Origin of the sequence: Acinetobacter baylyi DSM 14961 = CIP 107474, assembly GCF_000368685.1 — a bacterium.
Taxonomy (GTDB): Bacteria; Pseudomonadota; Gammaproteobacteria; order Pseudomonadales; family Moraxellaceae; genus Acinetobacter; species Acinetobacter baylyi.
The window spans coordinates 1-115,343 of sequence record NZ_KB849628.1 but is presented as its reverse complement, the minus strand read 5'-3'; the positions used below and the strand labels follow the sequence as shown (position 1 = coordinate 115,343).

Below are 115,343 nucleotides of genomic sequence, written 5' to 3'. Positions count from 1 at the left end.
AATTTCAGATCATTTTGTTATTTATTAAATGACAAAAACACTATTCTTTATATTTCATCTTAGTAATCTATATAATAACTCAGATAAAATATTATGAGATCAGGTTAAGCCCACTGAGACTTAGCCCAAGATCTTCTTGGCCGGTAAATCGATTTCAAAAGAGTGATGAATAAATACACACGTTTCAACTGCCCAACGTAAAAACTTTTCTTGATAAAAGAAATCGGGGGCTTCTTTCAAATCAATCAATAGTTCATGACTATTGCAAGGTGAATGAATACAGATATATTCTCCAATAGATTTCATCACCAGATTACCAAATAGAGAACTGGCACGGCTTATTTCTAATTCCTCAATAAAACGATGTATATTTCGAATATTGTCTTGATAATGCTCTTGGCTCACAATGTTATATGCCTGTGAGATTTGATAATCGAGCGCCATAAAATGCCCTCCTTTCTCGTCACATTACAATTAAGAATTTTTCCAAAATATAATATTCAATTTAAACTCTAGCTTAATTAAGAAAGCACAGAAAAATAAAATGAAACTAATTACCATTAATAAAAAGTCCGAATGAATGACGCCTGTTGCCAGTACCCAGCCCCCTAAAACCACAACAAAATAAAAAAATATCATTCCAACTACTTCGTTCATCTCTACATCCAGTAAGATTTTTATTTGATAAATTTATGATTTTAATAAATAAAAAACAATAGATTACAGCATTGTATTTTACGAACAAAGTTCTCAAATTAAGCTAACATTTAACTAAGCAATGTAATGTCCAGCATATTAATGTGTAAATTTGTGACTAAAGTTGCAGTATTTTTATAGTTTTACAGATTGTTTAGAAATATTAATAAATATTTATTTTTATTCAAAAAAACTGCCATTAAGAAATGGCAGTTTTCATTTGAATTATTAAAATAATTGAAATGTATTATTTCTAATTTCTCGTTCTGAGACTTTTTAAATAGCTACGAGTTCTTTAATCCCTTTTTCTGGCATTTCATCTCCGACTCCCTGAGCAATAACTTGACCACGCGACATAACGGCGTAAGTATCTGCAAGTTCCTCTGCAAAATCGTAAAACTGCTCAACCAGAATAATGCCCATATCACCTTGAGCAGTAAGTTTTTTAATTACTTTTCCAATATCTTTAATAATTGAAGGTTGAATACCTTCTGTAGGTTCATCAAGTATCAAAATACGAGGTTTAGATGCTAAAGCACGCGCAATAGCGAGTTGTTGTTGTTGTCCACCCGACAAATCTCCGCCTCGTCGATGCTTCATTTCGTCCAACACTGGAAAAATTTCATAAAGTTCTTCAGGTACTTTTTTGGCTTTAGAACCTGAGAATTTTGCCATACCAATTAAAATATTTTCTTCTACAGTTAATGTTGAAAAAATATCTCGACCTTGTGGTACGTATGCCAAACCAGCACGTACACGCTGTTCAGGCGACATTTTAGAAATGTTCTGACCATCCAACAGGATTTCTCCTGATTTAATGGGCAAAATTCCCATGAGGCATTTTAGCAAGGTGGTTTTACCAACGCCGTTTCTACCCAAAATAACGCTACATTTACCGATTGATGCACTTAAGGAAACATCACGTAAAATATGGCTACCACCATAAAACTGATTAATCTGCTTTATTTCTAGCATATGTTTTTCCTAACGGCCCAAATATTTTTCAATAACATCTTCGTTAGCTTGTACTTCAGCGAGCGTACCTTCTGCCAATATTGCACCTTGAGCCAACACAGTCACTTTTTCACTAATTGTGTCGATAAAACTCATATCGTGCTCTACCACCACTAGGGTGTGATTTTTTTTAAGTTCGAGGCAAAGCTCTGCCGTACGTTCGGTCTCTGCATCCGTCATACCTGCTACAGGTTCGTCTAGTAAAATTAATTTGGGCTGTTGCATCAGCAACATACCAATTTCAAGCCATTGTTTCTGACCGTGTGAAAGTAAGCCTGCTGGTTTTTTTACAAATTCAGTCAAACGAATTTGCTCAAGTGTCTGCTGTAAAGCCATTTTAATTTCTGGTGCCAGTCGGTTAAACAGGCTTTTTTTGACACTTTTATCCTTTGGTGCAGCCAGCAACAGATTTTCCATCACTGTAAAATTTTCAAACACAGTCGGTTTTTGAAATTTTCGGCCAATTCCAGATTCTGCGATTTGCTCTGTGGTCATCTTCGCCAAATTATAGTTTTGTCCAAAAAAGGCTGTGCCTTCTGTCGGGCGTGTCTTTCCTGTAATCACATCCATCAGCGTGGTTTTGCCCGCACCATTTGGCCCAATGATGCAACGTAACTCGCCTTCTTGTATGTATAAAGACAAATCATTGAGTGCACGGAAGGAATCAAACCAGACACTCACTTTCTCTAGATACAATGCAACCCCATGACTAAAATCTGCACCTTCCGACTTTGCTCTGCCATAGCCTTCACCAAATTGACCACCATGCTGATGTATATTTGCAACATGTTCGCTCATTTAATTTTTCTCCTTTTTAAAGCGATCAAACAGACCAATTACACCTTTCGGTAAGAACAGTGTCACCACAATAAACAATGCACCCAAAATAATTAACCAGAACTCTGGTGCTGCGACCGTAAAATAGGTTTTAAGTCCGTTAATTAAACCAGCGCCAAGAATCGGGCCGATCAAGGTACCTCGTCCTCCTGCTGCTACCCAAACCGCCATTTCAATAGAATTCACGGGATTCATTTCACTTGGATTGATAATGCCAGCCTGCGGTACATACAAAGCGCCTGCGATTCCAGCAATAACCGCTGACAGTACCCATGCAGAAAGCTTGTACCAAAGCGTACGATAGCCAAGATACTGCAATCTATTTTCACTATCACGGATTGCGCCAAGTACTCTGCCATAAGGCTGATTCATCAAGATACGTAATCCGATAAAGCACAGCATTAATATCAATGCTGTCACAAAACATAAAACTGCTCGGGTCATTGAAGACGTAATGTCAAATCCCAGAATGGTTTTAAATCCCGTAAATCCGTTATTGCCACCAAATCCTGTTTCGTTTCTAAAAAATAATAATGCAGCAGCAAAAGTCATGGCCTGCGTAATAATTGAAAAATAAACGCCCTTAATTTTTGATCTAAATGCAAAGAATCCGAAAATAAAAGCAATAACACCTGGTACTAAAACAACCAAGAGGACGGCCCAAATAAAGTGCTCTGTACCCACCCAAAACCAAGGTAGCTCATTCCAGCTTAAAAACCGCATAAAGTCTGGCAAGCCATCACCTGCAGATTGTCGCATCAGATACATCCCAAAGGCATATCCACCTAAGGCAAAATAAAGACCATGCCCTAAACTCAATATGCCAGCGTAGCCCCAAACTAGATCAAGCGATAAAGCAACCAGTGCCAGACACATAATTTTGCCAATCAAAGTAACCCAGTAGGCAGACAGATAAAATGGTGAATCTGATGGAACCAGATGTAGCCATGGCAAAATCATAACAACCAGAAAACATAGCGCTATGAGTACAGCACTATAGGGTTTATCAGAAAACAAAGTGGCGATCTTCATTGTTATTTACTCCACAAAACGGCCTTTGATTGCAAATAAACCTTGTGGACGTTTTTGAATAAACAAAATCACAAGAACCAACAGAATAATTTTGGCCAATACTGCACCTAAACCAATTTCTAGAATTGTTCCACTTACGCCCAAACCCAATGCTGCCAATACAGCACCCCAGACTTGACCTACACCACCCACGACCACCACCAGAAAAGCATCGATAATATAGTTTTGACCTAGATCTGGCCCAACATTACCCACTTGCGCCAAAGCACAGCCTGCCAGTCCAGCAAGGCCTGATCCCAGACCAAAAGCCATCATATCGATACGTGCCGAACGAATTCCAACCGCTCTTGCCATTTGACGATTTTGGGTAACGGCGCGAATGAATAAACCAAAACGTGTTTTATTGAGTAAAAATACCAATAGCAGCAAAATAGTGACTGTAAACACGATAATCGCAATACGGTTATAAGGCAGCATAAGGCTTGGCGTCAGTGCTATACCGCCGCTTAACCATGTGATATTTGATACTTCCACGTTTTGAGCACCAAAAACCATACGTACGGCTTGCATCAAAATTAGACTTACACCAAAAGTTGCAAGTAACGTTTCTAATTGACGACCATACAGCGGCCGTATAATCGTGCGTTCGATCAGCATGCCAATGAGTGCACTCACGATAAATGCGGCTGGAATGGCAATCAGCAAATACCAATCTACCCAGTGAGCAAGATGAGCTTTAAACAGGCTTTGCACGACATATGTGGTATAGGCACCAATCATAATCAGCTCACCATGCGCCATATTAATTACGCCTAATAACCCATAAGTAATTGCAAGTCCAAGTGCTGCTAGCAGCAAAATACTGGCTGTACTTAACCCTGAAAAGACATGACCAGACCACTCACTGATTTGTATGCGTGTTTTGATTTTATTTTTTGCATCAAGTAAGGTTGCTTTAAGCTCTGGGTTTAATTGTGGTTGTTGTAATTCTTGTTCCATTAACGCAAGTACATCAGGACGATTCGATTCCGATAACACTTTTACAGCATCGATTTTGACTAAAATATCAGAACTATCAAAATCGAGTCGTGCTTTAAGCTGTGCAAGACGTGCTTTTACTGTGTTATTGGTTTCTTTTAAGTAAAGCTGTCGGATAAATTGAGTATCTAGCTCAGAAATATTATTTTCTAAAATATCGACTGCACGTAATCGTTGGGTCGCATCTTCAGAGTTCAGCTTGGCTTTTGCTTGACCAAAAGTTAAGGCTTTACGCAATGTATTGACTAAAGTGACTTGTGATAAATCTGCGGGCCAGTCTTTTATAATTTTTTCATCTGGATAACTCAGTAAAGTCTCATCATTTTTTAATAGATAGGTATGTCCTGCGCTATCTGTATATAACTCATTTTCATCAATATAAGTCACAAGTTTATCAAGTATTTCAATACTTGCAGGCCATTGATTGAGCATCATTCGACGAGTATTAAAATCAGATTTTACAAACTGTTGAATCGCATCTTCTTGCTGTAGGCTATGAATGGCAGGTGTATTATCAGCTACAGGATGGGTTTCTTCTGCTGCCCACGCAGAAATGCACCCTAATTGTAGTACTAAACACAACACCACCCAGATCCGATAATCTTTGATCATCATATTGGAACCTTAATCAGTTGAATATTTTCATCAAAATATGGGGAATCACCCATTCCGTTTGAAATGGGTGAGATTCATTCATTATTTTGGAATGTAAGGACTCCAAGGCTCCGCACGAATGGTATTTGGTGTTTTGTAAACCACATCAAATTGACCATCAGCACGAATCTGACCAATCATGACGGGTTTATGTAAGTGATGATTGGTATCATCCATTTTCAGGGTGTAACCAGACGGTGCAGCGAAGGTTTGACCTGCCATCGCAGTACGCACTTTATCAACATCGGTGCTACCTGCTTTCTCAACAGCTTGCTTCCACATATTGATGCCGACATAGGTCGCTTCCATCGGATCGTTGGTCACAACCTTATTGGCATTTGGTAATTTGTACTCGACCGCATATTGCTTAAATTTATTAATGAAATCAGTATTTTTAGGATTTTTGACTGACATAAAATAATTCCATGCTGCCAAATGTCCAACCAGTGGTTTGGTATCAATACCACGTAACTCTTCTTCGCCTACCGAAAATGCCATCACTGGAATATCGGATGCTTTAATGCCCTGATTGCCCAGTTCACGATAGAACGGAACGTTCGAATCACCATTAATAGTCGAGATTACTGCGGTTTTTTTACCAGCCGAGAATTTTTTAATGTTTGCCACAATGGTCTGATAATTATTATGTCCAAATGGCGTATATTCTTCCATGATGTCGGCATCGGCTACGCCTTTAGATTTCAAGAAAGCGCGTAAGATTTTGTTGGTGGTGCGTGGATAAACATAATCTGTTCCCAGTAATACAAAGCGTTGAGCTTTACCTCCTTCGTCACTCATTAAATACTCGACAGCAGGAATCGCTTGCTGGTTTGGTGCAGCACCCGTATAGAAAATATTTTTGGATTGTTCCTGGCCTTCATACTGTACTGGATAAAACAACAAACCGTTTAATTCTTCAACCACAGGCAGTACAGATTTACGCGAAACGGATGTCCAGCATCCAAAAATCACAGCCACTTTATCTTGTGTGATGAGCTGACGTGCTTTTTCAGCAAAAAGTGGCCAATCTGAAGCAGGATCTACAATCACAGGTTCAAGCTTTTTGCCTAAGACACCGCCTTTCGCGTTAATCTCATTAATCGTCATTAATGCAGTATCTTTTAACGATGTTTCAGAAATGGCCATCGTTCCTGAAAGTGAATGCAAAATTCCGACTTTAATTGTATCTCCACTTTGGGCGACAGGAGCTGAAGCAGCTTTAGCTTGCTCTGCTGGTTTGTCGGAAGATTTAGAACACCCCACAAGGCCTGCACTTCCCATGATTGCAGCTACACATAATGAAATTGACATCATTTTTTGTTGAAACATGATTTTTCTCCAACTAATCCTGTTGATTACACACAATAAAACCAATTACTTTTTAGTATTATTCAAAATTTATGCCATATTATTTTTTTAATAATAAGATTAATATAAAAAAACTTTATAATATTAATTTTTATATTTAAATTTTTTAAAAAACATATACTTAATATTTTATAATTTTTTTAATAATTAATTAAAAATAATAATAAAATATTTTTTTTAAAATGAAAATTATAATTAATCCCATTTTAAAATATATTTATTTAAATAAAAAATGTCTGTACGTCAATTGACGTATTGACGCTAAATTTAGAATATTTGGGTAATGGAAATAAATATTTTTACTTAATTACAAACTTACAAGATGCTTAAAAAGACACCAAAATGAAACATTTTTCACATACATGCACCAAAATGTTTTTAAATAAATAAGGCATTGTTTTGATCAATCCTCCAATGCCTTATCAATTTAGCTTTAAAATTTAAAATTTATAGAGAATTGTGCAGTTCGCGGTGCTCCTAAGAATAAGTAATCGTCTCCCATGAAACCGCCAACATCACGCCAGTATTTTTTATTGAATAAATTATCTACGCTTAATCGCATGGTCGTGTCATAGCCATATAGGTTAAAGCGATAAGCAGCGCCAAGATCAAATACCCAATAACCAGCAACTTTTACAGTCCCTTCTTTGTTGGCATATTTACTTGCGCTGTATTGCATGCCACCAAGTATGCGTAATCCTTCTATTTGAGCAACTTGATAGGATGCATGTGTTGCAAAGCGAAGTTTTGGCACATTTTGAGTTTGATGATTTTCATAAATATCAACACCGCTATCTTCCCACTGTGATTTGATCAATGCCAGGCTTGAAATAAGATCTAGATGGGGCGTGATACGTCCTTGCACATTCAGTTCAATGCCTTGATTGTGTTGTTTTCCACCTGAAACAAAAGTTGATGTTCCATCATCATTGGGTCTGACGTATTGATTATCCTGTTTGAGATCAAACAAAGCCAAAGTAAATAAAGCATTTTTATATTGTTGCTTTACCCCAATTTCATATTGTGTTGAATTTACTGGTGCCAGTACTTCATTTGAATTAGAGGTATACCACGGCGCTGTTGCTCCATCCGCTAAACCTTTAGCATAAGAAACGTAAACGTTGGTGCTTTCAAATGGGCTATACATTAGCGCGAGCTGAGGCAAAAACTTATCGATTTGAGTGTGGCGGTTTTCTATACTTTCGGCATCGTACGCTCTTTCATTCAAGTGAATCCACTTGCCACCCAGTAAGGTCGACCATTGGGGATTAAATTCTATACGATCGGACAAGGCAAAAGAAACCTGATCGCTTTCTAGAGGCTTATAGCGATTGCCCAAATCTTCGGCAGCAGGATCAAAATCATTGGTTTCCTGATCAATATTGCCTGTCCCTATAGGTATATTTACTTCAACATAACGTTTTTGGGATTTAAGAGTTTTTGCAAGTTCAAAATTAAGGTGATGAACTAACTCACCTGTTTGCAGTTGTCCTACTAGAGTCGATTTAAACTGTGTGGTTATACGGATATCATCAGGATTTCGATAATCATAAATGTCGTAATTACCATTTTCGTCAAAAGTATTTTCAATAGGCTTTAAACCTTTATATGATCCGTATGGAAATGCAATGTAATCATCTATTTTAACGTGACTATAGGCAGCCCCCAAACTTGCTTTCCAGTCAGAATTAATTTGATAATTATATTTTAAACTGCTGTTTAGCGAGGTGTTGGTGACTGGCTTACTCCAGCTTTGATAGCCTAAAAGCCGATCCCATGTCACATCTGTCGGTACAGTTGTGCCATCCAATAGTTGATATCCTGGCACTGAACGTTGCTTCTGACGTTGCGACTCTATATCAAACTGAATTTGTGATTTTTCATCTAATTGTAGATCAAGCGCAACCGATCCAAATAATCGTTTTCCATTTGCATGTTCGACATAAGGGTGTATTTGTTCCTGCGCCAGATTTACCCGATAACCCAGCCTTTGATCTGATCCAGCAAAGCCTCCCATATCTAGCCCAATAGATGCTCCCCCCTCACTATTGACTCCCATACTTACAGCATGTATGTCTTCTGGACGCTTGGTGACATAGTTCACCACACCACCGGGTGTAGACATACCACTTTGAATAGCAGAAATTCCCTTTAAAATTTCGACTCGATCTTTATTTTCTAAAGCAACGTTTTGTTCACCACGAATCACAAAGCCATTCATCAAATAACTTGAACCGAGAGCAAGTCCAAAGCCACGTGACATAAAATTCGGGTAATAGCCTATTGCAGCATAACCATCACCGAGTGAAGCATCATTTTTAATGACATCGGTCAGAACTTTGGCTTGCTGGTCTGCAATTCGTTCGGTACTAATGACCGAAATCGAAGCTGGAATTTTGGCAATATCTTGAACCCCAAAACCATCAAGATTGGCATTTTTTCTATTGTATAGGCTATCAACATGTTCAGCTTCGAGCGTGATTGTACTCAATTGTTGCGTTTGTTGTTCCGTCGCATGAGCTACGACAGCAAATGTCGTTACTCCTGTACCCAGAATCAATTGAACACATCGATAAAGACGAGTAGTACAGAACATATTTAATTTCATATACAGCAGCCCCAAGCCAGAATAACCCAATAAATAATGTGAATTAAAAATTTGGGGAATTATATAGGACAAAAGGTTGGATCATGAGAATCATTTAAAGTAATCCTAAAATTCATGGTTTTTACACAGGTCTTAAATTGAAAAAAAACTGAAATTGATTTAAAAAATAGAATCTTATTAAATATTTCTCATGTATTGATATATCAGGATAGTCAAATGACACAATGGAACATCCAGTCAGTTGTTGATGGCTTGCAAAAAGCACGTCATGATTGGCGAGAAAGTCAGCATCGAACCAAAGAAATGGGTGATCGCGAATTACCGTCGAAAGAAATCTTAAAATCCATTATTGATGACCTGTGTGGTATTTTGTTTCCAATGCGGCTTGGCCCATCAGAATTACGACAACAAACCGAAAACTATTATATTGCTTATACGCTCGACCGGGTTTTAAATGAACTTCTCATTCAAACTCGAATGGCATTAAATTATGAAGCCAAACTTCATCCAGAAAGTTCACATCCTGACCTTGATGCATATGCCAAGCAAATCGTACACGAATTTGCAGATGCTTTACCTCAAATTCGTCGTCTACTTGATGAAGATGTTATTGCAGCCTATGAAGGTGATCCTGCTGCACATAGTGTCGATGAAGTCCTGATTTGCTATCCTGGCTTACTCGCAATTATATATCATCGTTTGTCACATCAACTTTATCCACATGTTCCACTGGTCTCTAGAATCATTTCTGAGCTTGCACACTCAGAAACAGGAATCGATATTCATCCTGGAGCCAAAATTGGTAAAGGCTTCTTTATTGACCATGGAACTGGTGTGGTGATTGGTGAAACCTGCATTATTGGTGAACGAGTCAGAATTTATCAAGCAGTGACTCTTGGGGCAAAACGTTTTGAAACAGATGATCAAGGTGGTTTGAAAAAAGATTATGCTCGTCATCCTATTGTTGAAGATGACGTGGTGATTTACGCAGGTGCGACTATTTTAGGCCGTATCATCATTGGTAAAGGATCAACCATTGGGGGAAATGTCTGGCTGACCCATACCGTGCCTGCTGGTAGTCAGATTTTACAATCTCCCTCTGAAACCTGTAAAAATATTGGCTAGTAATCTGGATAAATAAATAATCAGGGATGATTTTTAAATGGAAATTGATGAAGAATTAACCTTAAAAAAACTCCAGATTTTTTTGGCCTTTATGCGTAATGGAAATCTTTCCAAAACTGCTTCCGAAATGGAAATTAGTAATGTCAGTGTTCATAAAGCACTACACTCATTGGAAAGTGCCCTACGCTGTCCACTATTTAAGCATGAAGGCCGCAACTTAATTCCGCTTAAAAGTGCTTATGTATTACAGGAACATTCGCATAAACTTGTTCAAGATATTGTGGTGACTATCAATAAAACCAGAGAGGCAGCAGGTTTTGCTGCCAAAGTATTGCATTTAGGTTCATTATATTCACTAACTGTCAATACGATTCCGAATGTGATCAGTCGCTTAAAGCTCAGACGCGGTGAACTAGATATTCAGTTATTGTTAAGTTCAAATCTGGATCTGGTTAAAAAATTAAAATCGACAGAATTGGATGCGATTATTGTGGCACTCAATGAGACCACTCGGGATCCAGATTTTGAGAGTCTACCTATGTTTGAAGATAATATTTATCTTGCGGTTAACAAACATTCGCCCCTTGCTAGCTTAGATGAAATTGATTTAAGCACACTTAAGGATGAAACTTTTTTAACACTCTCTAAAGGTTTTGCGACTCGTAACGACAGTGACCTAGTGTTTGAGAAAGCAGGAATAGACCCTAAAGTCTTTCTTCAGGTGAGTGATATTTTCACTTTAGTGAGTATGGTGAGTACTGGAGTTGGTTTGGCACTGTTGCCTGGACGTATCTCGACCATTTATGAAAGTTCGGTCAAACTAATTCCGTTACAAGGGTCCTATCAAATCAAACAGGAAATCGGTCTGGTTTTTTTGAAAAGTAAGGAAAGAGATCCTAATTTACTGGCATTAGTCGCAGAATGTCGAATGTTTGCCAAGCAATATATTGCAATATAAATTTGGGCAGCAGATTTAGCCCGCTGCCCATGAGTGAAAATTAAGCACCAATCAATGCTTTCACTGCAAAAAATAATACAGTTGGCCCCATTAAGCAGCCTAAACCTGTATGGAATGTTGCAGTTAAAGCACCATAAGGTACTAAACGTCGATCCGTAGCAGCTAATCCAGCAGAAACACCACTTACAGTACCTGCAAGCCCACCAAAAATCATCGCAGATCGAGGATTATCCAACCCCATAAACTTGGCTGTCATAGGCGTAGAAACCATTACACATATGGCTTTTACAAGTCCTGTAGCAATGGATAAAGCCATAACATCTGAGCTGGCACCAATGGCAGCACCAGTAACTGGCCCAACAATATAAGTTACTGCACCTGCACCAATGGTAGTAATACTCACAGCATCACGGTAACCAAATATCCATGCAAAAATACATCCAACAATAAACGGTAAAATTGTTCCAAGTAGTAAAGAAAATGCGCCAATAAACCCTGCTTTTTTCGCCTCAGTTGCTTGTACCTCAAAGGCTGTAGCTACAATGGTAAAGTCGCGTAGCATTGCACCACCCATTAATCCTATACCTGAAAAAAGTGCAATATCTGTAATGCCCTTTTGTCCACCTGTATAAGTTCCACCTACCCAAGCCAAAATAAGTCCAATAATAATTGCGATAGCTGAAGCATGTACTCGCCCTCGAGTCAAATATTTAGATAATTTTGTCGATAGCCACATGATAAGTGCAATTAAAGCAAATGCTGTAATTAAACCTAAATGAGTTAAATCTTTTAATAGCATCTCAACCATGAGCTTTTTCTCCAATGCCAGTCATTGTTATTTCTTCTTTTGGTAATGGTGTACCTTTCTTATAGCGACTCAATCCAGCAATGGTTAAAGTACATACCACAACAGTACAGATCGCAGCCAAAACAGCCATATGTCCACTGGTAATAGCTGAAACAACATTTTGCTGAGCAGCCATTGCTACGACTACAGGGATATACATCATTCCCCAGAAAACAACACCTTTTTCAGTTTCAACATGCAATAGACCACGCTTTTCAAGCGATAAACGAATGAAAATAAGTAATATCATTGCAATACCCACCCCGCCAACATTGGAAGGAACTCCGAGTAATACTCCAAGCGCATCACCAATAATTACACCCACTAAAGTGCAAAGTGCCAGTAAACCTACTCCATAGATAATCATGTCAAATTTCCTCTATCCTTTGAGTTTCATTATTTTCTGATTATGCTTTATACAAAATCTTGTTGTTTTTGCATGGCAATGATCAGAGTTTCAATTGATGTGTTTTGGAACGACAATAACGTTCCTTCTTTAAATATTTTTCGAGCCAAACTAGTAAGTACCGTGCCAGGCAAGGCTTCTATTTGTAAACGAGCACCGCGTTCCCAAGCAGCCTGAACTGTATTGTGCCAGTCAATCATACGACTCATATTGAATGCGAGATCATTCATAATCTGTGTATTCGTTCTGAGTAAACGTGCCGATGTACCACTTAAATATTGAATCGTAGGTTGTTGCGTAGGTATTTCCTCCATAAAACCCGCCAGTTGGTGTGCCTGTTTTTCCAATAGTACGCAATGTGAGGGCACACTGATTTCAACCTTTTTTGCAATTGCTCCATTTTGCTGTGCATGATGAATTACATACTGCATGGCTTGCTCTGAACCAGAAATGACCACTTGATTTTCAGTATTCAGATTTGCAATGAATACTTGCTGATTTTGTTGAGTTTGCTCAATCCATTGCTCAATTTGAGAGCAATCTGCTCCCAGAATGGCGGTCATTCCGTAACCTTTAGGGTAAGCCTGCTGCATCAGTTGTGCTCTTTTGGCGACCAATTTCAAACCATCTTCAAAACGAATCACATGTGCAACTGTCGCAGCAGCCCACGCCCCAATCGATAAACCAGCCACAAATTTGGGTTTTACACCATGCAATCGCAACAATTCAGAGCTAATGACACCTGCCACATATAAACATAATTGCACCGAGTAAGTTGATTTGAGTGAATCGGCCTGATCAAGCAGCATAATATTTTCATTTAATACATCAGATGCTTGTTCAAGATAGCGATCAACCAATGGATGCTTTGGAAGATCATGTAGCATATTAATCTTCTGAGCACCCTGTCCTGGATATACCCAAATCGAACTCATATTGTTACTCCTTTAACGCCACGGATTTTCCACCAGAAACGCACCCTCATTACGCTTAAGTAACACCTTCCCTGTAACGCTCGCCCATTCCTGAAGTGCCACCCCACCATTTGGTGTCTGAAGCTGTATATCTATTCTCAAATTCAGAGCATCCAGTCGTTTTAAAATATCTTGAGCATCCAATTTCGACATCGGTTGCTCTGTACGAATTAGCAGGTCGATATCACTACTTTGAGTGACTGTTTTGAGGCCTGTAACTAGCTCAAATCCAACACTGCCTGTATATCCCCAAACAAAATGTTGATGATTCATTACAGAAGCCACAGCGTTTAAGCTCTGCTCAAGATGTGGATACAATCGTAAATCTTGATGAACTAAAGATTCTGGTTGTACACACTTTGTAATGACATTATCATTCATATATGTCGCAAAACGCTGGTTTCTTTGCATACCCCGTATTCCTACAGGGACTATTCCGCTATCAGATTTAGCCCGTCTTACAACCACTGGTCTATCATCACCTACAGCATCTTTCACCCAATGTGGTGCATCTTCTGGCAACATTTCGCAGGTCATTCCCCATAGCAAATCATGGGGGCGAAAGCGTGTGCTCATGACCATTGCTCACGCAAAAGCTCACGTACATGTACAGATGCCTCACGATTTTTCGCACTCAAACGATGCTTCAAATCAGAAGTTCCTTGATTTCGGATCTCTTGAAAGGTCTGGCTTAAAGTTTGTTGTATATAATCAATATCAGACGTTGTAGGATGATCTGCATGACTGACATTTAATAGGCCTGATAACAATCCTAAAGAATTATAACTTTCGATGTCATAAGCCATGGGTGGAATATTCGCAGCCAAGTTTTCAAGTTCATCTACGGTTCTCAAGGTAACACGTGCCGCAGATTCCTTGCCCATTGCATGTACCATCACTCCTTGATCCTTCAACGCTAGAATGCGATTTGCCTGATAGCCATGCGCCAAGAATGCACCAGACATTGATTTGCCTACGAGTAGACTCACAACAGGATGTCCTGCAAGACGAGCTCTTACGTAGCTATCTGCTGCTGCTGCTAAAGCTTGATGAATACCCAGTAATTCTTCACGGCGGCCATATGCCTGACTGGGTACATCCACAATACATAAAATACCGCGTTTGTGAGTTAGGTTTTGATCTGACTCAATGATTTGATCAATCGCTTGAGCAAGTGACCAACCTTCTAATAAGCCCACCTCTCCCTGACGTGCACGTGGAAAGTGATTATGAGAATCTGGTACTACACAAAATACACTGATTTTATTTTCGCCAAGCTGCCCCTCAGCAATCAGTAGTGAATCGATACCACTCGCAATCAAATTAAAGCCCTGTGTTAGCAAGTTGAACCAGTGTTTACCTCTGGTCGAATTTTTTACTGCATTGACATCCATGTTCATGCCTGTTCTCCTTGATATAATTTTCTAACATCTACAGGCAAAATTTGATCTGACGTATCGAGCTGAAAGAGTTTAGACAAATAAAATGTAGACTGCGTACTACGCTGAACCTGAGGAATACCTTGTTGAATATACGCAATCACCTTTTGTTTTATGAGTTCACGGTCATCTTCAACATAAGCATCGATCAATCCACTAGCAAAACGCTGCTCTCCGCCCGTAATACTCCAGATGAAAGGACGATCTTTGGCATTATATTCATCAATACCAGCTTCCTGTTCAATCACTTGAGGGCCATTTAGTCCTAAACGACCTTCTTGGGTCATGATGAGATAACTACATAATCCCGCAGCGATCGACATTCCGCCAAAGCATCCTACGCTTCCCGCTATAACACCAATGACAGGTTGATAATGACGAAGTTCAACGATTGCAGAATGGATTTCAGCAATTGCTGCGAGTCCCAAATTGGCTTCCTGCAAGCGTACCCCACCAGTTTCAAGTAACAGAATTGCTCGGGTTGGAATATGATTACAGTTATCTTCAATTGCAAGCTCAAGTGCACCTGCAATTTTGGCACCGCCTACCTCGCCCAAACTGCCTCCTTGAAAACTGCCTTCAACAGAAATAACCACAGCGGGTTGCTGTTCGATGAATCCTTTCATGACCACAACGCCATCGTCCGCTTGAGGTACGATATTTTGTCTAAGTAACCAAGGAGACATTACACCTGCAAAAGGATCGAGTAATTCCTTACAGCTATTCAGATCAAATAGAGATTTGGCGCGCTCACGTGCATCCATCTCGATAAAACTTTGTTTATTGAGTAAGTAATCAATATCAGCCATGTAACACCTCCTCAAATGCCTGTTCAAGTCGTAATCTGACAACGCCAGGTGTGGCACCAAAATCATGAATATCCATATGCACCGCAGGCATGTCCTGTTCTAAAAAAATACGCTCAAACAGGTTTTTCCAGCGTTGCTCACTGCCATCGACTGAAGTAATGACATGAATTGTTGTTTTTCCAGTCGTCGCAGGTTGCATCAAAATTTCTAAATCACCAGATCCCACACATCCCACTCGTGTCTTTTTTAAAGGTGGATGCTTTGCAGTAAATTCAAAGTTTAATATTTCCATTGATTTCTTCTTCCTTGCGGTGCACTGCTGTTATGTTGTTCAGCCTGATCCAAAAATAATAGTGTAGCGAGCAAGTCTGCAGCGCCACCTGCCGAAGCGCGTATTCGCAATAAATTTTGTTCTAACTGTTCAAGCCGTTGTTGCCCTTCATTGGTAGAACAACCTCCCAATTGCAGAACTTCTCTGGCTCCGCTTTGCATCATATTTAATCCATCAAGTCCAGCCCGATGAACAACACAGGTATCTGAGAGCTCTGCCATCATGGCAAGTAATGCATTTAATCTTGCTTCAGTTTCTGTTGTATTTAGCGCACGACTACACTGTAACTGAACCAGACCAAACTCAAGAATGATAGGAAAGCCTTGCTGTGCTTGCTGCTTGGCACCATTTATTCCAAATTTTTGTCGTACCATCTGACCATGACTGAATTGTTGCTTTGGAATAAAACGGTCTTCAAGCAATGCAATTTCAGCCGCTGTCTTACAAATCTCTGTTATCAGACAAGGCTCCTGCTTATATAAAGTCAGTGCAGTTGCTGTCAGCACTAAACCAATAGACCAGATTGCACCACGATGTGTATTGATACCGTGTGTTACCTGCAACATACGTTGCTCGCCTTGTCTCCCAAGCTGACCAATATCTTCTCGAAGTGCCTGATTGACTTCACCATGTATTTCTGCAGCCTCTGCCATGGCCTTAAACATTGGAAATAAGCTATATGCAGATTTTTCCATTAACTCAAGATTTAAATCATCGTGAGCACCACCCCCACGCCGATCAACCAATGCGGGCTTTGGTGTTAAATTTACTTCGTCTATCAGCGCTTGAACGGCCAAATCAGCTAAATATTCGGCTGTAGAAAAGTGAGTCTTTTTTAAAATCGCATTCATTACCAGCTCCTGAATTTTGCTGGTGGTTGATATAAGCCGTCAGACCATGTCACCAAATCTGCGATATTTTTTGCAGCCAAAAGTTCTCGGGTTGCATCTGTACGACGAATTCCTAAATCTTCTGGAAATACCACCAATCCTTCCTGACGCAATTTTTGTGTCTTCTTCGGATCATGGTTCAGACCGATATCGGTTACGCCTGCCACAGCAGCAATCATATCGCGACGTTCTTCTAAACTTCTGGCTTTATAAAGATAGGCAATTCCTTCTTCCGTTAATAAATGTGTGACATCATCGCCATAGACCATAATGGGTGCCAAAGCCATGCCAGCTTTTTTGGCCACATCCACAGCATCTAAAGTCTTGACAAATGTTGGCTTGCCACCTTCCTGATAGGTTTCTACCATTTGAACAACCAGTTTTTTGCCCCTTGCCAAGTAGGTATCTGTTTCAGTATTGCCTGCAATACGCATATCCATCCAAGCAGGTGTCGCATGACGGCGGCCACGCGGGTCATGTCCCATATTTGGTGCACCGCCAAAGCCAGCCAAACGGCCCTTGGTTACCGTAGAAGAATGTCCATCACCATCCACCTGTAAAGTTGCACCAATAAATAAATCAACCGCATACTGACCTGCAAGCTGACACATCATACGGTTGGAGCGTAAAGAACCATCTCGTCCAGTAAAAAATACATCAGGGCGTGCAGCAATGTACTTTTCCATTCCGAGCTCTGTACCAAAACAATGCACACTTTCGACCCAACCCGTTTCGATCGCCGGAATTAAAGTAGGATGTGGGTTTAAGGTCCAGTTCCGACAGATTTTTCCTTTTAAACCTAATGATTCACCATAGATCGGTAAAATAAGCTCTATGGCAGCCGTATTAAAACCAATACCATGATTAAGCGATTGCACCTGATGCTTTTCATAAATACCGCGAATCGCCATCATGGCCATAAGTACATGCACAGGTTTAATATGTTTGGGATCTCGGGTAAATAACGGCTCAATATAAAATGGTTGATCTGCGACAACCACAAAATCGACCCAAGATGATGGTATATCTACACGAGGTAAATCTGTTACATCATCGACCAGTTCATTCACTTGAACGATCACGATTCCATCACTAAATGCTGCTGGTTCGATCAGTGCAGGTGAATCTTCTGTACTTGGTCCGGTGTAAATATTGCCTTGGCGATCTGCCATAAATCCCGCTGATAACACCACGTTCGGGATCAGATCGACCAGTAAACGAGAATATAATTCGATATAAGTATGGATTGCGCCTATTTCAAGCAAGCCATCTTCTAAGAGTTGACTAATCCTTAAGCTTTGTGTACCTGCAAATGAAAAATCGAGTTTGCGTGCAATACCATGTTCAAATAAATCCAAATGCTCTGGACGTCCAACACTTGGCATAATCATATGTAGATCATGAAGGATTTCTGGATTAGTTTTTGCCAATGAGCGCGATAAAAAATCAGCCTGTTTTTGATTATTCCCTTCGAGTACTACCCGATCACCTGGGGTAATTAAAATTTCTAAAACTTTAATAATATCTTGAGTTGGAATGACTACACCATCGCTATACTTTTGTGCCATTTCCAGCTTAAGTTGTTTGCTTTGTCGACGTGTTGTCCATAGTCGTTCTTTGTGTTGAACAGAACCTTCCATGTACGTTTCCTTGTGAATATTTTGGTCTGTGTCTTATCAAATACCCTTTTAAAAGTTAGATCAATCAACCAAAACCCACTTTCATTAACTTAAAGTTAATGGTTAAGAGCAAAACTGAAGCATCAAAAATGGAAATAACAAAATTTCAGAATTCATGATAAATATAAAAAAATTATTTATGATACGGTTTGGAAAAATAACTTCTGCCAAGCGTAATAACGTTTTATGATTTTTTTAAATAAAATCATATAAAAACATAAGGTTATTGAAAATATCGCAAGTAATCTAGGAAAAATCCCGATCTCAATATAATTTTATTTATGATTAAAACTACACAAATACTCACCTAAAATTTAAATCATAATTTTGTCTTATAGATTTTTTATATTTAAAACTAACCAACTAAACCAAAAATTGAATTAAAACTTTGAGGAAATACATTTTTTGCTATAGTCTTAGCCGAATATTGATTTCCACAAGAGATCTCTTAGGTGTTGATGAGTTTGGGAAGATTGCTGGGTTGTTATGCAGTCTTATTGCAAATCGCTGTATTTTTACAGCCTTTACTGCCAGAGAAATATCAAATTTCTCCTGTATGTGAGACTATTGCCCAAGCTTTGCAATTGGGTGATTATTCATCCAGTATGCATATGGTTCAACACCATGATATGCAATCTCTACCAGAGCATTCAGCTCATAGCCAACTTCAGCATCAAAATCAAAACGCACATCATCATGATATAAATCATCAGTGTCAGTATTGTGTGGTATACAGCCATGTTATACCGTTACTTGATTTTGATTTAAAAGAAGTGTTGGTTAGAATTCAAATTCGTTTTCTGGCTTTTCAAGAAAACTTCTTTCATGTTTTCTTTGTATTACAACAATTATTCTTAATCCCTCAAGGCCGTGCCCCTCCTTTTTCTTTCACTATTTAATTTTTACAGTTTAAAAAATTTAATTTGTTGAAGAGACTAAGCATGCCTTATTGTTTAAAAAATACCCTATACTGGATAGAAATAGCCATATCTAAAGATTGGCTAAATTTCACGAATATAAAATGTGAGGTGCAGTCATGACCTTAGGACTGACAGCTTTAGAACTAGCACGAATCCAGTTTGCATTTACGGTTTCATTTCATATTATCTTTCCAGCAATTTCAATTGGTCTGGCCAGTTTTCTCGCAGTTCTGGAATGGCGCTGGTTACATACTGGCAATCCTGTTTATCAGGATTTATTCAAATTTTGGGTCAAAATCTTTGCAGTCGCCTTCGGGATGGGTGTGGTTTCCGGTGTGGTCATGAGCTACCAGTTTGGAACCAACTGGAGTGAGTTTTCTCGATTTGCAGGCGGCGTAACAGGGCCATTACTCAGCTATGAAGTACTCAGTGCTTTTTTCCTTGAGGCAGGTTTCTTAGGCATCATGCTTTTTGGATGGGGCCGTGTTGGGAAAAAAGCCCATTTCTTTGCGACTTTAATGGTTGCAGTTGGAACATGTATTTCGATGTTCTGGATCTTATCATCCAATAGCTGGATGCAAACCCCTCAAGGATTTACGATTGAAAATGGCATTATCGTTCCACAAGACTGGTTTGCCATTGTATTTAATCCATCTTTTCCTTATCGATTGGCACATATGGCAATTGCTGCATTTATGGTGTCATCGTTATTGGTGGCTGCAACTGCCGCTTGGCACTTACTCAAAGGCCGCCGTGATGACTTGGTAAAAAAATCTTTTTCAATGGCACTTTGGCTAATTTTGATTTTAGCCCCGTTGCAAGTTTTTGTGGGCGATGCACATGGTTTAAACACTTTAGAGCATCAACCAGCAAAACTCGCGGCTATGGAAGGTCATTGGGAAACCAACCATGATCATGCTATGCCTCTTTATTTATTCGGTATTCCAGACATGCAGGAAGAACGAACCAAATATGCGATTGCTATTCCTCATCTAGGGAGCTTGATCTTAACTCACTCTATGAATGGTACCGTCAAAGGTTTGAAAGACTTTGCACCTGAAGATCGTCCAAACTCCACTATCGTCTTTTGGAGCTTCCGAGTCATGGTAGGTTTAGGGATGTTAATGGTTTTACTTGCATTGGCAGGACTTTTACTTAGAAAATCTGGAAAGCTTTACGAAAATAAATGGTTTCAACGCTTTGCACTATTTATGGGGCCTTCAGGTTTTATTGCACTATTAGCAGGCTGGTTTACTACTGAGGTTGGTCGTCAGCCGTGGGTGGTTTATGGTGTGATGCGTACCAAAGATGCACTTTCGCCCGTATCTGCCGAACAAGTCGGTTTAACTTTAATCATTTTTGTACTGGTTTATTTTGTTGTTTTTGGCATTGGTATTTACTACATGCTTAAACTGATCAACAAAGGTCCTGAATTTATTCATAGCCAACCTGAACAAGTCGGTGGTGTTGGACATTTTAAAACCCCAATGCGCCCACTCAGTGCCGCTGATGAGCAAATTGATGATCAGAATAAAGGAGCTTGATCATGATTGATTTATCTTTAATCTGGATTGTCATCATTGCTGTAGGTGTATTTATTTATATTGTTCTGGATGGCTTTGACTTAGGAATTGGTATTTTATTCCCATTTATCAAAGACCAACATGAACGTGATGTCATGATGAATACGGTCGCACCCGTCTGGGATGGTAATGAAACCTGGATGGTTTTGGGTGGAGCGGGACTGTTTGCAGCTTTTCCCATGGTTTATTCCGCCGTGTTATCAGCACTTTATTTGCCAATAATTCTTATGGTAATCGCACTGATCTTCCGCGGCGTGGCTTTTGAATTTCGTTTTAAGGCCAATCGTACCAAACATTTATGGGATGCTGCTTTTATTGGTGGTTCTATAATCTCAAGCTTCTTACAAGGGGTAATTTTAGGTGCTTATATTCAGGGTATCCATATCGTAGATGGCCGTTATGCAGGCGGTGGTTTAGACTGGCTCACTCCATTTTCATTATTTACGGGTGTTGGTGTTGTAGTAGTCTATGCTGCTCTGGGCTGTGGTTGGTTGATTATGAAAACAGATCATCGATTACAACTTAATATGTATAGCTTAATGCCTAAACTCATGTATGCATTATTAATCATTTTTGTCTGTGTCAGTATTTATACGCCGTTATCACAGCCTCAAATTGCTGCACGCTGGTTTACTCAGCCTCAATTGACCTATTTTAGCCCTGTTCCAATTTTAGTGGTTATATTTACTTTTCTTACAGTTCGGGCATGTAGCAAACGTCAGGAATCTATGCCCTTTCTTTATACATTGGCATTGGTGTTCCTTGCATATACAGGCTTCTTGATTAGTATTTTCCCCTACATTATTCCACCGTCAGTGACTATTTGGGATGCAGCAGCTCCCGCCAATAGTCAGCTTTTTGCATTAATTGGCGCGCTAATTCTGATTCCAATTATCATTATGTATACCATCATGGCATATTGGGTATTTAGAGATAAAGTTCGTGTGGGTGATGAAGGTTATCACTAGGAGCAATTTCAAATGAAGTTATCTAAATTTCAGTGGTTTGTTGTACTCTGGCTTGCTGGTTTCTTCGGGCTTTTGATCATTGCGATGGCTTTTAGATTGCTGTTACAGCTGGCTTACTAGCAAGGGAATACAGCACTATGAATTTCATTCAACATAGCGATAAACGCCTAAATAATACTCTTGCTAACATTCAGGATGATTTTTTATCACACCACATGGTTCGAATCCGTAGAGCTCTCAATATTTCACAGGCTCAACTGGCTTCAAAACTCGGAATTTCTGCCAGAACACTCGAAAGTTGGGAAAGAGGTGTACGCCATCCCTCAAGTTCTGCTCAGGCATTAATTCGGCTGTTTATTCAATCACTGCATTTTGTATTAAAAAATCTAGGCTAATGCAAAAACCAGACTTTGTAATATACAAAGTCTGGTTTCATCAGAATGATTTTAATGGCGTGTACAAGCTTTAGGCTAAGTTATTTTTAATCACTCGAAGTGATTCATTTAATCGCTTAATATCTGAAGGCTTCAAGCCAGAGAAGCTGTCATTAAACAATAATGAAGTAATTTCATTAATTTTAATGACCATTTCATGCCCGAGTTTAGTCAATGCCACTCGGGTTACGCGGTTATCGTTCTCACACAATGAGGTTTCGACATATCCCTCATCCTTTAAACGATAAATTATTTTTGTTGTTGTTGGAATTTTAATCAGCGCCATTTCCGCCAAATCTGAAATGCTTGCATCCTGTCTTGTAGATGCAGCCAATAAAATACGTCGTCTCGAATTATCTAAACCATGCTTTTTAAGAGAATTATCAATTTTATTTATATAAAGTGCATGGACTTGAGAAATGAGATAGTAAGGAAATTCTTCTAGATCAAAATCATCGTGTGTAGGAAAATATTTAGCATATTTATTGGTCATACGTATCTAAGAGCAAATTGATTCATTGATTTTAAGTTAGCATATATTTGAAAGTTTGAATAAACAAATATTGTCTTTCCGATCAATTAATATTTAAAAATCATATTTTTATACCATTTGGTATCAATCGACAAAATACGATTCTTAAAAAAACAATCGTAAATCATTGGCTTCCGAGCAAATCATAAAAAGTATTAAATTTTTACTTTCACTCTTGCATTTTTTCGAATCATTGCATCAAAAAACTTAGTTGCAAAACTACTTTCACGAATCAGTATTGCAGGTAAATTTGTACACTTTTCCTTAATTTGATCTGGCACTGGCATATCTTCGCCAGACATTGAATCTAAGTGATATTGAACTTGTGCAGTACATTGTACTGCTAGAAATAACATAAATGCTTTTTTAACGCAGATTTTTTATCCAGAAAGCTTAAACTCACCATTGTAAATGAATTGGGCTTTTTCAAAAATTTGCTATTATTTTAGTATTCGATATTTCTAAGAGAATCCCAAAATATTTTCAAATAATCATCTTTTCTTAACTTATTTTTAAATATAAAAATTTGCTGCTTAATAATAAATTCACGCGCATTAATAATTTTTAACCTTTTTCTTAACAAATCTTCTTCAATCGTAATTTTAGGCAACCAAGCAATTCCTGCACCTTGCAATACGAAATCCTTAAGATTATTTGCATGATCTGTTTCATATAAAATTCGATAATCTAATCTATTTACAATAACCTGATCAACCAGATTTCTTAAGTACGCATTTTTACTGTAAGATAACAATGGAAATCTTTGATTTAAATCATATTTTGCATTTCCATCTTCATCAATAAGTGTAACAGGAATAATTTCTGTTTCACCAAGCTTTAAATAACTAAGTACTTCATGATTAATTAATTTCAATTTGGATTCATCTGAATAACAAATCAAGAAATCACAAGCCCCTTCTTTTAAAAGTTTAAACCCCTCACCCACGTTGGCAGCAACCAATTCTATTTTAAAATCTTTAATATATTCGGGGAATAATTTTAAAAACTTTGAAAAAAAAGTAGAACTTAATGAATGAACGACTGCAAATTTGATGGTCACTTCATTTGCACGATTTAAATTATTTAATAAAGCCAAAGTTGCATTCAATTGTTGTTCAATACTTTTGGCTGTCGTCAATAATATCTGACCCGCATCGGTAAACTCCATATAACGCGAGTTTCGCTCCAAAATGGGATAACCCAAAGATTGCTCTAGCTGTTGAATGCGTCTTGTAAAAGCGGACTGACTGACAAAGCGTCGCTCTGCAGCTTTTGAAAATGAACGTTCTTGTTCGAGTGTGAGTAGATCTTCAATCCAGCGAATTTCAAGACTCATTGCTTCATGTCATATAGTGTTTTGGCGCATTATAAACACGGTATGCAAAAAATGCATACTAAAATTAATCTATGCATTAGAAATCATGCAAACCCAATTCTATGATGAATCATCTTGTCTAGATAGCGATATAAGAATGAACGCTGAAATTCAAACTCGTACAGAAAAGGATTTACTGGGTCTACGTGAAGTACCAAATCAATTTTACTTCGGTATCCAAACTTTACGAGCAATTGAAAACTTCAATCTAAGCTCTAATAAAATCAATCAATATCCAAATTTGATCAAATCATTAGCGATGGTGAAGCATGCATGTGCAGAAGCAAACCATACTTTGGGTAAATTAAGTGATTTAAAATTTAATGCAATCAAATATAGCTGTGATCAGTTAATTCAAGGTTTTTACCACGAACAGTTCCCCATTGACCTCATTCAGGGTGGTGCGGGTACCTCTACCAACATGAATGCCAATGAAGTAATTGCAAATATTGCATTAGAGCATTTGGGTCATAAAAAAGGTGAATACAACTTTTTACATCCAAACAATGATGTGAATATGTCTCAATCGACCAATGACGTTTATCCAACTGCAATTCGCTTAGGTTTATTATTCAGCTTAGATGATTTAAATACGCCTTTTGAAAATTTGATTGCTAGCCTACGCCGTAAGGGTGATGAATTTGCACATATTTTGAAAATGGGCCGTACTCAGCTTCAAGACGCCGTTCCAATGACTTTGGGTCAAGAATTTAATGCTTTTGCTTCTACACTTGAAAAAGATTTGATCAAGATTAGAGAAATCGCGCCTCAAACTCTAAATTATATGAATCTTGGCGGTACTGCGATTGGTACAGGAATCAATACAGAACAAAAATATACCCAACTTGCCATTGATGCACTTGCGACAATTAGCCAGAAAGATATCAAGTCTGCTCCCGATTTAATCGAAGCGACTTCAGATATGGGTGATTTTGTATTGTTGTCAGGATTACTTAAACGTACAGCAACTAAACTCTCAAAAATCGCCAATGATCTACGTTTACTTTCAAGTGGTCCACGTACTGGGATCAATGAAATTAATCTAGAGCCGCGCCAACCTGGCAGCTCAATCATGCCAGGTAAAGTAAACCCAGTTATTCCAGAGGCAATGAATCTTGTATGTTTCCAGATTATTGCGAATGATTTGGCTGTAACTTTATCTGCTGAAGCGGGTCAATTACAATTAAATGCAATGGAACCCCTGATTGCATTCAAACTGTTTGAATCAATTGAGTTACTTGGTAATGCGCTCGTCATGTTCCAAACCAAGTGTATCGATACCGTGACTGCAAACGAACAACATTGTAAAGCACTTGTCGATAATTCCATTGGAATTGTGACTGCTCTGAATCCTTATCTTGGATATGAAACCACAACACGTATTGCTAAAACTGCAAATGAAAGTGGTTTAAGCGTATTGAGTCTGATCAAATCTGAAAACCTGTTGTCTGATGATCAACTTTCAGAAATTTTAGCGGTTGACAATATGGTGCAACCGAAAGCTGAAATGGTTTAAGAAATCCCATTTAAAAAGGAACTCCTATGAGTTCCTTTCTTTATTTCTTAGATTGGTTCTAAAATCAACATAAAATTTGAATATAAAAAATACAGTTCAAAATTTTAAACTTTTATCTATATAAATAACTCAAACCATCAGATAAGCTTGGAGATGTCTAAAATATCGTATAAATACGATATATCATTTATGAAGATATAGAAACTCAGGAAAAAACTCTATGACGGATTTGCCCACAACAATGCGACATATCGAAATTTCTCAATCTGGCGATCCAGATGTTTTACATATTGTAGAAACCTCTTTACCAAAAATAAAAATTGATGAAATCCTCATTGAAGTAAAAGCATTTGGTATCAACCGACCAGATGTTCTACAACGCAAAGGACTTTATCCAATGCCTAAGGATGTGACTCCAATTCCTGGTCTTGAAGTTGCTGGAATTGTCACTGCTATAGGCGAGAATGTTAGCCAGTTTAAAGTTGGTGATCGAGTTTGTGCATTGACCAATGGTGGTGGTTATGCAGAGTATTGTGCTGTACCAGAAACTCAAACCCTTCCTATTCCCTCCAATCTTTCTTATATAGAAGCAGCCGCTATACCTGAAACCTATTTCACGGTATGGGCCAACCTGTTTGATATTGGTCAATTATCTGTTGGTGAAACCGCGCTTATTCATGGCGGAGCGAGCGGTATTGGCACAACAGCACTCACACTTTGCCACGCGATGGGCATCAAAACATTCTGCACAGTAGGCAGTGATGACAAAGTTGATGCTTTAAATAAAATCACTACCGCAATCAATTATAAAAAACATAATTTTGAAGAAGTGATTTTAGAGCAGACCCAAAATAAAGGCGTAGATGTGATTCTTGATATTGTTGGAGGTAAATATTTCCAACAAAACATGAACACATTAAAGCGAGATGGTCGACTTGTAATCCTTGGATTTATGGGTGGACGCTATGCGAAAGAGTTTGATCTACAACAGTTAATTTTGAAGCGAGCGAAAGTGACTGGTTCTACCATGCGTGCGCGGACTGATCAGGAAAAATCTGAAATTACTCAATCACTAAGACAGCATGTTTGGCCATTACTCTCTGAAGGCAAAAGTTTACCCCTCATTTATAAATCCTTTAGCTTTGAAGATATTTCCAAAGCTCATACATGTATGGAAGAAAGTGAGCATATTGGCAAAATAGTAATTACATTAACTGAATAATCAAAATGTGAAGTACAGGACTTTTCCAATTCATTAGAAAAGTCTCGTACATCTTCATTGTTACATCACTATAATTAGGTCAACTTACAATAAATCATAGTCATGAGAATGCCTTTTCGCTTAGGCCAATGTTATAATGTAACAGTTAAATTAAGTCACGTTTGCTAAAATGAAAAAATCAAATGTAACTCTGGGACTGATCGTAATTAGTCTGGGTATTTGTTCATGTACAACCCCTACACATCAACAACCTGTTCAAAAAAAGCCTCAACCTCCTCGATTTAATGTCTTACATCCCATTAAAATTAAAAAAATCACACCTGTATCTTATTATGTGTGGCTTGAAAAACAAAATAATCACCAACGTGTAAAAGCTTACAAAGATTTTCTGAGTAGCCAAGGTGTGACTATGGTTGCGCCAGATTTTGAGCTTTTTCGTTCTGCCCGTGGTTGGGAAGAATGCCATTATGACCAGTACGATATTCCTGATCAGTCCGTCTGGGTCAATGCCGTCCCGACACTTAAGTTATTACAGAAATTAGTTAATATAGGTATTTTGACTGATTTTGAGTTGACCTCTGCCTATCGTTCACCATTACTTAACGCGTGTGTTGGTGGAGCCAAGGAATCATCGCATATGCAAAATGCTGCGGTAGATTTTCGTATTGGTCCAGAGTTTCCAACCAGTTTTGAAGAAACGGATATTGCCGATACCAAAATTAAATTATGTAAATTCTGGCAAACAGAAGGAGCTAAATACAACATGGGACTGGGTGTTTACAGTACGGGACAAATCCATATCGATACCAAAGGTTTTCGCACATGGGGACCAGATCATACATGGCATAGCTCAATATGTGGTGAAAAAATTCCTTAATATTTTTATAAATCATATACATAAATAATTATAGATGACCAATTCAATAAAATAGTTGATTATATGTTACATTATAACATAACATTTATTTCGTGACGTTATCAGTTCAGCACAACTGCATATTTCAGCTTTGCTAAATAAATTGTCATCGAATTCATGATTTTTCTCTTTTGCATAGGACATCGCCAATGGTCAGTTCCGTAGCCAATCCTTCATACAAACTTCCTGTTACTGTCTTATCAGGATTTTTAGGTGCAGGAAAAACAACCTTGCTTAATCATATTTTAAACAATCGCGAAGGTCGCCGTGTAGCAGTGATTGTAAATGATATGTCAGAAGTCAATATTGATGCTGCTCTGGTTCAAAATGGTGGCGCAGAACTCTCACGTACAGATGAAAAACTCGTCGAAATGAGCAATGGTTGTATATGTTGTACGTTACGTGAAGATTTATTGATTGAAGTTAAACGCTTGGCAGAAGAAAACAAATTTGACCAACTGGTGATTGAATCGACTGGAATATCGGAACCTCTTCCTGTCGCAGAAACCTTTACTTTTGCAGATGAAGCAGGTCAATCTTTAAATGAATTTGCTCAACTCGATACAATGGTGACTGTGGTTGACGCATTTAATTTTCTACAAGACTATAGCTCTTATGATCAATTAAATGATCGTGGTGAGTCTCTTGGCGAGCACGATCAACGCAGCGTTGTAGATTTGCTTATCGATCAGATTGAGTTTTGCGATGTAATCATCCTGAATAAAGTGGACTTGATTGATGATATTAAAAAAGAACGTTTAATGGCTATTCTGAATAAACTTAATCCACGGGCAAGAATTCAAATTTCAGAATTTGGAAAAGTAGATTTAGATTCAGTCTTGAATACAGGTTTATTTGATTTCGATCAAGCTGCACAAGCCCCAGGCTGGCTAAAAGAACTTCGTGGTGAACATGTGCCAGAAACAGAAGAATACGGCATTACAAGTTTTGTATATCGCGCTCGTCGCCCTTTTCATCCACAACGGTTTTTTAATTTTATTAATTCTGAATGGCCAGGTGTTATTCGTTCAAAAGGTTTTTTCTGGCTAGCCTGCGAACCAACGCTCGCATGCTCTTGGTCACAAGCTGGTGGTATGGCAAGACACGGTATGGCAGGCACATGGTGGGCTGCAACAGAACCAGAGAACTGGCCAAGAGATGATCAGTCACTTGCCGAAATTGAAAAACATTGGGATGAAAAAGTTGGTGATGCTCGTCAAGAGATTGTCATGATTGGAATGGATATGAATCAAGATACACTTATTCAAGGTTTCAATGAATGTCTACTCAGCGATGATGAAATGGCGCTTGGCCCTGACGGCTGGACTCAAATGTCAAATCCGTTTGATTGGTCTTAATCACTAAATTTTAATTCTATTTAATCACTTATATTGTATAACCTAATATGAATGCTCAACTTCCCGATGTATCAGTCTCACAGCTTCCTTGCAATTTATCCCCTTTAAATTGGGTGGGCATGCAACATATAGACTTACCTACTGTGATTGATACGGCAAATCAAACTGTTAATACCAAAGTTGATGTATATGTAAATTTACCCAAAAGTAGTGTAAAAGGCATTCATATGTCTAGGTTATATCATTTGATTAATCATCTATCCGTATTGAATACGATGTCTATAAAATCAGTTCTCAAGCAAATGATAGATAGCCATCAAGATTGTGGAACTACTGCGGCCAAAATTGTATTTAAATTTGATCTGCTGTTAAAAAGAGATGCTATCGTCAGTACAGCGCTTTCAGGATGGAAAAGTTATCCCGTTATCATTGAGGCCAGTATTATTAATGAATTGTTTAATATTGAATACAAACTCGATATAAGTTATTCCTCGACCTGCCCTTGCTCTGCTGCCTTATCAAGGCAAATCATTAAGAATGGATTCAAAGCAGATTTTAGTTCTCAAAATTTAATACCCAGTGCAGATATTGAAGCTTGGCTCGAACAATACGCGACATTGGCTACACCTCACAGCCAGCGTAGTATTGCAACGGTTGTGGTACAGCCTTTTGATTATGCTCATGATATTAATTTTGTCGATTTAATCGATTCAATAGAAAATACACTAAAGACACCAACACAGACTGCGGTTAAACGTGCAGATGAACAAGCTTTTGCCAAGTTAAATGGTGAAAATCTTATGTTTGTAGAAGATGCTGCACGCCGCCTTAAAATGCTACTAGATCAAAAATATAAGTTTTGGTCCGCACAAGTGGTACATCAAGAAAGTCTTCATCCTCATGATGCGATTGCAGTTGCAATATCATCTTAATAATAAGTTTATGTCTTCTTATAGCGTTAAGTTTGAGCCTTAACGCTATATTGTTAATTTTAAATTTATGGTTTTTTGTTTGCTTTTAAAATTATATTTATTTTACTTAGGCTATTTTATTTTTTAATTTGCTTAGGCTATTTAAGGCTACAAAGTAAATGAATCGATTTGCCCAAAAGTCAAAGTAAACTTGCAAAAAAGACGCAGATAATCAAACAACGGATGTCTCCTAACCAAATTAATGAATTTTTATCCTTTATCGGGCGATGAATAAGATGATTAGGTCTAGTTTAATAATGTCTTGAATTATCTAAATTTAACTTTTGCCAATTGTCCTACAATGTATTGGTTTATTTATATACGATAAAATTTTAAATTAATGATCAAATTGGTCAGTCCATCACGGAAATTTGTTCTAAGTAAAAATTGATAAAATGCTGTTAAGTTTTTTTGAATAGAAAGGCATATCGTGAACTACATGTGCCTTTTTTTAAACTGATGACTTTAGTTTTTGCTGTGTATCGCCCTGCTGTCGAATAAAGTTTAAGGATAATTAAATTGATGATATAACGAAATCCAACAACTAATACAAATCATTGTTTTTAATAACATAGTTTAAATAATAGTTGATAAAAACTGCTTTTATTTTCGTAGAGAAAAGTGGTTTACAACCTACAAATAAGATGATTTTCTTACTGATTTCATTTCACGGGTAAGCCCATTTCTATTTCAATCATATGCAAATTTGAAAGAAACTAAACTTATTCATATTGTTTCGCTATAAATAATCGCTACGCTGGCAGGTAGTGAGCGATATAATTTATGGCTGTTACACAAAACAAATGAACTGATTTGGTCAATTCAGTTTAAAATACGTTACCAACATTCTTAATCAAATTTTGTCATTTTTTAACATTGCCTATTTCTTGCAAAGTTTACAATATATGCTTTGAAATTTGGCAAATACATTCTGTTCAATTACAAGCAATTTGCACAAGAAATGTAGAAATATATGCCATAATAAGCAAACTTTGCAGGTAATTTGCAAAGAAATTTGCATTTAAGAAATTGGAGCACGTTGAATGAGTTCAACCATTTTGGTGATTCACGGACCGAATTTGAATCTTTTAGGAAAAAGAGAACCAGAGGTATATGGTTATCTCAGTCTTGATGATATCAATCAACAGCTCAAAACCCAAGCTCAAGCATCAAATATCTCATTAGAAACTTTCCAAAGTAATTGGGAAGGCGCGATCGTTGATCGTATCCATCAGGCACAAATTGATGGTATTCAATTTATTCTCATCAATCCAGCAGCATTAACCCATACATCTGTTGCGGTTAGGGATGCATTGCTTGGCGTTGCTATTCCCTTTATTGAAGTTCATTTATCGAACGTTCACGCTCGTGAAGCTTTTAGACATCACTCATATTTGTCCGATAAAGCGGTTGGCGTAATTTGCGGTTTCGGTGCAAAGGGTTATCACTTTGCACTGGATTATGCCATCCAAAAAATTCAACCATCTACTTAATTCAACATGATTTAGGAACATTCACCTATGGATATTCGCAAAATTAAGAAACTCATCGACTTGATGATTGAATCTGACTTACAAGCGATTGAGGTTAAAGAAGGTGATCAATCTATCGCTCTAACTCGCCCTACTCCAGTTATTGCGGCTGGTGCGATTGCAGCAGCTCCTGCATCAGCAGCGCCTGCTGCACCTGCAGTGAAAACTCCACGTGGTGCTGTTGAAACGTCTCCAATGGTTGGCGTATTTTATGCAGCTCCAAGTCCAGGTGAAGGTCCTTTTGTTAAGGTAGGCCAAACAGTTTCTGCTGGTGAAACATTGGGTATTATCGAAGCAATGAAAATCATGAACCCAATCGAAGCAACTCAAAGTGGCGTTGTTGAAGAAATTTTAGTTAAAAATGGTGATGTAATCCAATTTGGTCAACCATTATTCCGCTTCCGCGCATAATCTCACGGGGATACTTATGTTGCAAAAAGTTTTAATTGCAAACCGTGGTGAAATCGCGTTACGAATTACCCGGGCTTGCAAAACATTAGGAATCAAGACCGTTGGTATCTATTCAGATGCTGACAAAGACTTAATGCATTTACGTTTTGTTGATGAAGCGGTATGTATTGGACCGGGTGCAAGTAGTGATAGCTATTTAAATATCCCCGCAATTATTACTGCAGCAGAAATCACAGGCGCAGATGCCATCCATCCAGGTTACGGTTTCCTTTCTGAAAATGCTGAGTTTGCAGAAATTGTCGAAACTTCTGGTTTTATTTTCATTGGTCCACGTCCAGAACATATCCGCCTCATGGGTAATAAAGTATCTGCGATTATTGCCATGAAAAAAGCTGGTGTTCCAACAGTTCCAGGTTGTGATCACGCTGTAACCATTCACAACGCGCTTGCAGAAGCAAAAGAGATTGGCTTTCCATTGATTGTCAAAGCTGCTTCTGGTGGTGGTGGTCGTGGTATGCGTATTGTTGAACGCGTTGATACACTTCTTGAATCTGTTCAGGCAGCACAACGTGACGCAGAAATGTGGTTTGGTGATGATACGGTCTATATGGAACGTTTCTTACAAAAGCCACGTCATATTGAAGTTCAGGTATTGGGCGATGGAAATGGTCATGCTGTGCATCTTTACGACCGTGACTGTTCTTTGCAACGCCGCCACCAAAAAGTACTAGAAGAAGCTCCTGCACCAAATCTTCCAGAGCAAGCACGTGCCGATATTCTAGAAGCATGTGTGAATGCGTGTAAGTTAATGCAATACCGCGGCGCTGGTACTTTTGAGTTTCTATTTGAAGATGGTGAATTCTTCTTTATTGAAATGAATACACGTGTTCAGGTAGAGCATCCTGTTACTGAAATGGTGACAGGAATTGACATTATCGAGCAACAATTGCGTATTGCTGCTGGTCTTGGTTTAGAGCTTCAACAAGAAGATATTGAAGTTCGTGGTCATGCCATCGAATGCCGTATCAATGCTGAAGATCCAACCACATTTTTGCCATCACCAGGTAAAATTGAGACGTTCTATGCGCCAGGTGGAGCGGGTATCCGTTTAGATTCGCATATCTATTCAGGCTATAGCATTCCACCTTACTATGATTCAATGATTGCAAAACTCATTTCACATGGTAAAGATCGTGAAACGTCAATGGCACGTATGCGTCAAGCACTGGATGAAACTATTCTCACTGGTGTTAAAACCAATATTCCATTACATAAAGATCTGATCTTACAAGATAAAAACTTCTTAAAAGAAGCGATGGACATCCATTATCTTGAAAAGCATCTTTTAAAACAATTGGAAGCTGAAAAAGCAGCTCCAGCAGCTGAAACCACAGAAAAAGCCTAATTCTCTTTGTGGTTTATAAAAAACCCTTATCTATACGATAAGGGTTTTTTTTATTCTGTAGAGATTATGGTAAAACCCTACGCAAGGTTGCAAAACACTGTTGACCTTTTTCATTTGCACAAAAATCGATGGTATTTGCATTTTTCCAATGCACAAAATACTGAGATACTTCCCCAGATTGATCCACTTTTTGTCCAGAACAATCTACTTCATTATTATCATATTTGATTTGCATGATTAATGCCGATAGTTGCTCATTTTTGTCTGGCGAAGGTTGGTAGTCATAAACGCCATAGGACCATTCTTGTCCACTTTTCACAAATACTTCATTGGCATTTCTAAAATTATAATACTCAACACACTTTTTATTGTTGGGAATTTCCATACCCCATAGCCCCATGATCTCTGGTCGAGATACAATTTTAATTGTATTAGGACTAAGATCCAGACTTGGCGCCTCATCAGATGTTGCTGGGGTTGAAACTGTTTCAGCCATGGCAAATGAAGAACACAAGCACAATAAACCAACAATATAGATATTTTTCATAGATTTATTAACGACTAAATGCATGCAGTTAACTTAGCATATTTTTGATCGCTTTCATCTGATCATAACGATATATGAACAATATTATTTAGATAATTTTTTGTATGGCTCATAAAATTTTATGGCAGCTTTTTGTTTAAACATGCTGTTTAAATATATATTTAGGTCAGACCATTAAGCTTTAAGTGCAGCATATGGGTTGCAGTAGTATGCTTCATTTGATCTGCACGCATATGAAAATATCGCTGAGTTAATGCTTCACCTGATAAATCTTCCAAGACGCGAAAACCTATTTTTTCAACCTGATGATGTAAATCCAATGGTTTAAATTGACCTTGTAAAGGCTCTCCCAATACCTGAGTAAATATTGCAACGAATTGAGTACCTATTTTTTCAATGCCTTTAAGCTCATTAAAATCAATCGAATAATCCAGAACCACTTCACTATCAACTCCAGCAATGTGAGCAATACTCGCCAAAGTAGCTAAAGTCGTTGGATTTTCAAGGTAATGTGTTGTTCCTAACCATGAGAAAAAAGCCGCTTGATTGCTATCGAAAGAACTTCGGGTCAATGCATCAGCAATAGATTCTTTTTTAAAATCAATACTCACAAATTCAATTTGATCAGAAATGTCACCTAACTGTTCAAGTTTTTGTTTTTTAAGATATTGGGTGTCTGGATGATCCACTTCAAAAATTCTTAACTTTGGATAATAGTGTAGTTGGCGCAAAACAAATGAATCTAAACCAGCGCCAACCAGTACATATTGGTTAATTCCCTTATTGATCGCCTGTTTTAATTGATCTTCTGCATAACGTGAACGTCCAACAACCTGAGCAGTGAGTCGCCCCATTGTTCGATTAACTAGCTGTGAGTTAAACAACTTACTCATCAAAGGTTGTTTTAATAATAACTGCCATAATTTACTGGTCATTGCGTAAGCATAAGCATCATTAAAAATTGGCTCTTTGCTAAATAAAGAATGATTGGCACGTAATGCCGCAGCGGCTTCTGCAGTACGGCTATATTGTCCTTTCTTCATACACATCTCTACATTAAATAAGATCAAAATCAAGATGGTTATAAAAAGCCATCTTGAGCAATCCATCTTCTATTCAATCATGCATCTATTTTATTTGTTGTGGTTTGATAAGTTACATCGTAGTCACGAATATTCAAGCTTTTCAGACGTTGTCTTAATTTTTTCAATGACCATGGCCATGCTGCAAAGTTACGACCATTGGCATCCAGATAATAGCTCTTACAACCGCCTGCATTAAATACTGTGGTTTTTAAATGCTTTTGTACCCGTTCATTATGTGCATGGATTACTTGTGGTTTAATAGTTAATTTTGAAATATTGTGCTTTTTAATTTTTTGCAAACCATCCACAATATAGTCCAATTGTGCTTCTGCCAAACCAATAAATGAGTCATACACCAAGACATTTGGCCCCAGCACCAAAAAGGCATTCGGCACATTTTCAATATTGGTGCCCAAATATGCTTCTGGAGAGCTCTGTTTCCACAAATCGTTTAGGCATTCACCTTTATCATTATAAACACGGCGTCCAATAGGTGGATGTGATACTTCAAAGCCTGTTCCCCAGATAATCACATCGACTTCATGACGCTCGCCATTGGCTGCAATCACGGTATTCCCTTCGACCTTAACCAAACCGTGTGGAATAAGCTTAGTATTACTGGCTTGCAATGCAGGATAGTAATTATTGGCAAACAATAAACGCTTACAACCGATAGTGAAATCAGGTATCACAGCTTTCAATAATTCAGGATCTTTCACCTGTGATTTAAGTACTTGTTTAAATAACTCCCCAACTGGCTTTAAAACTGCTGGATTACGTAGACCAAAATTGATCGCATTTAAGGACTGTGCAACGGCTTTTCGCCAAGTGGATTGAATAATAGGTAACTTTGCAATCACCGATTTACTAAAGTCGCCCAGCTCCATATCTGGTTTTGGAACTACCCATGGTGCAGTACGCTGAAAAACAAAAAGTTCTTTTGCTAAAGGCTGGATTTGTGGCACAAACTGAATCGCTGAGGCACCTGTACCAATCACCGCAATACGTTTACCACTCAAATCATAGTCATGATTCCATCTGGCCGAGTGAAACATCTCTCCTTTAAAACTGTCAAGGCCATCAAGTTTTGGAATTTGGGCTTCTGTAATTGGGCCTGTTGCAAATACGACAGTACGAGATAAAAACTGTCCCTTGTTGGTATCTAATACCCACAAATTACGCTCATTATCCCATGCAGCTTTATTAAGCTCAGTTTCAAATTCAATTTTTTCGTTAATGTTAAATTTATGACTGACATCTTCCAAATAATTTAGTATTTCTGGCTGACGTGCAAATAAATGACTCCATTGAGCACTCGGAGCAAATGAATATGAATATAAAGCTGATGGTACATCACAACCACAACCAGGATACGTATTTTCACGCCATGTACCGCCTACACGGCTTGCTTTTTCAATGATTTTGTAGTTTGCATAGCCAACCTGATCTAGTCGTATTGCTGCTGCAATACCCGAGATACCTGCACCCACAATAAAACTATCATAGATGTGTGAAGGCAATGCTTTACGATCAGCCGAATCTAATTTTTTTGCTTGAGCTGTCATTCAGAATATCCTTTTACTTAAAAATATTTTTAAACCAATCTTTGATTGAGTGTTCATCTCAATTTGATCATAAGTCACCAAAATTTTGGGCTCATTTGATCAATCGATATGAAGTACCTAAAAATTTTGCATATAAGTTTGGTGCTGCTCGCTTCATTAACCAGAATAATTTGGCATCAATTTGTGGAATGGTATAAAGCTTATCTTTATCCAGACGATCCAATGTGAGTTTTGCTACTTTATCACTGGTGGTAAAAGCTAAATTGTTTAATGCATAATCTAAAATTCCTTTATGAGGTACTTTGCCATTTTTGATAATATTGGTAGGCACCAATGTCGGGCATAACACATTGACCTTAATATCAAACTTTTTTAGCTCGGCTGATAAGGTCTCAGATAATGCACGGACCCCTGCTTTGCTGACGTTATATACCGTCATTTCAGGTGCTGCGGTAAATGAAGCCGCTGATGCAACATTGATAATCGCACCATGTCCTAATTGTTTAAATTTGGGAACAAATGCACGACAACCATGAATAACACCCCACAGATTAATATCCAGACACCACTGCCAGTCTTCAGTGGTCATTTCATCAAACTTACCCCCCAAACCAATACCTGCATTATTGATCACCAATGTGACTGGATTTTGCATCAGTTTTTCTGCATGCTCTGCCAGTTGCGACACCTGTTCAGCTTTAGCCACATCACATTGCACTGGAAAAGCTTGTGCACCCAATTCTTGAATTAAACTCACCGTTTCTTTGGCTGCATCTAGATTGATATCCGAACACACTACTGTACCGCCGCGACGTGCCAATTCGAGTGCAAAACTACGCCCAATGCCACTACCTGCACCAGTCACTACAGCATAGGCCTGTTGACTTGGCTTTTTATGTTGAGAGCTGAATAGTTTCATAGCATATCCTTATTGTTTTCAGCCAATTGACTGAACTTCATTGCTGAAACGACAAAAAATTAGTGACGTACTGGTGGCGTAAATGTTTTTACCAGATAAGGCGCTATCGCACCGCCTTCCGATAAAAGCTTATCTTTGTAATATTCTAGATATGCCGATGTGTCATGATCATTTGGATGAAAATCGCGACGTAAATAGTCAAAGATTTGCCCCATGGTGCTACCAAAAACACCATCATTTGGACTAAAGATCAGTGCTACACCTCGTTTGGCATCTTTCCAGAATTTGCGTGTCACAAGGTCTTTTGGTTGGCGTAAAACTGGTACAAACAATGTTGAAAACGGAATCAATCCCAAAATAGTTCCAAAGGCAATAAAGAAGCCTGCTGCACGTAATGCATAGTTTCCATTGAGTAATTGATAGACATCATACGCAATATCTTTATGCTCCGACTCTTCAAGCATATGCCACATCCACATCGCACGTGTTTTGGCATCATTTGAATAGTAGAAATTTTTCTCGTGCTTCATCATGTATTCTGCAAGCACGGCGGTAAAATGCTCGATTCCGGCCATCATGGAGAGCTTAAGTGGTTGTGGAAATTTTAAGAAAATATTGTCAAAAAACTTCTCTCCCAAAAAGCGATATAGTTTTACCGGAAAATTAACGGCTTCATGCGCAATCGCGTCATTAAATTCATTATGAAGTTTAGAGTGAATCGCCTCTTGTCCAATCAGTGATGTCACACGCTGTTTCAATAGCGGATCTTTCACGAAATCACGATGATACCGTGCGGTTTCAATGACCAGATCTTCACCATACGTCAAAAACACAGAGAGCGTTGCAAAAAAAGTACTGGCAAATTGATTGTTCATGTAAAACGCAAAATCAATCTCTTTTCCATCAAATCCAACTGCAATATGACGAATTGGAATTGCAGGTTTTTGGGTATAATCTGGTAACTCAAATTTAGGCATGGGCTTGAAAGCTTGGACTGATTTTTTTACTGCGGTCGAGATCATGGCGACACCTTCTTAAAGCATTCAATGGATTAAGCTGAAAGATTGTTCAGACTTCTTACATATCTTCATGCTAATCCGATGTGTTATTCGGATTCAATTCGGGTCTAGATCATCTGATAAACTTTAATGTAGCTTAGGCTATTTATTTGTACTCAAACTTTCATCGATGTTAAATTATTAATTTTTAATAAATTTATTTAACATATTGACTAAAAGTACCATTAAATTTGATGCTTTGCGCAACTGACAATCTTCGATTTTTGATGTGCTCATTGGCTTAAGTTTGTTGTGTTTTTTGCTGTTCGGATTTATGTTTTTTAAATTGTTGTATTTGGCCTAACATGATAATTTGAATTATTGTTCGGATTTAAGGAATATCCATTGAGCACTCGAAAGCCACGCCAAACACGAGCAAAAGTCACGGTAGATACCATTATTGAAGCTGGATTTATATCTGTAGCATTGCATGGTATGAGTGGAACTACAACTCGGCATATTGCAGATATCGCAGGTGTCAGTGTTGGGTCATTATATGAATACTTTAAAAATAAAGAAGAAATTTACGATGCGATGGCGGCATCATTTGTACAAGAAATTTTAAAAATGATTAAAGATCTTACGCCTGTCATTATGGATATGGAGCTAGAATCTGTCATTGAAATTATTTTTTATAATTTTCGAGATTTGCTCACCCGAAACAATGAACGCTATCTGATTTGTTTACGACATGCCAATGAGCTGCGTTATGACAAGTATATTAATCAGATTGAGCGCGAACTGATGAATATTGTCATGAAATACATGATGCATAATCCAAAGTACTTAAAGGTGAATAATCTTGCAGTTACAGCCTATGTCAGTATTAACAGCGGCATTTTTAATATTGCACGGCATTTGATTTTGCCCAATCCTTACATCAGTTTTGACGAGTTGGTAGATGGACTGAAAACCATGATTATGAGCTATATTAATGCCGAGCTTAAGAAAGCTGAACAATAATTAAAGCTACTCTTTTGATTGGTCTAAACTAGAAAATGTACTTAAATTCTTCACCATTAATTCAAGGTTATTACGAATCAGAAAAGCCAGATTAATATCGACCCCTTGCAACATTTGCGCTTCGAGCTGCTGAACCACTTGGTTACATTGGTTTAGTTTGTCTAGTCCACTCGGTGTAACCGTAACTAGAATGCGTCGACCATGAGTTGGATCTGGTGCTTTTTCAATCCAGCCATTTGCGAGTAGATCTTGCAAAATTTTATTGGCCGATTGCGGTTTTATAAATGAACGTTCGGCAAGCTTGGCATTAGATAAATTCGGTTTGGCCGCCAGCACCGAAAGCGCAGTAAATTGCGGCAAACTAATCTCAAGCGCACTTAGGTGTTCAGTCAAATATTTGCTAATGATGCGGTCAACCCGAGCAATCATATAACTTAAGCGTGGCTCTTCTTCTCTTTTTCTATCAACTGAACTTGAACGTAGCATAATTTATCTTCATAAAAAATTAAAAAGTATGAGGCCAATCAGCCCCATACTTTTAAAAGAATGTTACTGAGCGCTTGAGCCATGCGCCAAATGTACAGGGTGTTTGGGCTTTCTGACAAGCATTAGTGCAGATATTGCAGCAATCAGGATAATCGGAATACTTGAACCAATGACGATGGTCGAGCTCTGACCTAACGAAAGTAGGAAACCTGCAACCAACGGCCCGGCAAAAGAACCTATGCGTCCAATTGCAACTGCTGCGCCCACCCCCGTGCCACGCATTTCGGTTGGATAATACATTGCCGCCAGACCATATAAAGCAGATTGTCCACCCACAATAAACAAGCCACAACCCACGGCAGAAAGTGCCAGCAATGCAACTGTTGGTGAAATCGACAGACAACACAAAGCGACCAGAATACCCGCATAGATAAACTTAATGACACTGCTCATACGCATCTTGTCGAGCAGCATACCCATCAAAATAGAACCAAAAATTCCGCCTACGTTGTATCCCATCTGTACATAATTGGCTTCAAGTTTAGACAATCCTTGTGAACCCATAAGCAGTGGTAACCAGTTCAGCAAGAAATAGAGCACCACCAGCGTACAAAAGAAACTGATCCATAATTGAATGGTCGACATCCGTCTTTCTTTTGCAAACAGCACTTCCCAAAATGGTGTTGTACTTTGCAGGTGTGTTTTTTTCTGCAGATAGCTGTTGGATTCAGGTAAGAACTTCATTAAGAGTGGAATGAGTAATATCGGTGCAATACCACCCACATAAAAAATATGCCGCCACTCTGCATCGCCTGCCATAAGCATAGCCACAACAGAGGTCAGTAGCCCTCCAAATGGAATGCCACTGTACATAATACTGACTGCGGTGGCCTTGCGGTTTTCAGCCACAGCTTCTGATGCGACCGTAATCATCATGGGTAATGCACCGCCCATACCTAAACCAGTAAGAAAACGAATCACCAGCAATAAGTTATAGTTAGCGGCAAAAGCTGTCAGTAATGACATGATCCCGAACAGCATAATACTCAAAATTAAAATCTTTTTACGGCCTACAATATCTGCCAAACGACCACCGATAATCGCGCCTGGCAGGGTTCCAATAATTGCAGCACTAAATGCCCAAGCCATTTGGGCATTATCTAACATAAATTCGGCACGCATTCGCGGTGCTGCTACACCCATCGATTGAAGATCAAAGCCTTCAAATATCGCTATAGCAAAGCACAGCAGTAACGTAAGTTTCGCCCTTCCCGACGCCTTCGATACGGTATCCATAGTCTCTTCCTTATTTTGACTAAACATCCTTTACGTTTTTATTGTCAATGTTCAAAGAACACACATAAAATATCAGTTAAGCTTATAAAAAAATCAATATGTTTTTTTATTAAATTTTCTAAAAAATATTTTTAACATTAAAAATCATAAGATTATAAAAAAATTATAAAATTCTTCAAAAAACACTTGAATGTAAGTTTAACTGATATTAAATTAAATCCAAGACAGCACAATTTGTCATTCAAGGAGAAAACAAATGACATACGATAAACGTTGGGAAACCGTTGATGTACAAGTAGAACATGGAATTGCATGGGTCACACTTAATCGTCCTCACAAAAAAAATGCAATGAGCCCAACACTCAACCGTGAAATGATCGATGTGCTTGAAACACTCGAGCTAGATTCAGAGGCAAAAGTGCTGGTGTTAACTGGTGCCGGTGATTCTTGGACTGCTGGCATGGATTTAAAAGAATATTTCCGTGAAGTAGATGCTCAACCTGAAATTTTCCAAGAACGTATTCGACGTGATTCGTGTCGCTGGCAGTGGCAATTACTTCGTATGTACTCTAAACCAACAATTGCCATGGTTAACGGCTGGTGTTTTGGTGGTGGTTTCTCGCCACTGGTGGCCTGTGATTTAGCCATTGCAGCCGATGAAGCCACTTTCGGACTGTCAGAAATTAACTGGGGCATTCCACCGGGCAACCTCGTCAGCAAAGCGATGGCAGATACGGTTGGGCATCGTGCATCACTGTATTACATTATGACCGGTAAAACTTTTACCGGTAAAGAAGCTGAAGCAATGGGTCTGATTAATAAAAGCGTTCCGCTTGCACAGCTAAAGGCAGAAGTGACAGAACTGGCACAGTGTCTGGTCGAGAAAAACCCTGTCGTTTTACGTACAGCTAAAAATGGCTTTAAGCGCTGTCGTGAGCTGACATGGGATCAGAATGAAGATTATTTATATGCCAAACTGGATCAATGTAATCATCGAGATACTGAGGGCGGCCGCCAAGAGGGTTTAAAACAGTTCTTAGATGAAAAATCGATTAAACCAGGTTTGCAAAGCTATAAGCGTACAGGTTAAGTTCGCAACATCAATGCTCAAGTAAGGATACACTCGATGCAACATGTACAGTTACTTATTGATGGTCAGTCTGTCGATGCTGCCAATCAAGCCACCTTTGAACGCATTAGCCCAATAGACGGTCATGTTGCAAGTGTTGCTGCTGCTGCAACACTTGAGGATGTCGATCGTGCACTTGAATCGGCTAGCCGTGCATTTCAAATCTGGTCAAAAGTTTCGCCGACTGAACGTCGTTTACGCTTGCTCAAAGCGGCAGATCTGATGGATCAAAATACCGAAAAGTTTATCGAAATCGGTATGCGTGAAACAGGTTCAACAGCCACATGGTATGGCTTTAATGTACATCTGGCAGCCAACATGCTACGCGAAGCCGCCGCGATGACCACTCAAATTGACGGAAGCTTAATTCCGTCTGATGTACCGGGCAATCTGGCAATGGGAATTCGGGTGCCATGTGGTGTTGTAGTCGGGATCGCGCCTTGGAATGCACCTGTTATTTTGCCAACCCGAGCACTTGCAATGCCTTTAGCTTGTGGCAATACGGTAGTACTCAAAGCCTCGGAAGCTTGCCCGGCAACCCATCGCTTGATAGGTGCAATTTTAAATGAAGCTGGTTTGGGTGAAGGTGTGGTTAATGTCATTACACATGCACCTCAAGATGCACCACAAGTCGTTGAGCGTCTGATTGAACACCCTGCAGTTAAACGCATTAATTTCACCGGTTCGACCAAAGTGGGTAAAATTATTGCCGAAACAGCAGCAAAGCATCTTAAACCTGTTTTATTAGAACTTGGTGGTAAGGCGCCTGTGGTGATTTTAAATGATGCCGATCTGGATGAAGCTGTGAATGCGGTTGCATTTGGTGCATTTTTCAATCAAGGCCAGATCTGTATGTCGACAGAACGTGTTTTGGTTCAAGACGGCATTGCAGATCGCTTTATTGAAAAGCTCATTCAAAAAACAGCCTCACTTAAAGCAGGTAATCCAACGCAGCAAGGCAGTATGTTGGGTGTACTTGAAAGCCGACGCGCAGCAGAGCGAATTCAGCACTTACTTGAAGATGCACAGCAAAAAGGTGCCAACCTTCCGTTGGGTATCCAGATTCAAGATACCCTCATGCAACCGACACTCGTACTGGATATTCAACCCGAAATGTTGTTGTATCGCGAAGAATCATTTGGGCCAGTTTGTACAGTACAACGTTTTGCTAGCATTGAAGACGGTGTTCGCTTGGCAAATGACAGTGAGTTTGGTTTATCTTCGGCTGTATTTAGTCAAAACTTTGGTTTGGCGATGGATGTTGCCAAACAGATTGACTCCGGGATTTGCCATATCAATGGTGCAACCGTACACGATGAAGCACAGATGCCCTTCGGTGGCACTAAATCGAGTGGTTATGGTCGCTTTGGCAGTAAAGCATCCATTGCTGAATTTACCGAGCTTCGCTGGATTACCGTACAAACACAGCCACGCCATTACCCAATTTAACCATTGGGTATGGTTTTAAAAAATAACGATATAAAAATTGCATGATGCAAAAAAGTACAGCGATGTACAACATGGAGTGAACGAAATGCAAATGAATGCCACTCAATCACAAGACAGAGAGCGCTTTGTAAAACTTGGACAACATGCAATTGACTATTTTTATAAAGGTCCGGTTTTACATATTCAACCCAAAGAACAACTCAAGGCTTATCCGCAAAAACTGACCGATCGTTTGATTCATTTTGCTAAAGTTAAGCCCTACCATACCTTTGCCGCTAAACGCAATACACAAGACGAATGGATCAGGCTCAGTTATGCAGAAACCTTGCAACGTGCTTGGCATATTGCACAAGCTTTGCATCAGCGCAACTTAAGCCAAGAACGACCTTTGGTAATTTTATCGGGAAATGATCTTGAACACTTAACGCTTTCGATGGGCGCGATGTTGGCAGGTGTACCATTTTCTGCTATTTCGCCAGCCTACTCACTGGTATCTCAAGATTTTGGCAAATTAAAACATGTGTTTGATGTGCTCACCCCAGGCATGGTGTATGCAAATGATGGACAAGCTTTTGCTAAAGCCATTCAAAGCTGTACGCAAGATCATATTGAAATTGTGACCAATAAAGGCATTATAGGTGATCAAGTCTGTACATCGTTTCAGTCTTTATTAGATACCCCTGTGACCGATGTTCAAGAACATTATGAAACGCTAGATGAGCATCAGATTGCCAAGTTTTTATTTACATCCGGTTCGACCAAGCTTCCAAAGGCTGTTCCGACCACACATTTGATGCTGTGTATCAATCAACAAATGCTACTTCAAACATTTCCAGAATTTGAAGACACACCGCCTGTCTTACTGGACTGGTTGTCTTGGCATCATACATTCGGTGGAAGCCACAATGTTGGGATTGCGCTTTATAACGGCGGAACCATTTACATCGATGACGGTAAGCCCGTTCCGGGAAAATTTGATGAAACGATTCGAAATTTAAAAGAAATTTCACCGACGGTTTATCTAAATGTACCCAAAGGCTGGGAAGAACTCACCGATGCACTTGAAAAAGATGCCGAACTCAGAGATCGCTTCTTTGCCAACGTTAAAATTTTGTTTTTTGCTGGTGCTGCATTATCTGAAGCAGGCTGGAACCGACTCGATAAAATTGCACAGGCACATTGCGGTGAAAAAATCCGCATCATGAGTGGCTTGGGCATGACCGAAACGGCACCATCGTGCGCCTTTACCACAGGCCCACGGGTAATGGCTGGTTTTATTGGCTACCCTGCTCCGGGCTGTGAAATCAAATTAGTTCCCTATGGTGACAAACTTGAATTTTGTGTTCGTGGCAAGCACGTCATGAAAGGTTACTGGCGCCTTAAGGCCGACCAGCAAAGCACAATTTTTGATGAAGACGGCTTTTTCCATACTGGCGATGCGGTACGTCTGGTCGATCCAAACGACCCTGCACAGGGCCTGATGTACGACGGCCGTATTGCAGAAGATTTCAAACTCAACACGGGTACCTTTGTGAATGTGGGCACTTTACGCAACAAGGCACTCATTCAAGGTAATTTGTTGATTCAAGATGTTTGTATTACCGGTTCAAATCTAAATGCGATTGGCTTCTTGGTTTTTCCTAAGCTTGATGCCTGTGCAGATTTTGCTGGTCTGAATATGAAAAATCATAGCGCAATAGATATCTTGCAACACCCTAAAGTACAGCAGTGGTTTCGACAGTTTTTAATTCAGTACAACAAAGATGCCACGGGCAGTTCAAATCGGGTATCAATGTTGTATTTAATGACTGAAGCACCACAGCTCGATGCAGGTGAAGTAACCGATAAAGGCAATTTAAATCAGAGTAACATCTTAAAACGTCGTGCTGCACTGGTCGAAGAACTGTATAACAAACAAACAGATAATCCATTGATTGTACGTATACCCGTTTTAAATCACTCCTAAGTTTATTTCTTGTTCTCAAGCTCATTTCGTATGGGGTTAGGCCTTGATCATGCTAAAAAAAGGTGAAATATGCAGCAAGATACTGATTTTGAATTGTTCCGCGATACTTACAAACGTTTTTTAAACGATCATGTTGCGCCCTATTACGAGCAATGGGAGCACGATGGTCTGATTCCTCGACATATCTGGAACTTACTCGGTGAAAATGGGTTCTTGTGTGTCGATGTTCCAGAAGAATACGGTGGATATGGCGCACCAGTTCACTACTCGCTCATGCTGGTGCAAGAAACTGCACGCGCAGGATTTGGCTCACTTGCGGTTGCCATTGGTGGACAAAATGAACTGGTCTCTCCTTATATCCAAAATATGGGTAGTGAGGCGCAAAAGAAATACTGGTTACCCAAAATGGTATCGGGCGAAGTGGTAACAGCAATTGCCATGACCGAAGCCAATGCCGGATCAGACCTTCAAGCTATTCGCACTCAAGCGATTTTAAAAAACGAGCATTACGTCATTGATGGTTCAAAAACCTTTATCTCCAACGGACTACATGCCGATTTAATTGTTCTGGTTGCCAAAACAGACCCACAGGCACGCGCAAAAGGTATTTCTCTGTTTTTGGTCGATGCGCAACTTGAAGGTGTTGAAAAAGGACGTTCGCTTAAAAAAATTGGACTGCATGCACAAGACACTGCCGAACTCTTTTTCGATGGCGTTCATGTACCAGTAACTCAGCGCCTTGGTCAAGAAGGCCAAGGCTTTGCATATCTGATGCAAGAGCTCCCTCGTGAACGTTTAAGTATCGCGATGATGGGTATGGGGTCGATTTGGGGCGCGATTGACCTGACCACCAGTTATGTACGAGAGCGCAAAGCATTTGGCCAAACACTGGCGCAGCTTCAAAACACGCGCTTTGTGATTGCCAATGCACAAATCAAAGCCAAAGCAGCGCAAGCGTTTATTCATGAATGTGCCCAAATGTACCATCAGGGGGCGCTGACTGTGGGCCATGTTGCTGCATTGAAATGCTTTATTACCGATACCCAGTGCGACGTGATCGATCAACTGCTGCAATTATTTGGGGGATACGGCTATATGCAGGAATATCCGATTTCTCGTTTTTTTGTCGATTCACGTGTGCAAAAAATTTACGGTGGCACCAACGAAATCATGAAGGAAATCGTGGCGCGAGACGTACTCGGAAAATAATTAATATTTTTTAAACCTCATGGTTGGTACGACCAACCCTGTCAAAACAACAAAGATGTTTCAGGAAGAAATACAATGTCAAAATTATGGATGTACTCTGCTGTGATGCTCTCGGGTTCTGTATTTGCTTCAGACTTTATTGATAAAAGTACAGTCGAACTCACCACACGAAATTTCTATTTCGATCGCGATTATCAAGAAGTTTCTAAATATCCCGCTGCAAAAGACTGGACACAAGGCTTTATTTTTAAAGCAAATTCTGGTTATACCGAAGGAACCATTGGTTTTGGGCTCGATGTTTTGGCTACAGCAGGATTTAAGCTCGATGCCAGTGCCAAATATGCGGGTACAGGCAATTTACCTCGCGACACGGTCACCAATGAACCCGCCAGCAGCTACGGCGAAATTGGCCTGACCGGTAAAGCAAAAGTCAGTCAGACCGAATTAAAAGTAGGAACACTCAGACCCATGAATCCCGTGCTGGTGGCCTCTCCTGCACGCCTACTACCGCAAACCTACCGTGGTATTTCACTGGAATCGAAAGATATTAAGAATTTTGAGCTGCAAGGAGCATTTATAGACAAGGTGAATCAGCGCGACTCGACCAATTATGAAAATATCAGGATTTCAGCGGTGAATGGGCGTTTCAAAAGTGCTGAAACAAATGGTCTTTACTACGCAGGTGGCTATTACAATGTAAGTCCGGCTTTACGTTTAGGATTATTTTATCTGGATGTTAATAATTTATACGATCAGATGACAACTGGCTTTTTATACAAATGGGACATAAATCCGCAAACTCGTTTAAGCAGCTATCTACATTACTATCGTAGCCGCGATGAAGGCCAAGCAAAGGCAGGTTTGGTCGACAACGATTTATATCATGCGCATTTTGAGCTTAAACGCCAAAATCATAAATTTATTTTTGGTACCTTTCAGCATTTTGGTGAAACCGCTTTTCCATATTTAACGGGTGGTGAAACAGGACTGCTCATCGATACATGGCCGGGCGAATTTTTAAATCCGAAAGAAAAAGCATACAGCTTTCGTTATGAGTATGACTTTAAAGATTATGTGCCGGGTTTACGTTTTATGACACGTTATACAATGGGTAGAAACATTTACGCGCCAAATCTGGGGGGTACCAATCTTAAGGAACGTGAAACTGATTTTGATATTGGCTATACCATACAAACAGGTTGGTTAAAAAATCTGGCTCTTCGAGCTCGCTACGCTATTTATGACAACAACATGCTAGCCACAGCCAACATCAAGCCAGTCAATGAAACCCGTATTAATATCGATTACACATGGAAGTTTAAATAATAACAATAAGCTCCAGATCTTCTGGAGCTTTTTCAATGATGGATCATATCTATGCAAATTTCTCAGACATTACCCCCCATTCACCGTTTATTGGGAGGACATAATATTCAGTGGAATGATGATCAACATGAGCTTGAAATTCATTATATTGCACTAGAAAGCTTTACCAACCCAAGAGGTACAGTGGAAGGTGGCATGATTTGCGCCATGCTGGACGATATCATGGGCTTATTTGCGTATCATGCAAATCAACAACAACCAGCCACGACGATTAATCTGACCACAGATTTTCTAAGGCCGTGTTTGGTTGGGCTTGTGGTGACGAAATGTCGATTTATCAAACAAGGAAAATCCATTTTAAACATCGAAAGTGAAGCGTGGCAAAACCATAAACTTGTGGCGCGTAGTACCGCAAATTTCATGGTCTTGGCACATGCATAAATTCAGGCATAAGGATATTGCAATGAAAAAACCTCAACATTTTTTTAAACATGCTGCATTGCTCGGCGTCTGCATCAGTGTAGCTGCATGTAATGACAATAACGATCATGATACGGCACAGTCGAGCCAAAGTATTCCACAATTAAGCCCAGCAGTAGGTGCTCAGCTCAAAGGCAGTTGTACAGATTTAAGCGGTTTCAAATTTGATACCACCGTAGTTGAAAGTGCAACTTTACAAAATGCAGGCGCTCTGACCGTCGTGGGGAAAAATATTCCGGCGCATTGTTTGGTCAAAGGTTATATGGAGCAACGTATTAGCCCAATCGATGGTCAAACCTATCAGATTGGCTTTGAAATGCGACTTCCGGTGAGCTGGAACGGACGTTTTCTATATCAAGGAAATGGCGGTACCGACGGCAACATCGCCACAGCGACCGGACAAGTGGGCAGCGGCGGGATGTTAAGCAATGCTTTAAAAGACGGATTCGCGGTAATTTCATCCGATGCCGGACATTCATCTGCACAAAATCCTCTTTTTGGTTTAGATCCGCAAGCTCGCATCAACTATGGTTATGGTGCTATTACAAAGTTAACGCCTATGGCCAAAGATCTGATTAAAACAGCTTACGGTAAATTGCCAGATCGATCTTATGCAGGAGGTACGTCTAACGGCGGTCGACATGCCATGATGGCTGCAACACGCCTAGGCGATCAGTACGATGGCATCTTGGCAAGCACACCCGGATTTCATCTACCACGTGCAGCAGCGGCACAGCTATACACGGCGCAGCAATTACGTCGTGTTGCCACCGATGAAAATGATTTAAGCACTGCACTCACCTATGCAGAACGTAACGTACTTGCCAATGCGATTTTAACACGCTGTGATGCACTCGATGGTGTAGCAGATGGTATGGTACAAGACGTTGAAGCCTGTCGAACCGCCTTTGATATTCATAAAGATGTGCCTGTCTGCTCGGGTTCACGTGATGGAAGCTGTTTGAGTAAAGACCAGATCGATGTCGTGGCTAATATTTACCGCGGCCCTGTCAATTCATCTGGCGAAGCATTGTATGCGACCCAGCCTTACGATCCGGGATTACTTGGCAGCAATTGGGCAAGCTGGAAATTTGTTTCTTCTGTGGGTACGGCACGCGACCCGGTAGCGGTAGGCATTATATTTCAGGTACCACCAGATCCAACAATTGTGCAAAATTCACGAAAATTTGCCTTTAACTATAATTTTGATACAGATTACCCAAAACTTTCTGCAACCAATTCGACCTATTCAGAAAGCGCGATGTCATTTATGATCCCGCCAGATGAGCTCAATCTGGATAAATTACGCTTGCATGGCGGTAAAATGATTGTGGTGCAAGGCACAGCAGATGGCGTATTTTCGGTAGATGACACACAAAACTGGTACGATAAACTGATGGCAAAATACAAGAGCAGCAGTTTGGGTGACGCACAAAGTTTTGCTCGTTTTTATCGCGTTCCGGGAATGAATCATTCGCGGGGTGGGCTTGCGACCGACCAGTTTGATGCACTTACTGCTTTGGTGAACTGGGTAGAATATGGTCAAGCACCAGATCAAATTCTCGCTTCTGCACGCGGTGTCGGTAATGCAAGTGGCGAAATCAATAGCGAGTTACCATCGAGCTGGTCGGCCAATCGAACTCGACCACTATGTCCATATCCAAAAATCGCACGTTATAACGGTACAGGTGACAGTGAAAAAGCCGAGAATTTCACTTGTAAATAAACACAGCCGAGATAAAAAAGAGAGCGACTAATCGCTCTCTTTTTGTTTTAGCTGGCATGTTTTAAATAGTCAAGGGATTTGATTTCATAGGGTAAACCCACATAGTTTTCAGCGAGTGTGGTCTGACCTGCCGTAGAACCTAAGATATAGCTCAATTCTGCTTGTTTAATTTTATGATCAAACTCGCTTTCGGTTTCAAAGCGATGTAACAAATGGGTCATCCACCATGAAAAACGCTCTGCTTTCCATACACGTTGCAAGCATTTTTCTGAGTATTGATCTATACCTTGCTCAGATCCTTGCGTGTAAAATTCAATGAGCGCACTCGACAAATATGCAATATCTGAAGCTGCAAGATTCAATCCTTTGGCACCCGTTGGTGGAACAATATGTGCGGCATCACCAGCTAAGAATAATTTTCCAAATCGCATCGGTTCTGTGACAAAGCTCCGCAAAGGTGCAATACTTTTCTCAATTGAAGGGCCTGTAACGAGTTTTTCGCAGCTTTCAGGGTCGAGGCGATTCTTAAGCTCTTCCCAAAATTGATCATCCGACCAGTTTTCTACGTGATCGGTTAAAGGAACTTGAATGTAATATCGGCTTCGCGTTTCTGAGCGCATGCTACACAGTGCAAAACCACGCTCTGATTGAACATAAATTAACTCGTCTGCCACAGGCGGCACATCGGCAAGTACACCTAACCAACCAAATGGATAGACCTTTTCAAAGGTTTTAATTTTATCTTGAGGCACACTAGCACGGCACACGCCATGATAACCATCACATCCTGCAATGAAATCACATTCGATTTGATAGTGAGTTCCGTTGGATTCAAAAGTCACTTTTGGCGCATTATAAAAATCATGAATTTGAACATCATTCGATTCATAAAATGAGCAAAGACCAGCCTGCTCACGTGCTTGCATTAAATCTTTAGTAACTTCGGTCTGCCCATATACCGTGACTTGTTTACCTTGAGTCAATGCCGATAAATCGACACGGAATTTTTGGCCATTGGTCAGAATTTCAATGCCCGAATGTGGCAATCCTTTTTCTTTGAGGTTCTGATCAACTCCAGCTTGCTCGAGTAAATCGACCGATACTTGCTCTAAAATTCCTGCACGAATGCGTGATGCAACGTAATCGGCACTTCGCTGTTCCACAATAACGTGTTCAATTCCAGCTTTGTAAAGCAGTTGACCGAGTAGTAATCCCGCTGGGCCAGAACCAATAATTGCAACTTTGGTTTTCATAGTTTGCATAACATCATCCTTGCTATTTTCTATTTTTAAAGTACCGCCTCATTAAAAAGACATCTATAATCAAGGCTCAAAATTATCCGATTAGCATTACAACTGTCCGATGATCGGACAAAACCATTTTGGATTTGAATGTTATGGAACAACATCACCAATACCTTGCACATCCCCATTCAAGTGAAGAAATACGTACGGAAGATTACATTGCAGGCTTGGCCAAAGGCTTAGCGCTTTTAGAAGCATTTGGAATTGACAGACAACGACTGAACGTGACACAGGTTGCAGAGCGTACTGGTATAAGCAGAACAGCTGCACGGCGTTATTTAAAGACACTTAAATTTTTGGGTTATTTAGATACCGATGAGCACTATTTTTGGCTTACACATCGTGTTTTACGTTTTTCTAGTTCTTATTTAAGCTCGGCACATTTACCCAAAGTGGCACAGTCATTTTTAAATCTACTGTGTGCTCAAACCAGCCTCACCTTTTCAATTGTGGTGCTCGATGAGCATGAAGTTGTACCTGTTGCGCGTAGTTATTTACCCCAGCAAGATAATCTTCGCGTGAGCCCCTATGGGATGCATTTGGGTAATCGTTTGCCTGCCCACGCCACCTCTACCGGTAAAGTATTACTTTCTGTTCTGGATCGTGAAGTACAAATTGAATGGATTGAAAAATATGGTCTGAAGCGCCTCACGCCTTATACCATTACCGATGAACATACTTTTTTAGAAACATTAGATGCTGTTCGGCAATCGGACTACTGTTTGTCTACTGAGGAACATGAACTGGGTCTGATTGCGATTGCGGTACCCGTTTTAAACGCACAGGGGCTTACCATTGCAGCACTTAATTGTATGTCACAAACCAATCGGGTGCAGCCACAGTATCTTATCGATCAAGTTTTACCTTTATTACGCAATACTGCGAATGAGCTGCGTAATTTGGTATAATTTTAATCATAGATATTTGTTATCTTATTAAAAAACTTTAAAAGAGTTGAGATTCAATATTAGATTTTTAATAAGAAAGAAAATATTTAGATATATAATCAATCAACTTGTAAAAAATAAAGCAACTTATTAGTAAATTATTTTATAGAAATTTTAAGAGAAATATATGGGTACCAATATATCTGGAATGATTTTTAAATGTTCTAGCGACCAAGATGATATTGAAAATTTAGTTCATAAATGGATAAAAGATGAAGATTCATTTTTTGATCAACAATCAACTATACATATTGAATTTTTAAATAATAATTTAATTCTTATTCATAATCATGAGATTTTTGAGTCTGCAAAAAATAATCCTAAATTATGGGAAAAACTACTACTCAATTTAAAGGAATCGGAGTGGACAGTTTTCTTTAAATGTGTCGATAGCTTTGAATCATTTAGTTATATCATATATCAAAATCGTAAAGAAATACGTAAAGTAATCCAATATCAGGGATCAAATCTTTATCAAACTGGCCAACCTTTGAATTGCGAAAAATCTTGGCTGAATTTTACTATTTTTTATGAACGAGAAAGTTACACTGATGGTTCTTATAAAATTGAAAGATATGAGATTCCAGATCTAAATGATGAGAGCAATCCAGATATTCAATATCACAAGTACTATTATATTATAGAAAAAAGCTTATCTTTTTATCATCATTACCTTGCTCGTGCACTTTTAGTAGAAGTGCTTCAATATCACTTAGGTTTTGATATTATTGATAGCGACTACAATACATCTCAATCTTTAATTATCAACTGTGAAGATATTCCAAACTTTAAACGAACATTAAAACAAGCTCAAGAAGGATGTATCAAGGCTCAAAATCAATTAGCATCTATGTATCTAAATGGTTTAGATGTTACTCAAAATATGTCTTTAGCGCTTTTTTGGTATGAAAAAACGGCGTCTCAAAATGATCCTGAAGGAGAACTAAATCTAGGTAAACTCTATTTGAACGGCCTAGGGATAGAAAAAAATTATGAGTTAGGATTAACTTGGATTAAAAAATCAGTAAAGCAGAATTATCCAGATGCCTATTTTACCTTGGCGGAGTTGTATGAAAAAGGTCATATTGTTCAAAAAGATATTCAACAAGCTTTAATATTTTATAAAAAGGCTGCAAATCTTAGACATGCAACTTCCGCTTATAGATTAGGCCAAATATTTGAATTAGGTCAAGGAGTTACCCTAGATTTAAAATTAGCTAAAAGGTTTTATCATCAAGCAGCAAGTAACTTTAGCTCAGAGGCCAAAAATCGTTTAGATATTTTAGATCAGTTGATAAATAAGTAGAAAAATTATTTAGAAAATATATAGTAAGAATAAAAGGGACTCCTGAGAGTCCCTTTTTTTTAAGCGATTGAATTATTTTTCAAGGGCATATGCAATCACGTAGTCACCATGATCTGGAGACTGACGTGCACCACCTGCTGAAACAACAACGTATTGTTTTCCAGTTTTTGGTGACATATAACTCATAGGCGTACCTTGACTACCCACAGGAAGACGTGCTTTCCACAACTCTTTACCATTAGATGAGTTAAACGCACGTAAGTAGTAGTCTTGCGTTGCAGCAAAGAATACTAACCCGCCTTGAGTCGCCATAGGACCACCAATGGTTGGCATACCAATTGGTGCTTTCAAGCCCATTTTAATACCCATTGGACCCGTGTCTTGAATCGTACCCAATGGTACTTGCCAAGCCACTTGACGTGTTTTCATATCAATTGCAGTCATGGTACCAAAAGGTGGTTTTTGACATGGAATGCCCAACGCTGACATAAAGCGGTTTTTATTCACTTTATATGGCGTACCTTTCATTGGAACTGCACCCATACCTGTATTAACTTTCTCGCCACCATTTGCCTGAATTTTGATATCTTCAGGAGTCTGCTTGATCAATTGAATCCAAAGCCCTAAACGCATGTCATTCACAAACATATAACGGTGCGTTGGATCAAATGCGATAGAACCCCAGTTCATACCACCCAGAGAACCCGGGAAGCTCAGTGATACATCAGTACCTGGTGCGGTGTAAAGCCCGTCATAACGCATTGATTTAAAGTTGATACGACACATCAACTGATCAAATGGCGTCGCGCCCCACATATCAGACTCTTTAAGTGTCTGATTACCAATTTGCGGCATTTCAACTGAACGCGGCTGAGTTTTACTGTATTGTTCGCCAGGAATATCAGCCACTTTAATTGGCTGCTCGATCACTTTAGTCAGTGGTTTACCTGTCACACGATCAAGTACATAAAACTGACCTGATTTAGTGCCAATAACAACCGCAGGTTTAGTTGTACCATCTTTCATTGGGAAGTCTACCAAACTTGGTTGCATTGGTAAGTCAAAATCCCAAAGGTCATTATGAACAGTATTATAAACCCATTTTTCTTTACCTGTCGTCGCATCAAGTGCAAGTACAGAGGTATTATATTTATGGTCGGCTGCAGTACGATTACCACCCCAAACGTCTACAGATGAACTTCCCATTGGCAAGAACACGGTATTCATTTGCGGGTCATAAGACATGGCTGCCCATGAGTTCGTAGAACTGCGTTTGTAAATCTCACCTGGTTTTAAAACGTAGTTTGGATCTGGATTACGTGGATCAAATGCCCAACGTAATTTACCTGTAATCACATCATAGGCACGAATGACTCCACCAGGCATATCGGCTGCCACGTTATCTGCAATACGGCTTCCCACGACAATCGTTGTACCTGCAATGGTAGGTGCCGAAGTGACTTCAAAGCGAGGTGCCTTAGTATTTTCACCAAGTCCTTCATGTAAATTCACTGTACCATTAACACCAAAGTCTTTACAACGAGCGCCTGTATCTGCATTTACTGCAATCAAACGGCCATCTACAGTATTGGTATATACACGTCGCGGACACTCAGTATTTGCTGCTAAAGCAGCTACAGGTGTTGCACCAGCCAATGTAGGTTGTACCAATGGTTGTGTCGAATCAAAATAAGCGACGCCACGACAACGTTCCCATGCATCCGCAGTAGAGTTAACTTCTGCTTTCCAAAGCTGCTTTCCAGAGTCTGCATCAATTGCAAATATATTATTATGTGGTGTACACAAGAATACTTTATTGCCAACTTGCAATGGTGTCATTTGATCTTCTGCACCGTTACCTGTACCAGTCGTAAAATCACCTGTACGGAAACGCCAAGCTTCTTTTAATTTAGATACGTTGTTACGGTTAATCTGATCAAGCGCTACAAAACGACTGCCGCCAGCATCATTACCATAATGATCCCAATTTACCTGTTTTTTGGCAGGGTCAACTGGAACAAGTGGTAGTTCTTCGCCAGATGCTTTCACAGTTTCATGTGGAATAAACATTCCATACAGACCACCGAGCATTCCTAAAACGGTCAAACCACCAATGACATATGCTGGAGCGCTCATTGGGGTTTGATATTGGTATTTACGAATAGATGGCAAGGTTAACATGACCGCAGCAAATAAACCTGCTGGGAACATCAAACGTGAATGCAATGGCCAAAATTCGAAACCAGCATCAATTAACGCCCAAATAACAGTACCAATGAAGGCCAAAGCATATAACCAGACCCCGGTTGCTTTTTTCTTGAACATAAAAAAAGCTGAGGTAGTAATCATTAAACCAGCAATCAGGAAGTACCATGAACCACCCAAGCTAATCAGTTTTCCACCACCGATAACATAAAATGCACCAGTAATAAGTAACGCCAGCCCAAGTATAAAACACCATACTTTCAATATGATGTGAGACTTTTCTTGAGGGTCAGACATACATCTTTCTCCACGTATCGTGATCATGAGTACAGAGAGTCATTCTCATCATCACGTATAAAACACATTCAGCTAAAGTCATGTTAATGACTTTAGCTGTTCGAATTAAGTTTAAAATCAACAATATCTTTGCTTGTATTTTAATCAATATTTTTTATTGAAATGATGATACTGTTAGAAATTTAAACGCATACTTAAACCCGCAACCCATGCATCATCAACCTCTTTCACACCAGCAGGTTGATGAATATATTGAATATTTGGGCGCAACATCACGGCTGGAGACCATTGATAGGTATAATTCAATTCAACATTCAGTTCATCGTGCTGAATTGGAACATAATTTGACGCCAAATCATCATATTCATAATAACCACGGCTTTCATTGGTTGCAATTTGACGATCACGTACTCGTTTATTTACGACATAGTTTGCCAAACCAAAACCAATTGAATCATTTGGGCGACTATCAAAAGGGCCTTTATACCAAAGTGCCAATTGCTGGGTACTTTCTACCATTGTAGTCGCTTTATCATTCACCACACCATTAAAGCTGACGAATAAACCACGTTTGGCGTTATCATTATGCTGAGTCAATTGTTGTTGAGTATTAATCCAGAAGCTATGCTTGCTATCATGGACTTTACTCACTGTCCCCACATCATTAGCATCTGCTGTAGAGTATAAAGCACCTACTTTATATTCACCTGGCAAACCATTAAACATTGCAAGTTTAGGTTTCCATGCTAACTCTACAGGAATGGTTGCCCCTTTGACATTATTCATATCCAGATTAAAACCATCACTATTTGATTGGGTTTTGACGTTATCTGGATTGACTTCATAAACGCCCAAACCTAAAGTCCACTCAGGCGCAAATTGGTATTTTACATTGGTACCCCATAGCCCTACTGGCCAGTTGTACCAGATCGAACCAATGGATTTTCCAAGCTGTCCACCACAGAGTAATAAATTCTGGAATTCACATTGTGAGCTATTAAAATCATCTGACATCCCCATACGACCAATTTTAAATTGAACCGTATTGTCATTGAATCCTTTTTTCACCCAAGCTTGTGTTAAACGCCAGATTTTTCCACGTCCATAAATTTCCTGGGTATTGCCAAGCGTAGTCGAGCGTGGATCTTTAATACGTTCCAGAGTCAAAGAGTTACCATCACGTTTGGTGATCATGATGGCTGCTGTCGTATCTTCCCAACCTGCGATTTTGCTTAAATCAAAATTTGCACCCAGCGTCAGTTGTCCAGCATTTTCAAGCGTATTGCTGTCGTTATACCCACCATCAAGATTAGTGGCGGCCTGACTCATAATCGACGCTGTAAATTTATAGCCCTGCTTTTCTAGCTGCTGACGTTCGCCGCCCCAGTCACCGAGTAACCATTGACGATCTTGTGACCAAAAGTCATTGGCTAGTGTCATTTGACTGCCCAAAACTGCCGCTGACACTAAACCTAGTTTAAAAAAATGACGCATATCGTATTCCTTATTGTTTCACCAGAATGTATTGATAAAATTGCAAACATCCTGGTGAATATTTTTATTATCTCATTTTCACTGCAGAACTTAACTCTGAAGTGGCGCCCAAGTGATCAGTTACATTCGCAGTAACAGATGGCATGCTGACTTTTGGTGCCCAGTTTGCTTTTGCAAGACCTTGATGATCTGTCACTACAACAATTGAACCTAAATATTGCTCAGCTTCGGAAGAAGATGCATTACGATTTCCAAAAAATTCTACGTTGTAACGCTGGTTTGGTGTTCCTTTAACTTCAACTGTAAGTTGTTTTTTACTGACAGTCAGTTTAGGTGCCTGAATACCTTGGTTCGGAATGGCATTACAGTTTTGTTGATTTGGCTGTGTACATGTTTTTTGTAATTTTGCAGGTTCAATGACTACACCGCCACCACGAGAGCCTACAAAACCTTCATGCTCAAGCGCAGGAACACCAAATACAATTGCACCTAAACGTTGGTTTGGAACACATGAACCACCAGCCTCACAGCGTTTGATATCTTTACCATTATCCCAAATCTGATTTTTGGTAAGTGTGATACGTGCATTTGCATCTTTTTCAGAACGAATTGCGATACCAATACGATTGCCATGCACTTTGTTACTATCGAAGATGTTTCCATCACCTGTAAGATTGAAACCCAAAGAGTTATTGGTCAATTCGTTATAAGCGATGTAATTACGTTTACCCCAGTTGATTTGTAGACCATCTGAATAGTTTTCAAATTTGTTACCCACCACTGCATTGTCATTCCCCCAAAGAATTTCAATGCCTTGAGACGGCTCTGGATTGGCTTTGGTCGATGTAAACAGATTGTTAGCAATCAGGTTGAATGCTGCTCCACGCGTCAGTTCAAGACCATCGCCATTGTCAATAAACACATTATCCAATACTTTGTTGTTATTGGTGGTGGTAGACGTTGGGTTACCTTTACCATCATCACCCGTGATCATGACACCAGCGCCACCGTAATTATTTGAAATACGGTTATGCTGAATCAAATTATTGCTTGAACGATTTACCAGTACACCAATACAGAAGCGATGAACATCAAGACCTTTCAGGGTCACACCATTGACATCTTGTAGAACCAAACCTGGTAAAGTCATGGTACGAACATTGGTACCATATTGTCCTGGATTTGCACCTGGACATGCTTTTTCGCCTTCGCCCTTGATATAGTTTGAACCATCAATCGCAATAAATTCGCCCGTTTTATCCCATTCTGTACCAATAATTTTTACAGATGATTTAATCGGTGGTAACGGTTTATCCACCTTGATCACATAAGGTGCCTTACCAACAGCCTGAATCAGAATCTGATTCTCTTGTGCGCTATTTGCATTAGATTGTTCAATTGCCCAACGCAAAGAGCCTTTTTCACTATCATCCTGATAACGATCTACAGTATAAGTTTCTGCCGCAGCAAAACCTGATGTTACCAAGCCCAGCGCCAATAAAGATACGCGTAAAGAAGTTAATTTCATGACATGTTCCCTGTCTTATTTAAGGTGTAGGTTGAACTGTTTTAAGGAATTGTTTAAGTGCAGTAACATCAATTTGACCTGGTGCAGAAGCCTCCCCAATCATACCGAAGCTTAAGCTACCGCCCATATTTGCAGTTGCAATACGCGAAATCGTACCTAAACGCCCCATTGACATGGTAAGTAGTGGCTTTGTACTTTGCTCACTGACTTTTAATGTCGCATTCATCAATGTAAATACATCTTGTTTAGATTTTGGCATGACTGCAATTTTTAGAATATCTGCACCCATTTGATCTTGCTTCAATAGACGGCTTACAATTTCCTGCTCACTTGGTGTTTTATCAAAATCATGGTTTGACATGACAACCAATACTTTTTTCTGGTGCGCAAGTTTGGTCAATTTGGCAACTGCAGCCTGATCACGAAACATTTCAATATCTAGCAATTGCATGAACGGTTTTTTAAGATATTCACTGTAGATTTTTTCATATTCTTGATCTGTTACTTTCAACTTTCCACCTTCGTTAGACGTACGAATTGTTGCAAGTAACGGTTTATCTTTTAAAATCTGATTAAGTTCTTGTCCTAAAGCAATGACTTTTTTGGTATCGCTGGCAAACTCAAGTAAATCGATACGAAATTCGGCAATATCTGCATCTTTATTTTCCGCGATTACTTTTGCCTGTGCCAAAGCTTGCTCTCTTGTTTTAGCAGTGATTGGCACGAGGGTTTTAACAGGTAAATCACCAATGTTTAAATTTTTTACAACATAAGTTGATTTAGATGCTGGTACAGTATTTTCAGCCGCATAGGTCGTTGACAATATAGGCAATGACATCAACAACGCACCACTTAGACAAAGTTGTTTAACCAGTTTGTTTGTATTGAACATTTACGTTTCCTTGTAAAATTATGGAGGCTGTATACCGAAAGATATACGGCCCGTTCCATAGTCAAAAATTTAGATATCGAAAAATACCGTTTCGTTTTCACCTTGAATACGAATATCAAAACGATAAACCACTTCACCATCACGCTCTTCACGTTTGGCAACCAGTGTTTGACGACGTGTCGCCCACTCGATACTGTTTAAAACAGGATCTTTTGCATTTGCTTCTGCTTCGTCATCAAAATAGACACGAGTGTGAAGACCAATGTTGATACCACGCGCAAAAATAATCAGTGAAATATGTGGTGCTTGAGTTGAACCTTTACGGCCTGGAACAGCACCTGGCTTAATGGTATTAAAACTCCAGAAGCCTGTACCAAAATCTGCACCTGTACGGCCCCAACCCAAAAAGTTCGGATCGACTTGTTTACCTTGAGTATCAGCTTGACTTGGGTAAACGCCATTGGTATCTGCTTGCCAGATTTCAATCAGTACGTCACGTAGAGGTAAACCAAGCCCATCAAACACTTGACCTTCTAATCGGATGCGTTGACCTTGCGTATTGTCCTGTACAAGGTTGTTATCCAAATTGTGTTCAAATACTTCGATATTGGCTTGTTTTGGCAAAAGACCAATATGGACATATGGACCACCTGTTTGAGATGGGGTTTCTTTGAGTTCCTGAAAATTCCAACCATTCATGTTTTTTACTCCATCCATTAAGTTAAGTCATTTTCGAAGTAAGTCGCGCGGCGACCACGAAGCGTAATGTCAAAGCGATAACAACGGCTGTCAGCTTCAATGAAATTGCTCTTGTCTTCTAATGCAATTAGCGCACGACGTTGTTGCTCAGAAGGAATGGTTTTCAGGATTGGGCAAGAATCAATCAATGTATCGCCTTCAAAATAGAACTGCGAAATTAAACGTTGTGCCCAACCATCTGCAATTAAAGAGAAGTGAATGTGAGCAGGACGCCATTCATTGATACGGTTACGCCATGGGTATGGACCTGGTTTAATCGTACGGAATACATAATAACCATTATCATCAGTCAACATACGGCCACAACCACCGAAATTAGGATCCATGGCACCGATATATTGATCATTTGGATGACGATAACGACCAGATGCATTGGCTTGCCATACTTCAACAAGTGCATTTTTTACAGGTCGACCAAACTGGTCACGTACATAACCATGCACAATGACACGTTCACCAATCGGCAAACCATCTTTGGCATAGTTCAAGATTAAGTCATTGTCTTTTGGACCAAATTTATCAGCACTAAAATGTGGTGCAGTGACTTCACTTAAAGTTTCTGCAATAGAAATGAGTGCATTCTTAGGCGAGCGTAACACACTGGTTTTATAACCTGGTGCATAAGCTGGCGGATGATCTTCGGTATTACGCTGAGCGTAAGCTCCCCAAATAATTTGAGACATTTTCTACTCCCTCTAAATCCATTAATCCTTGTTTACTTTTTCAGGTGCAATTCCCAAGTCCTTAAAGACCTCTTCTGCCATATGCATCGCAGCATTTGAAGCGGGTAAGCCTGCATAAAGTGAACAATGTAGAATCAACTCTTTTAATTCATCTTTGGTCACACCATTGTTGAAACAGGCACGTAAATGCATACGCAGCTCATCTTCACGCCCAAGCGCCAACAACACTGCAATTGTGACCAAACTACGCGTATGACGAGGAAGTCCAGGACGAGACCAAACCTCTCCCCATGCAAAACGGCTAATAAAGTTTTGAAAATCCTGATTGAAGTCGTTTAGGTTCTCAAGTGAACGGTTAACATGCTTTTCACCCAGAACTTCTGTACGGACTTCCAGCCCTTGTTTATAACGTTGTTCATCATTCATAAGAGAAACCTCACATCAAGTTGCATCTGTATGTGCAACAAGGGATTTAACAAAAATTGCAATTGCAGCGGCAGCAGCAGGAATAATCAACATGCTCAGGATCATGGTAAATGACCAGTTATTTCCTAATAAAACTGCACCAATCCATGCACCAAATACGGCACCAAAACGGCCAATTCCAGACATCCATGCCACACCTGTTGCACGACATTGCGTTGGATAGAAACGCGCACTCAATACTGGCATTGAAGATTGAGCACCATTGACGGCAATACCTGCACATAAAATAAACAGAGCAAGTAACGTTGGGTTTGATAAGCTTTGTCCCACAATCACCGCAAAGATACCTGCTGCCAAGTAAAAGCCAGCAATAATTCGGTTTGGATTGAAACGATCCATTGCCCAACCGATAAATAACGCACTAAGCACACCACCGAACTGGAATAAACCACCCAAGAATGCTGCACGCTCTAAAGATGCACCTGTTTCACGCATCAAAGTTGGCAACCAACTGGTCAACAGATAAATCATGACCAATCCCATAAAATAGGTGACCCAAAGCAAAACCGTACCTTTGACGTATTTCGCTGAAAACAGCATGCCAAATACACCTTTCTTGGTTCCTGCTTCAACTTTTTCTTCTGGAACATGAAACTCGGTCACGCCTTGAACTTTTTGTGGTGCAATACGCGATAAAATTTGACGAACTTTTTTGGTATTTTTTCCTTTTACGATCAAGAAACGATACGATTCTGGAAGGAAGAAAATGACCAATAGCATCAAGATTAATGGTGCCCAACCGCCTAAAAGAAACAGACTGTGCCAACCAAAAGCTGGAATAAGCCAGCTACTGATAAAACCACCAATAGCCATACCCAAGTTATAACCACAAAACATACACGTCACGAGTAGTGAACGAATACGTGCTGGACAATATTCAGAAAATAATGTCGTCGCATTTGGCATGGCTGCGCCCAATCCGATACCTGTTAGAAATCGGAAAATGACCAAACTATCTAAATTTGTAGAATAAGCACATGCCAGTGTAAAACCACCAAAAACGAGCATGGACATAGATAAAACGATTTTACGTCCGAAACGGTCTGCTGTTGGCCCTGAAACCAATGCACCAATAATCATACCGCCGAGTGCTGCACTCATCACTGGACCAAGTTGAGAGCGATCTACACCCCAATCCTGTGCCAATGCTGGCGCGATAAATCCCATTGCAGCAGTATCAATACCATCAACAAAAACAATGAGAAAACAAACAATCGCAATGAGCCATTGATATCGACTCAATGGAGCATCATTAATTAATGCCTGTGCATCTAAACTTGATCTTTGAGTAGCGTAATCCTGAGACGCCATATTTGCCTCCTTAGGCATAAAGTCCTTTTAAATCTCTAAGCTATTGAATAGATTTAACAAATCCACTGAAAATTTGAATAAATTTTTCAGGTTGTTCAATATTTGAAAGATGCGATGCATCAATGACTTCAAACTGATTGCATTGAATATGCTGTTGCATAAATTCACCATCAGTTATCGTCGTCACTGGATCAGCACTACCCGCGATAATCAATGTCGGAATTGAGATTGATGCCAATTTTTCACGTACATCCGCTTTAGCCAAAGCACGGCAAGCATTGGCATAGCCTTGAGCAGGCGTATCTGCCAGACTTTGAATGGTTTTTTGCGCCAAATTATCATTTTTATAATCAAATTTGTCACTAAACCAACGTGTATGAGTCGATGCAACCAAATCGGCTAAGCCATTCGCTTCAACTGCCTCTGCACGTGCATTCCATCCATCTTCAGTCCAGATTTTAGCTGCTGAGTTAGCGACAGTAATGCTATAAAAACGTGCTGCCTGATAAATACCCAACCAAAGCGCAGTCAGACCCCCCATTGAAATTCCACAAAAATGTGCCTTTTCAATATTAAGTGCGTCCAAGATATCGAGGACATCTTCACCTAAATTTTGTAAAGTTGTATTTTCAATCACATCGCTTTGACCATGACCTCGTGTGTCATAGGTGACAACTCGATACTGGCTTTTTAATGCAGCAACTTGTGGTTGCCACATGCCATGATCTGTACCTAATGAGTTTGAAAATACGATTGCAGGCGCATTTTCAGGGCCATTGATCTGTACAGATAATGTCTTGCCTTGACGATTGGTAATCATGATGCTGTGAATTTCGCTCACTTTGCCTCTCCTTTTGCTTCCTGCAATACTGCATCAATCTGGTCTTGAATATTGCCCAGATATGATTCAGGTTTAAAAATCTCATCAAGCTGTGAAGGATTAAAATACTGTTTCACTTCATCCACTTGAGAAATGATATCTTTTAAATGCTTTTGCTCTGCTACCGCAGTTTTACATGCAGCCTCAACCACATGATGCGCATTCAGTCTCCCCATATGAGGTGCTAATGCCATCATGACTGCTTCTGCCATAATCAGACCATGGGTACATTCAATGTTTTGATGCATATTTTCAGCATTCACTTCCATGCCTTTGAGCACGTCTAAAGTGCGTTCTAAAGCACCAGCCGTAAGCTGAAAAATTTCTGGAAGCGATAGCCATTCTGCATGCCAAGCGCCTAAACTACGCTCATGCTCTTGCACCATACTTTGATAAATGCTCGACATAAGAGCTGGCACACGATTCGCAGCTGCAAGCACAGATGCAGCAGCCACAGGGTTACGTTTATGCGGCATGGTTGATGAACCACCACGACCTTTGGCAGTTGGCTCAAATACTTCTGCAATTTCGGTTTGCATCATAAGTGACCAGTCACGTGCCATTTTGCCAACGTTACCTGTAATGATGCCTAAAACACTTGCAATCTCTACAATACGATCACGCTCGCCATGCCATGTACATGCTGTCTGACCAAGTTTTAATTGCTTTGCATAAGCCTCAACAACAATTGAGCCTTGATCTTGTAATGATGCCAAAGAACCTACAGCACCCCCAAGCTGAGCCACCAATACACGTGCTTTGATGGCATTAATACGATCTAAATCACGCTTAAAAGCAGATGCCCAACGTGCAAGCTTATGCCCTAAAGTAATCGGCAAAGCTTGTTGCAACCATGTACGCCCCATCATGACTTGATGGCGATAAGTTTGTGCTTGAGATAACGCGGTCTCGTAACATTGCTGCACTTGGTTTTGTACAATGGCCAGCGCATCACGACATTGTAAAATACATGCAGTATCTAAAATATCCTGGCTGGTTGCACCCCAATGCACATAACGCGCAGCATCTTCATCAGCATCTTTTACAATAGCAGTAAGCTGCTTCACAAATGGAATGGCAATATTCCCTGCCAGACCTGTTGCAGTCGCCAAAGCATCAAAGTCGATTTTATCGATTGCTGTTTTTGCGGCACGTTCGATCACAGTTGCAGCAGATTGAGGAATTACCCCAACCTGTGCCTGTGCTTGCGCCAGTGCAACTTCAGCTTCAACCATATATGACACTAAAGCGCGATCACTGAAGATTTCAGTCACATCTCTTTGGTAAAACAAGCTGGCATATAACTGGCTCATGATGACGCCCCTCAAACCCGCTCAATAATGAGCGCAATCCCCTGACCCACGCCGATACACATCGAACACAGCGCATACTTACCGCCCGACTGTTCAAGCTGGTTTAAAGCCGTCGTCACTAAACGTGCACCAGATGCACCCAATGGATGGCCCAGTGCAATCGCACCCCCATTCGGATTCACCCGTGCATCGTCATCCGCCAGACCTAAGTCTCGGGTACAGGCCAGTGCCTGTGCAGCAAAGGCTTCGTTCAGCTCAATCACATCCATCTGATCAAGCGTCAGATTGGCCTGCTTGAGTAGCTTTTTGATCGCTGGTGCCGGTGCAAAGCCCATGATGCGTGGCTCGATGCCTACCGTGGTGGAGGCAATGATCTTGGCACGTGCTTTGAGCTGGTATTGTGCAACCGCTTCGTCTGATGCAATCAGAACTGCCGCTGCACCGTCGTTGATGCCTGACGCATTGCCCGCTGTCACGCTGCCTTCTGGCTTGACCACGCCTTTTAGCTTGGCCAGTCCCTCTAGTGTGGTTGAGGCACGTGGATGCTCATCGGTGTCGATCACCACCGGCTCTCCTTTGCGCTGTGGAATCGTGACAGGCACGATTTCTTTTGCAAAGTAGCCTTTGGCCTGTGCCGCCGCGGTGCGTTGCTGGCTGGTGTAGGCAAACTGGTCTTGGTCTTCACGCTGGATGCCAAACTGCTCGGCCACATTTTCTGCGGTTTGCGGCATGGTATCCACACCATACATGGCTTTAAGCTTCGGATTGATGAAGCGCCAGCCCATGGTGGTGTCTTCTATCTTCTGGGTGCGTCCAAACGCCCCTTCTGATTTCCCCATCACATACGGTGCGCGGCTCATGCTTTCGACACCCCCTGCAATGATCAGATGGGCTTCGCCTGCTTTGATCGCACGTGCTGCCATGGCGATTGCATCCAGAGATGAGCCACACAGGCGGTTGACCGTCGTTGCCGGCACTTCGACCGGTAGACCTGCCAGCAGTGCCGACATACGGCCAACGTTACGGTTGTCTTCTCCTGCCTGATTGGCACAGCCGTAGATCACGTCATCGACCTGTGCCCAGTTCACGCTTGGGTTGCGTTCGATCAGGGCAGCAATCGGGATTGCGCCGAGATCATCCGCACGTACTGCTGCCAATCCGCCTGCATAGCGGCCAAATGGGGTACGGATCGCATCGACGATGTATGCATGTTTCATATTCGGTTATCCTTAGCCTTGTGTCGCATCGATCAGTGTTGCACCGGTCAGGCGTTGTAGTTCTTCAAAGCTTAAGCCTTCGACTTTCTCGATCACTTTCAGTCCTTCTGGCACCACATCGATGATGCACAGGTCGGTGTAGATCCGGTCGACACATTTCTGGCCCGTGGCTGGGTACGTGAGTTCAGCTACAATCTTCGGCTCACCTTTTTTGGTGACATGATCGGTGGTTACAAAGACTTTTTTTGCCCCAACCGCAAGATCCATGGCTCCACCGACCGACGGTATGGCATCCGGTGCACCGGTGTGCCAGTTGGCCAGGTCTCCATTGGCGGCGATCTGGAATGCGCCTAATACGCAGATATCCAGATGTCCACCGCGCATCATGGCGAAGGAGTCGCCATGGTGAAAGAAGCAACCGCCTTCGAGCATGGTTACGTATTCTTTGCCTGCGTTGATCAGTTCCGGATCTTCTTCGCCGGCCGCTGGTGGTGGGCCAAAGGCCAGCAGTCCGTTTTCTGAATGTAGAAATACGTCTTTGTCGGCAGGCAGATAGCTGGCAATCTTGGTCGGCAGGCCAATGCCAAGATTGACATAGGAGCCTTCCGGAATGTCTTGGGCAACGCGCTGGGCGATCTGGTCACGGGTCAGTTTGTGATAACTCATCTCGATCTCCTTATGGTGCAGCGCTTGCTGGGGTAGATTGGACTGGTACAACGTGTTGAACAAAGATGCCTGGGGTCACCACGTTTTCCGGGTCGAGTTCTCCTAGTGCCACCACTTCGCTCACTTGTGCGATGGTCACGTTGGCGGCCATGGCCATGATCGGGCCGAAGTTTCGTGCTGATTTGCGATAGACCAGATTGCCCCAGCGGTCGCCCTTGTAGGCTTTGATCAGGGCAAAGTCGGCCTTGATCGGGTTTTCCAGTACGTAGTCTTTGCCATCAAAGTTCAGGGTAGGTTTACCTTCTGCGAGTAAAGTGCCAAAACCGGTTGGGGTGTAGATCGGCCCCAGCCCCATGCCGGCGGCCTGTATACGACAGGCCAGATTGCCCTGCGGCACGATTTCAAGTTCAATTTTGCCCGCACGGTATAGCTCGTCAAATACGTAGGAGTCGGCCTGACGTGGGAAGGAACAGATGATCTTTTTGACGGCGCCAGTTTTTAGCAGCTTGGCCAGTCCATAGTCTCCATTGCCGGCGTTGTTGCTGACGATGGTTAGGTTCTTGCGACCTAGTTCAATCAGTCCGTCAATCAGCTCGGCGGGTTGGCCGGCTGTTCCAAAACCACCAATCAGGATGGTGGCACCGTCGTGGATCTGGGAGAGCGCTTCCGTTAGGGTCGCTGCACTTTTATCTATCATCAGATAACTCCAATGTGCATCTAGCAAATTTGATAGGAAGGAAAATTAAGCATGTTTAAGGAAGTGAATTTATATGGATGAAATACTATTTCCTTTGTCATTCAGTAGAATTCCCTTGTCTGATCATTTTTTATAATTTTTTGATTCAGTTCCAGAGTAGTTTAGTAGGTTTTGTTCGATATTTAAATAATTTGTTCGATAATCGAACAAAACATGATTTAGTTATAGTCATTCCGCGTTATATTATACATGTCAATATGACAATCGTATGTAGTAGCTGGAATGTGGTCAAATATGGACGATAAAAAAGTGAAAGAAGAAAAAATTCTTCACAACTCAACCAACAAAAAAATCATTCGCCATGAAGATTTTGTTGCTGGAATTAGTAAAGGCATGGCCATACTGGATAGCTTTGGTACAGATCGTCATCGTCTCAATATTACCATGGCCGCAGAAAAAACAGGAATGACTCGAGCCGCTGCACGTCGTCATTTACTTACTCTTGAGTATCTGGGCTATCTAGAATCAGATGGTCACTACTTTTATCTTACGCCAAAAATTCTAAAATTTTCAGGATCTTATCTTGGTGGCGCCCAGCTCCCTAAAATTTCACAGCCTTTACTTAATTTACTGACTACCCAAACATCACTGATCTATTCAGTCATGGTACTGGATGGTTATGAAGCGATTACCATTGCTCGAAGTGCTGCTCATCAACAAACAGATCGTGTAAATCCTTACGGATTACATTTGGGAAATCGTTTGCCTGCACATGCCACATCAGCTGGCAAAATTCTTTTAGCTTATCTAGATGATCACGCACAGCAAGAATGGCTCAATCAGTATCCTTTACAACGTTTGACTAAATACACCTATACCAACAACATTGATTTCTTAAGACTTTTATCAGAAATAAAAGAACAAGGCTGGTGTTATTCATCAGAAGAACATGAGTTGGGGGTACATGCACTTGCTGTTCCAATTTATGGGCAACAATCACGCGTGGTTGCAGCATTAAATATCGTCTCTCCAACAATGAGAACGACTAAGGAATATTTGATTCAGCATATTTTGCCATTACTACAAGAAACAGCACGTGAATTGCGCAACATTCTTTGATTCGAATTTCAAACATAATGTTCGATGATCGCACACAAGTATTTTATTAGAAAATACTCAATCTAGACTTAGATTGAGTATTATTGACCATAATATATTCAGAAAAATAATTCCAATCACTAAAGAAATGTTCGAATTATTTTTTGAACAGTAAAGATCGAATGAAATACATCACAATTTTTATCAAATAAGAGAGAGTATACAAAGTCATCAAATTGATCTTAATGTCAGCTATAAGCAGAATCTTCAAATCAGTTAAAAATTATTTTGCACCAACAAAGTGCAATTAATTATAAAAATACGTAATATCTAATCACTTTTTGCCATATCGATCTGATTCATCAAAGCATTTTTCTCATCACCTCCTTTCTATTTATGGTTTGTCTTGAACATTGTTTGAAAATTTAATCGAAGTTTGGTTGCCGTTTTTGTATAAATGCTTGTATTCCTTCTTTATAATTTAATGACCTGCCTGCTTCTCGTTGTAAATCTCGCTCAAGATCCAACTGTTGTCCAAGCGAATTTTGACTAGAAAGATTAAATGCTTTTCTAATTAATCTAAGCGATGAGGATGGCTGTAAACTAAGTGTTTCTGCCAATACCCTGACTTGATTTTGAAAGTCATTATCCGCAAAAACATCCCAAATCATCTCCCACTGTAAAGCCGTTTCAGCAGTCAGCCCTGATGCATCTGCTCATTAAAGCTATTTAAAACATCAGTCCGACTACTGATGTTCAATATCTCCATGTTTATCATCGATTAAAAGGCAAAATCTTCTGCATCCAGAGCCATCACTGATTCAGCACCTGTTTTAATCGACGCTAAATGCTGCTGAGTACGATTTAATATTTTGTCATAGAAAAATTGTGCTGTTTTGAGTTTAGCTTGATAAAACTTTTCTTCAGTTGTTCCTTTATCCAGTTTGTGTTGCGCAATTTTTGCCATACGCGCCCACAAATAAGCAAAAACGATATAACTGGAGTAATATAAATAATCGACAGAAGCCGCACCAATTTCTTCAGGATTCTGTTTTGCATTCTTTGTAATGTATTGAGTTATTTCTAGCCATTCCATGTTTAAATTAGATAGTCGATCTAGATATGACTTTAAATGGATATTTGATTGATTTTCAAAAATGAATTGATCGATGAGATCAGTCATATTCTTAAGCAACTTGCCTTCTGATTTGAGCACTTTACGCGCTAGTAAATCGAGTGACTGAATTTCAGTTGTGCCTTCATATAAAGTTGAAATACGGGCATCACGAACAATTTGCTCCATACCATGTTCAATAATAAAACCATGCCCGCCAAAGATTTGTACGCCATGCTTGGCAGATTCATTGCCCGATTCTGTAAGAAATGCCTTGGCAATTGGAGTGAGAAAAGCCAAAAGTTCATCTGAAGCTTGTTTTTGTTGTGGGTCTTTTGTTTTTTCAACAATATCTGCATGTTGCGCTAAAAAATACGCCAGTGCCCGCCCACCTTCAGCAAAGGCTTTTTGGGTCATCAACATACTGCGTACCGCAGGATGGACAATAATTGGATCTGCATTCTTCTCTGGATACTGTATGCCACTTAAAGCTCGCATAGCCAAACGATCCCTGGCATATTCAAGTGCGCCCTGAAAAGCGATTTGTGAAGCCGCCAGTCCCTGAACGGCTGTACCAATCCGTGCTGTATTCATAAAGGTAAACATGCAATTCAGTCCACGGTTTTCTGGGCCAATCAGAAAGCCTTGAGCTGCATCGAAATTCATCACACAAGTTGCATTACCATGAATTCCCATTTTATGTTCAATGGCACTACAAACTACGTGATTACGTTCTAGAAGATGGCCAAATTCATCAACATTAAATTTTGGTACGATAAATAACGAAATCCCTTTGGTACCTGCGGGTGCATTGGGTAAACGAGCCAATACAATATGGATAATATTTTCAGCCAAATCATGCTCACCAGCAGAGATAAAAATTTTCTCACCTGTAATCGCGTAGCTGCCATCAGCCTGAGGTTCGGCTCTGGTACGAATCAAACCCAGATCGGAGCCTGCATGTGATTCAGTCAAACACATGGTTCCTGTCCAGATGCCTGCAACAAGTTTTGTCAAAAATGTTTGCTTTTGTTGTTCGGTACCATGGTGTTCCAGTGTACGCATTGCTCCGTGTGAAAGCCCTTGATACATTGCCCAAGACCAGTTTGAGCCACACAACATTTCTGAAATCGCTATACGCAATAAAGTTGGCATACCTTGACCACCATATTTAGGATCGGCAGTTAAAGAGGTAAAACCAAGTTCTGCATATTTTTGATGGGCCTCTTTAAAGCCTCTTGGTGTCGTAACTTTGCCTTGTTCAAAATGACATCCTTCTTGATCACCATTTTGATTAAGCGGTGCAATTTCATTTTCACAAAAATCCGCGGCCACTTCCAGATACTGATTAACGACATCCATATTCATTTGATCTGCATACTCTGGAAACTGCTGATAACGCTGTTCAATATTTAACAACTCATACAACACAAATTGCATATCACGAAGTGGCGCTTTATAGAGTGGCATATCCTATTCCTTGTACTTATTTTGCCTCAGTCATTCTGAGAGTTGATGTATCCTACACACTTAAAATATCAAAAAAATTTCATATTGCAAAATTAATTTCCGAAAAAAATAAAGCAATAATTATAACAAAATCCAATCACTTTATTATTTATATTTAATTTTCATACATATAGTATAATTTTTTATTCATTACATTCTTATAATACTAAAAAAATTAGTTTTATATTTTGTTATGCAGAATTTTATTTTGATAAATAAGATTTTATAGTAAAGTATCTACAGTTTTAGATCTAAAGGATATCTCATGCAAACTGGACTGGAATTTTTAACGTCACTCATGAATGGTGAAGTGTCTTCATCTCCCATGGCACAAACTCTTCCTATGCAACTCATTGAGGTCTCCAAGGGAAAAGTCATTTATAAAGTCACGCCTAACCAGACGCATCTGAATGTTCAAGGTGGTGTACATGGTGGATTTTGTGCAACCGCACTTGATACATCTACTGGTGGGGCGGCGCATTCCATACTTGAAGCAAATGCAGGTTATGGAACAATAGATTTAAATGTCAAAATGATTCGTCCAATGCAGGTCGATACAACTTATTATGCTTCAGGTGAACTCATTAACGCAGGTCGCAATATTATTACTACTGAAGGCAAAATTTTAGATGAGCAAGGCAAAATTTATGCTTTTGCATCTGCTACATTTATGATTATACGGCGCTAAATTTTATTATTGATTAAGTCGTTATGGCTTAATCAATTCATTTAAGCTGTCTCATTTTATAAAAATCATAACGATCAATGATAAAACAGATCACCGCCATCATTGAGCCAATGACCACGCATGCACTCCATCCCCAGTGTTTCCAAGCATACACAGCCACAAAAGACCCTATTGCTGCTCCGCCAAAATATAATGTCATATAAATTGAATTAATACGTGAGCGTGCTTGAGGTGAAATACGATACACCAGATTCTGGTTCAATACGTGTAATGCAGATAAACCAAAATAAGCGAGAATCACACCAATTGCATATAAAACTAAAAACTTTTGGGCAAAAAACAATGGAACCCACGCCAAAACTAATAAAGCAAGACTCACGAGCGAAGTGATATTTTCTCTTTGCCCTGCAATATTTTTACCTGCCCAAGGAGTTGCAAATACACCAGCCAATCCTACAATGCCAAATAAGCCTATTTGAAAATCATTAAAATAATAAGGTGCATTGGCCAGCAAAAATGTCATCGTGGTAAAAATCAGAGCCAATATACCAAAACCAATTCCACCCACTAAGCCACGTCTAATCAGGTGAGGTTCATGCGTAGCCAAGGAAAACAGCGAAGTATAAATCTGCCAGACTTTGAGTTGTCCTGAATTTCGACTTACAGGTAACTTATTCCAGACAATTCCTGCGAAACATAGAATTAAACAACCACTAATCAAATACACCGCATGCCACGACCAGATTGTAGATAATAGTCCTGCTATTGAACGCGCCAGTAGAATCCCCATAAACAGCCCACTCATCAAAGTACCTACAACTTGCGGGCTTTTTTGAGGTGAAGCCAAACCTGCTGCAAATGGTACTAAAACTTGTGTAGATACAGAGAAAAAAGTGGATAGAAACGTGAGACTATATAAAGTTGCCAGATTAGGACTCAGTGATAGTCCGATTTGAGCAAATCCTGTACAGGACATTAAAATGGCGATATATGATCTTTTCTCAAAAAAATCCCCCATAGGCACGAGTAAAAACAGCCCAACTGCATAAGATAACTGACCAATTACAATCACCAGAGCCGCTTGTTCTGGATTTACCCCTAACGCATGCGCAATTGAATAGATTAACGGTTGATTATAATAATTCGATCCAGCACAAATACCACAGGTCATCGCCAGTATAAACACCAAACCTTTAGAGAGCTGCATATGATCTGCACTGGATGGAATTATTCTATTCATTTCGTATCAATCTCCTTTTTAAAACTTGTACATTGACACGAAGTTGATACGCGATACATCTGCTTTACGGCCATCAAATACTTTTCGCTCTCCTTGATGATACTCTACGCCAAAGTCCATTTGTGCTGTTGGGCTATAAAACAGATTGGCAGCATAATCAATCAAACGCTCGTTAGCATCTGGATTAATTTCGGCATAAGCACTGTTATCATCGTATTTAAAGATCGATGCAGACCAGTTTGTTCGCCAATACTCATTAAATTTATATGTATAGCCGATATTGGCAACATCCAGTGTATTCATCACCAAATCTGTTTTTTCTCTATTCAAAGAAAAGTCACCTGCCGCATTTAAACTTGATGCATTTGCCAAGCCACTTTGAGTCGTATACGGCATAAATTTCTGGTCACCGACAATGTGCTGGTAGTTGGCTTGAATCGAATGTTGCGGTGTAATTTGATATTTGACTCCACCACCTGCGCCCCAACTTAGTTTTTTGACATTATCTGTTGTTACATCTACAGATTTTTCATTGATAAAACCTTGAGCCAGTAGCAAAAGTGGGCCATTTTTGTAGCTATACCGGCTGGTGAGTGACGGAAGTGCAGAAACACGTGACCCTGTATATTCGACAGCCACTTTGAGATCATGATTTTGATCAATTTTCCAATCATAGCGAATCTGTGGCAGTCGAGTATAAGACGTTCCAAGAAATTGCGTATAATCGACAGATTCAGTACGTGTTTCCATATTAGACATCAACGACCATGTCTGACCAAATGTCCAGTTCTTGTAGGTAAAAAAGGCGTGACGGATACGAAATTTACCATCACCAGTTCCCATGGTGGAGCTATCAAAAAAATCGGCTTCAATATTTCCCGTTATTTTTTTATCTGGACTATTAAAATAAACACCTAAGCGACTTGCATTAATACTGGCATCTGAACGGGCATGATTAGACCGAGTTGAACTTTCAAACGGCGCTCGATATAAGCTACTGGTTGTACGTCCACCGCTATCAGGTGAAGATTTAAAATCAACGGCTGCATCTAGTCGCGCAATTCCATAGATCTTGACGTTGTCCGTCCATGTTACCCAAGAAGGCGCTATTACTTTTTCTTTGGTTTGTATTTCATTTGCGTTTTGAGTCTTAACTTTTGATTCTGCTAACATGTTCTGCTGATTGGTCTTTTGCAATTCAAGTTCAGCTTTTAAACGCTGCAATTCTGCTTCCAGAGCATTAATTCTTTGTTCGGTGCTTTTATTTTCTGTAGAATTTGCCAAAAGTGTCCCTGAGGCCGTAGCACAAGCCACAGCCAAAATAAGTTTTTTCATCTTTATTCCTTTAAAATATGTCTTAAATTTTTAGCGCATAAATATTGAAAACTCTAAAAAATAAGTTTTTTTGATTCATATCATTTATCTAAGCTGAATCAACGATGAATAAGTACAGTGATCAATTAATGGGCATTCAGTTAAGGCTTGCAAAGTATCAAAATCTAATCCGTCGACCATTTCAATCACATATGCCTGTCCATCTTTCAGCTCAATCGTACATAAATCTGTATAAATACGATCAACACACTGCTCACCAGTGATTGGATAAGTCAGATGTTTAACAATTTTAGGTTCGCCTTTTTTGGTGGTATGTTCCATATACACAAAAATACGCTTGGCCCCAACCGCCAAATCCATTGCTCCCCCAACAGCAGGCACATCATCGTCTTTACCTGTATGCCAGTTAGCCAAATCACCATTGAGCGCGACTTGAAATGCCCCAATAACGCAAATATCCAGATGTCCACCACGCATAATGTCAAATGAATCTCCATGATGCATAAAACATCCACCTGATAGTAAAGTCACCAGCTCTTTACCTGCATTGACTAAGTCCTGATCTTCTTCACCTTCAGCAGGAGGTGGACCAAATGCCAGTACACCATTCTCTGAGTGCAGAAAAATTTCCTTATCTTTTGGCAAGTATTTTGCGACATGGGTTGGTAATCCAATTCCAAGATTGACATACGAACCATCAGGAATATCCTTTGCTATCATGATTGCGATATCTTCTCGACTTCTTTTCTGAATCGTCATTTTATATCTCCTAATCGCACCACATGCTGTACAAATATCCCGGGTGTAATAATGCATTCGGGATCAAGATCACCCAATTCAACAGTTTGATTGACTTGAGCAATTGTTGTTTTTGCAGCTTTGGCCATAATCGGACCAAAATTTCTGGCGGCTTTACGATAAGTTAAATTCCCCCAGCGATCTGCCTTATCTGCATAAATGAATGCATAATCGGCTTCAAGTGGATATTCAAGTACATAATTTTTACCGTTAATAATGCGCGTTTCTTTGCCTTCAGCAATTTTGGTCCCGTAGCCTGTGGGGGTAAATACCGCTCCCAGACCAGCACCTGCTGCTTGAATACGACATGCAAGATTTCCCTGAGGAACCAGTTCAAGTTCAATTTTTCCCGCACGATATAAATCTGGAAAAACAGTCGAACTGATTGATTTTGGATACGAGCAAATGAGCTTTTTGACCAATCCAGCAGTGAAAAGCTGAGTCAAACCATTCGGGCCAGATGAAGCATTATTATTGATAATAGTTAACTCTTTTGGAGCGAAATCAATTAATGCTTCAAGTAGTGCCTCAGGTTGACCTGTCGTACCAAAACCACTTGTCATAATCGTTGAACCATCTGGAATCGATTTTAAAATGGGCTCAATATCATTAATGATTTTATTAATCATAAGCATTCATTCCTTTTGCATTTATACACTTCTTAAACATTTGAATTCATCTGCTTTCTAGAGGCGTATAACCTGTCTTTAATAAACAATGTTGGGCTCAATTCACATAGCAAAATGCAACCGCTATTAATAAAAATCCTGTCCTTCTGGACGATTCTGACTTTTGCAATGTGCAAACCTTTCATGTTCATCCTGTCACCGATCATTGAGAATTAAATTTGTTGTACTTTCTAAAATCTAATAATTTTGAGATGTGAAGACTGATCATGTGTATCAGAATGACTCGTTATTAATCCGCTTTTTGGGGGTTATAAAGTCGATCCTTGATAAATAAAAGCGGGATCACACCACAAATAAAGTAAGCAGCAGCCATAACCAGCAAACCTAGACCAATAGAGCCACTTTGTGATAAATACCCAATGGTAAGTGGAGAAAAAATAGAAAGAACTTTACCCACGTTGTAAGCTCCACCAACAGCGGAACCACGAATTGATGTTGGAAAACTTTCTGTCATATAGGTCGCATTAATGGCATATGGAATACCGTAAAGGAAGCCAAAAAATAGCATCATCCATAAAATATTGGCAGGAGTATTCAGGTACACAATCACGGGAATAAATAATGCAGTCCCGATGGTACCAAAGGCAAATACAGCCCGACGACCAAGTTTGTCTGCAATCATACCTGCAATGATTTTGGCAAAAATCATAATGATGAATGTTCCCACCATATACATTGCCATTTCTTTGAATTTAATCCCAAGCTCAGATTCTAAATAAGCAGGTAACCAGTTACTTACACCGTAGTAACCAAATTGTAATGCTCCAGTACTCACTACCCAAAGCAGAAACATAATGCCATGTTTCTTTTCTTTAAAGATTTCACGATACGGATTTTCGCGTTTAACCTCTTTCATACCGCCTGTTGCTTGCTGCGCACGAATTTGACGAGATTTTTTCCATGATTCTGGTTCTGGAACCATATAGTGCATAAAAAATGAAAGGACGACTGGTACAATGGCTAACCAGTACAAATAACGCCAGCCATGCTCGGGAATGATATGTCCAGCCAGCAAGGTCGCCAGCAACGAACCCAAGGTATATCCTGTCATCAAGGTAGCAAGTACTGTCGTACGATGCTTGGTCGGAACCATCTCCGACATCAACACGTTACACGCAATGTAAAGCGCACCAAGCCCCATCGAACCAAAGACCCGCACAATCGCAAATTGTTCAAATGAGTGAGTAAAACCCAAGGCACAAGTGAGAATTGATGAATACGCAATAAAAAACACAATAATCCGCACGCGACCAAAACGATCACACGCCCACCCACCAAATAGGCCACCAATAGCAGACCCAAAAAGAGTTAAACTTCCTAAAGTACCTGCTTGTAATCCAGTGAGATGAAATTCACTTTTCAAACTGGTCAAGCTCAATGCCAAAAATCCCAAATCGGCACCGTCACATAGCAAAGCTAAAAATGCAAATATAAAAGCAGTAATCCAAATCTTTTTAGGCGTTTGTATGGCTTGATTAGGCTGGCTTGTTGTAATTGAATCTGTTGTCATGTCTATATCCTCAGACAATATATGCATGAGGCATCCTCTGCCTCATGTTAAGTAAAATAAGGCTTTAGGACGTCACTTCCTTAATCATATTTTTGGCAATAATAATTTGCTGAACTTGGGTCGTACCCTCATAAAGACGGAATAAACGCACGTCACGATAAAAACGCTCAATCGAATATTCACTGATGTAACCTGCCCCACCATGAATTTGCACACAGCGATCTGCGACTCGACCACACATTTCTGTTGCAAACATCTTGGCACATGAGGCTTCTGTACTAATATTTTGGCCTTCATCACGGCGACGTGCTGCATCCAAAACCATACATTTAGCCGCATAAATTTCGGCTTTAGAGTCTGCCAGCATGGCTTGAATCAATTGAAAATTTGCAATGGGTTGACCAAACTGCTTACGCTCGACAGCATAATGTAGTGCATCATTCAACATACGCTCTGCAACACCTACACTATATGCACCAATATGTAGACGGCCTTTATCCAGCACTTTCATTGCTGTTTTAAAACCAACGCCTTCAACGCCACCAATTAATGCAGATGCAGGTACTCGACAATTTTCAAAAATCACATCACAGGTATGAGAGCCTTTTTGTCCCATTTTCTGATCTATTTTGCCTAGTGTGATACCTGGTGTATTGGCTTCTACCAAAAAAGCAGAAATTCCACCTGCCCCTTTAATTGCTGGATTGGTGCGTGCCATTACGGTAAATGTTGCTGCATGCGGTGCATTGGTAATAAAACGCTTGGTTCCATTTAATATGTAGAAATCACCATCTTTTACCGCTGTCGTTTTTAAAGAGGCAGCATCTGAACCCGCTTCTGGTTCAGTTAAGCAAAATGAACCAATAATTTCTCCACTGGCATAACGTGGCAAATATTTCTGTTTTTGCTCCTCAGTTCCATCAATGATTAAACCACTTGAACCAATGCCATTATTTGTGCCAATCAATGAACGAAATGCTGGGGATGTCTGACCAAGTTCAAACGCGACATTCACCTCTTCTTCCATTGTGATTCCAAGTCCACCGTATTCTTCGGGAATGGTTAAACCAAATAGGCCTAGTTCTCGCATTTGCTGAATAATATCTTCAGGAATACAATCCTTTTCTGCAACTTCATGCTCTCGAGGAATCAATTCATTTTTTACAAAATCTCGTATTGTCGAAAGTAATTGTTGCAACATCCCTTCATCGCGAATCATGCGTGATCTCCCATCTCTATATTTCGCTATAGCAATCTACTATTTTAGAAAATAGCCAGACTGCAAGATTTCACAAAATCTTGTTCTGCTTCATTTTGATTTCATATTACGAGAAATAAAACCATATTTTCAATACTTTTTAAAAATAAATTTCGTTAAACGAAATTAAAAACCATACAGCCTTTAAATTTCAGGGGTTTATTGAATTTGTTGAAAATTCATCATTGTGAATCTATAAAAAACACTTGAAAAAAAATCTAGTTTAAGCATCATATGAGGAATATAGTTTTGTTATGCGAAACAAAGGATGTAAAAATAATGATTCCAGATCAGGATAATTTCGTTGAAATTGATTTTTCAATTGAACAAATTGCAATCGTCAAGATTAACCGACCAGCCTCAAAGAATGCTTTAAATACAGAAGTTCGTAAGCAACTTGCACAAGCATTTACAGAGCTGAGCTTTAATGACCAAATCAATGCAATTGTTCTAACGGGTGGTGAGGATGTCTTTGCAGCAGGTGCAGACCTCAAAGAAATGGCAACAGCAAGCTCGACCGATATGTTGTTACGTCATACCGAACGTTACTGGAATGCTATTGCACAATGTCCCAAGCCCGTAATTGCAGCCGTAAACGGTTATGCTTTGGGAGGTGGTTGTGAGCTGGCCATGCATACCGACATTATTATTGCAGGAAAAAGCGCTACTTTCGGGCAGCCTGAAATTAAGGTTGGTTTGATGCCAGGTGCAGGCGGTACGCAACGTTTATTTCGTGCCGTTGGAAAATTTCATGCGATGCGTATGATCATGACAGGTGTCATGGTTCCAGCAGAAGAAGCCTATCTGATTGGTCTAGTGTCTCAAGTCACTGAAGATAGTCAAACAATTCCTACCGCAATCAAAATGGCTCAAAGTCTTGCAAAAATGCCACCTATTGCTTTACAGCAAATTAAAGAAGTCGCTTTGATGAGTGAAGATGTCCCCTTAAATGCCGGCTTAACTCTGGAACGCAAATCGTTTCAATTGCTGTTTTCTACCGAAGATAAAAATGAAGGTATCAATGCGTTTATCGAAAAACGTAAACCCTCCTATCACGGTAAATAAAAACATTAAGAACACATATCTAGGAAGAAATGATGGCACGTAAAGTACTGATTACTGCTGGTGGCTCAGGGATTGGCCGATGTATTGCAGAAGCTTTTTTAAAGCAAGGTGATCAAGTTTTTGTCTGCGACATTAACGATAGTCATTTGCAGCAATTTAGACAAGATTACCCGCAATTACATACTTTTTGCTGTGATCTAGGTCAGCCTAAATATGTTCAAGCCATGTTTGATACTGCCGTACAACAATTGGGTGGATTAGATATTTTAATTAATAATACTGGAGTTTCAGGACCAACGGTTGCTGCCGAAGAGTTGAGCTTTGAAGAATGGACTCAGGTATTGAATCTTAATTTGAATAGTACTTTTTTAGTGACCAAACTGGCTATTCCCTATCTAAAACAATCTGATGCTGGTGTGATCATCAATCTTTCCTCTATTGCAGGACGCATGGGCTATCCATTTAGACTGGCCTATTCCACTTCAAAATGGGGAATTGTTGGTTTTACAAAAACCCTTTCAATGGAACTAGGCGCTTTTGATATTCGTGTTAATGCAATACTGCCTGGCGCGGTAGATGGCGAAAGAGTACAACGCGTGTTACAGGCACGTGCAGACAGCATGAATATTTCAATTGAAGACGTGACTGAAAATGCATTAGCCAACCAGTCGATCAAACACTTCGTTAACCCAAAACATATTGCAGACTTATGTATCTTTCTTGCATCAGATAGTGGTCGCTCAATTTCAGGACAAATTTTACCAATTGATGGTGATAAGCAGCGACTGACCTAATTCTTCATCATCAATATCAACGGAATCAAATCTCTAAGGACAGTCAGCATGACACATCCAATTAAGAAAATTGCCATTATTGGCGTTGGTGTAATGGGTAGTGGTATCGCCCAAATTGCCGCACAATCAGGACATATAACTTATTTATATGACGCTAAAGCAGGTGCAGCACAACAGGCCAAACAACAATTAGCAATTACGTTTCAAAAACTGCTTGATAAAAACAAAATAACGACTGAATACGCAGATGCAGCCAATGCCAATCTTCTGATTGCCAACGAACTGCATGATTTAAAAGACTGTGACTTAATCGTTGAAGCAATTGTTGAACGTCTGGACATTAAACAGTCATTGATGAGTCAGCTTGAGGCAATTGTACCCGAAACCACAATTTTGGCTTCAAACACTTCCTCACTTTCAATTACAGCGATTGCCTCCAACTGCAAGCATCCTGAGCGTGTCGCTGGCTATCATTTCTTTAATCCTGTACCACTCATGAAGGTGGTAGAAGTGATTCAGGGTTTAAAGACTGATCCCAAACACATTGAAACCTTGAATCAATTATCGCGGGTATTGGGTCATCGCCCAGTTGTCGCAAAAGATACCCCAGGATTTATTATTAACCATGCGGGTCGTGCTTATGGCACAGAAGCCTTAAAAATCCTGAATGAAAATGTCACAGATATTAGTGAAATTGACCGTATTTTACGTGATGGCGTCGGCTTTAGAATGGGACCATTCGAGCTTATGGATCTCACTGGACTTGATGTTTCACATCCAGTGATGGAATCAATTTATCATCAATATTATGAAGAAGCACGTTATCGTCCAAATTCATTGACCAAACAAATGCTCGAAGCGAAACAATTAGGTCGTAAAGTGGGTCAAGGTTTTTATGATTATCGTACAGGGAGCAAAACTGGTGAGACTTCTGCCAAAGTGGCTGAACGCTTAACACTGTACCCAAAAGTATGGATTGCTGCTGATTTTGAAGATGATAAACAATTACTTATAAATTATCTCACCACACACAATATTCAACTTGATGTAGGTGCCAAGCCGCAGGCGGACAGTTTATGTTTGTTGGCTTGTTATGGGGAAGATACAACGCATGCAGCGCTACGTCTCAATGTTAATCCAGCACATAGTGTTGCAATTGATATGCTCTACGGCATTGAAAAACACCGTACTTTAATGCCATCACTCATAACCGAAGTGACGTATAGTCATGCAGCTCATTCGATCTTCAATTTAGATGGTGCAATGGTTAGCACTATTGGTGAAAGTATCGGCTTTGTGGCACAGCGCATATTGGCTATGGTCATCAACTTAGGCTGTGATATAGCTCAACAAGCAATTGCCTCTGTGGATGATATTAATGCAGCCGTAAGGTTGGGCTTGGGCTATCCATTTGGGCCAATTGAATGGGGTGATGAAATTGGTTCGAATAAGATCTTACTTATTCTAAACCGCATTACTGCATTGACCTCTGACCCACGTTACCGCCCTAGTCCATGGTTACAACGCCGTGTTGCGCTTAATCTTCCACTTACATTTACTACTTAATTTAAAAGGGAATTTAATTCATGTTAAATGCATATATTTATGATGGTTTACGTACGCCATTTGGTCGCCATGCAGGTGAACTTGCTTCAATCCGTCCCGATGACCTTGCAGGATTAGTGATTCAACGCTTGATTGAAAAAACAGGTGTAGCAGGTGCAGACATTGAAGATGTGATTTTTGGTGATACCAATCAGGCAGGTGAAGACAGTCGAAATATAGCCCGTCATGCTGCATTATTGGCAGGTTTGCCTGTGACTGTACCGGGCCAGACTGTAAACCGATTATGTGCCAGTGGCTTAGCTGCAATTATTGATTCTGCTCGTGCAATCACATGCGGTGAGGGTGATTTATATATTGCGGGTGGTGTTGAGAGTATGTCACGCGCACCATTTGTCATGGGTAAAGCTGAAAGTGCCTATAGCCGAGATGCAAAAATTTATGATACCACCATTGGTACACGTTTTCCTAATAAGAAAATTGTAGCCCAATACGGCGGTCATTCAATGCCTGAAACAGGTGATAATGTCGCGGTTGAATATGGCATTAGCCGTGAACAAGCCGATTTATTTGCTGCGCAATCACAGGCAAAATATCAGAAAGCACTCGAAGAAGGTTTTTTTGCTGGCGAAATTACAGCAGTAGAAGTGTCTCAAGGAAAAAAATTACCCCCTAAGCAAGTGACTGAAGATGAACATCCGCGTCCGAGCTCCACGCTTGAGGCTTTAAGCAAATTAAAGCCATTATTTGAAGGTGGTGTGGTGACTGCTGGCAATGCTTCGGGTATCAATGACGGTGCAGCTGCGTTATTAATTGGTTCAGAAGTTGCTGGTCAAAAATATGGTTTAACCCCCATGGCAAAAATATTGTCTGCGGCAGCGGCTGGTGTTGAACCACGCATTATGGGTGCAGGGCCAATCGAAGCAATTAAAAAAGCTGTTGCGCGTGCAGGTTTGACACTAGATGATTTAGACATTATTGAAATTAATGAAGCTTTTGCCTCACAAGTTTTGTCTTGCCTAAAAGGTTTAGGTATCGATTTTAACGACCCACGTGTTAATCCAAATGGTGGTGCTATTGCAGTGGGTCACCCTCTAGGTGCATCGGGTGCGCGTTTGGCACTGACAGTAGCGCGTGAATTACAACGTCGCAATAAAAAATATGCAGTTGTCAGCTTGTGTATTGGTGTTGGTCAAGGTTTAGCAATGGTCATTGAAAACGTTTCATAACCTTTCTTGAAAATATCCATTCATCACAACAGCATTGTGATGAATGGATTCAATTTACAAAGCAAAATAAAATACCTTATCATCTGGGCTTATTCATTCATTTGAGAAGTCAATGTCCCCAAGCGCTGAAACAAAAAACAATGATAAAACGCTTAATTTTGATGAAATTCGTTTAGATCCTATTTCCCATATTCATCGTGAAAACAATCCTCAATTCATTGCTTCTTTAGCACGCGGTTTAGAGTTATTGCGCTGTTTCTCATTACAACATCAAGTATTGGGTAATCAGGAACTTGCTAAAATGACAGGTTTACCCAAACCAACAATTGCTCGTATTACCAATACTTTGGTCAGCTTAGGCTATTTAAAACAAATGCCAAATTCTCCTAAATATATGCTTGATTTGGGAGTTTTATCATTGGGCTATGCAGCCTTGTCTAATCTGAGTATTCGCACTACAGCGCACCGTTTTATGGAAGAAATGAGTATGTATGCACAGGCACCAGTTGCATTGGCTGCACGTGATCGTTTAAATATGCTCTATTTGGATGTAGTGCAAACCAATAGTACGATGCGCCGTCCAATCGGTTCAACATTACCCTTGCATAACAGCTCTATGGGACGTGCCTGCCTAGCCGCAACGCCAAAACAGGAACGTTATTTCTTACTCGAAGCCATTCAAAAACGTGAACCAGAAAACTGGATCGAGATTAAGGAAAAACTCGATATTGCATTCGATCAATATGCCGAATATGGCTATTGCCTATCTTTAGGAGAATGGCAGCAGGGAATCAACTCTGTTGCGGTGCCTTTAATGAGCACAAAACATGGTCTGTATGTTTTTAACTGTGGAGCACCTTCTTACGCCTTGAGTACCGAAAAATTAATTGAAGATATTGGGCCGCGATTAAAATATATGGTAAACAGTATTCAGGATGCTTTGACAGAAAGTCTTTAAATTAAAAAGGAGCAGCCCGCCTGCTCCAAGAGAATCAACCTTGTTGAATCACTTTTCTATCTTTTAAATCATGTAATTCTTTATCAGATAAAAATCGATTTAAAATCTGATCAGTATCTTCACCCAAATAAGGGGGTGCTTTTAGATACTCGACAGGTGTTTTGGATAGTTTGATCGGCGATCCAATCGAAATATAATCAGAACGCAACGGATGCTGCATATGAATTACCATCTCACGGAAAACCACCTGCTCTTCCTCCAAGGTCTGCTGTAAATTATTAATCATACCCACAGGCACCTTAACTTTATGAATACGATCAACCCATAGCTGGGCAATCTCTGTCATAAAGTGTTGTTGTAAGATATGACTGATCTCTTCTCGATGCGTGACCCGATCTTTATTTTTAGTAAATTTGGAGTTTTTGCACAGTTCAGGCAATCCTATACTTTCACATAAGGCCTGAAACTGCTGATCGTTACCACAAGCAATAATAAATTCCCCTTCTTTTGCCTTGAAGACTTGATAAGGCACGATATTGGCATGCGCATTTCCAAACCGACCTGGTACTTTGGTCGATGTTAAATAATTCATAGCCAGAACTGAGAGTGATGCAACCTGTGTATCCAACAAGGCCATATCTATATGCTGGCCTTCGCCAGTGGTTACTCGTGACAACAATGCAGCCTGAATGGCAATGGCTGCATATAAACCTGTCGTCAAATCTGCAAAAGCCAAACCTGCTTTTTGAGGCCCTCCGCCAGGTAAATCATCTCGCTCACCTGTTACACTCATCATACCGCCCATCCCCTGAATAATAAAATCATAGCCAAGTTCAGCCGCACGTGGGCCTTTCTGTCCAAAACCAGTAATCGAGCAATACACCAGTTTGGGGTTGATCTGACTTAAACTTTCATAGTCCAGACCATATTTCTTGAGTGAGCCCGCTTTATAGTTTTCGATCACAACATCACTTTCTAACACCATTTTTCTGATTAGTGCCTGACCTTCTTCTGTTGCCATATCAATTGCAACCGAATGTTTACCACGATTTGCTGATAAATAATAAGCAGATTCAGTCGTCTCCTTACCATCATCATTTTTAAGAAATGGAGGCCCCCAAATGCGTGTATCATCACCATAAAATGGCTTTTCTATCTTAATTACTTCTGCGCCCAAGTCTGCCAATACCTGACTACACCAAGGTCCAGCTAAAATCCTGCTTAAATCCAGAACCCTAAATCCTGTTAAGGCACCCATATTTCCCTCTTTTGCGTTTAGTTGTGGTCTTAATTAAAATAAATTTAATTAATAATAGACTAAAATATCGCATTGCAAAATAAAATTTTATTATTGTAAATATGTTTATTTTTGATTAAGCTTATTTCACCGCTTTCTTTGTGCAACAAAAATTGCACTGCAAAACTCAAGTGAAATTCCATGGCTTCTTCGAGTATCTATACCCCAACCGTTGTTCTCATGGCAGTTGCTGCGGGTATTTGCTCAGGGAGTAATTATTTTAGCCAGCCTCTGGTACATTCAATGGCTTTGGAACTTCATCTTTCTGAAACCACAATTGCATGGATTCCGACACTTGCCCAAATTGCTTATGCCTGTGGTTTATTATTTTTAATGCCATTGGGTGATATTCTTGAAAAAAGACGATTACTGTTTATTTTAATGTTATTGGCATCTTTGGGTTTACTGATTAGTGGTTTTTCTGGTCATATTGCCTTCATTATGTTGGGAACTGTAATTACAGGTTTGTTTTCAGTATCTGCACAGTTATTGCTCCCTCTTGCTGCAAGTTTGGTTCCAATTCAGCATAGTGGTCGTGTAGTCGGTTTTTTAATTAGTGGACTCATGGTCGGGATTCTTCTAGCACGATCTTTGTCTGGTCTCATGTCTACTTTATTTGCCTGGAATATTATTTATTTGGTCAGTGGCTTTTTATTATTAGCTATTGCGATAGTTTTATATTTAAAAATTAATTCTTTCCCAGCAACACAATCGGAAAATTATTTAAAAACAATTCGGTCTATTCCTATTATTTTTAAGGAAAATCAACGTTTACGTCGCCGTACTTATCTTGGCTTTTTCATATTTGCTGGAATTAGCATGATATTTACAACGATGTCACTTTTACTTGCCCCTGCACCCTATCACTTTAGCGATTTTACAATTGGGTTATTTGGATTTGTGGGGATTATAGGAACCTTTATTGCCAACTTTTCAGGTAAATATATGGATCAGGGATATGTTCATAAAATCTCGATCTGGGGTGGCTTTGGTTTCATTTTGAGCTGGCTATTATTCAGTTTACTACCATTTTCATTTATTTTTTATGTAATCGGAACAATTTTGATTTATTCGTGCCTGTCGGCAATACATGTGACTAATCAAAGTATTGTATTTAAATTGAATCAAAAACTTAGATCCCGCTTTAATGCCATTTACATGACAGGTTATTTTACTGGTGGTGCTGTAGGTACAACATTGGCAAGTTACACATGGCGCCATTTTGGGTGGAACGGAGTTTGTGTGTTAGGCCTAATTTTTGCTACTTTGACACTTTACTATTGTTTTCGTGATGCAAGGCTTGCACCAATATCTCATGTTCCATTAAATAAAAACCAGTAATATTGAATGGAATATTACTGGCGTACGCATTTTGCGATATTTTTTAACTAATTTCGGTTTTAATGTTGTTGACCATGTGCAATAGACGTGGTGCGATATCTTCTTCCAGTTTTTCACGTTTCATTATGAAGCTTGGCCCACCACAGTTAAAGACTAATAAGCCATGTTGTTCGTGTAATAAAGGTACCGCAACTGAATTGACATCTTTATGCCAATCACCAATCGAAAAACAGTAGCCAAAATCTTGATAATCTTTAAACGCTTTATCTAGATCACGGTTAATTTTAATCCAGTCTTCTTTATGCTTATGACGAATTGCATTTAATAAAAAATCACGCTCATCCTCAGGCATAGCGGCTAAACAGGCACGCCCCATTGAACTTAAATGAATGGGCAAATAAGTTCCCACCTGACGACGCATAGTGACATTGCCTTTGCCCTGTACGACATCCAGATAGATCATATTTAGTCGGTCACGAGTAGACATCGCTACCGCAGCGCCTGCATAATCTGCCAGCTCTTTCATATAGGGCTGTGCTATCGAACGAATCGAGACATTGGATAACATCGAGTAGCCAAATGCCAAGACCCCCACTGATAATTGAAATTTAGTAGAATTAGGAACTTGACGAATATAACCCAGACGCGACAAAGTATGTGTCAGGCGTGTAATGGTCGGCTTTGGCAAACCCGTCATTTGCGATAATTCCTGATTTCCCAAATGCGGTTGCTTGGCAGAAAAACAGCGTAAAAGCTCCAGACCGCGCGCAAGCGCAGTAATAAACTGACGATCATCTTCATCCTGCATGTCTTCAATTGGATGGAGCAATTCATGTCGTGAAGGCACTAATAATTTTTCGGTTTGCTCTGTTTCATTTAAATCTGTCATAGGAAAGAGTATACTCAACTCAATTAATATTTCGCATTGCGAAAATTATAATCTATTTGTTGTTGTCATAGCAAAACAAGCACGTAATAAAACGTATAATTATTTTACTATGAACGTTGAAGAATTTATCCTATTATTCCTTTTGATTTCAGCTCACTAAACCTTTCTCTAGAAAGTATATTTGATAATATCTCTTCGGTATGCTGTCCAAGCATTGGAGGTGCATTTTTATACTCAACGGGTGTACGCGACATTTTAATAGGCGAACCAATGACTTTAAGATGCTCACGTTGTGGATGTGACATATCTACCAACATTTTTCTTTCTATGACTTGTGGTTCTTCAAAGGCTTGTTCAAGATTATTAATACATCCAACTGGGACTTTAGCTGCTTGAATGATTCCAACCCATTCATCGGCTGTTTTAGTTAAAAAATGCGTTGAAAGTAGATGGATGATTTCTTCACGATACTTGATACGATCTGCATTTCTGGTAAATTTAGGATCATTAGGAAGCTCTGGCAATCCAATTGCCTGACACAACTGAATAAATTGCGTGTCATTGCCACAGGCAATAATGAAATCTCGGTCTGATGCCTTAAACACCTGATAAGGCACAATATTGGCATGAGCATTACCATATCGGCCAGGTACTTTACCTGAAGCCAGATAATTCATTCCTTGATTTGCCAGCGTTGCAATCTGTACATCTAATAAGGCCATATCGATATATTGACCCAAACCCGTGATATTACGATTAAGTAAGGCCGCTTGAATCGCGATGGTCGAATATAACCCTGTTGCGATATCAGAAAATGCGATTCCTAATTTTTGTGGGCCACCGCCAGGTAAATCATCTTTTTCACCAGTGACAGACATTAATCCCCCCATACCCTGAATAATAAAATCATAGCCTGGCTCTTGTGCACGTGGTCCAGTTTGCCCAAATCCAGTAATTGAACAATAAACAAGTTTTGGGTTGAGCTTTGACAGTGTTTCATAATCGAGACCATATTTTTTTAATGAACCTGATTTATAATTTTCAATTAAAACATCTGATTCAAGTGCGAGTGCCCGTACGATTTCCTGACCTTCTGGAGTTGAAATATCAATCGCAACTGAAAGCTTATTACGGTTAGTCGACTGATAGTATGCAGCTTCATGAGTATCACGACCTTCATCATCCTTCATCCATGGTGGGCCCCAAGCACGGGTATCATCTCCATGTTTGGGGCGCTCGACTTTAATTACTTCTGCGCCTAAATCGGCCAAAACCTGACCACACCAAGGGCCTGCAAGCACTCGACTTAAATCAAGCACACGAAATCCTTCTAGAGCACCCATACCATTTCCTATTATTGCTTTCAACCAAATTTAATCTTACTCGCCAAAGCACTTATTTTATTTCGCATAGCGATATAAAAAACCAATATACATGCTTTTTATCGCTGAGAAAATATGTCGTCCCATTATAATTTTAAGTTTTAATTCTATTTAAATGATTTTCTATTGAAAAACAAAAATTTAATAACACAAAATAAATATCGCTATGCGATATTTATTTTTACAATTATTGATTTAATTAAATCTTTATTTTACTATCCGAAAAATTTTTAGAATTTGTTCTGTGATTTCAATTCATACAATTCAACTTCTTTGCTAAAGGAATATAGCTATGTACAGCAACAATCAGAGATCCAGAATTGGATCACACACATGGAAAATTGCTTTTTTATTTGCATTTTTAGCGTTGCTTGTGGATGGAGCAGACCTGATGTTGCTCTCTTATAGTTTAAACAGTATTAAAGCTGAGTTTAATTTAAGTACAGTTGAAGCTGGAATGTTGGGAAGTTTTACTTTAGCTGGCATGGCGATAGGTGGAATCTTTGGTGGGTGGGCGTGTGACCGATTTGGTCGTGTACGCATTGTTGTGATTTCAATTCTCACGTTCTCAATCCTAACGTGTGGCCTTGGATTGACTCAGAGCTTTATACAATTTGGTGTTTTACGTTTCTTCGCTTCACTCGGTTTAGGTTCTTTATATATTGCCTGCAATACCCTCATGGCCGAATATGTTCCAACAAAATACCGTACTACTGTTTTAGGTACATTACAGGCTGGCTGGACTGTTGGCTATATTGTTGCCACCTTACTGGCTGGTTGGTTAATACCCGATCATGGTTGGCGTGTGCTGTTTTATGTTGCGATTATTCCTGTACTTATGGCTGTACTTATGCATTTTTTTGTACCAGAACCAGCAGCATGGCAACAATCACGCTTAGCACCATCCAAACAAACTGAAACAGTCAAAACTTCTGCCTTTAAATTAATCTTTCAAGATAAACGTAACCGTAACATGTTCATTCTGTGGGCACTCACCGCAGGCTTTCTACAATTTGGTTACTATGGCGTAAACAATTGGATGCCATCTTATCTTGAAAGTGAATTGGGAATGAAGTTTAAGGAAATGACAGCCTATATGGTCGGAACATACACTGCCATGATTTTAGGAAAAATCTTGGCTGGCTTTATGGCTGATAAACTCGGCCGTCGTTTTACTTATGCATTTGGTGCTATCGGAACCGCAATTTTTTTACCTCTAATCGTGTTTTATAACTCACCAGATAATATTTTATATCTATTGGTTATTTTTGGTTTCTTGTACGGTATTCCATACGGTGTCAATGCAACTTACATGACAGAAAGCTTCCCAACAGCAATACGTGGTACAGCCATTGGTGGAGCTTATAATGTAGGAAGATTAGGCGCAGCGATTGCCCCAGCAACTATTGGTTTTCTAGCTTCTGGCGGTTCAATTGGTTTGGGCTTTGTTGTAATGGGAGCTGCATATTTTATTTGTGGTGTAATTCCAGCACTGTTTATCAAAGAAAAACAATATGATCCACAACAGTCTTAACTTATAAATGCTTATACACTTCAATATATAGCCAGTAATATACACACTGGCTTTTTAACATTAAATAATGGTTGTTTTAATATTTTTTTCAAATTAAAATATCGACAAGCGAAACTAAATTTCTTTTATTATGATAACGATTGAACGCGAAGCGATGGAGTTTGACGTAGTGATCGTTGGTGCTGGACCTGCCGGTCTATCTGCTGCGATTAAAATTCGCCAACTCGCGATTGAAAACAATTTACCTGATCTGTCCGTCTGCGTCGTCGAAAAAGGTTCCGAAGTAGGTGCTCACATCCTCTCTGGTGCAGTGCTTGAACCTCGTGCCATCAATGAACTTTTCCCCAACTGGAAAGAAGAAGGTGCACCGCTCAATGTCCCAGTGACTGAGGATAAAACCTATTTCCTGATGTCGGATGAGAAGTCTCAGGAAGCACCGCACTGGATGGTGCCTAAAACCATGCACAATGATGGCAATTATGTCATCTCGCTGGGCAATGTGGTGCGCTGGTTAGGCCAGAAGGCGGAAGAGCTTGAAGTCTCTATTTTTCCAGGCTTTGCTGCTGCCGAGATTCTGTATCATGCTGATGGTACGGTTAAGGGTATTCAGACGGGTGATATGGGTATTGGCAAGGATGGCGAACCAACGCATAACTTTGCGCCGGGTTATGAACTGCATGCCAAATATACGCTATTTGCCGAAGGTTGCCGTGGTCATTTAGGCAAGCGCCTGATCAATAAGTTTAATCTGGATCAGGATGCTGACCCGCAGCATTACGGTATCGGGATTAAAGAGCTTTGGGAAATCGATCCTGCCAAGCATAAACCAGGTCTGGTGATGCATGGTTCTGGCTGGCCATTGTCTGAAACGGGTTCTTCTGGTGGCTGGTGGTTATATCATGCCGAGAATAATCAGGTGACTCTGGGCATGATCGTGGATTTATCGTATGAAAATCCGCATATGTTCCCGTTTATGGAAATGCAGCGCTGGAAAACCCACCCACTGATCAAACAGTATCTGGAAGGTGGTAAGCGTATTTCTTACGGTGCACGTGCTGTGGTCAAAGGTGGCTTAAACTCACTGCCCAAGTTGACTTTCCCAGGTGGTTGTCTGATTGGTGATGATGCAGGCTTTTTGAACTTTGCGAAAATCAAAGGCTCACATACGGCCATGAAATCTGGCATGCTTTGCGGTGAAGCCGTATTTGAAGCGATTGCACGTGGTGTCGACAAAGGCGGTGATCTAGCCATTGCCCGTGTCGTTGAAGGTGAAGATTTGTTTGATAAGGAGCTCACCACCTACACGCAGAAATTTGATAAGAGCTGGCTTAAAGAAGAGTTACACCGCAGTCGTAATTTTGGTCCAGCCATGCACAAGTTTGGTTTATGGATTGGTGGTGCATTTAACTTTGTGGATCAGAACATTTTTAAAGTTCCATTCACTCTGCACGATCTTCAGCCTGACTACAGCGCACTGAAAACTCAGGATCAAGCCACCTTTAAACCAAACTATCCAAAGCCAGATGGCAAGCTGACGTTTGACCGTTTGTCTTCGGTATTTGTATCCAATACGGTACATGAAGAAAATCAGCCATCACACTTGAAACTGACCGATGCCAGTATTCCTGTGGCGGTGAATCTACCAAGATGGGATGAGCCAGCTCAGCGCTACTGCCCTGCGGGTGTGTACGAAATTGTGGATGAAGGTGAAGGCAACAAGCGTTTCCAGATCAATGCAGCCAACTGTGTACACTGCAAAACCTGTGATATCAAGGATCCATCTCAGAATATCACATGGGTGACGCCTGAAGGCGGCGGCGGGCCGAATTACCCTAACATGTAATTCGTATCCGAATATATGATTTTGTATGTTATCTCAAAGTGCTGCCTTGCCATATCTTATATTTCAATGTGTAATTTTTAAAAATGGCTATCAATTAAAAAAATGAGCCAGAAAAGATATATAAACTTGTTTTATTTCAGGTTTATATATAATCACTAGTGTATTAGTGCTTTATTTTATTTTTTAGGTAAGCATAGTCCTTAAGGGGGCTATGCTTAAAAATCAGATCCAAAATGAAATAATCAGCATGATTGCGCTTAAAATCGTGAAATATCCGAGAACAATGGCTAAGTTGGTTCGATATCCTTCAATCATTTCTAACGGCGTAAGTGACTTAAGCGCAGTTCGATACTGAATCACTGATAAAATACTAACGATTAAGCCCAATACCATGACTAAAACACCGAGCCAGCGATTAAATACAATTTTATCGTGATAACGCACAGGATCAATCAAGTGAATTAATAAAGTTGATTTTTCAATCAGAAAACCAAAAGCAATCAAAGCGAGACTACTTCTATTCCAGGCAAGTAAAGTACGCTCAAGTGCAAGTAGTACTCTTGGATCTTCTAAATTTGACATATTCTTAAGCTTTAAAGTAATTCAGCGGTAATTTTAAATAGCTTTGCCCATTCGATTCTGGTTCAGGAAATTTTCCAGCATCCATATTAATCTGAATGGCTGGTAATATTAGTTTTGGCATAGTAAGCGTTGCATCTCTGGCCTGACGCATTTCAACAAATTCCAGTTTAGACATTCCTTCATGGATATGAATATTGCAAGACTTTTGAGTATAGATATCTGTTTCACATACATAATCATCACGCGTACTGGGTAAATAGTCATGACATAAAAACATTCGTGTAGTGTCTGGTAAATTATATAAGCGTTGTACCGAATCAAATAAGATGGATGCACTTCCTTTTGGAAAATCACAACGTGCTGTACCATAATCTGGCATAAAAAGTGTGTCTCCAACAAACACAGCATCACCCACCACATAGCTTAAACAAGCTGGGGTATGACCTGGCGTTGGAATGTTATAAGCATCAAGATCACCTATTTTAAAATGTTCATTGTCTTCAAATAAATAATCAAAACTCTGATGTAAATTAAAGTATTTCATATCCAGATTATAAATTTGACTAAAGGTTTCTTGAACAATAGCGATTTTACGACTCATGGCAATTTTGCCACCTAATTGTTTTTTTAAATATTGTGAAGCTGTGAGGTGATCGGCATGCACATGTGTTTCTAATATCCATGCAACGCTTAGGCTATTTTGGCGTATATAAGCAATGATTTTATCAGCCTGATCTGTAGAAGTAGTCGCTGAAGCTACATCATAATCTAGCACACTATCGATGATGGCACATTTTTGTGTTTGAATATCTGTAACCACATAACTAAAGGTATTGGTCTCCAAGTCAAAAAATTCTTGAACATTGGGTTGTTGTTGAGACATGATTTTATGCTCCTGACCATTTGCGATAGATCAACATACCAATCAACATGGCAAAAATAAAATAAAATGCCTGATAACTGCCTAGCCCGATTAAAGTCAATGCAGGCGCAGGACAAATCCCTGCAATCCCCCATCCTGTTCCAAATATAAACGCACCAGCGAGCAGTTTTTTATCAATCTGGTTATTTTGAGGCAGTTCAATTTTTTCATTAAATAATGTTACTGGATGCCGCATCGCTTTTTGAAAAGGAACAAAAGCCACCAGTATGGCACCAAGCATGACAAAGGCCAAACTCGCGTCCCACATACCAAAGATATCTAAAAACGAGAGAACTTTCTCGGGATTCGACATGCCAGAGATCATCAGTCCTAGCGAAAAAATAGACCCCGATATAAAAGCCAATATATTCTTCATAGCAGGACTCCCAGTAAATGACGCATAACATAAACCGTTATAAAGCCAGCGATCATAAAGGTTATGGTCGCAACAATTGAGCGTTTTGATAATCGACTCATTCCGCAGATACCATGCCCACTGGTACATCCAGATCCCATTCGCGTCCCAATTCCGACGAGCAATCCCGCGATGATCAGCATATAAGGATTTGCTGTAATCTTAATTTCTGTTTCAATAAACATGCTATAGATAAATGGTGTAATGAAGAGACCCGACAAAAACCAGATTGCAGGCGTTTTGAATACAGTTTTAGGATCAAGAATTTGTGCCATTAAACCACTGATTCCCGCTATACGACCATTGATATATAAATAGCCCACAACAGCAGTTCCCAAGAGCAAGCCACCTAAGAACGCCAATAAGAAGTCATGCATATGTTCGCCCATAAACATTATATATTTTTATAATATATAAATTTGTATTTTATTCAATTTTTTATTTGTTAAAATTTAATTTCATGCCGATACTGTTCTACGATGGCCAGCCATGCTCGTGTTGCGGCTGTCATCGGAACAGAAGTATTCCATGCCATACTTAAAGTCCATCGTAACGGCGTATTGATCAGAGGGGTAATCGAAAATTTATCTTGATCGAGCTGTTCACAATAAATCTGTGGTAATAAAGCAATACCCATAGCAGACTCGACGAGCTTGGCAATAAAGTCCCATTGACTGCTTTTACACACAATATGAGGTTCAAAGCCCTCCAGATTGGCCGCCTGTATAATCAAATGATTAAGTGTAAAACTATCATCATAAAGTAAAAATTGTTCATCTTTTAAATCGTTCAGCGTTATGCCTTTGGCATGCTTCCAGCGCGAATGTCTGGGTGATAATAAACATAACGGCGAATCAATAATTGGAATGACAGCCAAAAGCGGATGTATATGATTGAGTAATATTCCAACATCAATGGTTTTCGCCAGAATCGCTTGCTCAATCGTATTTGAACCGACCTCAAGAAACTTGAGTTCAATATTCGGATGTTGCTTATGAAAAATTGCTATAAGTGATGTTAATAAAACTGAACCAAGCGGCGGCAAACCTAAGGTCAACTTCCCTCTTTTCAGATGTTTAATATCATCCAGTACTTCATAAATTTTCTTTTGTTCATCAAGTATGTTTAGCGCATGCTGATAAACTTGTTGACCTGTGTAAGTCAGTTCGACTTCACGTTTTCGGCCAGCTTCCCCTTTTTTAAATAATGTTGTTCCCAATTCTTCTTCTAAACCCGCAATGGCTTTACTCACTGTTGGCTGTGTCACAAAAAGCTGTTCTGCTGCCAAAGTAAAACTTTGACTCTGAATAATTTGTACAAAAATTTTAAGCGATTTAATATCCATAAAATATTCCATAAAAGAATAATTATAATTTTATTATTCATAATATGACATAAAAGTCGATCTAAAATACATTTATTCCCTATAAAATCACTCAGCTTAAAGGTGCTACCGTGTATCAGTCACGTGGTTTATATCTTGTCCAAATTGTTATTCAGATCGCATTACTTATGCTGTTTTGGTGGGTTGGCTCTTTATTGCAACGCTGGCTAAACTTACCTATCTCAGCAGGTGTAGTCGGCTTATTTCTGGTCTTGATTGGCTTACTCAGTGGTGTATTCAAGCTTCAATGGATCAAGACAGGATCTGATTTCATTTTGGGCGAACTGGTATTGTTCTTTATTCCGTGTGTCGTCGGTCTTATGAATTACAAAACATTATTCATCACAGAAGGCTGGCAATTATTGAGTGCTGTCGTACTTGGGACAATCTGTGTGATGGTGTTTACTGCCTATAGTGTTCATATATGTTTTAAGCTAGAAGCATGGCTTAAACGACATCATAGATCTGGCCATCAACAACGATCTGGAGTGAAATCATGAATATTGCATTATTGTGGTTATTCGGAACGCTTATGGGTTATGTTATCGCCAAACCTATTTACCGTCGTTTACCGTATTTACCTTTTTCACCCGCTATTTTAGTTCCTGTCATTATTATTGCAATTCTTCTCACTTTTAATATTCCTTATGACGTTTATATGCAGGATAACCAGTGGATTGTATGGATGCTCGGTCCAACCACTGTAGCATTTGCAATCCCAATTTATGAATATCGCAATATTATTAAAGCGCATGCTATTACCATTTCTGTTGGTATTTTAGTTGGAATGACTGCAGGAATGATCAGTGCATTTTATCTAGCTCGTTTATTTCATTTTGACCAACCAACCACACTAAGCCTCATGGCGCGTTCAATTTCTACCCCTTTTGCAATCGCCTTAACCGAACATATCGATGGATCAGTGCAATTGGTGATTTTATTCACCATGATCACAGGCATTGTCGGAATGATGTTTGGTGATTTAGTACTCGCAGGCTTAAAGCTTAAATCTTATTTGGCCAATGGTGCATCTTTGGGGAGTGCAGCACACGGGTTTGGAACAAGCAAAGCCTATCAACGAGGCAAAGATGAAGGTGTTATTGCCAGCTTAACAATGGTTCTTGCAGGCATCTTTATGGTGATTGTAGGTCCCTTTTTGGTACACATTATTTTTAAGCTTCTTGCTTAATTTATGATGAGTTTGCTTAGTCAAGATAAATCTCCTCAAATAAAATTGAGAAGATAGCTTAAATAAGCCAGACTCATCGTAGTGAAATCAACAAACTTAAAAGAAACACCAAAAATCTAGCTACTTTTATAAAGTAAGATTTTTGGTGTAAATCAATTAAATGAATCAGTTTTATAGATAATGTTCAGTCATTAGCCACAGTTCAAATGTGCTTGTTGATCCAAATCAAATAAATTTATACTTTTCAAAAGATCAGGCTGAGCTATCAACTGATCTAAATGCTGTTGTATCGTACGCTGGATTATTTTTTTATCTTCGATATCCAACTCAATTTGCGCAAGGTTTGATTCAAAGTGTTCAAAGATGTCATCTGGCTTCATATCAAACTTTTTAATTGCATAAAAATACCCTAAGCTGGCTCCCCATAATAATTGATCTACGGTTTGATGATATCGAAGGTTATTCACAATAGAACCTAATACACGCTCATTCGGGTTCAACTTACGCAATGGATCACGAGCCACTCGCTGGCAAGGATCTTTATAGGCATTTTGGCATGACACAATAAAACTCTTGGCAAGCCGATCCAGATCTTTGGCACGATGTGGTAATTGGGTAGCTAATCCAGCTTTAATCTCATCAACCAGATTATTTACCATTTTCTGTATACGAATATCCCCCATAGCAACACCAATGGTTTCATGACCCAATAACGAGGCATACCATGCCAGCATGGCATGTGTTCCATTCCACAGTCGATTCTTGATGAGTTGAATATCCGCAATATTATCTACCACAATCATCTGGCGCATTTTTTCAAGCAATGGACTATTATTTTCTACATAAATTGGCATATCGATTTCGCTATTAAATAAAATCAAATCCATACTTTGCAAAATGTGACTCGGCTGAAAATTACGGCGCATATCATCAATATATAGCGAGGCTTGATGTTCTTGTGCAGTTGAAAGTTTGGCCGTATCTTCAATTTCAACATTTTCATCGTCAACATCTGACTGATACTGTTTAAAAAAGTTGTATTTAATTTGCAGTTGTCGATAAAGATTTTGTTCGGAAAGCTTGGACACCATACGGTTGACCACAGTATCACAAAAATAATGCTGAGCCATAATCTGGTCTGCAACTTCAAGGTTTGCTAGATTTTCCAGCGCTTTACGAATGTGTTCAAGCACCATTTTTTTGGCACCCACTTTATTTAAGATAATTAGAAATGTCAGTGGATTGTTATTCTGCATCGTTTGTGATGCATAGCGTGCATATAGCCCTTTGGCAATAATTTTAGCCTCAGATGCAACGGCGTGCTCAGGTATACATAACGCGATTAATGATGATTCCAAATACATATCCAGCATGTGCTGCTCGTTATCGGCATCAATGATGGACATATATTCGATTCGTTCATCGTATGAAACTTGACCGTAGCGAATAGAATAAGTACCGAAGGCATTCACAGCTTCGCGGTACAAACTATTGCGTGTCGATGCAATAATCCGCTGTGGGCGTGTATAACCATCCCAATGTGATAGAATCTGTGCGATATAACCACCACCAATTGCACCAAAGCCATGAATCCCCACGGTAAGTTGATTCAGGGTTTGAGGAAATGTTTCCTGTAGTAGTGGCATGTCCATAATGGGAACATAATCATCAAGATTGAGCAAACAGTCGTACATCGTCTCAAAATAAAAGTTTGCCTTACTTAACATATGTTCATTTGGCGATTTAATATCTTTGAGTAAAATGGTAATTCCACCTGCCGCATGCGCAGAACTTATGCCATTTTCTGAATCTTCAAACATTAAGCACTGTGCAGGATCCAGATTGAGTTTTTGCGCGGCTTTTTCAAAAATTTCAGGATGTGGCTTGCCTTGTTGTACTTCATCGCCGCAGACCAGCACATCAAAAAACTTATATACATTGGCATTAATCAAATATTCTTCTGCTATTGCACGGCGGCTTGATGTCGCTACTGCCATACGCAGGCCAGATTTTCTCAAGCGCTCAAGCACCTGTACCAAGCCTTTTTTGATTGGAACACCATCTCTACGCACCCACTCAAGCTCAAGGTCATCGGCACACTTTCGAATTGCTTTGTAAGGTACATCGTCGCCATATTGTGATTTTGCCAACTGCTCTGCTGTAGTCGCGCTTAAGCCCAGACATTGCATTAAATAATCATCAGAAAATGTCTGCCCAAGTAGTTCTTGAGATGCCTGTTTCAATGTTTGAAACCGTAACCGCTCAGTATCAAACATTGTTCCATCCATATCAAAAAGCGCGCCCTGAACAGAATAATTGTGAAAAATCAGCATATATTTTCCCCTTTGTTTATAATTTGTTAATTTTTAGGTTAACGAATAATGTGCTATTTAGGGACAAATTTTAATAAATGAAACATTTTTGCTTTTTTTTTGATCAAAAACATTATGATTGTGCAACTCAAACTTAATTAACAACTCAAATAGTTGATTTTTATTTTGAATTATGAATTTTATCTAATAAGGATATCACCCACTTTTTTAGTGATATCCCGAATAAAAATTTCAGTGATTAGATAGTTTTAGTTAATGCCATAGCACTGCTTAAGCTTTTGATAATCATAATAAAAGCTGCTTGAATTATAACGGGCATAATCGCAACTTGACTTAAATAAAGTTTCTTTTTCGTTATACAGCATTTTTACCAAGGTATACCCTTGTGCATTTTGATATATATCCCATTGCATATTGGCTGCCATAGGAGAAATATCTTCGCCACGCCAAGTACTTGTACTATAGCTATAAGTTTGATTCAGCGCTAAAGGTGTCATCATCCCTTTGAGTTCAAATGCTGTTGCAAGCGGTATAATGATCTCAGCATGGGCAAATCGTAAAACAGCCTTGTGCTGCTGTTGTTTATTGATCACCTGATCTACTTGAGCAAAGAAATCCTGTTTGAGTCCATTTGCAATATTGCTGGTTACTTGATTGGACTCAGTAAAGCTTGGGCCTTTTTCGTAGAAATCCTGCGCATCATTATATTCTGCATAAAATTTGGCGGCGTCTATTGGCATATATTTTGTGAAATCTGTATTGCCTAATTCTTTTTTCATCCCAGGTGCAATTGAGTACAATTCATATAGGTATGCTGCTGCGTCTACTGTACTTGCTATGGTATTTTTGCCTTTGCCTTTTTCAGTGATTTGGGTGCCATTTGAAGCTGTCGTCGTAAATGATCCCGTATTGCTAAAGGTATAGCCCTGACTACCTAATTTCTGAATAAACTCATCTTTAAACAACGGTGTCAGTACTTTCAACGCGATTTGTTGAGCATTGTTATTGCTTGATAATTCTTTTAATTTTTGCTTTAGATCCGCATCATTTTCTTCAAAATCCTGATACTTCAGGCTGGCATCATAGATATTTTGTCTAAGCGTTGAATTAATTTGGCTCAAATCTGTTGTTTTATTTAAACTATGAAAATAAAGCAAAAAGCGATCAACTCCTTGATCGTCAATCGATGGGTAGGTATCGCTACTTAAACTCGCATAGCTCACTGGACGAATTTTTTCTTGAAGATCAGGTCGTTTCACGATCAATTCATTGGTAAAAAATTTGGCACTATCTACTGCACGATCTACTCCAGAACTTTGTACAGCAATATCCATTTGTCCTAGAGTAGAGGTATTGAACAATTGAGGTAAACGCTGTAATAAACGATCTGCAATCCCTCGATGTTCCTCAATACCCAATTGGCTTTCATTACCATAACCAAACTGACGGATTCCTGCCACACCATACCCCAGCAAGATGTTGGCTTTCATTATTGCTTCAATATCAGCGCCAAGCTGTTCACCCAGTGGCGTTAATGCATTTTCAGTTTTGGCTTGTTTCCAGAGATTATAAAGTGCCAAATCATATTTCATACTAGATAAACCACGCGAACCATGACGCGCAACCAGCTCAGTGAAAACAGGCTGGAATCCTGTTGGTGCAGCCTGATAGGTGTTTAAATCTTGCTGAGGTTTATAGGGAGTTTTGGTTTGAACATACGCTGAAGTTTCTACTGTTGCAGAACGATCAGAGGTGCTATTGTTATCATGATTATCGTTGCAAGCACTTAAAACAAGCATTCCGCCAGTTGCCATTAAAAACTTCAGTATGTTGCTAGTCTTCATTGTCTTCAGTCATTCAAAAATTTTGACTTAAAATATCTGGCTTGAATGACGATTGGATGACAACTATCCTAAAATTTAAGCTAAACCATCTTAATGATTTATCTTCATCTTTCTGCAAAGATCACTGATCAAGAATATCAACGAACTGCGCACCTAATATTTTTGCAATCGCTTGTGGTGCTACGCCAATATCGAGTCCACGTTTTCCACCACTGACATATATTTTATGTTTGCTTTCAGCCGAAGCATCAATGACGGTTTTAAGACGCTTTTTCTGACCAAGTGGACTAATTCCTCCCACCAGATAGCCAGTAAGTCGTTCTGCATCCTTTGGATCAGCCATATGCAGCTTTTTACAACCGAATGCTCCCGCCACTTTTTTTAGATTAAGCTGATGATTGACAGGTAAAATTGCAACATAGTGATTTTTATCATCGGTTACCAGCAAAGTTTTAAAGACTTCTTCTACATCAAGATTCAACTTTTCGGCAGCTTCAAGACCAAAACTTTTTGCATTTGGATCATGTTCATATTCATGAATACTGTATTCAATCTTATTGGTTTTAAGTAATTTGCAAGCTGGTGTCATTGTCTATCTAAAGCCAAAATAAATTTAATTATAAGTTCTTTCAAAGCATAATCAAATTTGCTTAGGCTATTTAAAATCACTTCTTTCTTGTAACTTATTTATAGACATGATTAAAATACGATTTAAATCACTATTTTAAAAATAACAATGCCATCTATTTATCAATTAAAACCAGCGTTTCAAAACCTATTACGCCCTTTAGTAAAATACTTGTATGCACGTGGAATCACGGCAAATCAGGTCACTATTCTTGCGATGATAATTTCACTGGTGCTTGGATGTGCTTTATTTTATGTCTATAGACAAGATACGCATCACTATATCGGATTTTTACTTATTCCTTTTTGGATGTTAATTCGCATGGCTTTTAATGCCATTGATGGCATGTTGGCACGAGAGTTTAACCAGCAAACACAGTTAGGTGCTTATCTGAATGAGCTTTGCGATGTGATTTCAGATACAGCACTCTATGCTTGCTTTATGGTCATCAGTTTTATTTCTACACCACTGCTTTTATTCGTCATTTTTCTAGCAATTCTGAGTGAATACACAGGTGTAATGGCACCTTTAATTGGTCAAATGCGTCGTTACGATGGACCTATGGGCAAAAGTGATCGTGCTTTTTGGTTTAGTTTATTGGCTATCTGGAGCATCATGGCATCTTATCTTGATTCTATCATTTCCTATCAAACCATCAGCTATGTCACAAATGGTCTTTTAGCTATGATGACCATTCTGTTATTTATCACAATTTATAACCGCGTAAAGAATGCAATTACGGTAACCTAATTTTTATTTTGAGATCATAATGATGCATAACAATACACAACATCAATTTATAAGTCACGATGGAACCAGTTTATTTTATCAACGTTGGGCTGCTTCTGATAATCCTGAGCAAAAAGCGATTGTATTATTTCATCGGGGACATGAACATTCGCAACGAATGGCACATCTGGTTGATGAATTGAAACTTCCAGATTTTGACTTTTTTGCATGGGATGCCCGTGGTCATGGTCACTCACCAGGCGAGCGTGGTGATGCACCCAGTTTTTCTGCCTGTGTAAAAGATATTCAGTCTTTCGTTCAACATCTCACAGATACTTATCAGATTCAGCCATCCAATATGGTCGTGATTGGACAAAGCGTGGGTGCTGTTCTGGCTGCAACATGGGTACATGATTACGCACCCAAAATACGTGCCTTATGTCTTGCCTCACCCGCTTTCGATATCAAACTGTATGTACCGTTCGCCAAGCCAGGATTAACACTGCTGAGTAAATTGCGTGGTAATTTCTTTATCACCAGTTATGTCAAAGCAAAAATGCTGACTCATGATGAACAACGTGCTGCCGAATATGACACCGACACACAAATTGCCAAAGCTATTTCAGTACGCATGTTACTTGGTTTATATGATGCGTCTAAACGTATTGTAGAGGATGCACAAAATATTTTTGTACCCACCCAGGTGCTTTGCTCTGGTTCAGATTATGTTGTTCATCAAAAACCACAACGTTTATTTTACGAGCGCTTACCTCATCCACAAAAAGAGTTTCATATCTTAGAAGGTTTTTACCATGATACTTTGGGTGAAAAACACCGAAGTATTGCATTTGATAAGATTCGTCGTTTTGTGCAGCAAAGTTTTGCAGAAAATCATCAGCCCATCGAGATCGTTCATGCGGATAAAATTGGACCAAGCTGTGCAATCGCCGAACAACTGAGTGCGCCTTTACCTAAAAATTCATGGAAATACTGGTTCTGGAATTTAACCAAAAAAAATCTAAAAATTGGTAGTCGTTTTTCACAAGGCCTCAAAATTGGTGAAGATACAGGCTATGATTCTGGGAGCACACTCGACTTTGTATACCGTGACCAACCTGAAAGCACAAATATTCTTGGCAAAATGATTGACCGACAATACTTAAATGCGATTGGCTGGCGTGGAATTCGAATTCGTAAACAACATATCGAGCAATTACTTCCAGTCTATGCAGAAAAATTGATCGCGGCAGATCAACCACTTAAAATTCTGGATATCGCAGCAGGACACGGTCGCTATATTCTCGACGCAGTGGCAAAAATCTCTAAACGTCCGCAATCAATTTTACTGAGAGATTATAGTGAGCTTAACGTAGCATCTGGCAATAGACTCATCCATTCCAAAGGTTTAGAGGATATTGCTACGTTTCAGCTTGGAGATGCATTTGATCAAGCTTCACTGGCTAGTATTGAGCCACAAGTCAACTTAGCAGTGGTATCTGGACTGTATGAGCTATTTAGTGACAATGATCTGTTGCGTCAATCTCTGTCTGGTCTTTCCCAAGCGATTGAAACAGGTGGCTATCTAATTTATACCGGACAAATCTGGCATCCTCAGCAGGAGTTTATTGCACGTGCCCTTACCTCTCATCGAAAGGGTGAAGCATGGGTCATGCGTTTAAGATCACAGGCCGAAATGGATGCACTGGTTGAACAGGCTGGATTTAAAAAGATTGATCAATATATTGATCAATTCGGAATCTTTACTGTTTCAATTGCACAAAAAATATAATTTAAGGTTGATTGCATGCAGCAACAATTACAAAAACAGTCAGGGACATGGAAATGGGGGATATTGTGCCTCGTTATACTTGCGCCCTTTTTCTTTCTCAGTTATGGCTTTTCCAATCAGTATGCTGCGGGTTTAACACAGGTTCGCAGTATTGTTTTTGAATGGGAACAGTTGATTCCTCTTTGGCCTTGGACAATTATTCCCTACTGGTCAATCGATCTTTTTTATGGTCTGTCTTTATTACTTTGCTGGAATAAGTTTGAACTCAAACAGCATGCTTTAAGACTATTCACGGCACAACTCATTTCAATCAGTTGCTTCTTACTATTTCCTCTCAAATTCAGCTTTGAACGCCCAGAACTACATGGTTTTTTTGGTCTCTGGTTTAATATTCTGATGGGTTTTGATAAACCCTTTAATCAGGCGCCTTCCCTGCATATTGTGTTACTCATCATTTTATGGGATTTTTATCGTCGTCATGTTGCTTCATCATGTCGATGGGTCGTTGATATTTGGTCATGCTTGATTGGACTATCAGTTTTAACAACTTGGCAGCATCATTTTATTGATATCCCAACAGGGATAATTGTAGGTGCTTTATGTCTATGGTTTTTTCCACTTTACGTTAAAGCCCCCTATCAAACCCAGATTCATCAAGTGAGAACAATCAAGCATTTTAAGCTCGCTAGTTATTATCTGCTAGGTGCAATTGTGCTATGTATCATCGCTTGGCAAATCCGAAATTGGGCGCTCTGGTTATTTTATCCTGCTTTAAGTTTATTTCTGGTGAGTCTGGCCTATATTTTGGTTCGACCTCATTTTTTCCAAAAGCAAGCTAACGGAAAAATGACCATAGCAGCACTTATTTTATTTGGACCATATCTAGTGTTTGCTTGGCTTAACAGTCGGCTATGGACAAAGAAACATCCTGAAGATTCATTGATATTTGAGCATAAGCATAGTCAGCTAAAAATTTTTCTTGGTCGTATTCCTTCACAAGCGCACACGACAAAATATACTGCAATTTTTGATTGTTGTGCTGAACTGCCCGTTGCTACACAAAGTACCTATCAGCAATATTTGACCCTTGATCTGATTGCTGTACAAGCAGATCAACTCCAGTACGCAGTTGAAGCATTTGAAAAACTGATTCAACAGTCACAACAACATGCACACCCTTCAATTCTTATTTATTGCGCTTTGGGATATTCCCGTAGTACAGCAGTTTTATGCGCTTGGCTGATTAAGAACCAACAGGCAGTAAATATCAAAAATGCCCTACAATTCATTCGTGTTGCACGCCCATGGGTTAAGCTTAGCGAACAGCAAATTGAACAGATTAACCTTTATCAGCTCAGACTTATGGAGTCTGTACCATGAATATGCATTGGATTGTGCTATCACGTTTACTGGGTCAGACAAATTACCTTTTACTTTCTGGCTATGTTGCATTTATTGTATCTACCACCTTGTTATTGTTTTATGGCGCATCATCACTACAATACTGGCTGCTTCTCACGCTGAATTTTCTTGCTTTATTTATCCATCATTATATTTCACTAAGAGTAAAATTTGATGGCGATCTACTACAATCTTTATTACAGTATCAATTGTCTCAAAAGGTTTCATCTGATCAACTCACGCAACAATTCGATCAAACAATGCTTGATTTGAAACTGATGCCTGTAAGTAAAACAGGACGTTCTTGGGATAATCGTTTTAAAGGCTGCTTAAAATTATTCAAAATCCAGATATTGCTGCTAATTATTCAATATATATTGCTCATTGTATTAATTGGCCTATTCTCTGAATATTAATTTGAGAAAAATAATGAAATCATCTCCATCGAATTCAATTGATTCTTTAAAACAAAAGTCTTTAGTCAGTCAATTATTTGCCAGATTTATTGCATTTTTGACTCGTCGTAGCGCAAGATTATTGACGGGTGCACGGAGCCTATGGGTTGGATGTGAACCAGGACTGAAACAGCGGATTTATTACGCCAACCATAATAGTCACATCGATTTTATATTACTTTGGTCATCCTTACCTAAACCGATAAGACGACAAACTCGTCCTATTGCTGCTTCGGATTACTGGTTAAAAGATGGCTTTCGTCGCTTTTTGATCCAAGATACTTTTTCTGGTGTGACGATTCAACGTCAACGTGAAAATCATGAAGACCCATTGCAACCTGTAAAAGAAGTACTTGCTCAGGGATATTCAATTATTTTTTTCCCTGAAGGAACACGGAATCTCAATGATGATGTAGAACTTTTAGATTTTAAAAGTGGTTTGTATTATCTAAGTCAGGAATTTCCACAGGTTGAAATTGTTCCTGTATGGATCTCCAATTTGAAAAGAGTCATGCCCAAAGGCGCATTTATTCCACTGCCTTTACTTTCCACCGTTATTTTTGGATGTCCATTAAAAGATATTAAAACATTAGATAAGCAAACATTTCTCCAATATGCAAAGGAAGAACTTGTAAAACTTAAACAGGCTGAATATCAATGATCAATAATCTACAACAGACTTATCTAATTTTTGGTATTTTTGCTGCAATTCTAGTTTTCGCATCAGCTGTTGGATTTATTTTAAAACTCCGCTCAGGCGATACCCTATCTCCAGTTATCGATAATTTAAATGCCAGAATCAACGCTTGGTGGGTCATGCTAATTGTACTTGCCGCTGCAATCCTTTTGGGGAAAATGGCTTTTATTGTGTTATTTGGTTTGATTTCGCTATTTGCTTTACGTGAATTCATTAGTCTCTTACCCACACGCCGCGGAGATTATTTCCCTTTATTAATCGCCTTTTATTTTGTTATTCCTTACCAATATTACTTGGTCTATATCAATTGGTACGGTCTTTACTCAATTTTTATTCCGCTTTATGTATTTTTACTGATTCCAATCGCCAGTTTAAAGCAGGAAGATACTACCCATTTCTTAGAGCGCAGTGCAAAAATCCAATGGGGCCTCATGGTGAGTGTGTTCTGCATTTCACACGTGCCTGCATTACTTAATCTAAAATTGCCAGAGTTTTATGGTGATAAAATATGGCTCGCAATCTGGTTGATTATCGTGGTACAGACATCTGATGTATTACAATATGTATGTGGAAAATTATTTGGTAAACATAAAGTTGCGCCTGTATTATCGCCATCTAAAACCGTAGAAGGATTATTGGGGGGTATCATATTAGCAACATTACTAGGTATCACACTCAAATGGCTTACTCCTTTTAATTATTGGCAAGCCGCACTTATTGGACTGATTGTCTGTATTTTTGGCTTCTTCGGTGGCCTGGTAATGTCCGCCATTAAACGCGACCGTGGTGTTAAAGATTGGGGACAACTGATACAAGGTCATGGTGGAATGCTAGACCGCATCGATTCCATTTGTTTCTCCGCACCAATTTTCTTTCATATTTTAAGATATTGGTGGAGCTAAATTGGAAAATTTGACTTCAATTTCGAGATTCGATTCATTGATTAGGAGTGAGTAATCGTAAAATAATATTTAAAACAATGTATGATTTTTCTCTTGTTATTGAAAAGTTATCAAATATTGACGTATGAATAACAGCAAACTACCATCCAAGAATCAAATTTTTGGATGGGTTGTTTATCTTGATCTCTTATTTTCAACCTCACTTGAAACTAAAAAATTATAGAAATTTTTATTCGAAGAAAGTACTGTTTAGCTTATCTACGTGTATTCTATTTACAGGTTGTACCGCACTTGGGCCACATAGTGGAACTTTAGCACAACGCTCTTCCAAACTATCTAATGGACTTCAAAAAGCTTATGCTGTTTCGCCATCTACAGCAAATCGCTTATCTCCGATGATTATCCAAAGTGCAGATCGTTATGAAGTACCTCCTCTACTCATTGCAGCGACTATTCGTCAGGAATCGAATTATAATTCTTATGCTCGTTCCTCTGGTGGAGCAATTGGTTTAGCACAAATTATTCCAAGCTACTGGCAACAATCATGTCCAGGAAATCTCTCAGATGAATATACCAATATCCAATGCAGTGCTTACATTTTAGGTCATTACAATCAAATTGCTGGAAGTTGGTTTAAAGCTAGTGCTTATTATAATGTTGGTCCAACAGGTTATAAATCTAGTTTCTGGACACGCCACAAAGCAAAAAAATATGCACGTTCAGTAAAACGTTTTGAGAAATCTCTTAAAAAAGAGCTTTGATTAGCTTAGGCTATTTTAATACTTGCTCAGATGTATTGCAGCATACCTATAAAAGATTTTAGACTAGGCATGCTGTTACATGAGTGAATATATTTTTTCTATTCCTCAAACATACCTTCAAATAATACAGAAGATAAGTAGCGTTCACCGCTATCTGGTAAAATCACAACAATAGTTTTACCTTCATTTTCAGGTCGTTCTGCAATTTTTGCAGCAGCAGCTAAGGCTGCACCACATGAAATACCCCCCAAAATTCCTTCTTGAGTCGCACATTTACGAGCCCATTCCAATGCTTCATCACTAGTGATGGGCATGACTTCATCTACAATATCTAAGTCCAGATTCTTTGGAATAAAATTGGCGCCAATACCTTGGATTTTATGAGGTGCAGGTGTAATCTCCTCACCACGCTTGGTCTGAGTGATAATCGGAGATTCTGCAGGTTCAACTGCAACTGAATAAATGGGTTTATTCTGAACTTTTTCAAAATAATGCGAAATACCTGAAATTGTGCCGCCTGTACCAACTCCAGCGACTAAAATATCAACTTGCCCATTGGTTGCATCCCAAATTTCTGGCCCTGTGGTTTGTTCGTGAATTTTAGGGTTAGCTGGATTTTCGAACTGTTGTGGCAGGAAATATATATCTGGCTGTTCTGTCGCCAATCGTACTGCTTCCTCCACTGCACCTTTCATTCCTTTTGCTGGTTCTGTCAAAACCAAGTTTGCACCGAAAGCTTTAAGCACTTTTCGGCGCTCAAGACTCATACTTGCTGGCATGGTTAAGGTAATCGGGTAACCTTTTGCAGCTGCAACAAAAGCTAAAGCAATCCCTGTATTGCCACTAGTCGGTTCAACAATATGCATACCAGATTTTAATACACCACGTTTCTCTGCATCTGCAATTAAAGCAGCACCAATGCGGCATTTTACTGAGAATGCAGGGTTTCGACTCTCAACTTTACCTAAAACCGTTGCACCAGTTTTAATAATACGATTAATGCGTACTAAAGGCGTATTTCCAATTGCTTCTGCATTATTTGAATATACTGCTATGCCCAAATTTGCTGGTGCTTTAAACTCTTGATCGGTAGACATCTTAATCCTTATTAGATTTGGAATGATTCCAAATCATTATTCTGAATCATAATAATCTTGTCAAATAAACTACCAAAGTTCTCCTTCTCTCCAATCTGTACAGATCTTATCATTTTTTAAACTACAAACTATCTGATCTTTTAGCCCACCACTCAATGGATAAAGCATGACTTCAATTCCATCTGTTTTATAAATAGAAATATTATGTTTGATATATAAATTTCCTCCCCAAGAAACCCAACCTAGCTTTCTGTAGAATGCCTCAACTTCTGGTTGTAAGGCGGCAAGTTCATATTTCTTAGTTGTTAAAATATTAATTAAATACATTAATAATTTTGATGCTAAACCTCTTCCACGCATGGTGGAATCAGTAGTCACATATTCTATATATGCAGTTTTTAAAGTGACATGATTATTTAATGTGAAAACTCTATCAGTCCATAAAGCATGTGACACAATATCCTCACCTAACAAACCTATAATATGAAAAGCATTTTGCATAAATGCATATTGGCTCCAAGGATCTTCCTCAAAAGCAGCAAAACATAACTCAGCAATTTTTTCTCGCTGCTGCTTCTCTAACTCTTGGGCTTTGATAATTTTAAATTGCACGAATTACTGCTCAATTTTAACTTCATTTATCTTAAGTAAAGATTGGAATAGGATGAAGTGTTTTTTAGTTAAGTTGTTTAAAATGAGTTAAGTCATATATCTTTCTGGATCAGGAATTGCGCAACGCAATGCAGCGAAGTTAACCATGGCATTTATTGATCAGTGGAAGGGTCAATAATCATTATTTAACCGTACTAAAAAAGGGCTTGAGCCCTTTTTTACTGTTTAGTTCTATGTGTGATTGATTTCTTTTTCTATTTCTTTCTACTTAATTTATTTCTTTGCATAAAAAAAGCCCCCTGATTTTGATTCAGGGGGCTTTTATATTTAAAAGCTGGCGATGACTTACTCTCACATGGCTAACGCCACACTACCATCAGCGCGAAGAGGTTTCACTTCTGAGTTCGGGAAGGGATCAGGTGGTTCACTCTTGCTATTGTCGCCAGCAAACTGTTTATGGACATTTTCGGGTCTTATTTTGACTGTGGATTGTATTTCACAGTGTGTGCCGTACTTTGTACCAAATGAGTTTAACGGATTGGACTATTGAGTCGGTATTGTAACTAGTTCATTAACTAAATCAAGTTTGAATTGATCATTTGTATGAATTTATCTTGCATACAACAACTGTTTGGGTGTTGTATAGTCAAGCCTCACGAGCAATTAGTATTGGTCAGCTTCACATATCACTATGCTTCCACATCCAACCTATCAACGTCCTAGTCTTGAACGGCTCTTTAGAGGAATAAATTCCTAGGGAAATCTTATCTTGAGGTAGGCTTCCCGCTTAGATGCTTTCAGCGGTTATCCCTTCCGAACATAGCTACCCGGCGATGCGACTGGCGTCACAACCGGTACACCAGAGGTTCGTCCACTCTGGTCCTCTCGTACTAGGAGCAGATCCTCTCAAATTTCCAGCGCCCACGGTAGATAGGGACCGAACTGTCTCACGACGTTCTAAACCCAGCTCGCGTACCTCTTTAAATGGCGAACAGCCATACCCTTGGGACCTGCTTCAGCCCCAGGATGAGATGAGCCGACATCGAGGTGCCAAACACCGCCGTCGATATGAACTCTTGGGCGGTATCAGCCTGTTATCCCCAGAGTACCTTTTATCCGTTGAGCGATGGCCCTTCCATACAGAACCACCGGATCACTAAGACCTACTTTCGTACCTGCTCGACTTGTGGGTCTCGCAGTTAAGCGCGCTTTTGCCTTTATACTCTACGCGTGATTTCCGACCACGCTGAGCGCACCTTCGTACTCCTCCGTTACTCTTTAGGAGGAGACCGCCCCAGTCAAACTACCCACCAGACATGGTCCTCGCCCCGGATTACGGGGCAGAGTTAGAACCTCAACATTACCAGGGTGGTATTTCAAGGATGGCTCCAATGGAACTGGCGTCCCATCTTCAAAGCCTCCCACCTATCCTACACAAGTAAGGTCAAAGTTCAATGTCAAGCTGCAGTAAAGGTTCACGGGGTCTTTCCGTCTAGCCGCGGGTACACCGCATCTTCACGGCGAATTCGATTTCACTGAGCCTCTGCTGGAGACAGCGCCGCCATCATTATGCCATTCGTGCAGGTCGGAACTTACCCGACAAGGAATTTCGCTACCTTAGGACCGTTATAGTTACGGCCGCCGTTTACTGGGGCTTCGATCAAGAGCTTCGCTTACGCTAACCCCATCAATTAACCTTCCAGCACCGGGCAGGCATCACACCCTATACGTCCACTTTCGTGTTTGCAGAGTGCTATGTTTTTAATACACAGTTGCAGCGGCCTGGTTTCTGCGGCTGTCAATCGCTCAGGGAGCAAGTCCCATCACCATCAACAGCGTACCTTCTCCCGAAGTTACGGTACCATTTTGCCTAGTTCCTTCAGCAGAGTTCTCTCAAGCGCCTTGGTCTACTCGACCTGACCACCTGTGTCGGTTTCGGGTACGATTCCTGTGTAACTGTAGCTTAGAGACTTTTCTTGGAAGTATGGTATCAGCCACTTCGCTAGTAAACTAGCTTGCTATCGACTCTCAGCATAGAGCACCCCGGATTTGCCTAAGATGCATGCCTACTGTCTTCCACCTGGACAACCAACGCCAGGCTGACCTAACCTTCTCCGTCCTCTCATCGCATTACACAGAAGTATTGGAATATTAACCAATTTCCCATCGACTACGCCTTTCGGCCTCGCCTTAGGGGTCGACTCACCCAGCCCCGATTAACGTTGGACTGGAACCCTTGGTCTTTCGGCGAACGGGTTTTTCACCCGTTTTGTCGTTACTCACGTCAGCATTCGCACTTCTGATACCTCCAGCAGACTTCTCAATCCACCTTCATCGGCTTACAGAACGCTCCCCTACCACGTAACTTAAAGTTACATCCGCAGCTTCGGCACATAGTTTTAGCCCCGTTACATCTTCCGCGCAGGCCGACTCGACTAGTGAGCTATTACGCTTTCTTTAAAGGGTGGCTGCTTCTAAGCCAACCTCCTAGCTGTCTATGCCTTCCCACATCGTTTCCCACTTAACTATGATTTTGGGGCCTTAGCTGGCGGTCTGGATTGTTTTCCTCTTGACTACGGACGTTAGCACCCGCAGTCTGTCTCCCGGATAGTACTCATAGGTATTCGGAGTTTGCATCGGTTTGGTAAGTCGGGATGACCCCCTAGCCGAAACAGTGCTCTACCCCCTATGGTATTCGTCCGAGGCGCTACCTAAATAGCTTTCGGGGAGAACCAGCTATCACCAGGCTTGATTAGCCTTTCACCCCTATCCACAAGTCATCCCCTGGCTTTTCAACGACAGTGGGTTCGGTCCTCCAGTTAGTGTTACCCAACCTTCAACCTGCTCATGGATAGATCGCCTGGTTTCGGGTCTATACCCAGCAACTATACGCCCTATTAAGACTCGGTTTCCCTACGGCTCCCCTATGCGGTTAACCTTGCTACTGAATATAAGTCGCTGACCCATTATACAAAAGGTACGCAGTCACCGAACAAGTCGGCTCCCACTGCTTGTATGCATGCGGTTTCAGGATCTATTTCACTCCCCTCACAGGGGTTCTTTTCGCCTTTCCCTCACGGTACTGGTTCACTATCGGTCAGTCAGGAGTATTTAGCCTTGGAGGATGGTCCCCCCATATTCAGACAAGGTTTCACGTGCCTCGCCCTACTCGTCATCATTGTGTGTGCCCTTTCGTGTACGGGAATATCACCCTCTACGTTCGCACTTCCCAGAGCGTTCCACTAGAACACACACAACTTAATGGGCTGTTCCCCTTTCGCTCGCCGCTACTAAGGGAATCTCAATTGATTTCTTTTCCTAAGGGTACTGAGATGTTTCACTTCCCCTCGTTCGCCTTGCATGACTATGTATTCATCATGCAATACCTATCTTATGATAAGTGGGTTTCCCCATTCAGACATCTCCGGATCA

105 protein-coding genes and 2 rRNA genes are annotated in these 115,343 nt (G+C 39.8%); 43 read left to right on the top strand and 64 right to left on the bottom strand.

Annotation, left to right across the window (positions count from 1 at the left end; genetic code table 11):
* Positions 1–120: 120 nt before the first annotated feature.
* From F952_RS09945 to F952_RS09910, 8 genes are all read right to left on the bottom strand, one after another.
* Positions 121–444 carry a hypothetical protein gene (locus F952_RS09945; protein WP_004926824.1) on the bottom strand — a complete coding sequence of 108 codons (324 nt, stop codon included), beginning with the start codon at positions 442–444 and terminating at the stop codon, positions 121–123.
* 30 nt (positions 445–474) lie between these two features.
* Positions 475–657: a hypothetical protein gene (locus F952_RS09940; RefSeq protein WP_004926820.1), complete on the bottom strand. Its 183-nt coding sequence runs from the start codon at positions 655–657 to the stop codon at positions 475–477.
* A gap of 315 nt (positions 658–972) precedes the next feature.
* Positions 973–1,671, bottom strand: coding sequence for an urea ABC transporter ATP-binding subunit UrtE (urtE, locus tag F952_RS09935; protein WP_004926818.1), 699 nt, complete (start codon positions 1,669–1,671; stop codon positions 973–975).
* A gap of 9 nt (positions 1,672–1,680) precedes the next feature.
* The gene (gene urtD / locus F952_RS09930) at positions 1,681–2,508 is read right to left on the bottom strand and encodes an urea ABC transporter ATP-binding protein UrtD (protein ID WP_004926815.1); all 828 of its coding nucleotides are present in this window, start codon (positions 2,506–2,508) and stop codon (positions 1,681–1,683) included.
* On the bottom strand, positions 2,509–3,579 hold the full coding sequence (gene urtC / locus F952_RS09925; protein ID WP_004926812.1) for an urea ABC transporter permease subunit UrtC: 1,071 nt from the start codon (positions 3,577–3,579) through the stop codon (positions 2,509–2,511).
* Between the two features lie 6 nt (positions 3,580–3,585).
* Positions 3,586–5,229 (bottom strand): urea ABC transporter permease subunit UrtB, encoded by a 1,644-nt coding sequence (gene urtB, locus F952_RS09920; protein ID WP_026056873.1) that lies wholly within the window; start codon positions 5,227–5,229, stop codon positions 3,586–3,588.
* An 84-nt stretch (positions 5,230–5,313) separates the two neighbouring features.
* On the bottom strand, positions 5,314–6,600 hold the full coding sequence (gene urtA / locus F952_RS09915; protein WP_004926806.1) for an urea ABC transporter substrate-binding protein: 1,287 nt from the start codon (positions 6,598–6,600) through the stop codon (positions 5,314–5,316).
* 472 nt (positions 6,601–7,072) lie between these two features.
* Positions 7,073–9,247 carry a TonB-dependent siderophore receptor gene (locus F952_RS09910; RefSeq protein ID WP_004926802.1) on the bottom strand — a complete coding sequence of 725 codons (2,175 nt, stop codon included), beginning with the start codon at positions 9,245–9,247 and terminating at the stop codon, positions 7,073–7,075.
* A 216-nt stretch (positions 9,248–9,463) separates the two neighbouring features.
* Here F952_RS09910 and epsC point away from each other — a divergent pair, with 216 nt between their 5' ends.
* A complete protein-coding gene (epsC, locus tag F952_RS09905; protein ID WP_004926800.1) occupies positions 9,464–10,372 on the top strand; it encodes a serine O-acetyltransferase EpsC in 909 nt (302 codons plus the stop codon).
* Positions 10,373–10,409: 37 nt separating this feature from the next.
* A complete protein-coding gene (locus tag F952_RS09900) occupies positions 10,410–11,330 on the top strand; it encodes a LysR family transcriptional regulator (protein WP_004926797.1) in 921 nt (306 codons plus the stop codon).
* Between the two features lie 40 nt (positions 11,331–11,370).
* Here F952_RS09900 and madM read toward each other — a convergent pair whose 3' ends face one another.
* Genes madM through mdcA form a run of 9 tightly spaced genes read right to left on the bottom strand, consistent with a single transcriptional unit; the run spans position 11,371 to position 18,666 of the window.
* Positions 11,371–12,138, bottom strand: a complete 768-nt coding sequence (gene madM, locus F952_RS09895) for a malonate transporter subunit MadM (RefSeq protein ID WP_004926794.1) — start codon at positions 12,136–12,138, stop codon at positions 11,371–11,373.
* A complete protein-coding gene (gene madL, locus F952_RS09890) occupies positions 12,131–12,544 on the bottom strand; it encodes a malonate transporter subunit MadL (protein WP_004926792.1) in 414 nt (137 codons plus the stop codon). Before madL ends, madM begins: the two co-directional genes overlap by 8 nt.
* Positions 12,545–12,591: 47 nt before the next feature.
* Entirely contained in the window at positions 12,592–13,518 is a 927-nt protein-coding gene (gene mdcH / locus F952_RS09885) for a malonate decarboxylase subunit epsilon (protein WP_004926789.1), read from the bottom strand.
* A 12-nt stretch (positions 13,519–13,530) separates the two neighbouring features.
* The gene (locus tag F952_RS09880) at positions 13,531–14,139 is read right to left on the bottom strand and encodes a malonate decarboxylase holo-ACP synthase (protein ID WP_011182343.1); all 609 of its coding nucleotides are present in this window, start codon (positions 14,137–14,139) and stop codon (positions 13,531–13,533) included.
* A complete protein-coding gene (gene mdcE, locus F952_RS09875; RefSeq protein ID WP_004926781.1) occupies positions 14,130–14,957 on the bottom strand; it encodes a biotin-independent malonate decarboxylase subunit gamma in 828 nt (275 codons plus the stop codon). The genes F952_RS09880 and mdcE overlap by 10 nt, the downstream gene beginning before the upstream one ends.
* Positions 14,954–15,805 (bottom strand): biotin-independent malonate decarboxylase subunit beta, encoded by an 852-nt coding sequence (gene mdcD, locus F952_RS09870; protein WP_004926777.1) that lies wholly within the window; start codon positions 15,803–15,805, stop codon positions 14,954–14,956. Before mdcD ends, mdcE begins: the two co-directional genes overlap by 4 nt.
* Positions 15,798–16,097 (bottom strand): malonate decarboxylase subunit delta, encoded by a 300-nt coding sequence (locus tag F952_RS09865; protein ID WP_004926776.1) that lies wholly within the window; start codon positions 16,095–16,097, stop codon positions 15,798–15,800. Before F952_RS09865 ends, mdcD begins: the two co-directional genes overlap by 8 nt.
* Positions 16,085–16,987 (bottom strand): triphosphoribosyl-dephospho-CoA synthase, encoded by a 903-nt coding sequence (locus F952_RS09860; RefSeq protein WP_004926773.1) that lies wholly within the window; start codon positions 16,985–16,987, stop codon positions 16,085–16,087. Before F952_RS09860 ends, F952_RS09865 begins: the two co-directional genes overlap by 13 nt.
* Entirely contained in the window at positions 16,987–18,666 is a 1,680-nt protein-coding gene (gene mdcA, locus F952_RS09855) for a malonate decarboxylase subunit alpha (RefSeq protein ID WP_004926770.1), read from the bottom strand. The genes F952_RS09860 and mdcA overlap by 1 nt, the downstream gene beginning before the upstream one ends.
* 497 nt (positions 18,667–19,163) lie before the next feature.
* Here mdcA and F952_RS09850 point away from each other — a divergent pair, with 497 nt between their 5' ends.
* The 4 genes from F952_RS09850 to F952_RS09835 all read left to right on the top strand — a co-directional run bounded on the left by F952_RS09850 (position 19,164) and on the right by F952_RS09835 (position 22,571).
* Entirely contained in the window at positions 19,164–19,604 is a 441-nt protein-coding gene (locus F952_RS09850) for a DUF2946 domain-containing protein (RefSeq protein WP_004926767.1), read from the top strand.
* 137 nt (positions 19,605–19,741) lie between these two features.
* Positions 19,742–21,169: a cytochrome ubiquinol oxidase subunit I gene (locus F952_RS09845; RefSeq protein ID WP_004926765.1), complete on the top strand. Its 1,428-nt coding sequence runs from the start codon at positions 19,742–19,744 to the stop codon at positions 21,167–21,169.
* Between the two features lie 2 nt (positions 21,170–21,171).
* Complete coding sequence (gene cydB / locus F952_RS09840) at positions 21,172–22,176, top strand: cytochrome d ubiquinol oxidase subunit II (protein ID WP_004926761.1); 1,005 nt, start codon at positions 21,172–21,174, stop codon at positions 22,174–22,176.
* A 137-nt stretch (positions 22,177–22,313) separates the two neighbouring features.
* Positions 22,314–22,571 (top strand): helix-turn-helix domain-containing protein, encoded by a 258-nt coding sequence (locus tag F952_RS09835; RefSeq protein WP_004926759.1) that lies wholly within the window; start codon positions 22,314–22,316, stop codon positions 22,569–22,571.
* A 70-nt stretch (positions 22,572–22,641) separates the two neighbouring features.
* Here F952_RS09835 and F952_RS09830 read toward each other — a convergent pair whose 3' ends face one another.
* The 3 genes from F952_RS09830 to F952_RS09820 all read right to left on the bottom strand — a co-directional run bounded on the left by F952_RS09830 (position 22,642) and on the right by F952_RS09820 (position 24,478).
* On the bottom strand, positions 22,642–23,103 hold the full coding sequence (locus tag F952_RS09830; RefSeq protein ID WP_004926755.1) for a MarR family winged helix-turn-helix transcriptional regulator: 462 nt from the start codon (positions 23,101–23,103) through the stop codon (positions 22,642–22,644).
* Positions 23,104–23,297: 194 nt separating this feature from the next.
* Positions 23,298–23,498: a hypothetical protein gene (locus tag F952_RS09825; RefSeq protein WP_004926753.1), complete on the bottom strand. Its 201-nt coding sequence runs from the start codon at positions 23,496–23,498 to the stop codon at positions 23,298–23,300.
* An 89-nt stretch (positions 23,499–23,587) separates the two neighbouring features.
* Complete coding sequence (locus tag F952_RS09820) at positions 23,588–24,478, bottom strand: LysR substrate-binding domain-containing protein (RefSeq protein ID WP_004926749.1); 891 nt, start codon at positions 24,476–24,478, stop codon at positions 23,588–23,590.
* Between the two features lie 136 nt (positions 24,479–24,614).
* Here F952_RS09820 and F952_RS09815 point away from each other — a divergent pair, with 136 nt between their 5' ends.
* The 8 genes from F952_RS09815 to accC all read left to right on the top strand — a co-directional run bounded on the left by F952_RS09815 (position 24,615) and on the right by accC (position 33,848).
* Entirely contained in the window at positions 24,615–26,033 is a 1,419-nt protein-coding gene (locus tag F952_RS09815; RefSeq protein WP_011182339.1) for an aspartate ammonia-lyase, read from the top strand.
* 220 nt (positions 26,034–26,253) lie between these two features.
* On the top strand, positions 26,254–27,255 hold the full coding sequence (locus tag F952_RS09810) for an NAD(P)H-quinone oxidoreductase (RefSeq protein WP_004926744.1): 1,002 nt from the start codon (positions 26,254–26,256) through the stop codon (positions 27,253–27,255).
* A 169-nt stretch (positions 27,256–27,424) separates the two neighbouring features.
* Positions 27,425–28,132: a YcbK family protein gene (locus F952_RS09805; protein ID WP_004926742.1), complete on the top strand. Its 708-nt coding sequence runs from the start codon at positions 27,425–27,427 to the stop codon at positions 28,130–28,132.
* Positions 28,133–28,320: 188 nt separating this feature from the next.
* Complete coding sequence (zigA, locus tag F952_RS09800; protein WP_004926739.1) at positions 28,321–29,529, top strand: zinc metallochaperone GTPase ZigA; 1,209 nt, start codon at positions 28,321–28,323, stop codon at positions 29,527–29,529.
* Positions 29,530–29,576: 47 nt separating this feature from the next.
* Entirely contained in the window at positions 29,577–30,461 is an 885-nt protein-coding gene (gene folE2 / locus F952_RS09795; RefSeq protein WP_004926735.1) for a GTP cyclohydrolase FolE2, read from the top strand.
* Between the two features lie 1,082 nt (positions 30,462–31,543).
* The gene (gene aroQ / locus F952_RS09790; protein ID WP_004926732.1) at positions 31,544–31,993 is read left to right on the top strand and encodes a type II 3-dehydroquinate dehydratase; all 450 of its coding nucleotides are present in this window, start codon (positions 31,544–31,546) and stop codon (positions 31,991–31,993) included.
* Positions 31,994–32,020: 27 nt separating this feature from the next.
* A complete protein-coding gene (gene accB / locus F952_RS09785; protein ID WP_004926729.1) occupies positions 32,021–32,443 on the top strand; it encodes an acetyl-CoA carboxylase biotin carboxyl carrier protein in 423 nt (140 codons plus the stop codon).
* Positions 32,444–32,459: 16 nt separating this feature from the next.
* On the top strand, positions 32,460–33,848 hold the full coding sequence (accC, locus tag F952_RS09780) for an acetyl-CoA carboxylase biotin carboxylase subunit (protein WP_004926725.1): 1,389 nt from the start codon (positions 32,460–32,462) through the stop codon (positions 33,846–33,848).
* A gap of 64 nt (positions 33,849–33,912) precedes the next feature.
* On the opposite strand, the gene F952_RS09775 is transcribed toward accC, so the two are convergent.
* The 5 genes from F952_RS09775 to F952_RS09755 form a co-directional block, all read right to left on the bottom strand.
* Positions 33,913–34,419, bottom strand: coding sequence for a hypothetical protein (locus F952_RS09775; protein ID WP_004926721.1), 507 nt, complete (start codon positions 34,417–34,419; stop codon positions 33,913–33,915).
* A 137-nt stretch (positions 34,420–34,556) separates the two neighbouring features.
* Positions 34,557–35,438 (bottom strand): class I SAM-dependent methyltransferase, encoded by an 882-nt coding sequence (locus tag F952_RS09770; protein ID WP_004926718.1) that lies wholly within the window; start codon positions 35,436–35,438, stop codon positions 34,557–34,559.
* 77 nt (positions 35,439–35,515) lie between these two features.
* Positions 35,516–37,045, bottom strand: a complete 1,530-nt coding sequence (locus F952_RS09765) for a flavin-containing monooxygenase (protein ID WP_004926715.1) — start codon at positions 37,043–37,045, stop codon at positions 35,516–35,518.
* Positions 37,046–37,136: 91 nt separating this feature from the next.
* Positions 37,137–37,964, bottom strand: a complete 828-nt coding sequence (locus tag F952_RS09760) for an SDR family NAD(P)-dependent oxidoreductase (protein WP_004926713.1) — start codon at positions 37,962–37,964, stop codon at positions 37,137–37,139.
* A gap of 59 nt (positions 37,965–38,023) precedes the next feature.
* Positions 38,024–38,986 (bottom strand): metal-dependent hydrolase, encoded by a 963-nt coding sequence (locus F952_RS09755; protein WP_004926710.1) that lies wholly within the window; start codon positions 38,984–38,986, stop codon positions 38,024–38,026.
* A 381-nt stretch (positions 38,987–39,367) separates the two neighbouring features.
* On the opposite strand from F952_RS09755, the gene F952_RS09750 reads away from it, so the two are divergent.
* The gene (locus F952_RS09750; protein ID WP_004926708.1) at positions 39,368–39,985 is read left to right on the top strand and encodes a TetR/AcrR family transcriptional regulator; all 618 of its coding nucleotides are present in this window, start codon (positions 39,368–39,370) and stop codon (positions 39,983–39,985) included.
* 6 nt (positions 39,986–39,991) lie between these two features.
* Here F952_RS09750 and F952_RS09745 read toward each other — a convergent pair whose 3' ends face one another.
* Both F952_RS09745 and mhpT read right to left on the bottom strand, forming a co-directional pair.
* Positions 39,992–40,471, bottom strand: coding sequence for a MarR family winged helix-turn-helix transcriptional regulator (locus F952_RS09745; protein ID WP_004926705.1), 480 nt, complete (start codon positions 40,469–40,471; stop codon positions 39,992–39,994).
* A 63-nt stretch (positions 40,472–40,534) separates the two neighbouring features.
* Complete coding sequence (mhpT, locus tag F952_RS09740; RefSeq protein ID WP_004926702.1) at positions 40,535–41,767, bottom strand: 3-(3-hydroxy-phenyl)propionate transporter MhpT; 1,233 nt, start codon at positions 41,765–41,767, stop codon at positions 40,535–40,537.
* A 256-nt stretch (positions 41,768–42,023) separates the two neighbouring features.
* On the opposite strand from mhpT, the gene F952_RS09735 reads away from it, so the two are divergent.
* The 7 genes from F952_RS09735 to F952_RS09705 all read left to right on the top strand — a co-directional run bounded on the left by F952_RS09735 (position 42,024) and on the right by F952_RS09705 (position 51,052).
* The gene (locus tag F952_RS09735; RefSeq protein WP_004926700.1) at positions 42,024–42,857 is read left to right on the top strand and encodes a p-hydroxycinnamoyl CoA hydratase/lyase; all 834 of its coding nucleotides are present in this window, start codon (positions 42,024–42,026) and stop codon (positions 42,855–42,857) included.
* 36 nt (positions 42,858–42,893) lie between these two features.
* Positions 42,894–44,345 (top strand): aldehyde dehydrogenase, encoded by a 1,452-nt coding sequence (locus tag F952_RS09730; protein ID WP_004926697.1) that lies wholly within the window; start codon positions 42,894–42,896, stop codon positions 44,343–44,345.
* A gap of 76 nt (positions 44,346–44,421) precedes the next feature.
* Positions 44,422–46,311, top strand: a complete 1,890-nt coding sequence (locus F952_RS09725; protein WP_171056914.1) for a feruloyl-CoA synthase — start codon at positions 44,422–44,424, stop codon at positions 46,309–46,311.
* Positions 46,312–46,380: 69 nt separating this feature from the next.
* Positions 46,381–47,520: an acyl-CoA dehydrogenase family protein gene (locus F952_RS09720; protein WP_004926691.1), complete on the top strand. Its 1,140-nt coding sequence runs from the start codon at positions 46,381–46,383 to the stop codon at positions 47,518–47,520.
* A gap of 75 nt (positions 47,521–47,595) precedes the next feature.
* Positions 47,596–48,846, top strand: a complete 1,251-nt coding sequence (locus F952_RS09715; protein ID WP_004926686.1) for an OprD family porin — start codon at positions 47,596–47,598, stop codon at positions 48,844–48,846.
* Between the two features lie 51 nt (positions 48,847–48,897).
* Complete coding sequence (locus F952_RS09710; RefSeq protein WP_004926684.1) at positions 48,898–49,287, top strand: PaaI family thioesterase; 390 nt, start codon at positions 48,898–48,900, stop codon at positions 49,285–49,287.
* 22 nt (positions 49,288–49,309) lie between these two features.
* Positions 49,310–51,052 carry a tannase/feruloyl esterase family alpha/beta hydrolase gene (locus tag F952_RS09705; protein ID WP_004926681.1) on the top strand — a complete coding sequence of 581 codons (1,743 nt, stop codon included), beginning with the start codon at positions 49,310–49,312 and terminating at the stop codon, positions 51,050–51,052.
* Positions 51,053–51,099: 47 nt separating this feature from the next.
* Here the strand turns inward: F952_RS09705 and pobA are convergent, their stop codons facing one another.
* The gene (gene pobA / locus F952_RS09700; RefSeq protein WP_004926674.1) at positions 51,100–52,314 is read right to left on the bottom strand and encodes a 4-hydroxybenzoate 3-monooxygenase; all 1,215 of its coding nucleotides are present in this window, start codon (positions 52,312–52,314) and stop codon (positions 51,100–51,102) included.
* A 134-nt stretch (positions 52,315–52,448) separates the two neighbouring features.
* Here pobA and F952_RS09695 point away from each other — a divergent pair, with 134 nt between their 5' ends.
* Together F952_RS09695 and F952_RS09690 are read left to right on the top strand one after the other, a co-directional pair.
* Positions 52,449–53,264: an IclR family transcriptional regulator gene (locus tag F952_RS09695; RefSeq protein ID WP_004926666.1), complete on the top strand. Its 816-nt coding sequence runs from the start codon at positions 52,449–52,451 to the stop codon at positions 53,262–53,264.
* A 166-nt stretch (positions 53,265–53,430) separates the two neighbouring features.
* The gene (locus F952_RS09690; protein WP_004926662.1) at positions 53,431–54,609 is read left to right on the top strand and encodes a tetratricopeptide repeat protein; all 1,179 of its coding nucleotides are present in this window, start codon (positions 53,431–53,433) and stop codon (positions 54,607–54,609) included.
* 72 nt (positions 54,610–54,681) lie between these two features.
* Here F952_RS09690 and F952_RS09685 read toward each other — a convergent pair whose 3' ends face one another.
* From F952_RS09685 to F952_RS09625, 13 genes are all read right to left on the bottom strand, one after another.
* Positions 54,682–57,111, bottom strand: a complete 2,430-nt coding sequence (locus F952_RS09685) for a glucose/quinate/shikimate family membrane-bound PQQ-dependent dehydrogenase (RefSeq protein WP_004926659.1) — start codon at positions 57,109–57,111, stop codon at positions 54,682–54,684.
* Positions 57,112–57,285: 174 nt separating this feature from the next.
* A complete protein-coding gene (locus tag F952_RS09680; RefSeq protein WP_004926653.1) occupies positions 57,286–58,605 on the bottom strand; it encodes a carbohydrate porin in 1,320 nt (439 codons plus the stop codon).
* A gap of 67 nt (positions 58,606–58,672) precedes the next feature.
* On the bottom strand, positions 58,673–60,133 hold the full coding sequence (locus tag F952_RS09675) for a NosD domain-containing protein (RefSeq protein ID WP_004926650.1): 1,461 nt from the start codon (positions 60,131–60,133) through the stop codon (positions 58,673–58,675).
* A gap of 19 nt (positions 60,134–60,152) precedes the next feature.
* On the bottom strand, positions 60,153–61,025 hold the full coding sequence (gene aroD / locus F952_RS09670) for a type I 3-dehydroquinate dehydratase (RefSeq protein ID WP_004926647.1): 873 nt from the start codon (positions 61,023–61,025) through the stop codon (positions 60,153–60,155).
* 69 nt (positions 61,026–61,094) lie between these two features.
* Positions 61,095–61,724: a protocatechuate 3,4-dioxygenase subunit alpha gene (pcaG, locus tag F952_RS09665; RefSeq protein WP_004926643.1), complete on the bottom strand. Its 630-nt coding sequence runs from the start codon at positions 61,722–61,724 to the stop codon at positions 61,095–61,097.
* Positions 61,725–61,741: 17 nt separating this feature from the next.
* Entirely contained in the window at positions 61,742–62,467 is a 726-nt protein-coding gene (pcaH, locus tag F952_RS09660; RefSeq protein WP_004926639.1) for a protocatechuate 3,4-dioxygenase subunit beta, read from the bottom strand.
* 21 nt (positions 62,468–62,488) lie between these two features.
* The gene (gene pcaC / locus F952_RS09655) at positions 62,489–62,893 is read right to left on the bottom strand and encodes a 4-carboxymuconolactone decarboxylase (RefSeq protein ID WP_004926631.1); all 405 of its coding nucleotides are present in this window, start codon (positions 62,891–62,893) and stop codon (positions 62,489–62,491) included.
* Positions 62,894–62,908: 15 nt separating this feature from the next.
* Positions 62,909–64,264, bottom strand: a complete 1,356-nt coding sequence (locus F952_RS09650; protein ID WP_004926629.1) for a 4-hydroxybenzoate transporter PcaK — start codon at positions 64,262–64,264, stop codon at positions 62,909–62,911.
* Between the two features lie 40 nt (positions 64,265–64,304).
* Positions 64,305–65,105 (bottom strand): 3-oxoadipate enol-lactonase, encoded by an 801-nt coding sequence (pcaD, locus tag F952_RS09645; RefSeq protein ID WP_004926626.1) that lies wholly within the window; start codon positions 65,103–65,105, stop codon positions 64,305–64,307.
* On the bottom strand, positions 65,102–66,457 hold the full coding sequence (pcaB, locus tag F952_RS09640; protein WP_004926621.1) for a 3-carboxy-cis,cis-muconate cycloisomerase: 1,356 nt from the start codon (positions 66,455–66,457) through the stop codon (positions 65,102–65,104). Before pcaB ends, pcaD begins: the two co-directional genes overlap by 4 nt.
* A gap of 11 nt (positions 66,458–66,468) precedes the next feature.
* The gene (gene pcaF / locus F952_RS09635; protein WP_004926618.1) at positions 66,469–67,674 is read right to left on the bottom strand and encodes a 3-oxoadipyl-CoA thiolase; all 1,206 of its coding nucleotides are present in this window, start codon (positions 67,672–67,674) and stop codon (positions 66,469–66,471) included.
* Positions 67,675–67,686: 12 nt separating this feature from the next.
* Complete coding sequence (catJ, locus tag F952_RS09630) at positions 67,687–68,340, bottom strand: 3-oxoadipate CoA-transferase subunit B CatJ (protein ID WP_004925445.1); 654 nt, start codon at positions 68,338–68,340, stop codon at positions 67,687–67,689.
* 10 nt (positions 68,341–68,350) lie between these two features.
* Entirely contained in the window at positions 68,351–69,037 is a 687-nt protein-coding gene (locus F952_RS09625; protein ID WP_004925451.1) for a 3-oxoacid CoA-transferase subunit A, read from the bottom strand.
* A 294-nt stretch (positions 69,038–69,331) separates the two neighbouring features.
* On the opposite strand from F952_RS09625, the gene pcaU reads away from it, so the two are divergent.
* Entirely contained in the window at positions 69,332–70,156 is an 825-nt protein-coding gene (gene pcaU / locus F952_RS09620) for an IclR family transcriptional regulator PcaU (RefSeq protein WP_004926612.1), read from the top strand.
* 404 nt (positions 70,157–70,560) lie between these two features.
* Here pcaU and F952_RS09615 read toward each other — a convergent pair whose 3' ends face one another.
* Positions 70,561–70,836: an enoyl-CoA hydratase-related protein gene (locus F952_RS09615; protein ID WP_011182331.1), complete on the bottom strand. Its 276-nt coding sequence runs from the start codon at positions 70,834–70,836 to the stop codon at positions 70,561–70,563.
* Between the two features lie 80 nt (positions 70,837–70,916).
* Positions 70,917–72,719, bottom strand: a complete 1,803-nt coding sequence (locus F952_RS09610) for an acyl-CoA dehydrogenase C-terminal domain-containing protein (protein ID WP_004926608.1) — start codon at positions 72,717–72,719, stop codon at positions 70,917–70,919.
* Between the two features lie 304 nt (positions 72,720–73,023).
* On the opposite strand from F952_RS09610, the gene F952_RS09605 reads away from it, so the two are divergent.
* Positions 73,024–73,446 carry a PaaI family thioesterase gene (locus F952_RS09605; RefSeq protein ID WP_004926604.1) on the top strand — a complete coding sequence of 141 codons (423 nt, stop codon included), beginning with the start codon at positions 73,024–73,026 and terminating at the stop codon, positions 73,444–73,446.
* A gap of 37 nt (positions 73,447–73,483) precedes the next feature.
* Here F952_RS09605 and F952_RS09600 read toward each other — a convergent pair whose 3' ends face one another.
* From F952_RS09600 to F952_RS09575, 6 genes are all read right to left on the bottom strand, one after another.
* A complete protein-coding gene (locus F952_RS09600; RefSeq protein WP_004926601.1) occupies positions 73,484–74,686 on the bottom strand; it encodes an MFS transporter in 1,203 nt (400 codons plus the stop codon).
* Positions 74,687–74,704: 18 nt separating this feature from the next.
* Positions 74,705–76,021 carry an outer membrane trimeric porin-like protein DcaP gene (dcaP, locus tag F952_RS09595; protein ID WP_004926597.1) on the bottom strand — a complete coding sequence of 439 codons (1,317 nt, stop codon included), beginning with the start codon at positions 76,019–76,021 and terminating at the stop codon, positions 74,705–74,707.
* Positions 76,022–76,105: 84 nt separating this feature from the next.
* Positions 76,106–76,780, bottom strand: coding sequence for a 3-oxoacid CoA-transferase subunit B (locus F952_RS09590; RefSeq protein WP_004926593.1), 675 nt, complete (start codon positions 76,778–76,780; stop codon positions 76,106–76,108).
* Positions 76,777–77,448: a 3-oxoacid CoA-transferase subunit A gene (locus F952_RS09585; RefSeq protein WP_004926591.1), complete on the bottom strand. Its 672-nt coding sequence runs from the start codon at positions 77,446–77,448 to the stop codon at positions 76,777–76,779. The genes F952_RS09590 and F952_RS09585 overlap by 4 nt, the downstream gene beginning before the upstream one ends.
* Positions 77,449–77,737: 289 nt before the next feature.
* Positions 77,738–79,018 (bottom strand): MFS transporter, encoded by a 1,281-nt coding sequence (locus F952_RS09580; RefSeq protein ID WP_026056855.1) that lies wholly within the window; start codon positions 79,016–79,018, stop codon positions 77,738–77,740.
* A 64-nt stretch (positions 79,019–79,082) separates the two neighbouring features.
* A complete protein-coding gene (locus tag F952_RS09575) occupies positions 79,083–80,237 on the bottom strand; it encodes an acyl-CoA dehydrogenase family protein (protein ID WP_004926586.1) in 1,155 nt (384 codons plus the stop codon).
* Positions 80,238–80,555: 318 nt separating this feature from the next.
* Between F952_RS09575 and F952_RS09570 the strand changes: the two genes are divergently transcribed.
* The 5 genes from F952_RS09570 to F952_RS09550 all read left to right on the top strand — a co-directional run bounded on the left by F952_RS09570 (position 80,556) and on the right by F952_RS09550 (position 85,885).
* Positions 80,556–81,341: an enoyl-CoA hydratase gene (locus F952_RS09570; protein WP_004926583.1), complete on the top strand. Its 786-nt coding sequence runs from the start codon at positions 80,556–80,558 to the stop codon at positions 81,339–81,341.
* A 32-nt stretch (positions 81,342–81,373) separates the two neighbouring features.
* Positions 81,374–82,135 (top strand): SDR family oxidoreductase, encoded by a 762-nt coding sequence (locus F952_RS09565; RefSeq protein ID WP_004926579.1) that lies wholly within the window; start codon positions 81,374–81,376, stop codon positions 82,133–82,135.
* Positions 82,136–82,183: 48 nt separating this feature from the next.
* On the top strand, positions 82,184–83,701 hold the full coding sequence (locus tag F952_RS09560) for a 3-hydroxyacyl-CoA dehydrogenase (RefSeq protein ID WP_004926572.1): 1,518 nt from the start codon (positions 82,184–82,186) through the stop codon (positions 83,699–83,701).
* Between the two features lie 20 nt (positions 83,702–83,721).
* Positions 83,722–84,927, top strand: coding sequence for a 3-oxoadipyl-CoA thiolase (locus F952_RS09555; RefSeq protein ID WP_004926569.1), 1,206 nt, complete (start codon positions 83,722–83,724; stop codon positions 84,925–84,927).
* Between the two features lie 112 nt (positions 84,928–85,039).
* The gene (locus F952_RS09550; protein ID WP_004926566.1) at positions 85,040–85,885 is read left to right on the top strand and encodes an IclR family transcriptional regulator; all 846 of its coding nucleotides are present in this window, start codon (positions 85,040–85,042) and stop codon (positions 85,883–85,885) included.
* A 34-nt stretch (positions 85,886–85,919) separates the two neighbouring features.
* Here F952_RS09550 and F952_RS09545 read toward each other — a convergent pair whose 3' ends face one another.
* Positions 85,920–87,143: a CaiB/BaiF CoA transferase family protein gene (locus F952_RS09545; RefSeq protein WP_004926563.1), complete on the bottom strand. Its 1,224-nt coding sequence runs from the start codon at positions 87,141–87,143 to the stop codon at positions 85,920–85,922.
* A gap of 180 nt (positions 87,144–87,323) precedes the next feature.
* Between F952_RS09545 and F952_RS09540 the strand changes: the two genes are divergently transcribed.
* Positions 87,324–88,523 (top strand): MFS transporter, encoded by a 1,200-nt coding sequence (locus F952_RS09540; protein ID WP_004926561.1) that lies wholly within the window; start codon positions 87,324–87,326, stop codon positions 88,521–88,523.
* A 43-nt stretch (positions 88,524–88,566) separates the two neighbouring features.
* Here the strand turns inward: F952_RS09540 and F952_RS09535 are convergent, their stop codons facing one another.
* Positions 88,567–89,412, bottom strand: a complete 846-nt coding sequence (locus F952_RS09535; protein ID WP_004926559.1) for an IclR family transcriptional regulator — start codon at positions 89,410–89,412, stop codon at positions 88,567–88,569.
* A gap of 125 nt (positions 89,413–89,537) precedes the next feature.
* Positions 89,538–90,755, bottom strand: coding sequence for a CaiB/BaiF CoA transferase family protein (locus F952_RS09530; protein ID WP_004926556.1), 1,218 nt, complete (start codon positions 90,753–90,755; stop codon positions 89,538–89,540).
* A gap of 331 nt (positions 90,756–91,086) precedes the next feature.
* Here F952_RS09530 and F952_RS09525 point away from each other — a divergent pair, with 331 nt between their 5' ends.
* Together F952_RS09525 and F952_RS09520 are read left to right on the top strand one after the other, a co-directional pair.
* Positions 91,087–92,328, top strand: coding sequence for an MFS transporter (locus F952_RS09525; RefSeq protein ID WP_004926552.1), 1,242 nt, complete (start codon positions 91,087–91,089; stop codon positions 92,326–92,328).
* A gap of 130 nt (positions 92,329–92,458) precedes the next feature.
* Entirely contained in the window at positions 92,459–94,171 is a 1,713-nt protein-coding gene (locus F952_RS09520) for an electron transfer flavoprotein-ubiquinone oxidoreductase (RefSeq protein ID WP_004926550.1), read from the top strand.
* A 222-nt stretch (positions 94,172–94,393) separates the two neighbouring features.
* Here F952_RS09520 and F952_RS09515 read toward each other — a convergent pair whose 3' ends face one another.
* The 5 genes from F952_RS09515 to F952_RS09495 all read right to left on the bottom strand — a co-directional run bounded on the left by F952_RS09515 (position 94,394) and on the right by F952_RS09495 (position 97,435).
* Complete coding sequence (locus tag F952_RS09515) at positions 94,394–94,753, bottom strand: YidH family protein (protein ID WP_004926548.1); 360 nt, start codon at positions 94,751–94,753, stop codon at positions 94,394–94,396.
* 4 nt (positions 94,754–94,757) lie between these two features.
* On the bottom strand, positions 94,758–95,636 hold the full coding sequence (locus F952_RS09510) for an MBL fold metallo-hydrolase (protein WP_004926545.1): 879 nt from the start codon (positions 95,634–95,636) through the stop codon (positions 94,758–94,760).
* A 4-nt stretch (positions 95,637–95,640) separates the two neighbouring features.
* Positions 95,641–96,051: a DUF6691 family protein gene (locus tag F952_RS09505; protein WP_004926543.1), complete on the bottom strand. Its 411-nt coding sequence runs from the start codon at positions 96,049–96,051 to the stop codon at positions 95,641–95,643.
* Positions 96,048–96,467 (bottom strand): YeeE/YedE family protein, encoded by a 420-nt coding sequence (locus F952_RS09500; RefSeq protein WP_011182328.1) that lies wholly within the window; start codon positions 96,465–96,467, stop codon positions 96,048–96,050. Before F952_RS09500 ends, F952_RS09505 begins: the two co-directional genes overlap by 4 nt.
* A gap of 68 nt (positions 96,468–96,535) precedes the next feature.
* The gene (locus tag F952_RS09495; RefSeq protein ID WP_004926538.1) at positions 96,536–97,435 is read right to left on the bottom strand and encodes a LysR family transcriptional regulator; all 900 of its coding nucleotides are present in this window, start codon (positions 97,433–97,435) and stop codon (positions 96,536–96,538) included.
* Positions 97,436–97,602: 167 nt separating this feature from the next.
* On the opposite strand from F952_RS09495, the gene F952_RS09490 reads away from it, so the two are divergent.
* Both F952_RS09490 and F952_RS09485 read left to right on the top strand, forming a co-directional pair.
* Entirely contained in the window at positions 97,603–97,974 is a 372-nt protein-coding gene (locus F952_RS09490) for a CidA/LrgA family protein (protein ID WP_227499436.1), read from the top strand.
* Positions 97,971–98,663 (top strand): LrgB family protein, encoded by a 693-nt coding sequence (locus F952_RS09485; RefSeq protein WP_004926532.1) that lies wholly within the window; start codon positions 97,971–97,973, stop codon positions 98,661–98,663. The genes F952_RS09490 and F952_RS09485 overlap by 4 nt, the downstream gene beginning before the upstream one ends.
* Positions 98,664–98,854: 191 nt before the next feature.
* Here F952_RS09485 and mtlD read toward each other — a convergent pair whose 3' ends face one another.
* The 3 genes from mtlD to ybaK all read right to left on the bottom strand — a co-directional run bounded on the left by mtlD (position 98,855) and on the right by ybaK (position 103,429).
* The gene (gene mtlD, locus F952_RS09480; RefSeq protein WP_004926529.1) at positions 98,855–100,996 is read right to left on the bottom strand and encodes a bifunctional mannitol-1-phosphate dehydrogenase/phosphatase; all 2,142 of its coding nucleotides are present in this window, start codon (positions 100,994–100,996) and stop codon (positions 98,855–98,857) included.
* Positions 100,997–101,244: 248 nt separating this feature from the next.
* Positions 101,245–102,840 carry a histidine-type phosphatase gene (locus tag F952_RS09475; protein ID WP_370458628.1) on the bottom strand — a complete coding sequence of 532 codons (1,596 nt, stop codon included), beginning with the start codon at positions 102,838–102,840 and terminating at the stop codon, positions 101,245–101,247.
* A gap of 121 nt (positions 102,841–102,961) precedes the next feature.
* Positions 102,962–103,429, bottom strand: a complete 468-nt coding sequence (gene ybaK / locus F952_RS09470; RefSeq protein ID WP_004926525.1) for a Cys-tRNA(Pro) deacylase — start codon at positions 103,427–103,429, stop codon at positions 102,962–102,964.
* A 147-nt stretch (positions 103,430–103,576) separates the two neighbouring features.
* Here ybaK and F952_RS09465 point away from each other — a divergent pair, with 147 nt between their 5' ends.
* From F952_RS09465 to F952_RS09435, 7 genes are all read left to right on the top strand, one after another.
* Entirely contained in the window at positions 103,577–104,218 is a 642-nt protein-coding gene (locus tag F952_RS09465; RefSeq protein ID WP_004926522.1) for a CDP-alcohol phosphatidyltransferase family protein, read from the top strand.
* A 22-nt stretch (positions 104,219–104,240) separates the two neighbouring features.
* Entirely contained in the window at positions 104,241–105,986 is a 1,746-nt protein-coding gene (locus F952_RS09460; protein ID WP_026056829.1) for a bifunctional alpha/beta hydrolase/class I SAM-dependent methyltransferase, read from the top strand.
* 15 nt (positions 105,987–106,001) lie between these two features.
* Complete coding sequence (locus tag F952_RS09455) at positions 106,002–107,366, top strand: phosphatase PAP2/dual specificity phosphatase family protein (protein WP_004926514.1); 1,365 nt, start codon at positions 106,002–106,004, stop codon at positions 107,364–107,366.
* Positions 107,363–107,803 carry a hypothetical protein gene (locus tag F952_RS09450; RefSeq protein ID WP_004926511.1) on the top strand — a complete coding sequence of 147 codons (441 nt, stop codon included), beginning with the start codon at positions 107,363–107,365 and terminating at the stop codon, positions 107,801–107,803. The genes F952_RS09455 and F952_RS09450 overlap by 4 nt, the downstream gene beginning before the upstream one ends.
* A gap of 13 nt (positions 107,804–107,816) precedes the next feature.
* On the top strand, positions 107,817–108,503 hold the full coding sequence (locus F952_RS09445) for a lysophospholipid acyltransferase family protein (RefSeq protein WP_004926507.1): 687 nt from the start codon (positions 107,817–107,819) through the stop codon (positions 108,501–108,503).
* Entirely contained in the window at positions 108,500–109,441 is a 942-nt protein-coding gene (locus F952_RS09440; protein WP_004926504.1) for a phosphatidate cytidylyltransferase, read from the top strand. The genes F952_RS09445 and F952_RS09440 overlap by 4 nt, the downstream gene beginning before the upstream one ends.
* Positions 109,442–109,686: 245 nt before the next feature.
* Positions 109,687–110,202, top strand: coding sequence for a lytic transglycosylase domain-containing protein (locus F952_RS09435; protein ID WP_011182326.1), 516 nt, complete (start codon positions 109,687–109,689; stop codon positions 110,200–110,202).
* A gap of 98 nt (positions 110,203–110,300) precedes the next feature.
* On the opposite strand, the gene cysK is transcribed toward F952_RS09435, so the two are convergent.
* From cysK to F952_RS09415, 4 genes are all read right to left on the bottom strand, one after another.
* Positions 110,301–111,299, bottom strand: a complete 999-nt coding sequence (gene cysK, locus F952_RS09430) for a cysteine synthase A (protein ID WP_004926499.1) — start codon at positions 111,297–111,299, stop codon at positions 110,301–110,303.
* A gap of 69 nt (positions 111,300–111,368) precedes the next feature.
* Positions 111,369–111,911, bottom strand: a complete 543-nt coding sequence (locus tag F952_RS09425) for a GNAT family N-acetyltransferase (protein ID WP_004926496.1) — start codon at positions 111,909–111,911, stop codon at positions 111,369–111,371.
* A 332-nt stretch (positions 111,912–112,243) separates the two neighbouring features.
* Positions 112,244–112,358: ribosomal RNA gene (gene rrf, locus F952_RS09420) — 5S ribosomal RNA — on the bottom strand.
* Positions 112,359–112,553: 195 nt separating this feature from the next.
* Positions 112,554–115,343 (bottom strand): 23S ribosomal RNA (locus tag F952_RS09415); the annotation flags it as partial.

Excerpts from the sequence above, each read along its gene's own strand:
- F952_RS09945 (WP_004926824.1), bottom strand. The coding sequence starts at position 444 with ATGGCGCTCGATTATCAAATCTCACAGGCATATAACATTGTGAGCCAA.
- F952_RS09940 (WP_004926820.1), bottom strand. The coding sequence starts at position 657 with ATGAACGAAGTAGTTGGAATGATATTTTTTTATTTTGTTGTGGTTTTA.
- urtE (WP_004926818.1), bottom strand. The coding sequence starts at position 1,671 with ATGCTAGAAATAAAGCAGATTAATCAGTTTTATGGTGGTAGCCATATT.
- urtD (WP_004926815.1), bottom strand. The coding sequence starts at position 2,508 with ATGAGCGAACATGTTGCAAATATACATCAGCATGGTGGTCAATTTGGT.
- urtC (WP_004926812.1), bottom strand. The coding sequence starts at position 3,579 with ATGAAGATCGCCACTTTGTTTTCTGATAAACCCTATAGTGCTGTACTC.
- urtB (WP_026056873.1), bottom strand. The coding sequence starts at position 5,229 with ATGATCAAAGATTATCGGATCTGGGTGGTGTTGTGTTTAGTACTACAA.
- urtA (WP_004926806.1), bottom strand. The coding sequence starts at position 6,600 with ATGTTTCAACAAAAAATGATGTCAATTTCATTATGTGTAGCTGCAATC.
- F952_RS09910 (WP_004926802.1), bottom strand. The coding sequence starts at position 9,247 with ATGAAATTAAATATGTTCTGTACTACTCGTCTTTATCGATGTGTTCAA.
- epsC (WP_004926800.1), top strand. The coding sequence starts at position 9,464 with ATGACACAATGGAACATCCAGTCAGTTGTTGATGGCTTGCAAAAAGCA.
- F952_RS09900 (WP_004926797.1), top strand. The coding sequence starts at position 10,410 with ATGGAAATTGATGAAGAATTAACCTTAAAAAAACTCCAGATTTTTTTG.
- madM (WP_004926794.1), bottom strand. The coding sequence starts at position 12,138 with ATGGTTGAGATGCTATTAAAAGATTTAACTCATTTAGGTTTAATTACA.
- madL (WP_004926792.1), bottom strand. The coding sequence starts at position 12,544 with ATGATTATCTATGGAGTAGGTTTACTGGCACTTTGCACTTTAGTGGGT.
- mdcH (WP_004926789.1), bottom strand. The coding sequence starts at position 13,518 with ATGAGTTCGATTTGGGTATATCCAGGACAGGGTGCTCAGAAGATTAAT.
- F952_RS09880 (WP_011182343.1), bottom strand. The coding sequence starts at position 14,139 with ATGGTCATGAGCACACGCTTTCGCCCCCATGATTTGCTATGGGGAATG.
- mdcE (WP_004926781.1), bottom strand. The coding sequence starts at position 14,957 with ATGAACATGGATGTCAATGCAGTAAAAAATTCGACCAGAGGTAAACAC.
- mdcD (WP_004926777.1), bottom strand. The coding sequence starts at position 15,805 with ATGGCTGATATTGATTACTTACTCAATAAACAAAGTTTTATCGAGATG.
- F952_RS09865 (WP_004926776.1), bottom strand. The coding sequence starts at position 16,097 with ATGGAAATATTAAACTTTGAATTTACTGCAAAGCATCCACCTTTAAAA.
- F952_RS09860 (WP_004926773.1), bottom strand. The coding sequence starts at position 16,987 with ATGAATGCGATTTTAAAAAAGACTCACTTTTCTACAGCCGAATATTTA.
- mdcA (WP_004926770.1), bottom strand. The coding sequence starts at position 18,666 with ATGGAAGGTTCTGTTCAACACAAAGAACGACTATGGACAACACGTCGA.
- F952_RS09850 (WP_004926767.1), top strand. The coding sequence starts at position 19,164 with ATGAGTTTGGGAAGATTGCTGGGTTGTTATGCAGTCTTATTGCAAATC.
- F952_RS09845 (WP_004926765.1), top strand. The coding sequence starts at position 19,742 with ATGACCTTAGGACTGACAGCTTTAGAACTAGCACGAATCCAGTTTGCA.
- cydB (WP_004926761.1), top strand. The coding sequence starts at position 21,172 with ATGATTGATTTATCTTTAATCTGGATTGTCATCATTGCTGTAGGTGTA.
- F952_RS09835 (WP_004926759.1), top strand. The coding sequence starts at position 22,314 with ATGAATTTCATTCAACATAGCGATAAACGCCTAAATAATACTCTTGCT.
- F952_RS09830 (WP_004926755.1), bottom strand. The coding sequence starts at position 23,103 with ATGACCAATAAATATGCTAAATATTTTCCTACACACGATGATTTTGAT.
- F952_RS09825 (WP_004926753.1), bottom strand. The coding sequence starts at position 23,498 with ATGTTATTTCTAGCAGTACAATGTACTGCACAAGTTCAATATCACTTA.
- F952_RS09820 (WP_004926749.1), bottom strand. The coding sequence starts at position 24,478 with ATGAGTCTTGAAATTCGCTGGATTGAAGATCTACTCACACTCGAACAA.
- F952_RS09815 (WP_011182339.1), top strand. The coding sequence starts at position 24,615 with ATGAACGCTGAAATTCAAACTCGTACAGAAAAGGATTTACTGGGTCTA.
- F952_RS09810 (WP_004926744.1), top strand. The coding sequence starts at position 26,254 with ATGACGGATTTGCCCACAACAATGCGACATATCGAAATTTCTCAATCT.
- F952_RS09805 (WP_004926742.1), top strand. The coding sequence starts at position 27,425 with ATGAAAAAATCAAATGTAACTCTGGGACTGATCGTAATTAGTCTGGGT.
- zigA (WP_004926739.1), top strand. The coding sequence starts at position 28,321 with ATGGTCAGTTCCGTAGCCAATCCTTCATACAAACTTCCTGTTACTGTC.
- folE2 (WP_004926735.1), top strand. The coding sequence starts at position 29,577 with ATGAATGCTCAACTTCCCGATGTATCAGTCTCACAGCTTCCTTGCAAT.
- aroQ (WP_004926732.1), top strand. The coding sequence starts at position 31,544 with ATGAGTTCAACCATTTTGGTGATTCACGGACCGAATTTGAATCTTTTA.
- accB (WP_004926729.1), top strand. The coding sequence starts at position 32,021 with ATGGATATTCGCAAAATTAAGAAACTCATCGACTTGATGATTGAATCT.
- accC (WP_004926725.1), top strand. The coding sequence starts at position 32,460 with ATGTTGCAAAAAGTTTTAATTGCAAACCGTGGTGAAATCGCGTTACGA.
- F952_RS09775 (WP_004926721.1), bottom strand. The coding sequence starts at position 34,419 with ATGCATTTAGTCGTTAATAAATCTATGAAAAATATCTATATTGTTGGT.
- F952_RS09770 (WP_004926718.1), bottom strand. The coding sequence starts at position 35,438 with ATGAAGAAAGGACAATATAGCCGTACTGCAGAAGCCGCTGCGGCATTA.
- F952_RS09765 (WP_004926715.1), bottom strand. The coding sequence starts at position 37,045 with ATGACAGCTCAAGCAAAAAAATTAGATTCGGCTGATCGTAAAGCATTG.
- F952_RS09760 (WP_004926713.1), bottom strand. The coding sequence starts at position 37,964 with ATGAAACTATTCAGCTCTCAACATAAAAAGCCAAGTCAACAGGCCTAT.
- F952_RS09755 (WP_004926710.1), bottom strand. The coding sequence starts at position 38,986 with ATGATCTCGACCGCAGTAAAAAAATCAGTCCAAGCTTTCAAGCCCATG.
- F952_RS09745 (WP_004926705.1), bottom strand. The coding sequence starts at position 40,471 with ATGCTACGTTCAAGTTCAGTTGATAGAAAAAGAGAAGAAGAGCCACGC.
- mhpT (WP_004926702.1), bottom strand. The coding sequence starts at position 41,767 with ATGGATACCGTATCGAAGGCGTCGGGAAGGGCGAAACTTACGTTACTG.
- F952_RS09735 (WP_004926700.1), top strand. The coding sequence starts at position 42,024 with ATGACATACGATAAACGTTGGGAAACCGTTGATGTACAAGTAGAACAT.
- F952_RS09730 (WP_004926697.1), top strand. The coding sequence starts at position 42,894 with ATGCAACATGTACAGTTACTTATTGATGGTCAGTCTGTCGATGCTGCC.
- F952_RS09720 (WP_004926691.1), top strand. The coding sequence starts at position 46,381 with ATGCAGCAAGATACTGATTTTGAATTGTTCCGCGATACTTACAAACGT.
- F952_RS09715 (WP_004926686.1), top strand. The coding sequence starts at position 47,596 with ATGTCAAAATTATGGATGTACTCTGCTGTGATGCTCTCGGGTTCTGTA.
- F952_RS09710 (WP_004926684.1), top strand. The coding sequence starts at position 48,898 with ATGCAAATTTCTCAGACATTACCCCCCATTCACCGTTTATTGGGAGGA.
- F952_RS09705 (WP_004926681.1), top strand. The coding sequence starts at position 49,310 with ATGAAAAAACCTCAACATTTTTTTAAACATGCTGCATTGCTCGGCGTC.
- pobA (WP_004926674.1), bottom strand. The coding sequence starts at position 52,314 with ATGCAAACTATGAAAACCAAAGTTGCAATTATTGGTTCTGGCCCAGCG.
- F952_RS09695 (WP_004926666.1), top strand. The coding sequence starts at position 52,449 with ATGGAACAACATCACCAATACCTTGCACATCCCCATTCAAGTGAAGAA.
- F952_RS09690 (WP_004926662.1), top strand. The coding sequence starts at position 53,431 with ATGGGTACCAATATATCTGGAATGATTTTTAAATGTTCTAGCGACCAA.
- F952_RS09685 (WP_004926659.1), bottom strand. The coding sequence starts at position 57,111 with ATGTCTGACCCTCAAGAAAAGTCTCACATCATATTGAAAGTATGGTGT.
- F952_RS09680 (WP_004926653.1), bottom strand. The coding sequence starts at position 58,605 with ATGCGTCATTTTTTTAAACTAGGTTTAGTGTCAGCGGCAGTTTTGGGC.
- F952_RS09675 (WP_004926650.1), bottom strand. The coding sequence starts at position 60,133 with ATGAAATTAACTTCTTTACGCGTATCTTTATTGGCGCTGGGCTTGGTA.
- aroD (WP_004926647.1), bottom strand. The coding sequence starts at position 61,025 with ATGTTCAATACAAACAAACTGGTTAAACAACTTTGTCTAAGTGGTGCG.
- pcaG (WP_004926643.1), bottom strand. The coding sequence starts at position 61,724 with ATGAATGGTTGGAATTTTCAGGAACTCAAAGAAACCCCATCTCAAACA.
- pcaH (WP_004926639.1), bottom strand. The coding sequence starts at position 62,467 with ATGTCTCAAATTATTTGGGGAGCTTACGCTCAGCGTAATACCGAAGAT.
- pcaC (WP_004926631.1), bottom strand. The coding sequence starts at position 62,893 with ATGAATGATGAACAACGTTATAAACAAGGGCTGGAAGTCCGTACAGAA.
- F952_RS09650 (WP_004926629.1), bottom strand. The coding sequence starts at position 64,264 with ATGGCGTCTCAGGATTACGCTACTCAAAGATCAAGTTTAGATGCACAG.
- pcaB (WP_004926621.1), bottom strand. The coding sequence starts at position 66,457 with ATGAGCCAGTTATATGCCAGCTTGTTTTACCAAAGAGATGTGACTGAA.
- pcaF (WP_004926618.1), bottom strand. The coding sequence starts at position 67,674 with ATGAAACATGCATACATCGTCGATGCGATCCGTACCCCATTTGGCCGC.
- catJ (WP_004925445.1), bottom strand. The coding sequence starts at position 68,340 with ATGAGTTATCACAAACTGACCCGTGACCAGATCGCCCAGCGCGTTGCC.
- F952_RS09625 (WP_004925451.1), bottom strand. The coding sequence starts at position 69,037 with ATGATAGATAAAAGTGCAGCGACCCTAACGGAAGCGCTCTCCCAGATC.
- pcaU (WP_004926612.1), top strand. The coding sequence starts at position 69,332 with ATGGACGATAAAAAAGTGAAAGAAGAAAAAATTCTTCACAACTCAACC.
- F952_RS09610 (WP_004926608.1), bottom strand. The coding sequence starts at position 72,719 with ATGCCACTCTATAAAGCGCCACTTCGTGATATGCAATTTGTGTTGTAT.
- F952_RS09605 (WP_004926604.1), top strand. The coding sequence starts at position 73,024 with ATGCAAACTGGACTGGAATTTTTAACGTCACTCATGAATGGTGAAGTG.
- F952_RS09600 (WP_004926601.1), bottom strand. The coding sequence starts at position 74,686 with ATGAATAGAATAATTCCATCCAGTGCAGATCATATGCAGCTCTCTAAA.
- dcaP (WP_004926597.1), bottom strand. The coding sequence starts at position 76,021 with ATGAAAAAACTTATTTTGGCTGTGGCTTGTGCTACGGCCTCAGGGACA.
- F952_RS09590 (WP_004926593.1), bottom strand. The coding sequence starts at position 76,780 with ATGACGATTCAGAAAAGAAGTCGAGAAGATATCGCAATCATGATAGCA.
- F952_RS09585 (WP_004926591.1), bottom strand. The coding sequence starts at position 77,448 with ATGATTAATAAAATCATTAATGATATTGAGCCCATTTTAAAATCGATT.
- F952_RS09580 (WP_026056855.1), bottom strand. The coding sequence starts at position 79,018 with ATGACAACAGATTCAATTACAACAAGCCAGCCTAATCAAGCCATACAA.
- F952_RS09575 (WP_004926586.1), bottom strand. The coding sequence starts at position 80,237 with ATGATTCGCGATGAAGGGATGTTGCAACAATTACTTTCGACAATACGA.
- F952_RS09570 (WP_004926583.1), top strand. The coding sequence starts at position 80,556 with ATGATTCCAGATCAGGATAATTTCGTTGAAATTGATTTTTCAATTGAA.
- F952_RS09565 (WP_004926579.1), top strand. The coding sequence starts at position 81,374 with ATGGCACGTAAAGTACTGATTACTGCTGGTGGCTCAGGGATTGGCCGA.
- F952_RS09560 (WP_004926572.1), top strand. The coding sequence starts at position 82,184 with ATGACACATCCAATTAAGAAAATTGCCATTATTGGCGTTGGTGTAATG.
- F952_RS09555 (WP_004926569.1), top strand. The coding sequence starts at position 83,722 with ATGTTAAATGCATATATTTATGATGGTTTACGTACGCCATTTGGTCGC.
- F952_RS09550 (WP_004926566.1), top strand. The coding sequence starts at position 85,040 with ATGTCCCCAAGCGCTGAAACAAAAAACAATGATAAAACGCTTAATTTT.
- F952_RS09545 (WP_004926563.1), bottom strand. The coding sequence starts at position 87,143 with ATGGGTGCCTTAACAGGATTTAGGGTTCTGGATTTAAGCAGGATTTTA.
- F952_RS09540 (WP_004926561.1), top strand. The coding sequence starts at position 87,324 with ATGGCTTCTTCGAGTATCTATACCCCAACCGTTGTTCTCATGGCAGTT.
- F952_RS09535 (WP_004926559.1), bottom strand. The coding sequence starts at position 89,412 with ATGACAGATTTAAATGAAACAGAGCAAACCGAAAAATTATTAGTGCCT.
- F952_RS09530 (WP_004926556.1), bottom strand. The coding sequence starts at position 90,755 with ATGGGTGCTCTAGAAGGATTTCGTGTGCTTGATTTAAGTCGAGTGCTT.
- F952_RS09525 (WP_004926552.1), top strand. The coding sequence starts at position 91,087 with ATGTACAGCAACAATCAGAGATCCAGAATTGGATCACACACATGGAAA.
- F952_RS09520 (WP_004926550.1), top strand. The coding sequence starts at position 92,459 with ATGATAACGATTGAACGCGAAGCGATGGAGTTTGACGTAGTGATCGTT.
- F952_RS09515 (WP_004926548.1), bottom strand. The coding sequence starts at position 94,753 with ATGTCAAATTTAGAAGATCCAAGAGTACTACTTGCACTTGAGCGTACT.
- F952_RS09510 (WP_004926545.1), bottom strand. The coding sequence starts at position 95,636 with ATGTCTCAACAACAACCCAATGTTCAAGAATTTTTTGACTTGGAGACC.
- F952_RS09505 (WP_004926543.1), bottom strand. The coding sequence starts at position 96,051 with ATGAAGAATATATTGGCTTTTATATCGGGGTCTATTTTTTCGCTAGGA.
- F952_RS09500 (WP_011182328.1), bottom strand. The coding sequence starts at position 96,467 with ATGCATGACTTCTTATTGGCGTTCTTAGGTGGCTTGCTCTTGGGAACT.
- F952_RS09495 (WP_004926538.1), bottom strand. The coding sequence starts at position 97,435 with ATGGATATTAAATCGCTTAAAATTTTTGTACAAATTATTCAGAGTCAA.
- F952_RS09490 (WP_227499436.1), top strand. The coding sequence starts at position 97,603 with ATGCTGTTTTGGTGGGTTGGCTCTTTATTGCAACGCTGGCTAAACTTA.
- F952_RS09485 (WP_004926532.1), top strand. The coding sequence starts at position 97,971 with ATGAATATTGCATTATTGTGGTTATTCGGAACGCTTATGGGTTATGTT.
- mtlD (WP_004926529.1), bottom strand. The coding sequence starts at position 100,996 with ATGCTGATTTTTCACAATTATTCTGTTCAGGGCGCGCTTTTTGATATG.
- F952_RS09475 (WP_370458628.1), bottom strand. The coding sequence starts at position 102,840 with ATGAAGACTAGCAACATACTGAAGTTTTTAATGGCAACTGGCGGAATG.
- ybaK (WP_004926525.1), bottom strand. The coding sequence starts at position 103,429 with ATGACACCAGCTTGCAAATTACTTAAAACCAATAAGATTGAATACAGT.
- F952_RS09465 (WP_004926522.1), top strand. The coding sequence starts at position 103,577 with ATGCCATCTATTTATCAATTAAAACCAGCGTTTCAAAACCTATTACGC.
- F952_RS09460 (WP_026056829.1), top strand. The coding sequence starts at position 104,241 with ATGCATAACAATACACAACATCAATTTATAAGTCACGATGGAACCAGT.
- F952_RS09455 (WP_004926514.1), top strand. The coding sequence starts at position 106,002 with ATGCAGCAACAATTACAAAAACAGTCAGGGACATGGAAATGGGGGATA.
- F952_RS09450 (WP_004926511.1), top strand. The coding sequence starts at position 107,363 with ATGAATATGCATTGGATTGTGCTATCACGTTTACTGGGTCAGACAAAT.
- F952_RS09445 (WP_004926507.1), top strand. The coding sequence starts at position 107,817 with ATGAAATCATCTCCATCGAATTCAATTGATTCTTTAAAACAAAAGTCT.
- F952_RS09440 (WP_004926504.1), top strand. The coding sequence starts at position 108,500 with ATGATCAATAATCTACAACAGACTTATCTAATTTTTGGTATTTTTGCT.
- cysK (WP_004926499.1), bottom strand. The coding sequence starts at position 111,299 with ATGTCTACCGATCAAGAGTTTAAAGCACCAGCAAATTTGGGCATAGCA.